At 63.7% G+C, this 83,477-nt stretch carries 73 protein-coding genes, 1 tRNA gene, 1 other RNA gene and 2 riboswitches; of the genes, 34 read left to right on the top strand and 41 right to left on the bottom strand.

The window, feature by feature from the left end; all coding sequences use genetic code 11:
• Positions 1-39 precede the first annotated feature (39 nt).
• Positions 40-831 carry a DUF2249 domain-containing protein gene (locus ACT3TS_RS11225; RefSeq protein WP_444531596.1) on the bottom strand — a complete coding sequence of 264 codons (792 nt, stop codon included), beginning with the start codon at positions 829-831 and terminating at the stop codon, positions 40-42.
• Positions 832-905: 74 nt separating this feature from the next.
• On the opposite strand from ACT3TS_RS11225, the gene ACT3TS_RS11220 reads away from it, so the two are divergent.
• From ACT3TS_RS11220 to ACT3TS_RS11210, 3 genes are all read left to right on the top strand, one after another.
• Complete coding sequence (locus tag ACT3TS_RS11220; protein WP_444531595.1) at positions 906-1,646, top strand: helix-turn-helix transcriptional regulator; 741 nt, start codon at positions 906-908, stop codon at positions 1,644-1,646.
• A 137-nt stretch (positions 1,647-1,783) separates the two neighbouring features.
• Positions 1,784-2,842, top strand: coding sequence for a hypothetical protein (locus tag ACT3TS_RS11215; protein ID WP_444531594.1), 1,059 nt, complete (start codon positions 1,784-1,786; stop codon positions 2,840-2,842).
• Positions 2,839-5,562 carry a multicopper oxidase domain-containing protein gene (locus ACT3TS_RS11210; protein WP_444531593.1) on the top strand — a complete coding sequence of 908 codons (2,724 nt, stop codon included), beginning with the start codon at positions 2,839-2,841 and terminating at the stop codon, positions 5,560-5,562. The genes ACT3TS_RS11215 and ACT3TS_RS11210 overlap by 4 nt, the downstream gene beginning before the upstream one ends.
• A 16-nt stretch (positions 5,563-5,578) precedes the next feature.
• On the opposite strand, the gene ACT3TS_RS11205 is transcribed toward ACT3TS_RS11210, so the two are convergent.
• From ACT3TS_RS11205 to ACT3TS_RS11195, 3 genes are all read right to left on the bottom strand, one after another.
• A complete protein-coding gene (locus ACT3TS_RS11205) occupies positions 5,579-7,231 on the bottom strand; it encodes an MFS transporter (protein WP_444531592.1) in 1,653 nt (550 codons plus the stop codon).
• Between the two features lie 65 nt (positions 7,232-7,296).
• Positions 7,297-8,097: an SDR family oxidoreductase gene (locus tag ACT3TS_RS11200; protein WP_444531591.1), complete on the bottom strand. Its 801-nt coding sequence runs from the start codon at positions 8,095-8,097 to the stop codon at positions 7,297-7,299.
• A complete protein-coding gene (locus ACT3TS_RS11195) occupies positions 8,094-8,654 on the bottom strand; it encodes a MarR family winged helix-turn-helix transcriptional regulator (protein WP_444531590.1) in 561 nt (186 codons plus the stop codon). The genes ACT3TS_RS11200 and ACT3TS_RS11195 overlap by 4 nt, the downstream gene beginning before the upstream one ends.
• Positions 8,655-9,049: 395 nt before the next feature.
• Between ACT3TS_RS11195 and ACT3TS_RS11190 the strand changes: the two genes are divergently transcribed.
• The 3 genes from ACT3TS_RS11190 (at position 9,050) to ACT3TS_RS11180 (ending at position 11,919) form a co-directional block, all read left to right on the top strand.
• Positions 9,050-10,342: an adenylosuccinate synthase gene (locus tag ACT3TS_RS11190; protein WP_444531589.1), complete on the top strand. Its 1,293-nt coding sequence runs from the start codon at positions 9,050-9,052 to the stop codon at positions 10,340-10,342.
• Positions 10,343-10,531: 189 nt separating this feature from the next.
• Positions 10,532-11,338 (top strand): carbon-nitrogen hydrolase family protein, encoded by an 807-nt coding sequence (locus ACT3TS_RS11185; RefSeq protein ID WP_444531588.1) that lies wholly within the window; start codon positions 10,532-10,534, stop codon positions 11,336-11,338.
• Between the two features lie 68 nt (positions 11,339-11,406).
• The gene (locus ACT3TS_RS11180; protein WP_444531587.1) at positions 11,407-11,919 is read left to right on the top strand and encodes an SUKH-4 family immunity protein; all 513 of its coding nucleotides are present in this window, start codon (positions 11,407-11,409) and stop codon (positions 11,917-11,919) included.
• 27 nt (positions 11,920-11,946) lie between these two features.
• On the opposite strand, the gene ACT3TS_RS11175 is transcribed toward ACT3TS_RS11180, so the two are convergent.
• The 7 genes from ACT3TS_RS11175 to ACT3TS_RS11145 all read right to left on the bottom strand — a co-directional run bounded on the left by ACT3TS_RS11175 (position 11,947) and on the right by ACT3TS_RS11145 (position 19,897).
• Positions 11,947-12,441, bottom strand: coding sequence for a CoA-binding protein (locus tag ACT3TS_RS11175; RefSeq protein ID WP_444531586.1), 495 nt, complete (start codon positions 12,439-12,441; stop codon positions 11,947-11,949).
• Positions 12,438-13,796 (bottom strand): O-acetylhomoserine aminocarboxypropyltransferase/cysteine synthase family protein, encoded by a 1,359-nt coding sequence (locus ACT3TS_RS11170; protein ID WP_444531585.1) that lies wholly within the window; start codon positions 13,794-13,796, stop codon positions 12,438-12,440. The genes ACT3TS_RS11175 and ACT3TS_RS11170 overlap by 4 nt, the downstream gene beginning before the upstream one ends.
• The gene (gene sfnG / locus ACT3TS_RS11165) at positions 13,796-14,974 is read right to left on the bottom strand and encodes a dimethylsulfone monooxygenase SfnG (RefSeq protein ID WP_444531584.1); all 1,179 of its coding nucleotides are present in this window, start codon (positions 14,972-14,974) and stop codon (positions 13,796-13,798) included. Before sfnG ends, ACT3TS_RS11170 begins: the two co-directional genes overlap by 1 nt.
• 137 nt (positions 14,975-15,111) lie before the next feature.
• The gene (locus ACT3TS_RS11160) at positions 15,112-17,136 is read right to left on the bottom strand and encodes an acetate--CoA ligase (RefSeq protein ID WP_444531583.1); all 2,025 of its coding nucleotides are present in this window, start codon (positions 17,134-17,136) and stop codon (positions 15,112-15,114) included.
• On the bottom strand, positions 17,133-17,936 hold the full coding sequence (locus ACT3TS_RS11155; protein WP_444531582.1) for an ABC transporter permease: 804 nt from the start codon (positions 17,934-17,936) through the stop codon (positions 17,133-17,135). Before ACT3TS_RS11155 ends, ACT3TS_RS11160 begins: the two co-directional genes overlap by 4 nt.
• Positions 17,936-18,973, bottom strand: coding sequence for an aliphatic sulfonate ABC transporter substrate-binding protein (locus tag ACT3TS_RS11150; RefSeq protein ID WP_444531581.1), 1,038 nt, complete (start codon positions 18,971-18,973; stop codon positions 17,936-17,938). Before ACT3TS_RS11150 ends, ACT3TS_RS11155 begins: the two co-directional genes overlap by 1 nt.
• A gap of 81 nt (positions 18,974-19,054) precedes the next feature.
• The gene (locus ACT3TS_RS11145) at positions 19,055-19,897 is read right to left on the bottom strand and encodes an ABC transporter ATP-binding protein (protein ID WP_444531580.1); all 843 of its coding nucleotides are present in this window, start codon (positions 19,895-19,897) and stop codon (positions 19,055-19,057) included.
• A 6-nt stretch (positions 19,898-19,903) separates the two neighbouring features.
• Positions 19,904-20,015, bottom strand: a riboswitch (SAM riboswitch).
• 113 nt (positions 20,016-20,128) lie between these two features.
• Between ACT3TS_RS11145 and ACT3TS_RS11140 the strand changes: the two genes are divergently transcribed.
• Complete coding sequence (locus tag ACT3TS_RS11140) at positions 20,129-20,545, top strand: CoA-binding protein (protein ID WP_444531579.1); 417 nt, start codon at positions 20,129-20,131, stop codon at positions 20,543-20,545.
• Positions 20,546-20,571: 26 nt separating this feature from the next.
• Here ACT3TS_RS11140 and ACT3TS_RS11135 read toward each other — a convergent pair whose 3' ends face one another.
• Positions 20,572-21,777, bottom strand: coding sequence for a cobalamin-independent methionine synthase II family protein (locus ACT3TS_RS11135; RefSeq protein ID WP_444531578.1), 1,206 nt, complete (start codon positions 21,775-21,777; stop codon positions 20,572-20,574).
• An 11-nt stretch (positions 21,778-21,788) separates the two neighbouring features.
• Positions 21,789-21,903, bottom strand: a riboswitch (SAM riboswitch).
• 149 nt (positions 21,904-22,052) lie between these two features.
• Between ACT3TS_RS11135 and ACT3TS_RS11130 the strand changes: the two genes are divergently transcribed.
• The 5 genes from ACT3TS_RS11130 to ACT3TS_RS11110 all read left to right on the top strand — a co-directional run bounded on the left by ACT3TS_RS11130 (position 22,053) and on the right by ACT3TS_RS11110 (position 25,263).
• Positions 22,053-23,027 (top strand): polysaccharide deacetylase family protein, encoded by a 975-nt coding sequence (locus tag ACT3TS_RS11130; RefSeq protein WP_444531577.1) that lies wholly within the window; start codon positions 22,053-22,055, stop codon positions 23,025-23,027.
• 59 nt (positions 23,028-23,086) lie between these two features.
• Positions 23,087-23,692, top strand: a complete 606-nt coding sequence (locus ACT3TS_RS11125; protein ID WP_444531576.1) for a dihydrofolate reductase family protein — start codon at positions 23,087-23,089, stop codon at positions 23,690-23,692.
• On the top strand, positions 23,689-24,093 hold the full coding sequence (locus tag ACT3TS_RS11120) for an MmcQ/YjbR family DNA-binding protein (protein WP_444531575.1): 405 nt from the start codon (positions 23,689-23,691) through the stop codon (positions 24,091-24,093). Before ACT3TS_RS11125 ends, ACT3TS_RS11120 begins: the two co-directional genes overlap by 4 nt.
• The gene (locus tag ACT3TS_RS11115; RefSeq protein ID WP_444531574.1) at positions 24,077-24,655 is read left to right on the top strand and encodes a DUF1990 family protein; all 579 of its coding nucleotides are present in this window, start codon (positions 24,077-24,079) and stop codon (positions 24,653-24,655) included. Before ACT3TS_RS11120 ends, ACT3TS_RS11115 begins: the two co-directional genes overlap by 17 nt.
• Positions 24,656-24,789: 134 nt before the next feature.
• The gene (locus ACT3TS_RS11110) at positions 24,790-25,263 is read left to right on the top strand and encodes a hypothetical protein (RefSeq protein ID WP_444531573.1); all 474 of its coding nucleotides are present in this window, start codon (positions 24,790-24,792) and stop codon (positions 25,261-25,263) included.
• A 64-nt stretch (positions 25,264-25,327) separates the two neighbouring features.
• On the opposite strand, the gene purL is transcribed toward ACT3TS_RS11110, so the two are convergent.
• From purL to purS, 3 genes are read right to left on the bottom strand one after another with little or no spacing between them, the layout of a single operon-like run.
• Positions 25,328-27,637, bottom strand: a complete 2,310-nt coding sequence (gene purL / locus ACT3TS_RS11105; protein WP_444531572.1) for a phosphoribosylformylglycinamidine synthase subunit PurL — start codon at positions 27,635-27,637, stop codon at positions 25,328-25,330.
• Positions 27,638-27,646: 9 nt separating this feature from the next.
• Positions 27,647-28,399 carry a phosphoribosylformylglycinamidine synthase subunit PurQ gene (gene purQ, locus ACT3TS_RS11100; RefSeq protein ID WP_444531571.1) on the bottom strand — a complete coding sequence of 251 codons (753 nt, stop codon included), beginning with the start codon at positions 28,397-28,399 and terminating at the stop codon, positions 27,647-27,649.
• A gap of 2 nt (positions 28,400-28,401) precedes the next feature.
• Positions 28,402-28,653 carry a phosphoribosylformylglycinamidine synthase subunit PurS gene (purS, locus tag ACT3TS_RS11095; RefSeq protein ID WP_444531570.1) on the bottom strand — a complete coding sequence of 84 codons (252 nt, stop codon included), beginning with the start codon at positions 28,651-28,653 and terminating at the stop codon, positions 28,402-28,404.
• Positions 28,654-29,092: 439 nt separating this feature from the next.
• Here purS and ACT3TS_RS11090 point away from each other — a divergent pair, with 439 nt between their 5' ends.
• The 3 genes from ACT3TS_RS11090 (at position 29,093) to ACT3TS_RS11080 (ending at position 32,874) form a co-directional block, all read left to right on the top strand.
• Positions 29,093-31,015, top strand: coding sequence for an exo-alpha-sialidase (locus ACT3TS_RS11090; protein WP_444531569.1), 1,923 nt, complete (start codon positions 29,093-29,095; stop codon positions 31,013-31,015).
• Positions 30,967-31,788, top strand: a complete 822-nt coding sequence (locus ACT3TS_RS11085) for a hypothetical protein (protein ID WP_444531568.1) — start codon at positions 30,967-30,969, stop codon at positions 31,786-31,788. Before ACT3TS_RS11090 ends, ACT3TS_RS11085 begins: the two co-directional genes overlap by 49 nt.
• A 105-nt stretch (positions 31,789-31,893) precedes the next feature.
• The gene (locus ACT3TS_RS11080; RefSeq protein ID WP_444531567.1) at positions 31,894-32,874 is read left to right on the top strand and encodes a GDSL-type esterase/lipase family protein; all 981 of its coding nucleotides are present in this window, start codon (positions 31,894-31,896) and stop codon (positions 32,872-32,874) included.
• Positions 32,875-32,967: 93 nt separating this feature from the next.
• Here the strand turns inward: ACT3TS_RS11080 and ACT3TS_RS11075 are convergent, their stop codons facing one another.
• Both ACT3TS_RS11075 and ACT3TS_RS11070 read right to left on the bottom strand, forming a co-directional pair.
• On the bottom strand, positions 32,968-33,885 hold the full coding sequence (locus ACT3TS_RS11075) for a 3-methyladenine DNA glycosylase (protein WP_444531566.1): 918 nt from the start codon (positions 33,883-33,885) through the stop codon (positions 32,968-32,970).
• A gap of 4 nt (positions 33,886-33,889) precedes the next feature.
• A complete protein-coding gene (locus ACT3TS_RS11070; RefSeq protein ID WP_444531565.1) occupies positions 33,890-34,378 on the bottom strand; it encodes a MarR family winged helix-turn-helix transcriptional regulator in 489 nt (162 codons plus the stop codon).
• Positions 34,379-34,494: 116 nt separating this feature from the next.
• Here ACT3TS_RS11070 and ACT3TS_RS11065 point away from each other — a divergent pair, with 116 nt between their 5' ends.
• Positions 34,495-34,719: a hypothetical protein gene (locus ACT3TS_RS11065; protein ID WP_444531564.1), complete on the top strand. Its 225-nt coding sequence runs from the start codon at positions 34,495-34,497 to the stop codon at positions 34,717-34,719.
• 136 nt (positions 34,720-34,855) lie between these two features.
• Positions 34,856-35,086: a hypothetical protein gene (locus ACT3TS_RS11060; protein ID WP_444531563.1), complete on the top strand. Its 231-nt coding sequence runs from the start codon at positions 34,856-34,858 to the stop codon at positions 35,084-35,086.
• A 119-nt stretch (positions 35,087-35,205) separates the two neighbouring features.
• Here ACT3TS_RS11060 and ACT3TS_RS11055 read toward each other — a convergent pair whose 3' ends face one another.
• On the bottom strand, positions 35,206-36,492 hold the full coding sequence (locus ACT3TS_RS11055; RefSeq protein ID WP_444531562.1) for an aspartate kinase: 1,287 nt from the start codon (positions 36,490-36,492) through the stop codon (positions 35,206-35,208).
• A 299-nt stretch (positions 36,493-36,791) separates the two neighbouring features.
• Between ACT3TS_RS11055 and ACT3TS_RS11050 the strand changes: the two genes are divergently transcribed.
• Complete coding sequence (locus ACT3TS_RS11050; protein ID WP_444531561.1) at positions 36,792-37,796, top strand: ABC transporter ATP-binding protein; 1,005 nt, start codon at positions 36,792-36,794, stop codon at positions 37,794-37,796.
• Positions 37,793-39,004 carry an ABC transporter permease gene (locus ACT3TS_RS11045; protein WP_444531560.1) on the top strand — a complete coding sequence of 404 codons (1,212 nt, stop codon included), beginning with the start codon at positions 37,793-37,795 and terminating at the stop codon, positions 39,002-39,004. Before ACT3TS_RS11050 ends, ACT3TS_RS11045 begins: the two co-directional genes overlap by 4 nt.
• A gap of 118 nt (positions 39,005-39,122) precedes the next feature.
• Here ACT3TS_RS11045 and ilvD read toward each other — a convergent pair whose 3' ends face one another.
• Complete coding sequence (gene ilvD, locus ACT3TS_RS11040; RefSeq protein ID WP_444531559.1) at positions 39,123-41,018, bottom strand: dihydroxy-acid dehydratase; 1,896 nt, start codon at positions 41,016-41,018, stop codon at positions 39,123-39,125.
• Between the two features lie 78 nt (positions 41,019-41,096).
• On the opposite strand from ilvD, the gene ACT3TS_RS11035 reads away from it, so the two are divergent.
• Positions 41,097-41,936, top strand: a complete 840-nt coding sequence (locus ACT3TS_RS11035; protein ID WP_444531558.1) for a helix-turn-helix transcriptional regulator — start codon at positions 41,097-41,099, stop codon at positions 41,934-41,936.
• 56 nt (positions 41,937-41,992) lie between these two features.
• Here the strand turns inward: ACT3TS_RS11035 and recR are convergent, their stop codons facing one another.
• From recR to ffs, 3 genes are all read right to left on the bottom strand, one after another.
• Positions 41,993-42,592: a recombination mediator RecR gene (gene recR / locus ACT3TS_RS11030; protein ID WP_444531557.1), complete on the bottom strand. Its 600-nt coding sequence runs from the start codon at positions 42,590-42,592 to the stop codon at positions 41,993-41,995.
• Positions 42,593-42,667: 75 nt separating this feature from the next.
• Positions 42,668-46,147: a DNA polymerase III subunit gamma and tau gene (locus tag ACT3TS_RS11025; protein ID WP_444531556.1), complete on the bottom strand. Its 3,480-nt coding sequence runs from the start codon at positions 46,145-46,147 to the stop codon at positions 42,668-42,670.
• Between the two features lie 82 nt (positions 46,148-46,229).
• An RNA gene (gene ffs, locus ACT3TS_RS11020) (signal recognition particle sRNA small type) lies at positions 46,230-46,325 on the bottom strand.
• A gap of 178 nt (positions 46,326-46,503) precedes the next feature.
• Between ffs and ACT3TS_RS11015 the strand changes: the two genes are divergently transcribed.
• The 3 genes from ACT3TS_RS11015 (at position 46,504) to ACT3TS_RS11005 (ending at position 47,754) form a co-directional block, all read left to right on the top strand.
• Positions 46,504-46,716 (top strand): hypothetical protein, encoded by a 213-nt coding sequence (locus tag ACT3TS_RS11015; RefSeq protein ID WP_444531555.1) that lies wholly within the window; start codon positions 46,504-46,506, stop codon positions 46,714-46,716.
• A 379-nt stretch (positions 46,717-47,095) separates the two neighbouring features.
• Positions 47,096-47,183 (top strand) — tRNA-Ser (locus tag ACT3TS_RS11010).
• A gap of 91 nt (positions 47,184-47,274) precedes the next feature.
• Positions 47,275-47,754, top strand: a complete 480-nt coding sequence (locus tag ACT3TS_RS11005; protein WP_444531554.1) for a glutathione peroxidase — start codon at positions 47,275-47,277, stop codon at positions 47,752-47,754.
• A 130-nt stretch (positions 47,755-47,884) separates the two neighbouring features.
• Here ACT3TS_RS11005 and ACT3TS_RS11000 read toward each other — a convergent pair whose 3' ends face one another.
• A complete protein-coding gene (locus ACT3TS_RS11000) occupies positions 47,885-48,772 on the bottom strand; it encodes a hypothetical protein (RefSeq protein ID WP_444531553.1) in 888 nt (295 codons plus the stop codon).
• A 131-nt stretch (positions 48,773-48,903) separates the two neighbouring features.
• On the opposite strand from ACT3TS_RS11000, the gene ACT3TS_RS10995 reads away from it, so the two are divergent.
• A complete protein-coding gene (locus ACT3TS_RS10995) occupies positions 48,904-49,203 on the top strand; it encodes a type II toxin-antitoxin system VapB family antitoxin (protein ID WP_233912616.1) in 300 nt (99 codons plus the stop codon).
• Entirely contained in the window at positions 49,196-50,116 is a 921-nt protein-coding gene (locus ACT3TS_RS10990; RefSeq protein ID WP_444531552.1) for a LytR C-terminal domain-containing protein, read from the top strand. Before ACT3TS_RS10995 ends, ACT3TS_RS10990 begins: the two co-directional genes overlap by 8 nt.
• A gap of 29 nt (positions 50,117-50,145) precedes the next feature.
• Here the strand turns inward: ACT3TS_RS10990 and ACT3TS_RS10985 are convergent, their stop codons facing one another.
• Entirely contained in the window at positions 50,146-50,532 is a 387-nt protein-coding gene (locus tag ACT3TS_RS10985) for a winged helix-turn-helix transcriptional regulator (RefSeq protein ID WP_444531551.1), read from the bottom strand.
• 87 nt (positions 50,533-50,619) lie between these two features.
• Here ACT3TS_RS10985 and ACT3TS_RS10980 point away from each other — a divergent pair, with 87 nt between their 5' ends.
• Positions 50,620-51,267 (top strand): NAD(P)-dependent oxidoreductase, encoded by a 648-nt coding sequence (locus ACT3TS_RS10980; protein ID WP_444531550.1) that lies wholly within the window; start codon positions 50,620-50,622, stop codon positions 51,265-51,267.
• Here the strand turns inward: ACT3TS_RS10980 and ACT3TS_RS10975 are convergent.
• The 4 genes from ACT3TS_RS10975 to kynU form a co-directional block, all read right to left on the bottom strand.
• Entirely contained in the window at positions 51,264-51,890 is a 627-nt protein-coding gene (locus tag ACT3TS_RS10975) for a TetR/AcrR family transcriptional regulator (RefSeq protein WP_444531549.1), read from the bottom strand. The genes ACT3TS_RS10980 and ACT3TS_RS10975 overlap by 4 nt on opposite strands.
• 58 nt (positions 51,891-51,948) lie before the next feature.
• Positions 51,949-53,211, bottom strand: a complete 1,263-nt coding sequence (locus ACT3TS_RS10970) for a type II toxin-antitoxin system HipA family toxin (protein ID WP_444531548.1) — start codon at positions 53,209-53,211, stop codon at positions 51,949-51,951.
• On the bottom strand, positions 53,208-53,414 hold the full coding sequence (locus tag ACT3TS_RS10965) for a helix-turn-helix domain-containing protein (protein WP_444531547.1): 207 nt from the start codon (positions 53,412-53,414) through the stop codon (positions 53,208-53,210). The genes ACT3TS_RS10970 and ACT3TS_RS10965 overlap by 4 nt, the downstream gene beginning before the upstream one ends.
• A 157-nt stretch (positions 53,415-53,571) precedes the next feature.
• Positions 53,572-54,837: a kynureninase gene (gene kynU / locus ACT3TS_RS10960; RefSeq protein WP_444531546.1), complete on the bottom strand. Its 1,266-nt coding sequence runs from the start codon at positions 54,835-54,837 to the stop codon at positions 53,572-53,574.
• A gap of 132 nt (positions 54,838-54,969) precedes the next feature.
• Here kynU and ACT3TS_RS10955 point away from each other — a divergent pair, with 132 nt between their 5' ends.
• Positions 54,970-56,271, top strand: coding sequence for an MFS transporter (locus ACT3TS_RS10955; RefSeq protein ID WP_444531545.1), 1,302 nt, complete (start codon positions 54,970-54,972; stop codon positions 56,269-56,271).
• A 6-nt stretch (positions 56,272-56,277) separates the two neighbouring features.
• The gene (locus tag ACT3TS_RS10950; protein WP_444531544.1) at positions 56,278-57,267 is read left to right on the top strand and encodes a 2-hydroxyacid dehydrogenase; all 990 of its coding nucleotides are present in this window, start codon (positions 56,278-56,280) and stop codon (positions 57,265-57,267) included.
• Positions 57,268-57,278: 11 nt separating this feature from the next.
• On the opposite strand, the gene ACT3TS_RS10945 is transcribed toward ACT3TS_RS10950, so the two are convergent.
• From ACT3TS_RS10945 to ACT3TS_RS10905, 9 genes are all read right to left on the bottom strand, one after another.
• The gene (locus ACT3TS_RS10945) at positions 57,279-58,724 is read right to left on the bottom strand and encodes a DUF5129 domain-containing protein (protein WP_444531543.1); all 1,446 of its coding nucleotides are present in this window, start codon (positions 58,722-58,724) and stop codon (positions 57,279-57,281) included.
• A gap of 85 nt (positions 58,725-58,809) precedes the next feature.
• On the bottom strand, positions 58,810-60,000 hold the full coding sequence (locus ACT3TS_RS10940; protein WP_444531542.1) for a Wadjet anti-phage system protein JetD domain-containing protein: 1,191 nt from the start codon (positions 59,998-60,000) through the stop codon (positions 58,810-58,812).
• Entirely contained in the window at positions 59,963-63,343 is a 3,381-nt protein-coding gene (locus ACT3TS_RS10935; protein WP_444531541.1) for an ATP-binding protein, read from the bottom strand. The genes ACT3TS_RS10940 and ACT3TS_RS10935 overlap by 38 nt, the downstream gene beginning before the upstream one ends.
• On the bottom strand, positions 63,340-63,993 hold the full coding sequence (locus tag ACT3TS_RS10930) for a DUF4194 domain-containing protein (protein WP_444531540.1): 654 nt from the start codon (positions 63,991-63,993) through the stop codon (positions 63,340-63,342). Before ACT3TS_RS10930 ends, ACT3TS_RS10935 begins: the two co-directional genes overlap by 4 nt.
• Positions 63,990-65,432 (bottom strand): DUF3375 domain-containing protein, encoded by a 1,443-nt coding sequence (locus ACT3TS_RS10925; protein ID WP_444531539.1) that lies wholly within the window; start codon positions 65,430-65,432, stop codon positions 63,990-63,992. The genes ACT3TS_RS10930 and ACT3TS_RS10925 overlap by 4 nt, the downstream gene beginning before the upstream one ends.
• 102 nt (positions 65,433-65,534) lie before the next feature.
• Complete coding sequence (locus tag ACT3TS_RS10920) at positions 65,535-65,798, bottom strand: type II toxin-antitoxin system Phd/YefM family antitoxin (protein WP_444531538.1); 264 nt, start codon at positions 65,796-65,798, stop codon at positions 65,535-65,537.
• 240 nt (positions 65,799-66,038) lie between these two features.
• Positions 66,039-67,124: a HigA family addiction module antitoxin gene (locus ACT3TS_RS10915; protein WP_444531537.1), complete on the bottom strand. Its 1,086-nt coding sequence runs from the start codon at positions 67,122-67,124 to the stop codon at positions 66,039-66,041.
• Positions 67,063-67,611, bottom strand: coding sequence for a type II toxin-antitoxin system RelE/ParE family toxin (locus ACT3TS_RS10910; RefSeq protein WP_444531536.1), 549 nt, complete (start codon positions 67,609-67,611; stop codon positions 67,063-67,065). The genes ACT3TS_RS10915 and ACT3TS_RS10910 overlap by 62 nt, the downstream gene beginning before the upstream one ends.
• The gene (locus tag ACT3TS_RS10905) at positions 67,505-70,750 is read right to left on the bottom strand and encodes a type I restriction endonuclease subunit R (protein WP_444531535.1); all 3,246 of its coding nucleotides are present in this window, start codon (positions 70,748-70,750) and stop codon (positions 67,505-67,507) included. The genes ACT3TS_RS10910 and ACT3TS_RS10905 overlap by 107 nt, the downstream gene beginning before the upstream one ends.
• Positions 70,751-70,892: 142 nt before the next feature.
• On the opposite strand from ACT3TS_RS10905, the gene ACT3TS_RS10900 reads away from it, so the two are divergent.
• Positions 70,893-71,345 carry an OsmC family protein gene (locus ACT3TS_RS10900; RefSeq protein WP_444531534.1) on the top strand — a complete coding sequence of 151 codons (453 nt, stop codon included), beginning with the start codon at positions 70,893-70,895 and terminating at the stop codon, positions 71,343-71,345.
• 33 nt (positions 71,346-71,378) lie between these two features.
• On the opposite strand, the gene ACT3TS_RS10895 is transcribed toward ACT3TS_RS10900, so the two are convergent.
• Complete coding sequence (locus ACT3TS_RS10895; protein ID WP_444531533.1) at positions 71,379-72,389, bottom strand: PDDEXK nuclease domain-containing protein; 1,011 nt, start codon at positions 72,387-72,389, stop codon at positions 71,379-71,381.
• Between the two features lie 139 nt (positions 72,390-72,528).
• On the opposite strand from ACT3TS_RS10895, the gene ACT3TS_RS10890 reads away from it, so the two are divergent.
• Positions 72,529-74,313, top strand: coding sequence for a plasmid pRiA4b ORF-3 family protein (locus ACT3TS_RS10890; RefSeq protein ID WP_444531532.1), 1,785 nt, complete (start codon positions 72,529-72,531; stop codon positions 74,311-74,313).
• Positions 74,314-74,883: 570 nt separating this feature from the next.
• Positions 74,884-75,624, top strand: a complete 741-nt coding sequence (locus ACT3TS_RS10885) for a Fic family protein (RefSeq protein WP_444531531.1) — start codon at positions 74,884-74,886, stop codon at positions 75,622-75,624.
• 102 nt (positions 75,625-75,726) lie between these two features.
• On the opposite strand, the gene ACT3TS_RS10880 is transcribed toward ACT3TS_RS10885, so the two are convergent.
• The 3 genes from ACT3TS_RS10880 to ACT3TS_RS10870 are packed head-to-tail and all read right to left on the bottom strand — an operon-like array spanning position 75,727 to position 80,623.
• Positions 75,727-76,908, bottom strand: coding sequence for a restriction endonuclease subunit S (locus ACT3TS_RS10880; RefSeq protein WP_444531530.1), 1,182 nt, complete (start codon positions 76,906-76,908; stop codon positions 75,727-75,729).
• Positions 76,905-78,482: a class I SAM-dependent DNA methyltransferase gene (locus ACT3TS_RS10875; RefSeq protein ID WP_444531597.1), complete on the bottom strand. Its 1,578-nt coding sequence runs from the start codon at positions 78,480-78,482 to the stop codon at positions 76,905-76,907. The genes ACT3TS_RS10880 and ACT3TS_RS10875 overlap by 4 nt, the downstream gene beginning before the upstream one ends.
• A 41-nt stretch (positions 78,483-78,523) precedes the next feature.
• Positions 78,524-80,623, bottom strand: coding sequence for a hypothetical protein (locus ACT3TS_RS10870; RefSeq protein ID WP_444531529.1), 2,100 nt, complete (start codon positions 80,621-80,623; stop codon positions 78,524-78,526).
• A 294-nt stretch (positions 80,624-80,917) separates the two neighbouring features.
• Between ACT3TS_RS10870 and ACT3TS_RS10865 the strand changes: the two genes are divergently transcribed.
• The 3 genes from ACT3TS_RS10865 to ACT3TS_RS10855 all read left to right on the top strand — a co-directional run bounded on the left by ACT3TS_RS10865 (position 80,918) and on the right by ACT3TS_RS10855 (position 83,425).
• On the top strand, positions 80,918-81,409 hold the full coding sequence (locus ACT3TS_RS10865; protein WP_444531528.1) for a hypothetical protein: 492 nt from the start codon (positions 80,918-80,920) through the stop codon (positions 81,407-81,409).
• A gap of 270 nt (positions 81,410-81,679) precedes the next feature.
• Positions 81,680-82,525 (top strand): hypothetical protein, encoded by an 846-nt coding sequence (locus tag ACT3TS_RS10860; protein WP_444531527.1) that lies wholly within the window; start codon positions 81,680-81,682, stop codon positions 82,523-82,525.
• Positions 82,526-82,642: 117 nt separating this feature from the next.
• Positions 82,643-83,425, top strand: a complete 783-nt coding sequence (locus ACT3TS_RS10855) for a TM2 domain-containing protein (RefSeq protein WP_444531526.1) — start codon at positions 82,643-82,645, stop codon at positions 83,423-83,425.
• The last annotated feature ends 52 nt before the right edge of the window (positions 83,426-83,477 follow it).

Here is an 83,477-nt window from a genome sequence, read left to right as displayed (position 1 = left end):
CCACGCGTTTGGGGCCCGCAGCGAGCGTGCGGGAGGGTGTTAGTTGCGGACCATGCTCAACTTCCACAGCTCCGGGCCGTCCTCAACGTAGGACACGGCGAACTTGCCGGGGGAGCGCTGGTCCAGTTGGGCCAGCAGCGGGAGCGGGTTGTGGTTGGCGATCAGCAGAATCCCCTTGCCGGCGTTCAACCCCTCGAGCGCACCAAAAATCGTTGCGTGGCGGATCGCGTGCGGGATGACCCGGGTGTCCAGCTCCGAGAGGCCGGGTTCGTCATGCCCGCCGCAGGCACAGCCGCCCGACGCCGGAACCTGGCCTTCCGCGGCGTCGCTGTCCGCTGCGGTGTTGCCTGAAGCGGCGGCGGCACGGGCAGGCAGGAGCTCCGCCAGGGAGACGGCTGCGTCCTGCGCCAGTGCGGGCAGGACCAGTTCGGTGGACTCTTCCACGAATGCTGCGGCAGCTTCCTGGAGCCGGCCGTCGGCGTGGATCATCGTGAGAGGGGATTCCTGGGTCTCAAGGAACCTCGTCGTGGAGACCAGGCGGGCGCTGTGTGCAGCGGCGACTCCGGCAATGACATTGTCCGCCGCGGAGGTGCCCGTGTCGGGGAACGCCGCGGCGAGTGCTGCGGCAAGCGGCAGCAGTTCCCGTTCGGCAAAATTCACCAGCGCTCCCTGGTCTGCTTCTGCGAGCTCACCGCCGGCGGGGTTGCCAGCCGCGGCAAGCAGGTTCTGGCTCAAGGTGCCCAGCGTCCCGGCGGCTTCCGCCAGCCGGGTGCGGGCATCCTCCAGGGCTGCGGCCTCAAGGGAGGAAGATGCGAGAACAAGATTATTCACGGTGGAAACCTTTCGTTGCTGCACGGGTTAACGCGGGATGGCGATTATGCGATTATATTACTACACTTAATTCCGTGGAAAATAAACAGCGTGCAGCACTGCCAAACGGTCCCAGGCCCGGCGATACAAAGCCTGTGGCGCCCATTTCCAGGGCGCGCGCTGCGGTGCTGGCCAGGCTGCGGCAAAACGAGGGCACGTTGAGCGTTGAACAGTTGAGCGCTGAGACAGGCCAGCACGCCAACACCGCGCGCGAGCATCTGGAAGCGCTTGTCGGCGACGGCTACGCGAGCAAGACCGCGGCGGCCAAGGAAGGAAGGGGCAGGCCGGCCTGGCTGTATGCGGCGACCGCCGTTCCTGCGGGACCCGTGGGATACGCTGCGCTGGCGGCAGCGCTGGCCCAACATCTGTCCCGCCACTGCGACAACCCCGCCGCAGAAGGTGAAGCAGCCGGCCGGGCCTGGGCCCGCGCCATGCCGGAAGCCGGCAACAACACCGCCACCGGTACAAGCAGCCGCACCGGCGGCAGGTCCGCCCGAAAACACGTGGTCACGGCGCTTGAACAGGCAGGATTTGGTGTCCGGGGAAATCGCGATGCCACCGAGCTTGCACTGACAACCTGCCCCATCGTCGAGGCGGCCAGGGACAACCCCGACGTGGTGTGCGCCGTGCATCTGGGCCTGGTGAAGGAGCTCCTGGCCGGCAGCGGACTGCCCGAGAGCCAAGTGGAATTGTTGCCGTTTGCCGGCCCCGGCGTGTGCACCCTGCACCTGCCGGCAGGCGCGTCCCCGACAGCCACAACTTCCGCAACCCCGTGACAGGGCCCAGCCCCGCGGGCCGGAATGCAGCCCCCGCCCGAACCGCAAACCCACGAACAGCAAACCCACGAACAGCGAACCCGCGAAACTCAAAGCCCGGGCGCAGAGGCGGACTCCTGCGCAAACCGGCCTTCCGGATGGTGTTCCTGCTCCCCGCCGGGGCGGCCCTGCTGATTGGCCTCAACGCGGGCCTGCAGCTGCTTGGTGCGGATGCGCCCCTGAAGGTCGACCGCTTCCCGCAGGTTCACGGCATGCTGCTCGTGCTCAGCTTTGTGGGGACCGTCATTGCGCTCGAACGTTCGGTGGCCCTGAACAGGGCGCTGGGCTACGCCTCCCCGGCACTCCTGGGCGTTGCCGGTCTCCTCATGATTTCGCCGCTGGACCTCTGGATCGGCAAGACCGTCCTGCTGGCCGGAACCATTGCCATGGCCCTCGTCTACATCCCGTTGTGGCGGCGCCAATACGACAACGTCGTGCTCATCCAGATCCTGGGTGCTGTGGCTGCAATCGCCGCCGCCGGACTGTGGCTGCGGGTGCCGTCCATCCCCGTTGTGCTGCCGTTCCTTGTCACCTTTGTGGTGCTGACCATCGCCGGGGAGCGGCTGGAACTGGCCAGAATCGGGATTGGCAGCCCAAAGGCTGAGCCGCTTCTGCTGGCTGCAGGTTTTGTCCTGCTCGGTGCCACCGTGGCCACCCTGCTGTGGCCCGCCGTCGGCTATCCGCTCTACGGGGTGGCCTTGCTGGCGTTGGTCGGCTGGCTCCTCGGGTACGACGCCGCCCGGAAGTTGATCCGTTCCACCGGCCTGCCGCGCTACATTGCCGCGTGCCTCCTGGCCGGCTATGGCTGGTTGGCGGTGGCCGGCGTCGTGCTCGCCCTGCATGACGGGCCGCTGACCGGCCCCTCCTACGACGTCGCCGTCCACGCGGTGTTCCTGGGCTTCACGATCTCCATGATCATGGCCCACGCTCCGGTGATCCTGCCCGCCGTTCTCCGCAAGCCGCTGCCCTACACCTCTGGGTTTTGGCTGCCGGCGGGGCTGCTGCACCTCTCGCTGGTGATTCGGCTGGCACTGGGCGACGGCGCGGGCCTGCACGGCGCCTGGGTCACCGGCGGCGTGCTGAACGTCATTTCGATCCTGTTGTTCGCCATCCTGGCGATATGGCAGGCCACCCATGCGCAGAAGGCAGCAGCGTGAACATCGGCTCCGCACCCACGAGTGGCATCCCCGTTCCGGCGAACGGCAAATCACCCATGAACCGGGCCGGCTGGCATCTGCGGGCCAACGCACCGGCGGTGTTTTGGCTCGTGGCGCTGGTCGTTGTGGTGTTGATCCACCGCAGCATTCCCGTTTCCGGCTGGCTCATGGTGCACCTGCTGCTGCTGGGCGCGGCCACAAACTCGATCCTCGTCTGGAGCTGGCACTTCGCCCAGGCGCTGCTGCGCGGGCCGACGCCAAACAACCGCGCCATGGTCGCCAGGCTGATTGCGCTCAACGTGGCGGTTGCGGCGGTGGTGGTCTCGATGGTGCTCGACGTTTGGGCGCTGACGCTCCTGGGCAGCATCGGCGTCGGGCTCGTTGTGGCCCTGCACGCCGTGGCGTTGGGGCTGCGCGCCCGGAAGGCGCTGCCGTCGCGCTTCGGGCCCACCGTTTGGTACTACGTGGCCGCCTGCCTGCTGCTGCCGGTGGGGGCCGGCGTCGGCGCCGCGCTCGCAGCCAACCCCGCCGGCGGAGTGCATGTGCGCCTGCTGCTGGTCCACATGGGCGTGAACGTGCTCGGCTTTGTCGGCCTGGCCGTGCTGGGCACGTTGATGACGCTGCTGCCAACCATGCTGCGCACCAGGGTGGCCGACGGCGCCGAGGCAGTCGCGCGCCACGGTGCGGTTCCGCTGGTGGCAGGTGTGCTGCTCACAGCCGCCGGGGCGGGGGCCGGGGTGATGTTCCTGTGCACCGTCGGGCTGCTCATTTACCTGGGCGGCGTGGTGTACATTTGCGTGCCGCTGGCCAAGGTTGTGCGGGCCAAGCCACCAACCACTTTCGCGCCATTGTCGGCCGTCGCCGCGCTGCTCTGGCTGGCCGTCGGGCTCGCCTGGCTGCTGCTGTTGACGCTCACAGCCGACAGCTGGGACGGCCTGCACCGGGGGATCGAGGCCGTGGTTCCGGTGCTGGCGGCAGGATTTGTGGCGCAGGTGCTGGGCGCGGCACTGACGTATTTGGTGCCGGTGGTGTTGGGTGGCGGCCCTACTGCCGTCAAGCGCAGGGCGGCGGTGCTCGACAAGGCCGGCTGGTTCCGGGTGGTGCTGACAAATGTTGGCCTTCTGGTTTCGCTCCTGCCGGTGCCGAGCCTGGTGCGGGTGGGGACCTCGTTCCTGGTGCTGGCCGGCCTGGCCTGGTTCCTGCCGCTGCTGGGCATGGCACTGTTGGGCAAGGCGCCGGTGAAGTCCGAGGGCGTCGGGACCGTTGCCAGCGCCGGGACCGCCCGCGGAAGTGCAGGGAACGCCGGCCCGGAAACGGCGGCGTTTGACCCTGCCCCGCGCAAACGGGCAGGCATGGCAGCCGCCGGACTGGCCGTCGTCGTGCTTGTCATTGTGGGCGGGATTGTTGCCGATCCGCAGTCCCTCAAAGGGCTGAACCAGGCCGCGCCGGCGGCTGTCACAGCGACGGGACAGACGACAACGGTGGACATGACCATGAAGAACATGCGCTTCCACCCGGACACGGTGGAGGTGCCTGCGGGCAACAAGCTCGTGATCAACCTGGTCAACGAGGACAACATGGTGCACGACCTCGTCACGGAACTGGGGACCGATTCCGGGCGGCTGTATCCGGGGGGCCAGGCGGTGGTTGATGTGGGCGTGGTCGGCGCCGCCATCGATGCCTGGTGCAGCGTGGCCGGGCACAGGCAGCAGGGCATGGTGCTCAGCATCGTGGCCACCGGCGTACCCGCTGCGGCGCCCTCGGAGACGCCCTCGGATCAAGCCGGGATGCCCGGCATGGACCACGGTTCCGGGGCCGGCGACGGACCGTCCGCCACCTTTGACTTCATGAAGGAACCAGCCGCTGGTTTCACCGCCCGCGACGCCGTCCTGCCGGCCCTGCCTCCTGCTGCTGAGAGCGGGACGGTGCATGAATTAACCATGAAGGTCACGGAGGAGGAGCGTGAGGTGGCGCCCGGTGTCCGGCAGAAGCTGTGGATGTTCAACGGGACCGCGCCCGGGCCCACCCTGCGCGGCAGAATTGGCGACAAGTTCAAGATCACGCTCGTCAACGACGGCTCGCTCGGGCACTCGATCGACTTTCATGCCGGTGCCCTGGCCCCGGATCAGCCCATGCGGACGATCAATCCGGGGGAGTCGCTGACGTATTCATTCACTGCCACGCGTGCCGGCATCTGGATGTACCACTGCAGCACCATGCCCATGAGCCAGCACATTGCGAACGGCATGTTTGGCACCGTCGTCATTGACCCGCCGAACCTCGCACCGGTGGACAAGGAGTACCTCCTGGTCCAGTCCGAGATTTATGCCGGCCCCCAGGGCGGCGTTGCCGACCTGGCCAAGATCCAGGCGGAAACGCCCGACGCCGTCGTGTTCAACGGCTACGCCAACCAGTACAAGTTCAGTCCGCTGCCGGCGAAGGTTGGCGGGCGGGTGCGGATCTGGGTGCTTGACGCCGGACCGAACCGGGCGTCGTCGTTCCATGTGATCGGCGGCCAGTTCGACACCACGTGGAGCGAGGGCCGGTTCCTTTTGGACGGCTCGGATCCCACGGCAGGCGCGCAGGTCCTGCCGCTGGCCCCGGCGCAGGGAGGCTTCGTGGAGCTTTCATTCCCGGAGGCCGGCAACTATCCGTTTGTCTCGCACAGCATGGTCGACGCCGAACGCGGCGCCGCCGGGGTGTTCCACGTGGTCAAGTAGCCCGGTCTGAACGGCGTCAGCCATCGGAGCCCGTATGGACCTTGCGTGACGCGGCGGCCACCACAAACGATCCCACCAAGCCTATGAACAAGAACCCGGCCGCGGCCAGGACCGAGGCGCTGACGGCTTGGGCAAAGCCGCTGGACAGCGCGTCAACGGCTGCCGGTCCGGCACCGCCCAGCGGCCCGTGGGTTCCCAGCTGGGACAGTTGCGGCACGACGCCGCCGGCGGAGTCACGCAGCTGTCCCGCCAAGGTGTCGACCTGGTTGGCCGGGACGCCGGGGACGCCCGCCAGCAGCCCGGTGGCCCGGGACACCGCAAAGTGCGCCAGCACGCTGCCCATGACCGCCGAACCCAACGCCGCGCCCAGCTGCCTCACGGTGCTCTGGGTGGCTGATCCCTGGCCCGAAACAGCTGTGGGAATGTCAGCCAAAACCGTCCCGGTCAACTGGGCCGACGCCAAGCCGAGCCCCAGGCCGTAAACCACGAGCAGGGCGGCAATGAGCCAGACGGAGGTGGTTGAGGTAATCAGCAAACCAAGGGCAAGGACCCCTGCTGTCTCCAGCCCCAGGCCGATGATGACAACAGTGGGCGGTCCCATCCGTGCGGCCAGGTGGCGGGCCGACGCCCCGGAAAAGAAGGCGCCAAGGGCCATGGCGGCCAGAACAAATCCCGCGTTGAGCGTGCCAAGTCCCAGGATGTTGATCAAGTACAGCGGCAGCACGAGGAGCAGCCCAAATTCACCAATCGCAACCATGGCGGCGACGGCGTTGCCCCAGGAAAACGTCCGCACCTTGAACAAGGTCAGGTCCAGGATGGCCGAGCGGCCAATCCGGGCCCGGTGTTTTTCCCACAACACGAACCCTGTCAGCAGAATGAGGCCGGCGGCGAGGGTGAGCGGAACGGCGGAGATGTCCGCATCGGCCGGCCAGCTGACGGGCCCGAGCTTCAAGGCGGACGTGGCGGACCACCAACCCAGAGTTGGACCTTCGATCAAGGCAAACACGAACAAGCCGAATCCGCCGGCGCTGAGCAGCAGGCCGAGGATGTCGAGTCCGGCCTTGTCATTGGGGGAGCGGGTTTCCGGAACAAAAAGCACCGCCCCGACCAGCACGGCCAGGCCCAGCGGTATGTTCACGATGAAGATCCACTGCCACGCAAACGATGAGGTCAGCCAACCGCCCAGCAGCGGACCGATGGCCGCCATCCCGGAGATGACAGCGCCCCAGATGGCAAACGCCGTCGTCCTGTCCTTGCCAAAGAAGGTGGAATTCACGCTGGACAGGGTCGCCGGAAGCACCGCCGCACCGCCCACGCCTTGCAGGACGCGGCTGAGAATCAACCCGCCGGCGTCGTGCGAGAGGGCGGCGAAGATGCTGCCCGCCATGAACAAGACCACGCCAACCATGAACAGCTTGCGCCGTCCGACCCTGTCGCCGAGACGCCCGCTGGTCAGCAGCAGGGCCGCAAGGACCACTGAATACAGGCTGTTGACCCACTGGGCCTCGTTCAGGTCAAGGTGCAAATCGTCGATGATCGTGGGCAGTGAGACCCCCACGATGGTGCCGTCGATGACAATCATCGACAGGCCGGCCGCGAGCACGCCCAGCCCCGCCCACTTGTTCCGGGACGTTCCTGCCGCGGGCTCGCCCTTGTTTAGCTGCTGCATAAATTCAAACTATGCCCGACGGCGGCCGGAACCATCAACCATCCGGTTGATTCATGCCTGCCGGGTTACGACCAGGTGTTGTCCCCGCGCAGGCTGGCGTCGGCGCCGCCATCGGTGTAGATGACCTGGCCCGTGGTGTGCGTGTTTTCTTCGCTGGTCAGCCAGGCGAGCAACCGGGCAATGACGATGGCATCCGAGTGGCCGTTCAAGGGCATCGGCACGTTGGCATCCACCATGGCGCGGCCTTCCGGGGTTGCCAGCAGCTTCTCCGTCATGGGTGAAACAACCGTCCCGGGGGCCACTGCATTCAGCGGAATGCCGGCGCCGGCGAAGCGCGGTGCAATGGCTTCACGGCGGACCCAGCGGCTCAGTGCGCGCTTGCTTGACGGGTAGTTGAGGTAGCCGGTTTGTGGGCCCTTGGCGGCCAGCGCGGCGCCGATCTGAACTGTCAGTGCTTCGTCGCCGGCCAGCATGGCGTCGACTTGTTCGGCCGAGTTGGCCTGCAGTGACGCCATGGAACTGACGACGGCGGCACGCGGGCTGGCGCTCCTGGCGAGAGCGGGGGCCAGGTGGTCCAGGAATTCCGTGACGCCAAAGAAGTTGACGCTTGCCGTCAGGGGGATGGGCGCGGAGATTCCTGCGCAGGCGATGACGGCGTCAATAGTGCCGTTGGCCGCGGCCAGGGCTGCGTCGGCCGCGGCGCTGCGCCCCTCCCGGGTGCTGAGGTCGGCTTCAACTTCGGCGCCCTTCAGGTCAACACCGATTACTGTGGCTCCGCGTTCGCGCAACAGTTCGGCGGTGGCCAGGCCGATGCCTGAACCGGCTCCGGTGATGACATAGCTGCGGTTGGTGGCGTTGGCGTTCATTGGTGATCTCCTTGTGTGGCTTGGGCTTGTGTGGATTGTGCCGGGGTCTGTGCCGGCTGTGGTGGGGCGTTTCTTAGGTGGGCGGAAAGGGCTGTGGTGGACTGCTCCAATTTGCCCAGCAGACGCACCAGGTCGTGCCGTTCCGTGTCGTCCCAGCCGGTCAGAAGTTCGTCGACCAGGGAGTCGCCGGCCTGAACAAAGAGGTTGGCCACGGCCGTCCCGGACGGCGTGAGCGTGATCAGGTTGGCACGGGCGTCGGCCGGGTCGGGGATGCGTTCCACAATGCCGTGCGTGGTGAGCCGGGCCAGGATTTTGCTGACGTTGGACGGGCCGGTGACCATTTGCCGCGCGAGCTCTGAGGGCCGCCAGGGGCCGCCGCCGGCAAGCAATGTGATGACCGTGATGGAGCCGGGATCCAGTTGGAGCCCTTGGCGGGCAACCACAGCCGTGAGGAAGTCGGGCGCGCTCCATTGGCCAACGATGCGGATGAGGGAGCTCATCAGCGCGTTGCTGTAGGGGTTGACCGGCGTGGGGTTCGGGTTCTGCGGCGTAGCCATTGCGGACCTCCTGAGGTGACGGAACTGAAAGGCGACTGAACGGGACTGAACTGAACTGAAGCACCCTATTTAGTGTCCTGAAGACAGGATATCATCGATTGCCAGCTGGAGAATGGAATCGACCGCCCAAGGTCCCTCCGGTGACCTTCCACAAGCCCGCCGCCAAGCCCTCCGGAATTCCGGGCCGCGCCCGAAGCGGTCCTTAATGTGCACCGGGGTGGGCGTTCCGGTAAACTCGGGACGTAAGACCCCCTTGATCGCTTGCCGGCCCGCAGCATTTGCTGGGGCAGGCCTGTGGTTCCCAAGGGGCATTTTCGTGCCCGGACGCTGTGCGGCGGATCCTCCGCTGTGCTTTGCAGCGCCCGGCTCAACTTATGAGCAAGGGGGAGGGTCCCATGCCAGCAATCGTAATCGTCGGCGCCCAGTGGGGTGACGAAGGTAAAGGCAAGGCCACAGATCTTCTAGGTGGTTTGGTCGACTATGTTGTGAAGCCCAACGGCGGCAACAACGCAGGGCACACAGTGGTTGTCGGCGGTGAGAAGTATGAGCTCAAGCTCCTTCCCGCCGGTATTCTGAGCCCCAACGCAACACCGATCATCGGCAACGGCTGCGTGGTGAACCTTGAAGCCTTGTTTGAAGAAATTGAGGGCCTTGAGGCCCGCGGTGCGGACACGTCCAAGCTGCGCATTTCAGCCAACGCCCACCTGGTCGCCCCGTACCACCAGGTGCTGGACAAGGTCACCGAGCGTTTCCTTGGCAAGCGCGCCATTGGCACCACCGGCCGCGGCATCGGCCCGGCCTACATGGACAAGGTTGCCCGTCTGGGCATCCGCGTCCAGGACCTCTTTGACGAGTCCATCCTGCGCCAAAAGGTCGAGGGCTCGCTCAAGCAAAAGAACCAGCTTCTGGTCAAGGTGTACAACCGGCGTGACGTGGAAGTTGACGAGGTGGTGGAATATTTCCTCGGCTTTGCCGAGCGTGTGCGCCCCATGGTCATTGACGCAACGTATGTGTTGAATGAAGCCCTGGACCGCGGCGAAGTGGTGCTCATGGAAGGTGGCCAGGCCACGTTCCTGGACGTTGACCACGGCACCTACCCGTTCGTCACCTCCTCGAACCCCACCGCGGGAGGCGCCTCGGTCGGTTCCGGCATCGGCCCCACCCGCATCACCCGCGCCGTGGGCATTATCAAGGCCTACACCACGCGTGTCGGCGCCGGCCCGTTCCCCACGGAGCTGTTCGACGAGATGGGCATCTACCTGCAGAAGACCGGCGGGGAATTCGGTGTCAACACCGGACGCCCGCGCCGCTGCGGCTGGTATGACGCGCTGTTGGCCCGCCACGCCTCCCGCGTGAACGGCTTCACCGACTACTTCGTCACCAAGCTGGACGTGCTCACCGGCATCGAACAGATCCCGGTCTGCGTCGCCTACGACGTTGACGGGGTGCGTCATGACGAAATGCCCATGACGCAGACGGAATTCCACCACGCCAAGCCCATTTTCGAGTACTTCCCGGGCTGGACCGAGGACATCACCACGGCCCGCACCATGGACGACCTGCCCGAAAATGCGCGCAACTACATCCTGGCCCTCGAGAGCATGTCCGGCACCCGGATCTCCGCCATCGGCGTGGGCCCGGACCGCGACCAGACCATCGTCCGGCACGACCTCATCAGCGAGAAATAGCCCCACCTTCCCGGGACATTGCGCCCGGGGAAGGACCGGCCAAGGCGGGACGACGACGGAACTTGGGTTCCGCCGTCGTCCCGCCTTTTTGCTGTGGAGAACTTATTTGCTGTGCGCAAGATGGGCTGCGGCGGATGAATCACGGGCTAGTCTGGATGCACAGGAAATCCACCGGAAGGACCCATGGCCATGAAAGTCAGTGTTGGACAATTCAACCCAGGCGCGGACGTTGCAGAGAACCTGGCCACCATGCGCAGGCTGTCCGCAACCGCGTTGCAGGCAGGCAGCAAGCTGATCCTGTTCCCCGAAGAGGCGATGTTCTCCGTGGGCCGGGTCGTGGGCGATTTTGCCGCGGCAGTTGATGCGCACTGGACCACGTTTGTGCAGGGCCTGTCCATGATTGCCGCCGACCTCGGGATCGCCGTCATTGCCAGCGGCTACGAATCCAGCGGCGAAAGCCGCCCCTACAACACGGTTGTCGCGGTGGGCGATGACGGCGAAATTTTGGGCACGTACCGGAAACTCCACCTCTACGATGCCTTCTCCTACCAGGAATCCACCCGGATCAAGCCCAGCGACAGGGGCATCACCACCGTGGAAATTGGTGGTTTGAAGGTGGGCATCATGACCTGCTACGACATTCGCTTCCCCGAACTGGCCCGTTCCCTGGCCGTCTCCGGAGCTGACTTGATTTGCGTCTCGGCGGCCTGGTTCAAGGGCGAGCACAAGGTCGACCACTGGGAAACCCTGCTCAAGGCCCGCGCCATTGAAAACACCTGCTGGGTCGCCGCCGCCGGAACCTCAAGCAAGCATTGCATCGGGCACTCGGCCATCCTTGACCCCATGGGCATCCCGGCCAGCTTCCTCAACGACGAAGCCGAAGGCGTGGCCACGGCCGATGTGACCCACCGGCGCATCGAAGAAGTCCGGGAATTCCTCCCCGTACTGCTGAACCGGCGTCTTGAAAACAGCTCAGTGGTGGTCCCGGCCGGCTGAAAGTCGGCGTTGACGTGGTTACCCGCTGTGATTAGTGTCGAGACTAGAGGCAGGGGCAGGAGGAAACCATGAACGACACCAGAATTTGGTCAGTGTTGGAGCCGATGCATCCCGTGGCGCTTGAGGACGTGCCACTCGACGGGCAATGGCTCAAGCCGCCGTTTGCCGACGATGCGGCCGGCCGTGCCATCGTGTGCAACGACGGGGATTTCCAGTTCGTGGTCGTCAACCGCAAAAGCGGGGCCGTGCTGTTCGTCTGCGAGGACGAGGAAACCCTGATCGCCTCGTCCCTGGAATCCCTGCCAGCCATAGTCGCCGCGTGGGGATCCATTGACCGGGACACCGTGGGCCCCGAAGACGACGAGGATTTTTCAGCCGTCAAGAAGTCGTTCCAGGAACAGCTGGCGGCACTGGATCCCGCCGCTGCCGCAGCCAATGAGTTCTGGGCCCTCTACACCGGCGAGCTGACAAGCGACGACTATGTGGACATCGAGGACGAGCCGGAAGACGAAGAGGAACCGGAATCTGACTCCGGGGACAATGACCGGCCGGGCATGGACGGCTCTTTCGTCCCCGCCTGACCCGCCGCTGGCCGGAAGGCAACCTGCCTAGGCGAGCAGTTGGCGCTTGGAGGAGATCACGCCGGTGTCGAAACCGGCAAGGTTCAGCCCGCCGTGGAAGCGGGCATGCTCGATCTTTACGCAACGGTCCATGACCACATCAAGTCCTGCGGCTTCAGCCTGCGCAGCAACTTCTTCGTGCCAGGCACCCAGCTGCAGCCACAGGGTTTTGGCGCCCACGGCCAACGTCTCCGCCAAAACGGTGGGGAGGTCGTCGTGCCGGCGGAAAACATCGACAAGGTCCGGGACCTCCGGCAGTTCCGCCAGCGACTTGTACACCGGCTGCCCCAGAATTTCCGTGGCCACGGGATTCACAAAATATACCCGGTAGCGGCTCGAGGAGAGCAGATAAGTGGCCACGAAATAGCTGGCCCGCGACGGCTTGTCCGAGGCGCCCACAATGGCGATTGATTGGGTCTTGCGCAGGATGGCCAAGCGTTCCGGCGCTGTCGGACCGGCCCAGCTGCGTTCAATGGTGCTCATGCCGTTGCTCCGATCGTGCAGGACGCCGCGGCCGGGGAAGGGCTGGCCGCCGCAGAAGTGGTGGTCAGAGAGGCTTCGGCTGCCGTGAGGGCCTGGTCCAGGTCCCACAGGATGTCGGCGATGTCTTCCAGACCCACCGAGATGCGGATCAAGTCCTCGGGAACGCCGGCGGCGTCCAGCTGCTCAGCCGAGAGCTGCTGGTGTGTGGTGGATCCCGGGTGCAGGACAAGGGTGCGGGAGTCGCCAATGTTGGCAAGGTGGCTGGCCAGCTGCAAGGCGTCGATGAACGCCTTGCCCGCCTCCCGGCCGCCGCGAACACCAAAGGCAAACACGGAGCCCACCCCCTTGGGCAGGTACGCCCGGCCGCGTTCGTAATGCGGGTGGCTCGGCAGCCCGGCGAACTGGACCCAGGAAATGCGCTCGTCATGCTCCAGCCATTCCGCCACGGCCGCGGCGTTGCGCAGGTGCTCGTCCATGCGCTGCGGCAGGGTTTCCACGCCCTGGAGCAGCTGGAAAGCGGACTGTGCGGACAACGCCGGGCCGATGTCACGCAGTTGCTCGGAGCGCAGCTTGGTCAGGAAACCGTATTCGCCAAAGTTCCCCCACCAGGACACATTGCCGTAGGAAGCGACGGGCTCGGTCATGGACGGGAAGTTGCCGTTGCCCCAATTGAACCGCCCGGATTCGACGACAACCCCGCCCAGGGTGGTGCCGTGCCCGCCGAGGAACTTCGTGGCGGAGTGGATGACGATGTCCGCGCCGAAGTCAATGGGTCGGATCAGGTAGGGGGTGCTCAGGGTGGCGTCGACCACCAGGGGGACTCCGGCGTCGTGCGCCACGGCGGCCAGCCCCGCAAGGTCGGCAATGTCGCCGGAAGGGTTGGCCACGATCTCCGTGTACACGGCCTTCGTGTTCTCCCGGATCGCGGCGGCAAAGTCCGCCGGGTCGCTCGAATCGATGAACGTCGTGTCCACCCCGAAGCGGCGCAGCGTCACGTCCAGCTGGGTGATGGTGCCGCCGTACAGCTTCGATGACGCCACGATGTGGTCGCCTGCCCCGGCCAGCGCGGCGAAGGTGATGAATTCCGCTGCCATGCCCGACGACGTCGCAACCGCCCCGAGGCCGCCCTCCAGTGAGGCGATGCGCTCCTCAAAGGCGGCCACCGTCGGGTTGCCGATGCGGGAGTAGATGTTGCCGTATTTTTGCAGCGCAAACAGGTTCGCGGCGTCGTCGGTGTCCTTGAACACGAACGAGGTGGTCTGGTAGATGGGCACGGCCCGGGCGCCATGCACGGCATCGGGGGTGCCGCCGGCGTGCAGGGCCCGGGTGCGGAAGCCAAACTGGTGCTCGGCCATCAGGCGGAAGCCGTCTCGAAGCTGCTTGCCGGCAGCGAGGTGGTGTCCAGTTCGGTGCCGTGCTTGCGGGCCAGATCGGCCTCCAGCTCGCGCACGATCGGCATGACGTCCTTGCCGAACGCGGCCACCTCTTCCTGGAAGTGCAGGTAGCAGGTCAGCAGCAGGTTCACGCCGGCCTTCTTGTATTCCACGACGCGCTCGGCGATCTGTTCGGGCGTGCCGATCAGCCCGGTCTTGAAGCCGTCGTTGTACTGGACCATGTCCTCGTAGGAGGCGTCGGCCCACATGCCTTTACCGTCCTTCGTGGACGCGCCGGCTTCCTTGACGGACGCGGCGAAGCCTTCGACGGCGGGGCGGTGCGCCTTTTCCACGATTTCGCGCAGCGTGTCCTTGGCCTCCTTCTCGGAATCGCGGGCGATGACAAAACCGTTGAGCCCGAATCGGGGTGTGCGGCCAACGGTGGCGGCCGCGGCCAGGACGCCGTTGACGTTGTCGGCGTAGCCCTCAAGCGTGCGGCCGTTGGAGAAGTACCAGTCGGCCACGCGGCCGGCCGTGGCCTGGGCTGCGGTGGAGTTCCCGCCGAAGAAGATCTCCGGATGGGGGCGGCCGGGCACGGCAATGGGTCCCGGCTGCAGCGTGAACTTGTTGATGTCGTAGTACTTGCCGGCCTGGGAGAAGTCCTTCTCCGTCCAGAGCCCGCGCAGGATCTTGATGAATTCCTCGGTGCGCACGTAGCGTTCGTCGTGCTCCAGCCAGTCAAGGCCAAAGTTCGTGAACTCATCCTTGAGCCAGCCGGAGACAATGTTCACGGCGGCGCGGCCGTTGGAGAGGTGGTCCGCGGTGATCATGAACTTGGCCAGCACGCCGGGATGCCACATGCCGGGGTGGACGGCGGCAATGACCTTCAACCGTTCGGTGGCGCCCAGCAGTGCCAGTGAGAAGCTGGTGGCCTCGTGCTGCTGGTCGGCGCCGTAGCTTGCCGCGTAGCGTGCCTGCGTCAGGGCGTATTCAAAGCCGGAGTTTTCCGCGATGCGGGCCAGTTTTTTGTTGTAGTCAAAGTCCCAGCCCGTGCGCTGCTCGATCGTGGAGACGACCAGGCCCCCCGAGACGTTCGGCACCCAGTAGGCAAACTTCAACGGTGTGGCGAGTGCTTCGGGTGATGCGGCAATGCTGGTCATGGCGTGCTCCTTCGTGGCGCGGCGTCAAGGGGCCAGGCCTCTTAACCGCACGGGATGTATCCGACTATTCTTGCAAGCAATGACCAATCCGCCAAAGAATGTTTAGCCACATTGCGGAATCGTGCCTGCTGGCCGAACTATGCGCGGATTTTGGTGCTGGCTTCCGCGGTCCGTGTGGTGCTCGCCGCGCAGATCTGTTCGATGGCGGGGATGCAGTGCTCGTTCTGCAGGCTCGTGGTGTCGCCCAGCACGGCACCCTCAAACAGCTGCGCCAACAGTCTGCGCATGATCTTCCCCGAGCGGGTTTTGGGCACGTCGGGGACAAACACAATGTCGCGCGGCTTGGCGATGGGGCCGATCTGGTCAGCCACATGGGCCCGCAGTTCCGCGGCGGCGGCCTCCTGTCCCGGTGTCAAATGTGTCTGTGTCGCCGATCCGTCCCCGGCCGCAGTGATCAGCGACGTGTCATGGGGCACCACAAACGCCGTGGCTGCGTGCCCGGTTTTGGCATCGAAGGTGGGGCACACACCGGCCTCCACAACGCCGGGGTGGGACACCAGCGCCGATTCGATTTCAATCGTGGAAAGCCGGTGTCCGGAAATGTTGATCACATCGTCGGTCCGGCCCAGGATCCAAATGTCCCCGTCTTCGTCGAAGCGGGCGCCGTCGCCGGCCAGGAACCAGCCCTGCACGGCATATTTTTCCCAGTAGGAGCTGTAGTAGCGTTCCGGGTTGCCCCAGACGGTGCGGGCCATGGCCGGGCCGGTGCTGGTGAGCACAATGTTTCCCTGCACCCCGGCTGGGACGGTGGTGCCGCCGTCGTCCACCACATCCACGTCAAGACCGGGCAGTGCGCGGGTGCCGCAGCCGGGCTTGAAGGCTGCATCGTCCTGCCGCGGGGAGAGGATGGTGGCGCCCGTCTCCGACTGCCACCACGTGTCCACCATGGGGATGCCGCGCGAAGGATCGCCGGGGACCAGCGAATCTCGACCCACCTGGCTGCGCAGCCAACGCCACGTCTCCGGGTTGACGGCCTCGCCCACGGTTCCGGCCAGCCGGATGGAGGACAGGTCATGGGCGGCCGGCACGCCGTCGGGGAACCAGCCCATGAGGGAACGGACCAGGGTGGGGGCCGTGTAGTAGCTGGTGACCTTGTAGCGTTCGATGATGTCAAAGTGCCGGCCGGGGTGCGGGGCGTTGGGCACGCCCTCGTAGATGACCTGGGTGACGCCGTTGGACAGCGGCCCGTAGATCTCGTAGGTGTGCGCCGTGACCCAGGCCAGGTCCGCCGTGCACCAGTGCACATCGCTGTCGCGCCGGGCCGGGTCGGGGTTGCTGAACAGGAACTCGTGGCTCCAGGAAGCCTGGGTCAGGTAGCCGCCGGTGGTGTGGACCAGGCCCTTGGGCTGGCCGGTGGTGCCGGAGGTGTACATGATGAACAGCGGGGTCTCGGCGTCGAACGCCTGAGCATGGTGCACGCGGGGTGCGGTGTCGACGGCGTCATGCCACCAAACATCCCGGCCCGGGGTCCACGGCACGGTGTCCAGTGCATCTGTGGGGGTGGTGCGGTTGATGACGAGCACGTGTTCGATGGCGTTGCGCCCGCCCACTGCCGTGTCGGCGTTGGCCTTGACGGGCACGGTGGCGCCGCGGCGGTTCTGGCCGTCGGTGGTGACGAGCAGTTTGGCGCCGGTGTCCTCGACCCGGAATTTCAGGGCTTCGGCGGAGAAGCCGCCAAACACGAGTGAGTGCACGGCCCCGATCCTGGCGCAGGCGAGCGTGATGACAACTGTTTCCACCAGCACCGGCAGGTAGATGACCACGCGGTCGCCGGGGCCGATGCCCAGGGCTTCCAGCGCGTTGGCGGCCTGGCTGACCAGTTCGGTCAGTTCGAGGTAGCTGACGCTCCGGCGGTCGCCGGGCTCGCCCTCGAAGTGCAGCGCGACCTTGCCGCCGTTGCCTGCGGCCACATGCCTGTCCGCGCAGTTCACGGCGGCATTGAGTTTGCCGCCCTCGAACCAGCGGATCGCCGGTCCGCGCCTGGCCGCCGGGTCCGCCGGGGTTGAGGTGTGGACCGTGCGCCAGGGTTCGGCCCAGTCGAGCCGGCCGGCCGCTGCCGCCCAAAAATCGAGGCGGTCCTTTTCGTTTGTTTCCGTTGTCATGACCATTTGCGCACTGCCCATTTCTCCGCCAGGCCCAGCAGGGCGTCGGTGGCCTTGCCGAGAACCGCCAGCAGCACGATGGCCAGCAGCAGCCTGTCGGTGCGGCCGTTGTTTTGTGAATCCGTCAACAGGAAGCCCAGTCCCATGGAGGAGGCGATCAGTTCGGCAGCAACGAGGAACAGCCAGGCCTGGGCCAGGGCGAGACGCAGTCCGGAGAAGATGGCCGGGACCACGGCCGGCAGTTGCACGGTGGTCAGCAGCTTGATGCCCTTCAGCCCAAAGGCACGGGCGGCCTCCACAAGGTTTTTGTCCACGTGGCGCAGGGCCAGGGACACCGTGGTGAATACGGGGAAAAACGCACCAATCACAATCAGGGTGACCTTTGAGTCCTCGCCGATCTTCATCCACAGGATCAGCAGCGGCACCCATGCCAGGGACGGGACGGCCCGCAGGGCGCCGATCGTGGGGCCCAGCAACACCTCGGCGGCCTTGGAAAGCCCAACCAGGGCACCGAGTGAAACACCCAGTGCCGCGCCGGCAACGAATCCGATGAGCACCCGCTGCGTGGAGATCGCCACATGGCCGAACAGTTCGTTGCGTGCGATGAGCTCGGTCCCTGCCTCCAGCACCGCACGGGGCGCCGGCAGCTGGACCGGTGAGAAGAGTCCGGCGGCCGTGCTCAGCTGCCAGGCCAGCAATATCAGGGCCGGCAGCAGCAGTCCCAGGCCCAGCCGGGCCCAGCCGTTGGCCAGGTTCCGGACGGACCCGCTGCGGCGCGCGGCCGTGGTGGTGGCTGTCATCAGGCTTCCTTGATCGAGTCGGGATTTGCCTTCACGGCCAGGGAATCATCCAGGAGGGTCTCCAACGCGGTATCGACTTCAGCCTGGGTCTTGACGTCGCCGAGTTCCACAAAGGTGGGCCCGATCTTGGCCAGCACGGCGCGCTGCTTGTCCCCGGGAATCCCTGACACGTCGAGGTTGCTGCGCTCGAGAATCACCGTGTTGGCCACGGCGGGCTTGAGCCCGGCGGCGTCGGCCAGGATTTGTGCCGTTTCTTCGGGGTTGGCCGCGGCCCAAATGCGAGCTTTTTCATAGGCGTCCACAACGGTCTGTGCCAGTTCGGGCTTGTCCTTCAGGAACGACTCGGTGGCGTTCAGGAAACCGTAGGTGTTGAAATCCAGATTGCGGTAGAAGAGCGTGGCGCCTTCCTGTTCGGCGGCCGCCATGATGGGGTCCAAGCCGGACCAGGCATCCACGGAACCGTTCGCCAGGGCTGCGCGGCCGTCGGCGTGCTGGAGGTTCTCCACTGTCACGTCCTTCGTGCTCAGCCCAGCTTCCTCCAGCGCCTGGACCAGGAAGAAGTACGGGTCGGTTCCCTTGGTGGCAGCCACGGACTTGCCCTTGAGGTCGGCGACCGAGGTGATGGCCGAGCCCTTGCCGGTGACCAGTGCCGCCCACTCCGGCTGGGAGTACAGGGAGATGGTCTTGATGGGGGATCCGTTGGCGCGGGCCAGCAGCGCGGCGGAGCCGGCCGTGGATCCAACATCGACGGCACCGGCGCGCAGCGCCTCGTTGGCCTTGTTTGAACCTGCGGACTGCAGCCATTTCACGGTGACACCCTTGTCCGCCAGGGTCGCCTCCAGCCAACCCTTTTCCTTGATGACCAGGCTCAACGGGTTGTAGGTGGCAAAGTCGATGGTCAGTGTGCCGGACCCGCCGCCATTGCCGGCTGCGTCGGTGGCTGCGTTTTCACCGGCGCAGCCGGCCAGGGCCAGAGCGGAGACAGCGGCGGCGACGCTTAGGAAGGAACGGCGGTTGACAGAGTGTGAAACAGGCATGAGGGTCCTAAAAATGGTTGCGGTGGTGAAAGTGTGTGAAGCGCAGCTGCGCAGGAGTGCAGGTGCGCTCGAATGGGGAGGCTAGTGGCCGTCGACGCCGAGACTGGCCAGCAGCGAACTGCGCAGGCCGGCCAGTTCTGTTGACGCCCGGGCGCGGGGGCGCGGGCCGGGCACTTCGACCGTGCGCACAATGGTGGACCCTGGGCGGTCTGTTCCGTCCGGTCCGAGCAGGATGATGCGGTCGGCCAGCTGCAGCGCCTCATCGACGTCGTGGGTGACCAGCAGGACGGTTGCGGGCTCGGCGGCGTGCACATCCAGCAGCAGGTCCTGCATGGTGATCCGGGTCAGGGCGTCCAGGGCGCCGAAGGGTTCGTCCAGCAGTAAAACGCCGGGATTGCGGGCGAGGGCGCGGGCCAGGGACGCCCGTTGTGCCATGCCGCCGGAAACCTCCCGAGGCCTGTGCCCGGCGAAATCCGACAAGCCCACCAGTTTCAGCAGTTGTTCCACCGCTCGGCGGCTGCGGGTGGCGTCCGCGTCGGAGGGCACACCAATCGCCACGTTTCCGGCGATCGTCCGCCAGGGCAGCAGGCGGGGCTCCTGGAATGCCACGGCACAGCGCGCATCAATGCCGGACACGGTGGTTCCGTCGATGGACACGGCGCCGGTGCTCGGGGCATCGAGCCCGGCCACGGCACGCAGAAGAGTGGATTTCCCGCAGCCCGAGGGTCCGAGCAGGGCAACAATCTCCCCGGCCCGCACGTCAAACGAAACATCACGGAGCACCGTGTGGGTGCCGGCCCCGGAGCCAAAGGAACGGCCCAGCTCATGAAAGGACACCGGCATGGCGGCCGTGCCCCGCGGATCAAAGACTGGCGGGGACGCTGAGGCTGAGACTGGTGTGGGCGGCGAAAGTAAAGCAGACATGGCAACACTCCATCGGTCCTGGCGGTAGCACCCTGCCGGTATCGACACCCACAAAGGGGGCCGACCAGGGTTGCTGCGGCGTCGTTGAGCCAGATCTCTCAGCCGCTCGGGATGGTCACCTTCAGACTAGGGCCCGGCACCGGACCGACAGAAATTGGCGGACGTGCAGCGGTTCGCGAAGCGTAACAATTCAATTGGCCGACCTCTGCAGGGACGGCATAAGCTCAGCTCATGGCACATGTAAACGACCCCGCAACCATTCGCCGCCTGCTGACAACGCCGGGCCGCTGGGCGGTGGTTGGACTCTCCAACAATCCCCGCCGCGCCGCCGTCGGCGTTTCCTTGTTTTTGCAGCAGCACCTGGGCCAGGAGATCATCCCGGTCAGCCTCAAGGGCGACGACGTCCACGGCGCAACGGGCTATAAAACACTGGCGGAGATCCCGGGCCGCATTGATGTTGTTGACTGTTTTGTGAATTCCACGAGGGTTGGCGACGTGGTTGACCAGGCAATTGCGGTGGGCGCCCGGGCCGTCTGGCTGCAGCTGGGTGTCATCGACGAGGCGGCGGCACAGCGGGCAGTGGACGCCGGCCTGGATGTCGTCATGGACACCTGCCCCAAAATCGAGGCTGCCGCACTGGGCCTGTAGCCGCACTGCGCTGGCGGCAGCGGGGATTATTTCCAGAGCCGGCTGCTGGCCAGTGCCGCACCTTCGCCAAGTGCCGCCAGCTTGGCTGCCGCAATCTGCGGGTGCACGCGGCCGCCGAGTCCGCAATCAGTGGAAGCGATGATGCTTTCTCGCCCCACCACCGAGGCAAAGCGTTCAATGCGGTCGGCCACAAGTTGCGGGTGTTCAACCACGTTTGTTGCGTGCGAGACGACGCCCGGCACAATCGACTTGCCCTCGGGCAGCTTGGTGTCCTGCCAGATCTTCCACTCATGTTCGTGGCGGACGTTGGCTGCCTCGAAGGAATATGAGCCCGCGTTGATATTCAGCATGGTGTCAACCAACTCGGGGAACGGCAGGTCTGTGGTGTGCGGGCCGTGCCAGGACCCCCAGCACAAGTGGAAGCGGATCTGGTCTTGCGGCAATCCACGCAGTGCGTAGTTCAACGCCTCAACCCTGATTTGGGTGAACTTCAGGTAGTCCTCAATCGAGGGGGCCGGGGTGATCTGATCCCAGTTCTCGGCGATCGAGGGGTCATCGATCTGCAGCGTCAACCCGGCGTTGATGACGGCAGTGTATTCCTCACGCAACACATCGGCGCAGGCGTAAATGAACTCTTCCTCCGTGGCATAGTGCTCGTTGGAGATGCGGGAGGCGCTGCCGGGAGACAGTGCGGCGACGAAACCTTCCTCGACGCCTGCCCGGGCCATGCCGGTGGTGAGGTTCTTGATGTCGGAGGCGACGGCGTCGTGCCCGGTGTAGGTCAGGGGACCGGTGCACTTGGGGAACAGTTTTGCGCCGGCGGAGAAGATGCCGGAGGCGGGGTCGTTGTAGGCCTCGGCAAAGATGGTGCGGTCGCGGCGGTGCACAAAGCCCGTCAGGGCAATGTTGCCGGGCGTCGACTCGACGGGGTCGAGAGCCCATTTTTGGTCCGCGTCCAGCTCCAGTCCGCCCATGCGGGCGAAGGAGTAGGACCACCAGGCGCCGTAATCGACGGCGGTGGACATGGCATGGCCGAACTCGCCATCGTTGACGATGTCAATGCCGGCGGCTTGTTGGCGTGCCACCACGTCAACGACGGACTCCTGCAGCAGCAACTCAAATTCCGCCGTGGCACCGTCGGCTTCCTTCACCTTATTGGCGGCGAGCAGGGCGGGCGTGCGGGGCAGCGAACCGGCATGGCTGGTGCGGATGTGGGTGGTATTTAAAGACACGAGTGGATTCCTTTCCATCGTTTCTGGCGGTAGCACCGTTCCTTGGCCTGCCGAAGTAATTCGGCGGGCGTTGGAGGGTTGCTGCGGCGTCAACAAGCCAGGTCTCTCGGCCGCTCTGGATGGGATGTGTGTCAGCCTAGCGTCCGGCAACGCCCCGCAAAAATTGTTTGCCGCATGTGACGCGCAGGACCCGTCAGCCAGATTATGATCAAACCATCGCGGCAATGCCCGCGCACCGTTCCTGACAGTCGATGCTGAACGCCCAGAAGGAAGACATGCCGCACCATCTTGACCATTCGCGCCGCCGGGCACGCTGGATGGGGTTCTTGATACTCGCCGTGGCCGTTGCCCTGATGGTCGCCGGTTTCTGGTGGGTCGCCGCAACGACCAGCTTGGGCGGGGACCCAGCCCTTCCGGCGGCAAGCGCAGGGGATGCCGGCAGCAGCGCGGCGACGGCCCCGTCTGCCACGCCAGTCGCGTCAGGCCCGTCTGCCACGCCAGCCCCGCCGAGCACGGCGAAAACTGCCTCGGCGGACCCGACGGGGGCCCCGGCGTCGGACATTCCGGCAAGCACGCCGGCGATCGATCCGGTGACTGATCCGGTGACAGGGAGGGTCAGCACCCTCGACGGGCTCGTGCCGGACTACGTCCTGCCGCCAATCGAAAATGGGCTGGCCCCTGTGCTGACCAAGGTGCCCACCGAGCAAAAGGTGGTGTTTCTGACCATTGACGACGGCGCCCTGAAGAGGGACTCGGATTTGGCGCTGCTGGAGAAGAACGGCATCAAGGCGTCGCTGTTTCTGGCGCACACATTCGTTGCGGGCGATCCCCAGTATTACCAAAAATATGTGTCGGCCGGGCACTTGATCGAGAACCACACCATGACCCACGACCTGGGTTTCATCAAGTTGAGCTACGAACAGCAAAAAGCAGAGATCTGCGGCATGGCCGATTACGAGGAGCAGCAGTACGGACGTCGGCCGATGTTCTTCCGGCCACCCGGTGGGCCCTACACGCAGGCCATCCGACAGGCCGTGGCGGAGTGCGGCATGAAGGCGATCATTGACTGGGAAGCCAAGGCGAACGCCGGTGGCATGGACTATCAGATCGGGGCCGGGCTGCGGCCGGGGGACATTGTCTTGATGCACTTCCGGCCGGAGTTCCCGGACGACCTTGGCGCATTTCTGCAGGCGCAAAAGGCTGCCGGACTCAAGGTTGTGCTGCTCGAGGACTACCTGGCCACTCCATAGCCTGACGGCTGGGGAACCGGCACGTGCCGCCGGGCTCTTCAACGGGTAGCGTTGATGCCATGACGCGCATTGTTTACTACACGGCGGCAACGCTGAACGGCTATCTGGCGGACCGGAACCACTCGCTGGACTGGCTCTTTGCCGTTGACGACACGGACGGGCCGGACATTGCGGGATTCATGGACACCATGGGCGTCTTTGTGGAGGGTTCCTCCACCTACGAATGGGTTCTCAAGGCGGAGAACCTGCTGGCCGAGCCCGCCAAATGGCAGCAGTACTACGGAAGCAAGCCCACTTACGTGTTCACCTCCCGGACGCTGCCCGTGCCTGAAGGGGCGGATGTGCGCTTCGTCAACGGTCCTGTCGCCGATGTGCTGGACGAGATCAAGGATGCCGCCGGCGACCTGGACGCGTGGGTGGTTGGCGGCGGCGACCTGGCCGGGCAGTTCCTGGATCTTGGGGCACTGGACGAACTCGTCGTCACGATCGCCCCGGCCGCACTGGTTGGCGGGGCGCCGCTGCTGCCGCGCAATGTGGGGGCCGACAGGCTCAAGCTGAGCGCCGCCAGCAAGCACGGGGAGTTCGCGATGCTGAGCTACGCAGTGCTCAGCGCCGCAGCGTCCGGCTCCGCAGCGGCCGGCGAAGAAGCACGGACGCAGCCATGAGCCTCAATGCGGAATCCTTGCGTGCGGCCGCGCTGGCCCTGGCCGGTGCCTACGAGGACTTCCCCTTTGGGCCCGAACTCAGCGTGTTCAAGGTCAGGGCCAGCAGCGGCGGCGAACAACGCACAGGCAAGGTGTTTGCCCTGGGCGACCTCAACGTGCCGGCGCTGTCCATCAGCTTGAAATGCGATCCGCTGCTGGCTGCGCAGTTGCGCACCGCGCACGCGGGCATCGTCCCGGGCTACCACCTGAACAAACGGCACTGGAACACCGTGGACTGCACGGCGGTGGACGCGGACATGGTGTTGGACATGCTGGAGGATTCCTACGACCTTGTGGTGGACGGCCTGCCCAAGAAACAACAAACCGCCTTGAAATGGAGTGCACGTGTTGCCAAAAGCTGACCGCGGCCGCCTGGATTATCCCTGCCTCGGCCTGACCCGGCTGGCGGCGCAAAAACCTGCCGGTGCGGTGGAGTGGCCCAAGGGATTTGACCACGTGGACAAGACCATCCTGGTGGGGCACGGTGCCGAGGCCTTTGCGGCCCTGGCCGAAGGCATCATGACCTGGCAGATCCAGCAGCGTGCCGGCCTGCAGGTCACGGCGCCTCCCCGGGCAATTGTTGGCGCCCGGGTCGTCAGCGGTTTTGGGGTGGGCCGCCTTCGACTGCCGGTGCCCTGCGAAGTGGTGTGGACGGTGGAACCTCAAACGATGTCAGGCCCCGACGGGGCTGAGGCAACGATGGCAGGCTTTGGGTACGGAACCCTGCCCGGACACCCGGCGCTGGGCGAGGAGGCCTTCACCGCCATGCAAACATCCGACGGCGGCGTCCACTTCAGGCTCCTGGCGTTCAGCAAGCCTGCCGGATTCATCTATTCACTTGGTTCCCCGGTCACCAAGCTCACCCAGGCCGGAGTCACCCGCTCCTACCAGCAGGCGGCACGCGCACTGGCGGGCGGCTTTTAACTTCTGCGGGAAAACGCCGTTATGATTTGTGCCCCAGCCACTCTTTAACACTGAGAGTCAATGGCTTTCCGCACGGAGTTGGCCCGATACGGGACTGACACGCTGCGACCGGCCAGTGGATGGAATGTGCCGCCGTGAAGAACCACCAGGACCATGGCATGGCAAGCTGTGTACAGGATGGGGCCAGCTTTAAACGGTCCCCTTTGGTTGCCCCTGCACTGGCTGGGTCGCGGCGTGATGTCCCCGAGGTTGCGTTGGTGTACTTGGCGGACCGGACTGAAGCCGCCGTGGGGGAAACCGTCAGGTTCACGGCATGGCTGCTGAATGCCACGGACGAGACGCTCACTGACATTTCCCTGCTCCCCAGGTCACTGACGAACGGCCGCCTCGACCACCTGGCGTACGCCACCACCCCAACGGCGGCGGAACTTTCAGGCCGCACGCTCGGGCCGCGCCAGTGCTTGAGTTTCACGTTGACGTACAAGCCCACATCAACCGATGCCCTTGACGACGGACTGATCATCAGTGCCCTGCAGGCAGAGCTGTCATCCCCCCGGTACGGCCGGATGCGGAGCGAATGCGATGCCATGGCAACCGTGCACAACTAACATCCGCACAAAGGAAAAACCCCGGCCAACTCGTGAGGAGTCGGCCGGGGTTTTTGCTTCGGAACTAGCCGAAGTACTTCGGCAGGGTTCCCTCGTGTGCTTCGCGCAGTTCGTCCAACGGGGCGCTGAACAAGCCCTGGATGTCCAGGGAACCGCCGGCGGCGTCAACAACGCCGATGCGGGAGACCGGGAAGCGCCTGGCCGTGCACATGTCGTTGAAACGGACTTCCTCGCTGCGTGGAACAGACACGATGGCGCGGCCCTGCGTCTCGGAGAACAGCAGGGTGAAAGCGTCAACGCCGTCGCGGGCGGCAACTTCATCCAGTGCCACACGGGCGCCGGTGTTGAAGCGCAGTGCCGACTCAACAAGTGCTGCCGCAAGGCCGCCCTCGGAGAGGTCGTGGGCGGAGTCGATCATGCCGTCGCGGGAAGCGTTGATCAGGATCGCACCCAATTCACGCTCCCGTTCCAGGTTCACGGCCGGCGGCAGCCCGCCCAGGTGCCCGCGCAGGTTGGCCCATTCGGAACCATCCAGGTCGGCGGCGGTGTTGCCCAACAGGTAGATGGCCTGGCCATCCTCCTGCCAGCCCGACGGCGTGCGGCGGGCGACGTCGTCGAACTTGCCCAAGACCGCAACAACGGGGGTGGGGTGGATGGGGGTGGTGCCCGTCTGGTTGTACAGCGAAACGTTGCCGCCGGTGACGGGGATGCCGAGCACCATGCAGGCGTCGGACAGGCCGCGAATGGCTTCGGCCAGCTGCCACATGACATCCGGGTCCTCGGGGGAGCCGAAGTTCAGGCAGTCGGAGACGGCCATCGGGATGGCGCCGGAGGTGGCGACGTTGCGGTAGGCCTCGGCCAGGGCCAGCTGGGCGCCGTGGTACGGGTCGAGGAAGGTGTAGCGGCCGTTGGCGTCGGTGGCCAGGGCAACGCCCAGGCCGGTTTCCTCGTCAACACGGATCACGCCGGCGTCGTCGGGGAAGGCCATGGCCGTGTTGCCGCCGACATAGCGGTCGTACTGGTTGGTGATCCAGTCCTTTGAGCACATGTTCGGGGAGGCGATGAGCTCCAGCACGGCAGCCTTGAGCTCGTCAGCGGTTGCCGGGCGTCCACCATCCTGGACGGATCCGGTGAAGGTGTCGGCCTGCAGCGCGTCCTGCCACTCCGGACGGGCGTAGGGGCGGTCATAAAGCGGGCCGTCGTGCGCCACGGTGCGGGGATCGACGTCGACAATGACCGCGCCGTCCCACTTGATGATCAGGCGGCCGGTGTCCGTGACCTCGCCGAGCCAGGAGTACTCCACGGCCCACTTGTCCATGACTGCCTCAAACGCGGCAACGTTGGCGGGGGAGACAACGGCCATCATGCGTTCCTGGGACTCCGACATGAGGATCTCGCCCGGTGTCAGGGAGGGATCGCGCAACAGCACGGAGGTCAGCTCGACTTCCATGCCGCCGTCGCCGTTGGACGCCAGTTCGCTGGTGGCGCAGGAGATGCCCGCGGCGCCAAGGTCCTGAATGCCTTCAACCAGGGAGCCCTTGAACAGTTCCAGGCAGCACTCGATGAGCACCTTTTCGGCGAAGGGGTCGCCCACCTGGACGGCGGGGCGCTTGGACGGCTTCGTGTCGTCGAAGGACTCCGAGGACAGGATGGAGGCGCCGCCGATGCCGTCGCCGCCGGTGCGGGCGCCGAACAGCACAACCTTGTTGCCCTTGCCGGAGGCGTTGGCCAGGCGGATGTCCTCGTGGCGCATGACGCCGACAGCGAGTGCGTTGACCAGCGGGTTGCCCTGGTACACGGAGTCGAAGACCATTTCGCCGCCAATGTTCGGCAGGCCCAGCGAGTTGCCGTAGCCGCCGATGCCGGCCACCGCACCGTGCATGACGCGGGCGGTGTCGGGGTGGTCGATGGCGCCAAAGCGCAGCGGATCCATGACGGCCACCGGGCGTGCGCCCATGGAGATGATGTCGCGGACAATGCCGCCGATGCCGGTGGCGGCACCCTGGTAGGGCTCCACCATGGAGGGGGAGTTGTGGGACTCGATCTTGAACGTCACGGCCCAGCCGTCGCCCAGGTTGGTGACGCCGGCGTTTTCGCCGATGCCCACCATCATGTCCTTCTTCATCTCCTCGGTGACCTTGTCGCCAAACTGGCGCAGGTGGTTCTTGGAGGACTTGTAGGAGCAGTGCTCGCTCCACATGACCGAGTACATGGCGAGTTCGGCGGCGGTGGGGCGTCGCCCCAAAACCTTCACGACGTCGTCGAACTCGTTTTGCTTCAGGCCCAGCTCGGCCCAGGGCAGCTCAACACCGGGGGTGGACGCGGCGTTTTCAACCGTGTCGATGTTGAATTTCTTGGCGGACTCTGTTGACATCCCGGACATTTATTTGCCTCCCAGAAGTGTGTTCAAGACGGAGGTGAAGAAGCCCAGCCCGTCGGTGCCCGTGTGGCCGGGGCCGTAGCCGGTCTCCACTGCGTGCTCGGGGTGCGGCATGAGGCCAACCACGTTGCCGGCGGCGTTGGAGATGCCGGCAATGTCGCGGCGCGAACCGTTCGGGTTTCCGCCGACATAGCGGAAGGCCACCCGGCCCTCGGCCTCCAGGGCATCGAGGGTCTTTTCGTCCGCGATGTACTGGCCATCCTGGTTCTTCAACGGAACCGTAATGTCCTGTCCGGTGGCGTACGCGTTGGTCCAGGCGGTGTTGGTGTTTTCAACACGCAGGACCTGGTCGCGGCACAGGAACTTCAAGTGGTCGTTCTTGATCATGGAACCGGGCAAAAGGTGCGCCTCGGTAAGGATCTGGAAGCCGTTGCAAATGCCCAGCACGGGCAGCTTGGCATCGGAGTTCGCCGCGTCCACGATCTGCGACATCAGCGGCGCAAAGCGTGAGATGGCACCGGCGCGCAGGTAATCGCCGTAGGAGAAGCCGCCGGGGATGATGACGGCGTCAACATCGGCCAGGACCGTGTCCGCATGCCAAAGGTCGACGGCGGTGGCACCGGAGAGGCGGACGGCGCGGCTTGCGTCGCGGTCATCGAGGGTGCCGGGGAAGGTGACGACGCCGATGCGTGCGCCGGCCAGGCGGGAATCAACGGGAACCAGCGTGGTTCCGCCAATCAAGGGGGTTTCACTCATGGCTAGTCCGCCACAACTTCAATGTTGACCACGTCTTCGATGACCGGGTTGGACAGCATCGTTTCAGCTGCTTCACGTGCCTGGGCCAGAATCTCCTCGGTCACCTCGCCGTCCACCGTCAGTTCAAAGCGCTTGCCCTGGCGGACAGCTGAGAATGCGGTGAAACCCAGGCGGGGGAGTGCGCCAACAATGGCCTTCCCCTGCGGGTCCAGAATTTCGGGCTTGAGCATGACGTCGACAACGATCCGAGGCATCGAAGGAACTCCTGGTGAGTAAGAGGGGTTGCCGCGGAGGTGCCGTCTTACGCCGTCCTAGGGGCCAAAGATGAATTCGGCTTGAATATCGATAAGAAAAGCGCTCCGCGAGCTTGCCATCCCATTCTACGCAGTGATTGCAAACTGGAGAATTTCAGTGGCGTACGTCGCATCTGCGGCTGCCCGCGATGAACAGCAGTGGCCGCCAGGAACGGCGACGCGGCCATTGACCCCGGCCGGCACAGTTTTCCTTGCCCAAGGCCAAATCCTTGGACGGCGTCAAGTAACACAACGCATCGATGACAAAAGTGATGCAGAACACGCTACTGTGTTGTAGGTCATCCCATGTCTGATCTTCAGAAGTTGCTGGATGTCACAAAGAACGTGGTTTTCCCTTGACTGCAGTTGGTGGCCAATGACGGCCCCTTGAAAGGAATCGATGAAATTCACCGAGAGAGTGCTCCGGCATAAGCGCGGACGCATCACAGTAGCCGCGGGGGTTGTGGCGGCAGGGCTGGCCGCCTCAATGATGGCACCTTCTTTTGCTCAGGAGGCAACCCCGTCGGCCGACGTCCAGGCGCCGGGTTACGCGGAGCAGCCCCTGGCGGAACAAGGCGACAACGCCCTCGACGCCACGTTGGCGCCCCGATACCGTATTCCTGCCTTGGCCGACTTGGGCGATGGAGTCGTCCTGGCTTCCTATGACGGACGCCCCAACGGTGGCGACTCACCGGCACCCAACTCCATCATCCAACGTCGCAGTTCGGACGGGGGCGTCACCTGGGGGAAGCCCACGTTCATTTCACGCGGCCAAATTGGCAGCGGCGGCACTCTTCAATACGGCTTCAGCGACCCCAGCTACGTTGTGGACAAAGAAACCGGAACCGTCTTCAATTTCCACGTTTACTCGAAGAATCAAGGATTCTTCGGAAGCGTCCTCGGAACCGACGATTCAAACCGCAACGTGACCGGCACCGAGGTGTCCATCTCCACCGACAAGGGGCTCACCTGGTCTACGGATCCAAGCAATATCCCTACGCTTCCCGTCCCGCAAAACCATCCTGCTGATTCCCCGTACGCAGAATTCGACGGCCCCTTGGTCACCGACGTCGTCAAGCCTTTGGGTGAGACTGTCAACGGTGTCGCCAACGTGGGCGGTGTCGTGGGCATGTTCGCGTCCTCCGGCGAGGGCATTCAGCTCAAGTATGGCGCCCACAAGGGCCGCTTGATCCAGCAATTTGCCGGCCGTGTCCTCAATGCAGCAGGTGCTGAAGTCATTCAGGCTTACAGCGTCTACTCCGATGACCACGGCAAGACCTGGGCCAAGGGTGGAAACGTCGGCGCAGCCATGGATGAGAACAAGGTGGTTGAGCTTTCCAACGGCGATGTCATGCTGAACTCCCGCGACAACGTCCGCAAGGGTGGCCGCCACGTCGTCATCTCCAAAGATGGTGGCGAGAGCTGGGGTGCAGTTCGTTACGACAAGAATCTGACTGATCCCGGGAACAACGCATCCATTGCACGCATGTATCCCGACGCTCCCGAGGACTCGGCAGAAGCCAAGATTCTCTTGTTTTCCAACGCCAACAGCACCTCCGGCCGCAGTAATGGCACCATCCGCTACTCCTGTGATGACGGAAATACGTGGAGCGCCGGAACGCAGTTCAAGAATGGCAACATGGCCTACTCCACCGTGACGGCACTCAGTGACGGCACCTTTGGATTGTTGTACGAAAGCGATCAGGAAAACATTTACTTTGCCAAGTTCAACGCTGAATGGCTCAATGTTTTCTGCGGTGCTGAAGTGAGCGTTGCAGCCCTCTCCGGTGCCAGCGGTGCAACGGTTGATGCCGCCGTAACCGTCCGCAATGTCGGAGCTGAAACGTTGGCAGGGGCCGTCGCATCGTTCCAAGGCCAGGCTGGCTGGACCTTTGGCTCGGTGGACGTTCCCGATGTGGCGCCAGGACAGAGCGCCGTTGTCACGGTGCCCGTCACCATCCCGGCCTACGCCAAGGCCGGTGCCTTTGCCCTGACTGCAACCGTTTCACATAATGGTCAAGCCGCCCTCGGTGCCGCGCCCATCTCCATCACCGGGGGTGCCACGACGAATATCGCCGGCCTTTCCATCAAGGGCTCGATCTCAGACACTGAGCGTGACCTTGCCACCAACCCTTATGCTGTGGACGAAGCCGTTCCGTACGCATTCCGGGTGGACAGTCTCAGCAACATCACCGTTGCAGCCACCCCGATTTCCGGAAACTTCAGTCCGTTCCTTCCCCCCCCCCCGGTGCCGGAAACTGCCGCTTTCGGGAATTGCTTGTCTGGGGCGGCTACAACTGCACCACGCCCAAGCACACAGTGACGGCGCCGGAACTGGCACAGGGCTTCTTTGCTCCGGTCACGGCATGGCAGGCCAGCGGCACTGGTGCAGCTTCCGTGGACTACACCATCGTTGGTGACGAAGTTGATTTGATCGTGCGCAACCCCGAGCTGTCGGCCACGGCGGCCTCGGTGTGGAATGACCTTGACGGAGACGGCCTGGCCGGTGCCGGGGACACGGTGACCACCACAGCCACCGCCGCCAACTCCGGGAACGTCACCCTGACCGGTGTTGCCGGGCTCGGCACCGAGCACGGCACCTTGGCCGTCGGTGACTCCACCAGCTTGACCGAAACCCGTGAACTGACCACGGCGGAAATCACCGCTGGTGCCGTTGCGGAACGTTCCGTGGCACTCACCGCCGCCAACGGCGCGAAGGATGCCTCCGCAGCCGTTGCGGTGCAGGCAGTCGAGCTGCCCGTTCTGCCCACAACCCCTGAGAAGCCGGCTTTCGAGCCGTCCGTTGAGCGGGCACAGCTGAAGGGCCAGGCCCCTGTGGACCTGGGTCTGAAGCCTGGCAAGTACAGCACCGGAGACACCGTCATCGTGAGCAACCTGCCGGCCAATGAATGGAGCTACGTGCACCTGAACCAGCACGGCGCACGCATCGGCTGGTTCCTGGCCGACGAGCATGGCACCGTCACGTTCACCGTTCCGGACGACACCAAGAACGGCAAGGACACCCTTGTGGTCTCGGATGGCAACGGCGTGCTGTTTTCCTTTGGCACTTTCCACGTAACGCCGGCCGCGAAGTAACACTCCACCTCCCCCATCCCCAGGCGAGGGGTGTGGTGACGCACTTTCGGGCCCCTGCCGGATTCCACTGGCAGGGGCCCGAACCATTTTCGATAGGATTGCCCCATGGTTTCAGTTGCTGCGCAGTGGTCCGGAATGTTCAAGGTTGAAACAGACGGCGACGGTTCCCAACGCTTCAGCAGGCTGGATGCCACCGGCTACCTGCCGCCCTGCACGGATGGTCTCGCCAATCGCGCAGCCATGGCCGCCGGCGTCCGCGCCGCCTGGCGGACCAGCGGCGGAACGCTGGTAGTTGCCGGCCACGGCGCCGCAGACTGCGCCCCTTATGACATCCTCGTCAACGGCGAACTCACCCACAGGCTGCCGGCCGTCGGCAGTCACCGCCACGACCTGGTGTTGGGCGGGCTGGCGCCGGACTCGCTCGTCCAGCTGTGGCTGCCGCACTTTGGCGACTTCACCCTGCATCAGGCAACGTTCGACGCCGCATCCGTCACCGCCGCGGTGGAAGCGGGCCCGCGCTGGATCACCTATGGAAGCTCCATTACCCACTGCCAACAGGCGGACGGGCCCAGCCAAACCTGGCCCGCACTGGTGGCCGGACGCAACGGCTGGCAGCTGACCAACCTTGGCCTGGCGGGGGAGTGCCAGCTGGATCCGGTTGCGGCGGACACCATTGCCCAAACCCCTGCGGACATCATTTCCCTGTGCGTGGGCATCAACAGCTACAACGCCGCGGCATTCTCCGAACGCAGCTACGGTCCGGCCCTGCAGGGCTTCATCAAGACCGTCCGGGCAGCGCATCCGGACGTCCCCATCGTCGTCATCACTCCGGTTCTGTCATTGCCGAGGGAGAACACGCTGAATGCGGTGGGCTGGACACTGGCGGATTACCGCCGCGCCACGGCGCAGGCTATCGCCGTGATGCAGGAGCAGGGGGACAAGCGGCTCCAGGTCGTTGACGGCGCCACTGTTCTGACCGGGCAGGAAGCGCTGGAGCGGCTGCCCGACACCCTGCATCCGGACACGGCAGGCTACGCGCTCATGGCGCAACGGCTTGCGCCCCAGTTGGTGGCCGCCCTCAACTGACAAACGCTCTCGCAGCAATGGTGCTGTTTCAGGGAACGCTCTCGCAGTAATGGCGCGCCTGCGATGTAAAAAAGCCGCCATTGCAGCGCCTGGTTAAGGTGCGGTCAGAGCTGAAACCGCGGTGCCCAGCCGCTCTCGCAACAGGGCCGCCTCCGCACTGAAGCCGCGCTGCGCCGCGACATAGTCGGCCTTGCCGGCAACTGTCTCGATCTGGATGGGCGGGTAGCCCCACTCGGCCAGATCGTACGGTGAAGCCTGCATGTCCATGGCCCGGATGCGCCACGACAGCTCAAAACAATCCATGACGAGCTCACTGGGCAGGGCCGGCGACAACTTGTAGGCCCACTTGTAAAGGTCCATGTTGGCGTGCAGGCACCCGGGCTGCTCCAGATCGCGCTGGTTCTCCCGCGTGGGCCTCAGCTCATTGAGCCCCGATGCCTGCGGGGTGTAAAAACGGTAAGCGTCAAAGTGCGTGCAGCGGATCCGGCTGTCCTCCACGACCTGATCGGTCCCCGCCGAACCCAGGCGCAGCTCGAGGTACTCATGGCGGACCTCGTTGGCCTCCTGTTTGTACACCATGGCCCACTCATGGAGCCCAAAACAGCCAAATTGGGCAGGGCGGGCAGCCGTGCGGCCCAGGATGATGGCGGAAAAATCCACCGCGTCCTTGCGTTGTTCCAAAAATTTTTCCACATCAAGCACGACGGCGGGGCCTTGCCGGGGTGCCCCGCTCACCTCGCGTTCGACGTCGTCCGCGGGGCGGTAAAACTTCCAGTCCAGGCGCTCGGTGGCGGCAGCGCCCGTGAGGACAACGCCTGCCCCGGGGTGCCAGCGGGACAACTGGCCCGGCTTTTGCGTGTAATAGGTGAAGAGGAAGTCTTCCACGGGATGCTTTTGATTGCTTGAGCGCCGGGCCAGGTAGGGTGCGGCGTAACGGTCCACCCGGGAGTGGTGCGTGGCAGCGCGCGCCAGCCAGGCATCCTCGGCCAGGGAGTGCAGGGCGGGGGTCATGCCATCAATTATCCGCCATGGCGGAAGTATGACCAGCCGCGGTGTCGGCGTCGTTCGCGTGCGCTGCTGCGTCAATGAGCGCCATCATGCTCCGATGCAGGGCCATTGCGCCCTCACGATCCAGGCCGAGCCGGGCCATCATGGTGCCGGGCACCGCAAGTGCCTGCTGGCGCAGGGCTGTGCCGGCAGGGGTGAGGTCGACGGCCAGGGCGCGCTCGTCGGCGTCGTCCCGGGTGCGGGTGAGATAGCCAAGGGCCTCCAGGCGCTTCAGGATCGGGGAGAGCGTGGCCGATTCCAACAGGAGGGCGCCGCCAATGTCCTTGACGCGGCGCGGTGCACGCTCCCACAGGGCCAGCATCACCAGGTACTGCGGGTGGGTCAGCTGCAGGGCCGCGAGTACCGGCTTGTAGGCGGAAATGACGCTGCGGGAGGCGACGCTGAGCCCAAAACACAGCTGGCGCTCAAGCAGCAGGTCGTTCTCGGTGGTGTTCATGGACACCCTCCCTCATTTAGTTAGTGCACTAACTAACAGGGTACTATGGATGGAACCGACACCATCAATCGGCTCGAACATCACGTTTGCGCCCTGCTCCGCTAAGGAAAGCCGCCATGCCGAAGACGCGCCTTGTCCACAAATTGATGCGCTTCACCGGTCACCTGCGCTACGTTTTGGGTCCGGCCAGCAGCAGCCCCCTCGATCACGAGATGACGCCGGAAAACAAGGCACTGCTTGCCTCCCAGCAGGCCGCCTCCAGCCAATTTGTCACCGCGACCCGGGCTGACGGCAGCACCTACCTTGTTCCCGCGGACCCCAACGACCAGTCCCTGCGCTAGGACTGCACTCCGCCGGTCGCTGCCCGGGCGGGGGCCAAGTCCCGCGGGGCGGTCCGGCCAGTGCCTTTGCGCGGCTTCAGGCGTAAACTAGAGGGATCCTGAACACAGCGGTTTTCGAGGTGGAGAGGGGGTTTTGATGATGACGAGCGGTGATAAATTCGTGCACAAAATGATGCACGCCACCGAGAAGTTCCAAAAGGTGTTTGGCCCTGCGGACCAAGGTGACATGGATTCCCCCGTGGTGCATCGCCACGATGAGTATGAAGACAACAGCGATGAACAGCTCTCCCACTTTGCCGAGGAGACGGATTCAGAGGGCCACCATTATGCAGTCCGCAAGGACGAACAGCCGGCTGAAGAACACTAGCCTCCAGCTGAAAACCGACTAACTAAACTGACCCGCAGAAGCGGCTGTGAAAGCGGCGAAATATTGCCGATTCACAACCACTTCTGCGGGCCAGTTTGCGTGCTGGGAGGGCGTGGGCGTTAGCGGCCCGTGCCGCCGTAAACGGTTGCTTCGTCGTCACTGTCCAGATCGAAGGCCTGGTGCACCGCGCGAACAGCCACGTCGAGCAGGTCGGCGCGGGTCACGACGGAGATGCGGATCTCGGAGGTGGAGATCAAGTCGATGTTCACACCGGCGTCGGACAGAGCCTTGAAGAAGCTGTAGGAGACGCCCGGGTTGGAGCGCATGCCTGCGCCGATCAGGGAGAGTTTGCCGATCTGGTCGTCGTAGATCAGGTCCTCGAAGCCGACATCCTCCTGGCGGGCGCGCAGTGCGGCCAGCGCGTCCTCACCCTCCACCATGGGCAGCGTGAAGGAGATGTCCGTCTTGCCGGAACCGCGCGTGGAAATGTTCTGCACGATCATGTCGATGTTGGTGTGCGCGCCGGCGATGATGCCGAAGATCATCGCGGCCTTGCCGGGGATGTCGGGCACGCCGACCACGGTGACTTTGCCTTCGGACCGGTCGTGGGCCACGCCGGAGATGATTGGCTGCTCCAAGGCAACTCCCTCTGAGATCTTGATTTTGTCGTTGGGGCTGGGCAGCACCCAGGTTCCTTCGTTGTCGCTGAATGATGAGCGCACATGGATCGGCAGACCAAAGCGCCTGGCGTATTCCACGCAGCGAAGGTGCAGAATCTTGGCGCCGGAGGCTGCCATTTCCAGCATCTCCTCGCTGGAGATCTTGCTGATTTTCTGCGCGCTGGACACCACGCGCGGGTCGGCGGTGTAGATGCCGTCAACGTCGGTGTAAATTTCGCAGACGTCGGCGTTCAAGGCCGCGGCGAGGGCGACGGCGGTGGTGTCGGAGCCGCCGCGCCCCATGGTGGTGATCTCATGGGTGGTGCGGCTCATGCCCTGGAAGCCGGCGACGATGGCCACCTTGCCCTTGTCCAGGGCGGTGCGGACGCGGTGCGGGTCAACATCGATGATGCGGGCCTTGCCGTGGATGCCGTCGGTGATCATGCCGGCCTGGCTGCCGGTGAACGACTGTGCCACCCCGCCCTGGGCGCTGATGGCCATGGCCAGCAGTGCCATCGAAATCCGCTCGCCGGCGGTCATGAGCATGTCCAGTTCGCGGGCCGGGGGATGTTCGGAAACCTGTGCCGAGAGATCCAGCAGTTCATCGGTGGTGTCGCCCATGGCTGAAACGACGACAACCACTTCGTGGCCCGCCTCCTGGGTGCTGACAACCCTGCGGGCCACGCGCAGAATGCCCGCGGCGTCGGACACGGAGGAACCGCCGTACTTTTGAACAATCAGGCTCATGGGTGCACACTCATTGACTTACCTAACGCAACACTTGAAAGTAGGAAAATTGCTGCCGCTCGCGCCGGGCCGCGCCGCGCGCAGGGCCAATGCGGCATCATCAACGCGGAAGGCAGGTGCCCCAAGTTTAGCGCGGTGCCGCGTGAACGTGGAATTGAAGTGTCCACATGCTGGTCCATGACACCGCGGTTTCCTGCGGAAAAACACTTTCAACGTCCGACGGCGGGATGATGACGCGGACGCCCGTGGCACCTTAGGCTGATGCCAAGGCCGCGATCGCGGCCCACAGGAAGGTTTCCATGACCGCATTGCAGCCACCGCCACCCGACGCGGCCGAGCCAAATCCAGGGACGCCGAACCCGCCCGAACCGCCCACCGCAGAAAGCGCCCTCGGCCTCAGCGCCACCGGACTGTCCCGCAGCTTTGGCGCGGTGCACGCCGTCGTGCAGATGGACGTACAGGCACCGGCCGGGCAGGTGACGGCCTTGATCGGGCCCAACGGTGCGGGCAAGACCACGCTGCTGCTCATGCTGGCGTCGCTGCTGGCCCCGGATGCCGGAAGCATCAGCGTCATGGGCATCGACCCGGTCAAGGATCCCGCCGCGGCGCGGGCCAAGATTGGCTGGATGCCGGACACGCTGGGCGTGTGGGAGGCGCTGACGGCGCGCGAGATTCTAACCACCATGGGCAAGTTCTACCGACTCCCCAAAGCACAGATCCCGGCCCGAGTGGAGAAACTGCTGGAGCTGGTGAATCTTTCCGCCCTGGCCGACCAGAAGGCGAGGGTCCTCTCGCGCGGGCAGCAGCAGCGGCTGAGCCTGGCCCGCGCGTTGATCCACGATCCCCAGGTCCTCCTGCTCGACGAGCCCGCCTCCGGGCTGGACCCGGGATCGCGCATTGCACTGCGCAGCATTCTGCGGGGGCTCGCAGCGGAGGGGAAGGTCGTTGTGGTTTCCTCCCATGTATTGGCGGAGCTTGACGAAATTGCCGACGGTGCGGTGTTCGTGAACCACGGACGGTCGGTACTGGCCCAAACCGTGGAACAAGCCACAGGGCTGGGGCGCAGGTACTCCATTGCGGCGCTTGACCCGGCTGCCCTGGCCGCGGCGCTGACAGCACTGGGTGTCGCCTTCGAACCGGGCACGGGCCGGCGCCCGTCAGCGAGCGTCAATGTGGAACGGGAAGAGCGGGCGGCGGCGCTGCTGCGCGACTTGGTGGCGGCCGGCGTAGCCGTGAGTTCCTTTGCCCCGGCCACCGGCGCCTTGGAAGAGACCTACATGAGCATGAAGGTGGAGCAGCCATGACAACGATGCAGAACGGGCCCGCCCCGCACTCAGCCCCCGGGACTCCTTCGCCGGGCCCCGGCCGGATAAGCGGCTATGCCACAGGCGTGGCGGCGGTGGTGGGGATGGAGTTGCGCCAGCGGCTGCGTTCGCGCGGCTGGTACATCATGCTGGGTATTTGGATTGCCCTGATATGGCTCGTGACGGCCCTGGTCTGGATGAGTTGGAAGACGCAGTCAGGTTACAACTTTGACCCCGGGTTTGGCAGGGTCGGCCCGGGCCCGTTGATCTTTGAAGCCGTTTTGGCGTTTGTGCTGCTCTTCGGCCTGCTCGTTGCACCCGCATTCTCGGCCAATGCCATCAGCGGCGACCGCTCCGCCGGAACCCTGGCCATCCTGCAGGTGACGCTGCTGCGGCCCGGGCAACTCCTGTGGGGGAAGTTTCTGGCATCGTGGATTGTCAGTCTTGCGTTTCTGGTGGTGAGCGTGCCGTTCCTGATATTCGGCATCGCTCAGGGCGGTCTGGGTGTGGCTTACATCTTTGTCGCCCTGCTCCTGCTCGCCATTGAACTCGGAGTCGTGTGTGCACTGGGCGTGGGTATTTCCGCGCTCGCCAACCGGCCGCTGTTTTCCATCGTGGTCACGTATTTGACGGTGGCAGCCTTGGCGTTTGGCACGCTCATTGCCTTCGGTTTGGGCATGATGGTCAGCAACGGCACAGTGGCGGCAAACCAGACGTTTTATCAGGGCCAGGAGGTGTACCAGGAGGAACCGGACTCCGGTGTGGAGCCTGAGGACATGTATCCGGTACCGCCAACACCCGAGGACATCACGGATGAAGGTGCGGATTACGCCTGTTACGGGCCACTTGTGGAACAACCCGCTCCGCGCACCGAAAGCGTGGCATGGATGCTGGCCATGAATCCGTTCGTGGTGGTCGCCGACGCCATTCCTTACGCCGAACGAAGCGTCACGCCCGCGCAGTACTATCCGACGGGTCTGTTTGAAACCATCAGCCAGGGCGCCCGCTATGCGCAAGCCGGTCCCGACGCAACGTATCCGTGCGCCAACGGGAAGGCGAACTCGTCGTCGTACCTGGACCAAAAGACGCCGCTCTGGCCGCTGGGTCTGGGACTGCAACTGCTGGTCGCGGCGGGCATCCTGGCCCTCGGCTGGCGGGCCCTGCGCACCCCGGCGGGCAAGCTGCCGAAGGGGACCCGTGTGGCCTGAGGGCCGAGGCGTGCTTCTCCCCGCCAATAAAAATCGAGTTTGCACTTATTGCACCAAAATCGCGGAGGTAAGCGGTTTCCAGTGCAATAAGTGCAAACTCGACGGAGGAGGGGGCTTGCTACGCGACAGGAACCCGGGTCCGCGGGGCCTTCATCAGGACCACATCCGCTGGAACCTGGCGGATGGCGCCCTTGTCGGCGCTGGTGGCCATGGCGGCGTAGGCACGCAGAGCGGCGGAGACTTCGCGCTCGCGTCCCACGGGCTGGTAGCCGGTGGTCGATTCGAGCCGGTCGCGGCGTTCATCCAGCTCAACCGGGTCCACTAGGAGCTCCAGCGAGCGGTTGGGAATGTCGATCCGAATACGGTCCCCATTCTGCACCAGCGCTATGGTGCCCCCGGCAGCCGCCTCGGGGGAGACGTGGCCAATCGACAGGCCCGAGGTTCCGCCGGAGAAGCGGCCGTCGGTGATGAGCGCGCAAACCTTGCCAAGCCCCAGGCCCTTAAGGAACGACGTCGGGTACAGCATTTCCTGCATGCCGGGACCGCCACGGGGACCTTCATAGCGGATGACCACGACGTCGCCGGCCTTGACCGTCTTGGACAGGATCTTCTCAACGGCTTCGTCCTGGGATTCGCACACGACGGCGGGACCCTCGAACGTCCAGATGGATTCGTCCACGCCGGCAGTCTTTACAACGGCGCCGTCCACCGCAATGTTGCCGCGCAGCACACCCAAACCGCCGTCCTTGGAGAAGGCGTGTGCCACGTCGCGCAGGCAGCCTTCGGCGCCGTCGGTGTCCAGGGAGGTCCACTCGGCCGACTGCGAGAAGGCGGTGGAGGAGCGCTGGCCGCCGGGTGCCGCGGTCCAGAGAGCCTGCGCCGCCTCGGTCGCCTTGCCGCCTCGGATGTCCCAGTCGTCAAGCCAACCCGTGAGGTCCTTTGAGTGGACCGAGTTGACGTTGGTGTGCAGCAGCCCGCCGCGGTTCAGCTCGCCCATCAGCGCGGGGATGCCGCCGGCGCGGTGCACATCTTCCATGTAAAACGTCTTGTCACCGGCCACGTTCGGGGCAACCTTGGCCAGGCACGGCACCTGGCGCGACTTCGCGTCGATGTCGTCGAGGTCGTATTTCAGGCCGGCCTCCTGCGCTGCCGCGAGCAGGTGCAGGATCGTGTTGGTGGAACCGCCCATGGCGATGTCCAGGGCCATGGCGTTGTCGAACGCCTCAAAGGACGCGATCGAGCGCGGCAGCACCGATTCGTCGTCGTCCTCGTAGTAGCGCTTGGCGATCTCGACGGCGGTGGCCCCGGCCCGCTCGTACAGCTCCTTGCGTGCGGTGTGAGTTGCGAGCAGTGACCCGTTGCCGGGCAGCGACAGGCCGATGGCCTCGGTCAGGCAGTTCATCGAGTTGGCCGTGAACATGCCGGAGCAGGAGCCGCAGGTGGGGCAGGCGTTGGCCTCGATGAGGTCGATGTCGGCGTCGGAAACCGAGTCGTCCACGGCGTCGGAAATGGCGTTGACCAAATCCAGTGTGCGGATGGAGCCGTCGGTCATGGTCACGCGGCCGGCTTCCATGGGCCCGCCGGAGACAAACACGGTGGGGATGTTCAGGCGCAGCGCGGCCATGAGCATGCCGGGGGTGATCTTGTCGCAGTTGGAGATGCACACCAGCACGTCGGCGCAGTGAGCGTTGACCATGTACTCCACGGAGTCGGCGATCAAGTCGCGGGACGGCAGCGAGTACAGCATGCCGCCGTGGCCCATGGCGATCCCGTCGTCCACCGCGATGGTGTTGAATTCGCGGGCGATGGCGCCTGCCTCATGGATGGCGTCCGAGACGATCCGGCCCACCGGTGCGAGGTGGGTGTGGCCCGGCACGAACTCCGTGAAGGAGTTGGCGACGGCGACGATCGGCTTGCCAATGTCGGACTTGGCAACGCCGGAGGCCATCATGAGGGCGCGGGCGCCGGCCATGTTGCGGCCGTGGGTGACTGTGCGTGAACGTAAAGGAGGCATAAGAGTAGTTAACCAGCATTCGGGCCGCCATCGGAAGACGGCGTCACTACTAGTAGTGGCAGTGCTAGATTTGGTGAAATGAATGAAGAACGACGGCGAGAGCTGGGCCAGTTTCTCCGGGACCGCCGCGGCGGCCTGATCCGCGCCGAACTGGGGCTTCCTCCCATAGGCCGCAGCCGCACGCTCGGGCTGCGCCGGGAGGAGGTTGCCGCCTTCGCCGCGGTCAGCGTCACCTGGTACACGTGGCTGGAACAGGGCCGGGACATCAACGCCTCCCGCCAGGTGCTCGAATCCGTGGGCCGGGTGCTGCGGCTCAGCCCGGCCGAACAGTCCTATGTACTGGCGTTGGGCGGGCACGGGGCTGCCCCAGCATCAGGCAGTGCCGCCATTGAAGCTGTTCCACCGCATTTACAGGCCCTGTTGGACGCGTTGGATTTCCCTGCCTTCGCCGTGGCCCCGGACTGGGGCATTGCGGGCTGGAACGGGGCCTATGAGTGCCTGTATTCACGCATTGCCGACGTCGATCCTGGCGAGCGGAATCTGCTGTGGCTGGTGTTCACCGATCCGCAATTGCGCCAAATGCTCCCGGACTGGGACATCACCTCACGGAATTTTGTGGCGGAATTCCGGGCCGAAGCCGGCCCCCGGCTGGGATCGGCCGCCCACACGGCACTAATCCACAAACTGCAGGAGAACAGTGCGGAGTTCGCCAGCATCTGGGCCGAGCACGTGGTGTTGAACTTTGCCTCGCGACGGCGGACGTTCAATCACCGGGAGGTGGGGGAACTGACATTTGAACAACACCGGCTCGTCCCCTCCGACGTCCCCGATCTGCACTTTGTCATGTACGTGCCCACCGCGGGGACACCCACACGCGAACGCCTCGCGCAACTGGGCGCCCGCCCGATGGAAGGATAAAGCGCGGCCGGGCATCCGGCGTCGTATGTTAACCGGCTTGTACTAAAACAGTTTGTTTAGGTGAGAGCGTTGCGGCGGCCCTCGAAGGCGCGGCCAAGAGTGACTTCGTCGGCGTACTCCAAGTCGCCGCCCACCGGCAGGCCGGAGGCCAGACGCGTTACTGTGATGCCGAGGGTTTTCAGCATGCGCGAGAGGTAGGTTGCGGTGGCTTCGCCCTCAAGGTTGGGGTCGGTGGCAATAATGATTTCCTGGATCTGGGCGTCATTGAGGCGGGTGAGCAGTTCGCGGATGCGCAACTGGTCGGGGCCGATGCCGGCGATCGGATTGATGGAGCCGCCCAGCACGTGATAGCGGCCGCGGAAGGCGCGGGTGCGCTCCACGGCGATCACGTCCTTGGACTCCTCCACGACGCAGATGACTGTGGGGTCGCGGCGCTGGTCGCGGCAAATGTTGCACAGTTCCGCTTCCGTGATGTTGAAGCAGACCGTGCAGAACTTCACCCGCTCCTTGACCGTGACGATGGCCTTGACCAGGCGCTGCATGTCCTCGGTGTCGGCCTCCAAGATGTGGAATGCAAGCCGTTGGGCCGATTTTGGCCCGATTCCGGGCAGGCGCCCCAGCTCATCGATGAGCTCCTGAACTGCTCCCTCGTACACAATGCCTCTTGTCTATTGGTTTAAATCGTCCAGTGGTGCAAATCCACTGTTGGGAAATGGCTGCGCCGCGTGGGCTCAGTGTGACGGGTTCAGCGGGCGCTCTTCAATCAATACCCCGCCCAGAATACGCTCCACAGCCGCCTGGCCCACAACACCGGATTCCTCGATGGTCACGTCGTCGGGGCTGGGGACGTCCTCGACATACGGCGTCTGCGCCGCGAGTGCCGGAGTCTGCGCGCGTGCGGCCTGGGCCTCGGAGCTGTTGGCGAGGCGCTGGTACATGCTCAGCTTGGCCGCGACGGGTTCCGCGCTGCTGCCTGCCATGTCCGGGGCCTCCTGCCGCTGCTCGGCATCCGGCGCCTGGGCCGCCGGCGCTGACTGGGCGCCCGGAACTGACTGGGACAACGGTGCAGTGACGGTGGCAACGGTCGGGTAGGTGCTGGACGCCCCCAACGGCGCGCCGGGCGCGGCCGCATTGAACGAACCATTTTCCGCTGTCGTGGTTTCTGTTGCGCTTGATGAGGTGGAGCCGGGTTCCGCCGACTCCGGATGGGCCGCCGACGGTGCGTGCGTTGCTGTTTCAGTTGTTGTGGCTGCTGCAGGGGCGGTGTCGCTGCCCTGGGTGTCCTGCGCCCAGTCCGGGGCGTTGGCCATGGAACCCCAGCCCGGGTCGGCAACGTCCTGTCGGCTGGTCTGGCCCAGGGACACGCCCCAGTCCTGGGGTGCAGGCTGGTCAGGCTGTTGGCCTGACCGCTGTCCTGATTGTTGAGCGATCTGCTCGGCCAACAGGGCGCTGCGGCGGGGTGCTTCCTGCTCCACAGGTGCCGCGCTGACGGGTTCCGCCGGAGGCAGGTCCCAGCCCGTGGTCCACGCCGAGATGGGTGAGACCTTTGTCGGTGAATAAGCCGGCGGGGGTGCCTGTTGGCTGTTGGTTTGTTGGTCAGCTGACGGTTCAGCGCTGGAGTCCCTGGCTGCCGGTCGGTCTTCTGCGGCTGGCTGCGGAGCAGGCGATTCGAAGGGAACGGCCGCGGCGTAATCCTCCGGTGGGTAGGAATCCGGGTGCGGCTCGTCCCAAGGCTCGCTTGGCTCGCTGGGGCCGTCCCAAGGCGATTGAATGGCGGCAGGATTCTGTCCGCGGGCAGGCTCCGACACCACTGCGGGGGCCTTCGTCTCAGCAGGAGCCGCAGCAACGGGCGCAGCTGGTGTGGAGTCTGCAGCTTTCGTGTCGGCAGGACTGGTGGCCGCAGCCGTGGGCGTCGCAGGAGCGGAGGAAGAAGCCGGAGCCTGCGCTGCCGGCTGATTCGGAGTGTGGACCGGGTTTGCTTGGCCCTGACGCGACGCTGGGTTCGCCTGCTGGGGCACAGTGCTGCGCCCCCCTTCACGTTGCTGTGAAGGGCTACCGGTTTGAACTTTTGGGTTTGGCTCAGCGCTCGCTCTCGGAGCAGGGGCTTCGCCGTCGGCAGGCAGGATCTGCACCGTCATGCCCAGCACCTGGTTGATGGCCTGCTGCAAATTTTGCAGGTGGCCGTTGTTGCTGAACGTTTCGATGAGACCTGAAGAGGGCAGCCCCACCCGAAGTTCCCGCCCATCAAATACCTGGGGCACAACGTTTTGATTCACCATGGCCCACGACGCCATGCGAATGTTTCGCAGTGCACCCAGGATTTCCGGCCATGCCCGGCGAATTACCTCAATGCCCGTTGAGCCGCTGGAAGGGCCGCCCGCGGGTTCGCTTGGTGCGGCTGGTGCAGCTTGTGCGGACGGAGCCGGCTGGCCCGTTTGCTGCGGAAGCTGTGTCGGAACCTGCTGCTGGTCCGCCTGCGGCACGTTGTTTTGCGGTGCGGTGGCAGGGAGAGCGTTGGGTTGCGGGGAGTTTTGCTGCGAGCCGCCCGTTTGCTGGTTGCCCGACTGGGGGGTTGCGGGCGAAGGCTGGTCAGCCCACTTCTGGACGGCAGGGGCGGCGTCGCCAGCCGGTGTGGGGAGGTCGTCCCAGGTGCGTGCGGCCGGCGCTGCAGCCGGCCCACCTTGCTGGGGTGACTCCTGGGCCTCCGGCTGCCGCTGCTGAGTCTGGGGCTGCCGGGGCTGTTCAGCGGCCGGTGCCTGGTGGGTTGCAGCTGACTCGTGGGCGGATTCCTGAGCTGAATCCTGTGTGGGAGCAGCAGTTGGGGCATGACGTGCCGCCACTTCTGCACCCGCTGCTTCTTTTGCACGCGCCAATTGCGCCCGTACGGCAGCCAGCCCGCCACCGGAGGACTCGGCAGCAGCCGTGGCGGGTGCCGACGTCGAACCTTGGGCGGCAACAGTATGTTCAGGGGCGCGTTCGGGGACGCCAGCCTGCACGGCTCCGGCAGGCGGCATGCCGGCCGGGGCAGCCGACTGCGATCCGGAGTAATTGAGGCGGCGTTCCAGCTGGTCGAGCCGGGTGGCCATGCCTCGGACAGAGGAATCGGCGCCTGGCAGGAGGAGGCGTGCACCCAGCAACTCGAGGTGCAGTCGCGGCGAGGTGGCGCCCGTCATTTCGTTAAACGCCGCATTGGTGACATCCGCTGCCCGGGAAAGTTCGGCGGCACCCAACTGGGCGGCCTGTGTCTGCATGCGGGCAATCAGCTCATCAGGAGTGCCGCGCAAAATCGCGTGGGCACTTTCCGGCATGGCCTGGACGATGATGAGGTCGCGGAAACGCTCAAGGAGATCTTCCACGAACCGGCGGGGGTCGTGGCCGGTCTGGACGACCTTGTCCACCGACTTGAACACGGTGGCCGAGTCGGTGGCGGCCAATGCCTCGACGACGTCGTCCAGCAGGGAAGCGTGGGTGTAACCGAGCAGGTCAATGGCCAGGTCGTAATCCAGGCCGGAGGCACCGGCTCCTGCCATGAGCTGGTCAAGCACGGAGAGCGAGTCACGGACGGAACCGCCGCCGGCACGGACCACAAGGGACAGGACACCGGGGGCAACCGCGACATTTTCTTGTTCGCACAGTTGTGCCAAATACCCCATGAGCGGCTCTGGCGGCACCAATCGGAACGGGTAATGGTGTGTGCGGGAGCGGATGGTGCCAATCACCTTGTCAGGTTCGGTGGTGGCAAAGATGAACTTGATGTGCTCCGGGGGCTCTTCAACGATCTTCAGCAAGGCATTGAAGCCGGCAGACGTGACCATGTGGGCCTCGTCAATGATGAAGATTTTGTAGCGGTCCCGGATGGGGGCGAAGGTGGCGCGTTCGCGCAGGTCGCGGGCATCGTCAACGCCACCGTGGCTGGCTGCGTCAATTTCAATGACATCCAGGGATCCAGCTCCGCCTCGGGCCAGCTCGATGCAGCTGTCGCATTCGCCGCACGGGTGTGAAGTGGGGCCTTTGGCGCAGTTCAGGCAACGGGCGAGGATGCGGGCCGAGGTGGTCTTTCCGCAGCCGCGGGGGCCCGAGAACAGGTAGGCGTGGTTTACGCGGTTCTTTTCCAGGGCAGCCATCAACGGCGCGGTGACGTGTTCCTGGCCGATCACGGTGGCGAAGGAATCGGGACGGTACCGGCGATACAGGGCTGTTGGTGCGCTCACAGTTGAAACCCTATCTAATCTGCCTGACAAAATGCCGGTCGGTGCCGCAGACTGGGCAGATCTGGGGATAAGTTTTGGGAAAAGTAAAGACCCCCCATGCACCCGCCAGAGCCCGCTTACCCTTGCTACCTTCCGGTCCTGGGGGAGTTCACAGGGTGACGCCACATGAGGGGCCGAAAAACAGCTTACCTGACTGTTGCGGTGCGGGCGAATCCGACGGTGGCACCGCGGACCATATCAATTCTTCACCAGCGGTGGTACGTTCACCTCTATAGGGGCACCGACGCCATTGCCAAGCCGGTCCCGCAGCGTTTCGGCCCCAGCGTTGCGCGGGGCCACCATGGGAGCGAACAGCCATGCTGAGTTTCGGATTCTTTGAATGGATATTTTGGGTGTTGGCCTTCGGTGCCGGGATTTTGGCCTTGGTCCGAATTGAAGTGTTTTCAACCCACACCACCCAGCGCACCCACAGGCATTCGGGACAGCAGTTCTTTCTGTGGATTATGGCAGCGACCTTTGCTGTTGCGGGTTTTGTCACAGCTGCGCTTGCCATGCGGGCCGGGCATTGAATTGCTTGTCCTATTGATGGTTGCAGGTCGGGACAAGCGGAGTTTGTTGTTACGCCGACACGTCGTCATCAATGCCGTACGAATGTGACAATCTTGTAAAGTTGTTCCGGTATTGCAGGAACAGCTGAGCACTGATGCCTGCAATGCATGGGCGCCTTGCGCGTTCGATCCTTTCGCGTGGTCTGCCTTCCGCTTGGCCGCCTGGGGAAAATGAGGGTGGTACGGCTTGAACGGGGCTGTATTGCCCTTATTTTCTGCACCGGGGCCGCGCGGCCGTGCGACGGTCATCGAATGCCTCATTGTGTGGGGCATTGTTCGATTCGTGACTTGGGCGCTTTGTCAGGTACTCTTGAACCTGCCGTGTTTTGCACGGCAAGCTGGAGGATTCGCCTAGCGGCCTATGGCGCACGCCTGGAACGCGTGTTGGGTTAACGCCCTCGGGGGTTCAAATCCCCCATCCTCCGCCAATAAAAGGTCCGGAATCATTGAGATTCCGGGCCTTTTGTCGATTAACCGCGAATATCGGCTACCCGAAAATTGGCACGTTAGACTCGACTTGTGACTACGCAAACCTTGAATACCATTGCCCTCAAACTCAACGACGGCACCGAGACAACACTGCCTGAGCTCGCAAACAAAGCCATCCTGCTCGTCAATGTGGCTTCCAAATGCGGCTTCACCAAGCAGTACGACGCCCTTGAAGCGCTTCATGAAAAATACCGGGGCCGGGGCCTGACGGTATTGGGCGTCCCGTGCAACCAATTTGGCGGGCAGGAGCCGGGCACCGAAGAGGAAATCGCAGAGTTTTGCCGCAAGAACTTCGGTGTCACCTTTCCGCTTGCCGCCAAGACCGAGGTCAATGGTGCAGCAGCCCACCCGCTCTATGCAGCCCTGACAAACGGCGGCGCGGAGCCGATTCAGTGGAACTTCGAGAAGTTTCTGATCACGTGCGACGGCGCTGTGCTGGGACGTTTTGAGTCCGCCGTTGCGCCGGACTCGCCCGAGCTCTCTGCGGCAGTGGAAGCAGCGCTTCTCTAGCGCCACCGCCACCGCGGGGAACCTCGCCTCACAAGAAACGCAGTTCACAATTGAGGGAGCGTTTCAGGATTAGCCACCATTGCTGCGAGATGGTTGGGATAAATCAAGCCATTGCTGCGAGAGGGTTGGGTTAGCGGGACAGGCCTTCCAGCCAGAACTGCAGGAACGCCGCGCCGGCAAAGTCGTTGACGACGTCGTCGCCCAGTTTGAGGTCCGCAGCCGTCTTGACGGGGTACGGCTTCTCCGGGACGCCTTCTGCGGGGCGCACGTCGACATGCTTGACCTCGTGGTCCTGGTGGTGCAGCCAGTCGGCCATGGCGTAGTCGGTGCGCGAATCGCCCACCGTGCGCCACGCCTGCGGAACAATGCCCTGTGCTGCCAGCAGTTCCACCGCCCGGCTGGCGCCCAGATCCTTGCCCAGGCGCACCGACTCGATGTCCGTGGAGATGATCGAAGGGTCAACACGGTAATCAACACGTCCTGTGGACGCCGGGGCCCGGTGCTCCAGGCGCACGGCACCCAGGTCGTGGGCGGCCAGCAAAGCCAGCGCATCGGCGTCGAACTTTTCCTGCTGGGCCAGGTAGCTGCTGCTCTCAACCTCGATGTGCTGCTCCACGGAGACCATGGCCCGCTTGGTTTCGTCGAAGAACATGTGCTCGGCGTAAGCATCGGCAACGAGGTCACGAATGGCGTCACCAAAGGCTGCCGGCATGGCCAGGCTTTCGTCCACGTGGACGGGCCCGGGGCCGTCGGGGGTGAACGTGAACCAGACGGCTCCCTTTTCGCAAATGGCGTGGACCACTGCGCCGGCAGGCAGCCCTGCCTCGAGCATCGGCACCATCAGCTGCTCGGCGATGAACGCATCGGAGCGGCCGGTGTTGAACACGACGGGAATGCCCCTGCGGACCAGCTCGATCAGGTTGGCGATGATCTCCGGCGAGACGCGGCGGGACACCGGACTGGCCAGCGGGCCGTCAACGTCAAGGAGCAGGGCAAGCGGAGGCTGCGTGAGAGTCATGCAACCATGATCCCAGCACTGCCCCCGGAGAGCCACTTTGAGCAGCGTTTTCGGTAACCATTTGGCAACACACCTTGCGGCTCGAAGCCGTGGCAGTTCCTTTAGGGCCATGGAGTCCCTAGTCTGAAGAGGTGATATTCAAAGCTGTTGGCGACAAACGCCCCTACCCGGACCACGGATACATCACGCCCAAGGACTGGGCCAGTGTCGCACCGCGCCAGGTCAGGCTGGCAGATCTTGTCACCACCAAGGCGCAACTGGACCTCGAGGCGCTTCTGGCTGAAGATTCCACCTTCTTCGGCGACTTGTTCCCCCACGTCGTGCAATGGCGCGACACGCTCTACTTGGAGGACGGATTGCACCGGGCCGTCCGCACTGCGCTGCACCAGCGCACCATCCTGCACGCCAGAGTTCTGGTGATAGATGACTAGGCCGCCTGCGGGGCCGCCTTCCGAGGATCCCGGGGAGCAGCCGGGGCGCAACGCCGTGCCGGAAACGCCAGTGTTTCAGCCCGGCCGTGCCAAATCAGCCGGCTCCAAGCCCGGTGGTTCCAAGCCGAGTGCTGCTGTCCCGGACAGGGACGTGCTGCTGACCACCCGGCAGCGGCGCAGGTCTGCGCGGGACGAGCGCAGGCAGGCGCGCGACGCCGCCTATGAATTGCGGCAGCAACGCAAAAAATCCAAGGACGGCACCTCGTGGCGCGGTCACCACATCGTCGACTCCGAGGGCCTGGCGGAAGCGTTTCCGGACCCCGAATCCCCGGAGCTGCCCTCCAGCACCGTGCGCCGCCGCATCACCCACGGTGTCACCTTGGTGCTGCTGCTCGCGCTGGTGGTGGCCGCCGTCGTGCTGGCCGGCATGGTGCAGCGGGGGGAGCTTGAGCTGAAGCTTGGCGCCGGCAGGCCCACCCCGACACCCGAGTCGTGTCCTGCGGAAAAACTTGACTACCCCGCCAACAAGACAGTCACAGTGAATGTCTACAACGGCGGCAGCCTCGAAGGCAAGGCCGGGCAGGTGGCTGAGGAGCTGAAGAAGCGCGGCTACCCGGTCAAGGACATCGACAACAAATCCACCGACTACGGGGCGCCGACAGTGGTTGTTTCCGGCCCGGCCGGACATGCTGCGGCGTTCAACATGCAGCGCAACTTCGCCAGCTCCGAATACGTGCAGGACGACCGCGCGGACGGCACGGTGGACATCATCCTGACCAGCCGGTTCAACGGCCTTGTCCCACCACCCAAGGTGGATCAAACCCCGGGCGTGCTGTCCTGCCCGCGGTTGAGCCCGCCGCCCAGCGAACCCGCGGCCACAAAGGCGGCGGGCACGCCTGCTGCCGCTCCCTGAGCCGGTTCGCGCACCGCAGGCTCATTTCATCAGTCGGTGCGGTCGTAAGATTCCCGTGACGCAGATACGTCGCCCAGGTGCTCAATGGACCATTCCTGGAGGGCGCGAAGAGGTTCGACGAGGGTGCAACCCGCGTCGGTGAGCGCATACTCCACGCGCACCGGCACCTGCGGGTACACCGTGCGGCGCACGAGCCCGTCGCGTTCGAGCCCGCGAAGGGTTTGGGTCAACATTTTTTGCGAGATGCCCTCGATGCGGCGGCGCAGCTCAGAGAAGCGCACATCGCCTTCCTGCCCGAGGACTCCCACGATGAGCACTGTCCAGCGGTCGCCGATGCGGTCCAGGATGCGGCGGGTTGGGCAGTCCGCACGGTAGGGGTTGCCGGGATGCACGAACCCGGATGAGGTGGTTACCACAAAGTGCCTTCTTCCCGTCAGTGACATGCTCTCTTATAGTAACAAGGGTGCACCGATCGGTGCCCCTCGTTCGAAGGAAGGCATTCAATGTCCCGCATCACCGTGATCGGCGGCACCGGCTACGCCGGATCCGCCATCGTTGCAGAGGCTGCCGCCCGCGGCCATGAAGTTACCTCGTACAGCCGTTCGCTGCCGGACCAGCAAGTTCCCAACGTGGCCTACGTCCAAGGGGACGCCTCAGACGAAGCCTCACTCGCAGCAGTCATTAAAGGTGCGGACGCCGTGGTGGGGGCGCTCTCTCCGCGCGGGGCGCTTGCCGACGGTTTCCGCGGTGTCTACCGCACCATCGCACAACTGGCAGACACTGCGCGGGCGCCGCTGTTCATCGTGGGTGGGTATTCCTCACTGCGGCCGGCGCCCGGGGCGCCACGCTTCGTGACGGACCTGAGTCACGCTCCGGCGGAGTTGCACGCCGAACTGACCTCGGTTGCGGCACTCGTCACCGACGACCTCCCGGCCGCACCCGCAACCCTCGAATGGACGCTCGTGAGCCCGGCGGGAGGGTTTGGTGCGCATGTTCCCGGTCAGCGGCTTGGCCACTATCGAGTCGGTGGCGATGTCGCGCTGCAGCCTGACGGTGGCGGGGAAATCTCCGGCGCGGACTACGCCCTCGGATTTGTCGACGTCATTGAACAAGGCAGCCGGCACCGGGGACACATCAACCTCGGCTACTAGCTGATGGTGACCGGGCGGCCCTGCGCATCAAAGGCTGCACCCACGCCGGCCTGAATGAACCGCACCGCGGCTGCAATGTTTTCCTCGTCCGGGGTGTCGGTTTTGCGCCGCGAGGCACTTGCCGTCAATGAGCCGTGGATCAGCTGCACCAGCCCCTCAACGTCGGCCTCGGGCAGGAAATGCTGGTCCATGCCGGTGCGCAGAATGTCCATCAGCAAATTGTTGAGCTCGCCCACATGGACACCCAGTTTGGCAAACGAATCACTTGAGAGCACCGAGCGCATGGCCGGACCCGGGGGGAGGTGCCGGCGGGTGAGGTCTTCAAGCTGCGCCCGCACATACAAGCTCAGGCGGTCAACAGGATTCTCCAGGCCCTCGAGACTGGCCTTGAGCTCGGTGACGAACTTGCCGGTTTCATCCAGTGCGTAGGCCACCAGGAGCTGCTCGAGGTCGGCAAAGTAGTTGTATACGGCGGTCCTGCCCACGCCGGCGGTCCTGGCGACGTCGGTCATGGTCAGTCCGGGCAGGCCGTGTGTGAACAGAAGTTCGCCAAAGGCGTTGAGGATCTTGCGCTGCGTCTGCTCTCGCTGCGCCGCGTTCGTGGGGGCGGCTATTCGTGGCATAGAGACATTTTAGCGTCATTTCGTCAGTAAAAGTATTTGGGCCGCTTTGCCTGTTGCGTCACCGTTGGATCGCGGCGCGCCGGATCCCCAGGACACGCACGACGGCGGCACTGACGTCGCGTTCGAACGGCAGTTCCGCCGTGGTCATTGTTGAGGCCGCAAGGGCCTTGTCGATGCACTTTGCCACCAGTCGTTCGGGGATGCGCAGGGTGCGGCCAAAGCGCAGCCAGTCGTTGCGGTTCAGCCCCGTGCGGCTGCCGGCGCTGCCGCCCACGGGCAGGGCCATGCCTGGGTCGCGCGACGGATCACCGTCGGTGAGCTCGGTGAGGATGCCACCCGGCACGCCTGCGGCGAAGCCTTGCTCAATCTCCGCTGCCAGCGTGCACTGGAGATCGTACGCAGGAGCCACCAGCCATTCCCCGTTGGCCTGCTGGACCACCGAAATATTCTTGGCATGGAGGTTTCCATTGCCTGTCAGCCAGGCAAAGAGGAACTGCAGAAAAATGTTCCGGGCCGCCAGGCCCTGGGCGGCGCACATGCCCACGGCCGCGGCAGCCACTGCTTCGCTGGGCACCGAGTACTTCCGTGCCGGCCCCAACCCCAACAGCTGGGCGCCATCCTCCACCGCCAGCGCACCGCTGGGGGACCTGTCAAAACGTGACACCAACAGCGCGGCCCGGCCGTCACCGTCGTACACCAGGCGTGCATCCGCGACAGGGATGGAAAGTGCCTTGGCCTTCTTCAGCAGCAGGAACTCCGTTTCCGCCTGGCGGGCGTGGCTGCCGTCGTTGAATTTTAGGATGTAGGCGCGGGTCGGGTCCTTGTCGTGGCGGTAGGAGGCAGTGACCTTGTCCTGCAGGCCGGCCAGGGCCGACCGATCCACTGGGCCGGGAACGGCGGCAAAGTCGGCAAAGTTGATGTCATCCATGGTCTTGGTGACTGTCAGCAGCGACGGGATGCTTTGTGGTTCCTCCCCGGCGGGCACGATTTGGACGTCGCCCACGGGATTTCCGCCAGCCGCCAGGAGCAGTGAGAACTCGTCCGTGATGGTGGTTTTCACTGCCCACCGCAGCTTGGCCAGCCGCTCGCCTTCGGGCAGCAAACCGGCAAAGAAGGCCGGCACATTGCCGTGGCCAAAGGTCACCGGAACATCAAGTGCGGGCAGGGTGGAGGCGATGGCGGGCCCGCCGTCCACCAGATAACCGGGAAGGTAGGAAAAGACGACGCCCATGCTGGGGTGGCGGGTCAGGGTTGCCGCCGCCCGGCCCTTTTTGTAGATCACTGCCTGGGTGACGGCTTTGGCGTCCTCAAGGTTCTTCATGAGCCGGAGACGTTCAAGCTCAGGCTCATGCCCAGCGCCGAGGCCACGGCCGTCAGGATGTCCAGGCGCACGGTCTCCCGGCCGTTCTCAAGATCGCTTAACACCCGCGTGGAAACGTCGGCCAGGTCGGCCGTCTCGCTTTGTGTCAGCTGCAGGGTCTTGCGCCGGGCCCGGAGCGCGGCACCCAAAGCGGCAACATCCATGGCTGTTCTGCCTTTCCCTGGCGGTTGGCGCGGGTGCCCGGACGTGGCGCCCTTTGGCACCATACTATGCCGTGCGGATTGTTTTTCTGCAGGATCATGCAGAAAAACAATTGTGTGCCCGCGGGAACCGGGAACCGGACGCGGCGGCCGTCCGGCCTTATGTCACCTTTTCCCGGGTGTGAAATTCGGGGGAGTCCCACAGCCGGTTGTCGAGGATGTCGAACAAGGCGTCCACCGCGTGCCACACATCGAGGTGTCCCAGATAGAGCGGTGTGATGCCGAAGCGAAGCACCCCGGGCTCGCGGTAGTCACCAATGATCCCGCGCGCAAAGAGCGCCTGCATGACTGCGTGCCCCTCCGGGTGCACATAGCTGACGTGGCTGCCGCGCCGGGCATGGTCCAGCGGTGTGATTAGTTCCAGTGGATGCTCACCGCGCCGGGCGTCCACCAAGGAAATGAACAAGTCCGTCAGCGCCAACGATTTTTCCCGCAGCTGCGCAGCAGCGGCGGCAATGCTGATGTCGAGCCCGCACTCCACCAGGGCCATGGACAGTATGGGCTGAGTTCCGCACAGGAAGCGTGCGATGCCTGGAGCCGGTGCGTAGGAATCCTCCATGGCAAACGGGCGGGCGTGTCCCCACCAGCCGGACAACGGCTGCCAAAGGCTGTCCTGATGGCGGGGGTGTGCCCAAACGAACGCCGGTGATCCCGGACCGCCATTGAGGTACTTGTAGGTGCAGCCAACTGCGAAGTCAGCCGCGGAGCCGACCACGTCGACCGGCACAGCGCCGGCGGAATGGGCCAAATCCCACACGGCCAGGGCTCCGGCCTTGTGAATGGAAGAGCTGGTGGCCCCCATATCCCACATGGAGCCGGTGCGGTAGTTCACATGCGACAACGCCACGACCGCAACGTCGGGACCCAGTGCGGCCTCAAGCGGCAGCTCCGCGTCGATCAGGCGCACCGAGAATCCCTGGCTGAGGAAGCTGGCGATCCCTTCGGCAATGTAGATGTCGGTGGGGAAGTTGTCACGCTCGGTGACAATGACCTTGCGCGCCGGATCGGCGGACTTCTGCAGGTGCAGGGCAGCGGCCAGCGCCTTGAACAGGTTCAGGGACGTGGTGTCGGTGACGACGACTTCACCGGGGCCGGCACCGATCAAGGTGGCCACCTTGTCGCCCAGCCGGCCCGGCAGGTCAAACCAGCCGGCCGTGTTCCAGCTGCGGATCAGTCCGGTACCCCACTCCTGCTCCAACACCCGTGAGGCCACACCGGCCGCCGCCGCGGGCCGGGCACCCAAGGAATTGCCGTCCAAATAAATGACGCCCGCAGGCAGGATGAACTCATCCCGAAAGCGGCGCAGCGGATCATTCGCATCGGCGGCCATGCAGGCCTCCGGAGTGAGGGGCACAGCTGGATCCATGGGGCTTCCTTGCCTCGGGGTGTGTTCAGGGTCTCGCCGCTGATGCGGGCCAATCCCCAATCTATGGCCGCTTTTCAGGCCGGTCAAGGTTTTTCGGGCTGATCCGGCCAGCCAAGTGGCTAGGGTTGAGCGGTGACAAACTTTCTTGTGAAGAGACCGTGGACCGGCCGTATCGGCGCCCTGCTGGGCATCATGGTGATGGCGCTGAGCCTGCGCACGGCCGTGTCGGTGGTGCCGCCGCTTCTGGGCGAGCTCTCCGGCGAGCTGGGCTTCGACGCCGGCACCACGGGCCTGCTGGCCATGCTGCCGCCGCTGATGTTTGCGATCTTCGGTCTGCTCACCCCCGCCTTGATCCGCCGGGTCGGTCTCGAAAAGGCGCTGGTCGCCGCCGTCGTGCTGGCCGTGGCCGGGCAGCTGGGCCGGGCCGCCATCGACCAGGTCTGGCCGTTCCTTGGCCTGACCGCCGTTGTCATGGCCGGCTATGGCATCGGCAATGTGGTGCTGCCGCCGCTGGTGAAAAAGTATTTCCCGGACCGCGTCGGCTTGGTGACGGCCGGCTACGTGACGCTGCTGTCGGTGGGCACTGCCATCAGCCCGCAGCTGGCCGTGCCCATCGCCGGGGCCACCAACTGGCGAGTGTCCATCGGGCTGTGGGCTTCCGTCAGTTTGCTGGTGCTGCTGCCGTGGCTCATGCAATTCCTGCGGGACCGCAGGGAGAAGCACGACGCCGGCAACCCCCAGGGGCAGGCCGCCCACCTCGGCGCGGGTCAGGCAGGCGGGCCCGGGGCCGTGCCGGTGCCCAAGCTGCGGCCGTGGCGCTCGCCGGTGGCCTGGGGGCTGGTCATCTTCCTGGCCGGCAACTCGGCCCAAACCTATGTGTACTTCACCTGGCTGCCGCCATACCTCTCCGGCCAGGGGCTCGACGCCGCCACGGCGGGAACCGCGCTGGCCTACTTTGCCATCCTGGCCGTGCCGATGAGCCTGCTGGTGCCATTGTGGGTGCCGCGGATGAAGAACCCCATCCTGGCCATCAGCCTCTTCGCACTGTTCTGGGCCGCCGGACACCTGGGCCTGTATCTGTCGCCGTTGGCGGGAACGTGGCTGTGGGTCACCTTCTCCGGCCTCGGCCAGGGCACCTTCGTCACGGCCCTGCTCATGGTGAACCTGCGCTCACGGACAACGCACGGCTCGTCCGTGCTGTCCGGATTCAGCCAGGGAATCGGGTACGCCGGGGCGGGCATCGCCCCGCTGTTCTTCGGCACCATCCACGATGCGACCGGGTCGTGGACGGCCTCTTTCATCATGCTTTTCGCCTGCCTCGTGGTGATGATGGTTGGCGCCACCATGATCAATGCGAAACGGTATATTGAGGATTCAGCCGACGAGCCGCTGGCACCCGCACCCGCGGACCATGCGGTCGATCTCAAGGAGTAAACAAGCATGGCACTTCGTTTTCTGGTGACTGCGGCCATCCCCGAACCGGGCCTGACGTTGTTGCACGACGCCGGTGAGGTCACCTTGCGGCCCGACACCCCGGCAGCCGGCTTGCAGGCACTGTGCGCCAGCGGCGACTACGACGTGCTGCTCTCGGGCCTGGGCGACACCATTGATGCGGGGCTGCTTGCAGCAGCCAAGCTGCGCGGTGTTTCAAACTATGCGGTGGGCTTCAACAACATTGACGTTGCCGCCGCCAGCAAACATGGAATTCTGGTGGGAAACACCCCCGGCGTCCTCACGGACGCCACCGCGGACATTGCCATGCTGCTCATTCTGGGCACGGCCCGCCGGGTCGTGGAGGCTGACACATTTGTCCGCTCCGGCCAGTTTGCCGGCTGGAACCCGGACCTGCTGGTGGGCAGCGACGTGTCCGGCCAGGTGCTGGGGCTGGCCGGATTCGGCAGGATCGCCAGGGCCACGGCGCGCCGGGCACTTGCCTTCGGGATGGAGGTTGTCTTCTCGCCGCGGCCCCCTGCGGAGCGGATTGTTTCCGATGCCGAGCTGGGGGAGTTTGCCGGCAAGGTGAAGCAGCTGCCATGGACAGAGGTGGTGGCACGGGCCGACTTCCTGTCGATCCATGTGCCCATGAATGCGGAGACCCGCCACCTCATCGACGCCACGGTGCTGGCTGCCATGAAGCCTTCGGCCTTTCTGGTCAACACCGCCCGCGGGCCCGTCGTGGACGAGGCCGCCCTTGTTGCGGCCTTGCGCAACGGGGTGATTGCCGGGGCGGGGCTCGATGTCTATGAGGACGAACCGAACCTGGCGCCGGGTCTGGCCGAGCTGCCCAACACCGTGCTGCTGCCCCACATTGGCAGCGCCACCGTGCCGGTGCGCGCCAAGATGGGTGTGCTGGCCGCCCGCAACGCGATTGCGATGGCCAAGGGTGAGATGCCCGAGTTCGCCGTGAACCCGGACGCCTTCAAGGCATAACGCGCCCGCAGCTAGAAACTGGAGGAGCTGCCGGAGCCGGAGAAGCTGCCGCCGCTGGAACCATAGCCGGTGCTGCTGCCGCCCGAACTGGCGCTGCTGCGCGCCGTGTCGACCTTGCTCGTGCCGCTGACGTAGCCAGCGCTGAAGGCATGCACCGGGTAGAAGGTGTTCCACGCATAAACCGAACCTAAAATGGTGCTTTGGCGGCCGTGAGATTCACTCCTTCGGCTGCTTTCCATGGCCTTCTCCATGGCGTTCCGTTCGGTTTTGTTTTTGGTGTACTTGCCGATCATGGCCTCCGAATGCTGCTGGAGCAGGGCGCTCAGTTCCTGGCCCATGTCCCGCAACTGGTCCATGGCCGCATCCGGGGTGATGGCCCCGGAGTGGAAATCGGCGGCCAGCTGCTGGAGCCCCTGGCTGCTTTGGGTGTGCAACGAGGACAGGGCGGCGGTGGTGGGCAGTCCCTTGGCTTCAGGCTGGGAGAGCAGCGTCGGGAGTTGTTCCAGATCCTCGCGCAGGGGGCGGGCCTGCCTGTCCCAGGCGCCTTCCCAACCGGCATACCTGTTCAGCAGGGTGTTCGTGTCCGCAATGACGTCGTCCAGGCCGTCGAGTTCCTCGGCCAGATCTGCGTAGCGGGCCACCACCTTGACGTTGGCAGCCTTGGAGAGTTCCTTCTTGGTGAAGGCATGGCACTGTTGGTTCAATGTGCCGGCTTCATGGTAACGGGTGCTGAAATTCCGGTACTTTTCCAGCACCAGGGTGCCGTATGACGATGAATCAGGAATGGTTTTTGCGTTGAGCTCCGTGACATCCAGGGCAAGGCTCACGCTGGAATATCCGGCATCCCCGCGCTTGAGATGCTCGGCAGCCTTCTTCCTGTTGCCGGCACGGACGGCCGCCGTTGTGCCAATGCCCAGGAGCGCGAGGACCCCCACAATGCTGGTGGTGATGATGAAACCGGCTGAGCGGTACCAGGGCTGGTTGATCAGGGCTGCGCCCTTTTTGATCCCGGCGATGGTGCCGTCGGTCCACTGGGCCTCACGGAAGAGATCCTTGGTGGCTTCCTGGATGCTCTCTTGCTTGCTCAGCGACACCTTGCGGTCTTCGCCCATGTAGGAGCCCACTTTTCTGGAGATGGGGTCCACGGCAAAGATGAACAGGCCGTCGGCCCATTTCTGCTTGTCGTTGCTGAGCCACTCGGGATGTTGGCTGCGGGCGAGTTCCAGCACGTCGGCGTTGAGCCGATCGCCGCCAACGTCGCCCTCGATGGTCACGATGGCAACCTTCGTTGGCTCGTAAAAATTGATGTCCGCCACGGCTTCGACCAGCTGCGGCTGGTACAACACCCCGGCCGTGTCTTCGACGATGACGTCCGTTACCGGTGCCGCCATGGCTGCCGGGGCCGTCCCCAGCATGGCCATAAGCGCCAGGAGCAAAATACCCAAGATCTTCTTCATGTTCCCCATTTTCTGTCCACGTTTGCCCCCTACTCTAACGAATGGAGATATTTGCGGGCAGCGGCGGAGTCCAGACAATGGGGAGTCAGGAAAGCCGGGCCAGCACCCAGTCCCAGCGCAGCAGTTCCTGCTCCAAGCGCAGCAATGGTGCGAACGTTCCTGCCTGGAGGGCGGCGTAGACGGCGTTTTCCCCGGCCCCCAAGTGCGTCAGCACGGCATGGGTGGGCGTGTCCTCGCGGCCCCAAAAGTCCCGGTGCGCAAGCAGCGTTTCCTCGTCCATCAAGATGCTGTGCACGTGCGGATGGTGCGAACGCAGCTGGTCCAGGATGTGGAAGCCGTGGGTGTCGATGTCGCCCCAGTACAGCACCTCCACGTTCTTTAGCCAGGCTGCCTCGCGGATGCCCTCGAAACCGTAGCCGCCGCCAAAAACGGCCAGCGTCCGGGGCGCCGGCGGCAGGGCCAGGAAATTGACAAGATTTTCCGTGGTGATAATTCTGTCCACGTCGATTTCCAGGCCGGCGAAGGCCGCAGCCGTCACCTCCACGTCCTCCATGCCGGGAGCCGGGGCCTTTGCCGGGTCCAGGAAACGCAGCCGCACCCTGTCCGGGGCGGCGAGGAAGCCGTGCCTGCGCGCATAGTTCCTGCCCAGAAGTGGCCTGTCCGGCGCCAGGACCGCCAGCATCCCGTCGATGAGTCTGCGATGGTTTTCCACGAATTTTGTGTGCACGCCGGGCAGGGACAACTGGCGCAGGTAGATTCCGGGGCTGGGGTTTGTTGCGAGCCAAACAGCCACCCGGGCGGCCGTCAACGCATCTTCACCGTATTTAAGCAGTTCCAGGGGGCGCAGCAGGGCCCAACCCAGAAGCCCGGGATCGACCGCTGCCACGCGGCCGGCCAGGGTCGTGAACCGTGCGGCTTCGCGCCCCAGACCCAGAAACGCAATCTCGTCGGCGGCCGAGCCAAACACCGCGGCGCATGGCAGCGTGTTGGCGCCGATCGTGGTTGTTCCCACCGACACGTGCTCCAGTGAACAACCGCGCGGGGCCGGGTCCCAGGACCGGGCCCACGCGGCGGCCAGCGCGTAGTCCGTCCGCAGTTGCGTGGCGCTCGGGTGTTTCAACGCCCGACGCCGGGGATGAAGCCCCGTGGGCAGGGCCGCCTCACGCAGGAGCTCGCCACTGTTCCATGCCCTGAGTGCGGCCGCGCGGACATCGGCAGGAACGGTCCAGACCGGCGGCTTAGCGGCCACGCTTGTCCCGTTCGGCCCGGTACTCATGGATTGTCATGTTGCGCAGCTGGGAGTCGGCGCCGCTTTCGTTGGCCACAAAACCCACATTGGCCACGAACGGTTCAATCACGTGGATTTTTTGCAGCGGGGTGACAATGAGCAGCTGGAGTTTCAGCCTCTTGAACAGTTCCAGGCCGTACTTGGCGGACTCGTCAGAGCCGCGTCCAAACGCTTCGTCAATGACCACAAAACGGAAGGAACGCTGGTTTCCCGGGCCCGCAGCGATCCCGAACTGGAAGGCCAGCGCGGCGGCAAGAATGGTGTAGGCCAGTTTTTCCTTTTGCCCGCCCGACTTGCCGCCGGAATCGGTGAAGTGCTCGTGCTCCTCACCGGTCTCCGTCCATTTCTCCGAAGCGGAGAACGTGAACCAGTTGCGCACGTCGGTAACCTTCGCCGTCCACCGCTCATCGAGGTTGGTCCGGCCCTCGCGGCCGCGGAAGCGTTCCACCAGCGCCTCAACCTGCAGGAATTTTTGTTCCGAGTACTGCTCCTGGGCGCCAATTGATCCCTCGGAGCAGGCCCGCAGATCGGTGCCAAACTCACGCACCTCCGGGTCGGAGGTTGCCTGCGGTTCAAGCTGGATGTGCCGTCCGGGGTTGTATTCAATCCGCGCCAGCGACTCGTTGATTTCGCCAATGCGGGAGACGATGTCCTGCTTGCGGGCGTCCAAGAAGGCGTTGAACGCAACAATTTCATGGATGGTGTTTTGCGTCAGCGATTCCTTGAAGCGTTCGGCAAAACGGGGGAGGTCATTGTCCACCAGCTGCGCCAGGATCTTGTTGAACTCGCCAGCCGCCTCAAGCGAGGCGTCAAGTTCGTTCGTTTCGGCGGGGTACTTGTTGCGGAAATCGGCCATGAACCTGATGGTGGTTTCGGCGGCGCGGATCACCTGCCGGTTCAGCGCGTCGATGCTCCGGGTCAAGGTGTCACGGGCCCTGCTTTCCACCTTCGCCGTGTTCTTGTAGGTCAGGGTGCCCGACTCAAGTGCCGCCTTGGTGAGCCTGCCCAACTGGGCCAGCAGTCCGGCGTCGGACGTCAACGGCACCTCGGTGAGCGACTCGCGGCAGTCCACAATCTGCTCGGTGATGGCGCGGATGTCGGTCTTGTTGGCGCCAATGCGCTCCATCAAGGTCCGCAGCCGGCCGTTCGCCTTCTCCACGCGGTCAGCGGTTTCGGCCTCCCGGCGGGTGAGCTCGCGCAGGATGTCGCTGGAGGTTTCCAGCGTGGCCTTTTCCTCCTTCAGCCCTTCCATGGCGCGGGTGGTTGCCTGCCAGTTCAGGCCGGCAAAATTGGTGACGGCGGAGATGGTGCCGATGAGCCGCTGCTGGCGGGCGAGGTTGCCCAACTGGCTGTCGACGCGGCCCAAACCGTCAACGGCGGTGTGGGTCTGGCCCTCGGCTTGTTCGAGGGCGGCGCGCAGGCGTGCGATCTTGTCGTGGTTGTCCCAACCCAGCACATAGGTGGAACGGTCGGTGAGGGGCTTGCGGTCGTTCTTTTCGTGGCGCCCGCCTCCGCTCTTGAGCTGGCCGTTGATGGTCAGCGCCCTGGGGTAGCGGCGGAACTCATCCATCGTTTCGCAGCACTGGTGGTCAAAGCGGCGGCCGAGTTCGTCCAGCAGGAATTCACGCAGCGGTGTGCCGGGCTTGATGCCGATCTTGCCGGCCAGGGTACCAGGGGCGCCTGTTCGCGGAGTCGGGTTCTCGCCAACCTTCAGATAGACGAGCCGGGCGCGCAGGTTGTTCGCGTCAACCCAGTTGCTGACTGCGGCGTAGTGTCCGCCGGTCACCAACAGGGACAGGGCAAAGCCGTGCAGGGTTCGTTCAGCGGCGCCTTCCCAAGCGGCCTCCGAGTCGCGGACCTTCAGGAGCTCGCCGGCAAAGGGGAGTTCCGATTCGGCGATGCCGGTTCCGTCGCACAGCCTTTTACGCAGCATGATGAGCTCGCGCGGCAGCAGGTTTTGCCGGCTCAGCAGGCTCTTGAGGTCTTCCTTTAATTCGCCAGCCTGCTCGGTGGCCTCGGACCGCTGCCGGTCCAGGGCGGTCCGCTGGTCCTGCAGGCCGGCATTGGCTTCGGTCAGGTGCTTCTCCACGCCGGGGAGGGCGGCGGCGTTGGCGTCAAAGACCACCTGGTCTTCGGGCTCAAACAAGCCAAGGACCTTGGCCGCCTCGGAGTACGTTGTATACCGCTCGCGCTGGGCACCGGACTCGATGGACATGCGCGCCAGCTCGGCCCCGATGGCGGCGATCCGGCCCCCGCCGCTGTTGCGGATGTCGTCGCGCAAGTCAGCGAGTTCCCGGGTGAGGCTGCCGAGCTCGGCCGTCAGCACCGTTTGCTGTTCCTCCACCTTCGCTGCCGCGCGCTCCAACTCGAGCAGATGGGCCTCGCTGAGCACCAGTTTCCGGGTGGTGAACCACGGGGAGAGTTGTTCGCGTTGCTGGTGGGAGCTGTCGTAGTCCGCCGTCAGGGTGTGGTGGCGGGCGGCGTTGTCCCGCACCGGCTCCAGCATGCGGATCTGGTCCTTGGCCCGCAACACTGCATCGTGGGCTTTCTTCAGGTCGTCAAAATGGTGCAGGAGGTTTTTGAGGCGGGTTTCAACATCGTCCTCCTCCAGCATGTTGGTGCGCACAAAGTGGGTGATGTTCTCCACCTGCTTCATTGACACGGTGCGGTGGAACAGGTCCATGGCCTGGGTTGAACCAATGCCAAAGTGGCGTTTAAACGCTGCGCCGTACTTTTCAAACACGTCAAAGACGGCCACGCCGTCATTGCGCAGGCGCCGTTTCAGTTTGGCCAGGTCGGTGCCGAAATCGGCGAAGTCACCCTTGATGGACTGCTCGCCCTCGGCGATGGAGTAAAAACGGGTGGGCTGTCCGGCTTCCTGGGTGGCCCACAACGTGATGGCCAGTGTGATGGTTTTATCCAGGTTGGCGTTGTGGAACACGCCCAGCACCACGGTGAAGGTGCCCGGTCCGCGCAGCGCCACGGGACGGGAGGTGTCGCCGATGCCGCTGCGGGCGCTCTTGTGGAAACCGCGCACATACGACATGAGGCTGCGTTCCTTCTTTTGCGCACCCGCGGCCTTGTTGTATTCAATCCTGTTGGCGGGCAGCAGCAGCGTGGTGATGGCGTCCACCACTGTCGACTTCCCCGAGCCGATGTCGCCCGTGAGCAGGCTGTTCTCGCCGTCGAGCCGGAAGGTGCGCACATCCTTGTTGAACGTGCCCCAGTTCAGCAGCTCCAGGCGGTGCAGCCGGAAGCCCGGGCGGGTGCCGACGTCGTCGGCGGTGAGGTCGTCCAGGTTGAAGAGGCCTGGCTGGGCTTGAGTGCTCATGCTGATGCTCCCATTGCCGGGGTGGTGGTTTTGTCCCCGCCGAGGGCGGCGCGGTAGTCGGCGAGGCGGGCATCGAATTCCTCGAGCCACTGGGCGTCAACGTAGGCCTTCAGAATGCGGGCCACCTCATAGGTTTGGTCCTGGCCGCGGAGCTTGCGCAGGAAGCCCAGTTCCGTGACCTTCTTGATATTGCTGGCGAGCTGGTCAAGGACACGGGCCTCGTTGCTGGATTCGGGCAGGAACACGGAGACCATGTCGCCGATCTGCTCCGCCGTCATGATGAGCCGGGTCTCGCTGTTTTGCTGGTCAAATTCGGCCAACCGGGCCCGGAGCAGGGCCAAGAGCAGGCTGACGTGGAAGGTGAGCTGGCGGCGGGGAATCAAGCGTGGGAGGTCCGCGTCGGCGTCGGGGCTCGAGCGCAGGAAGGCGTAGCCTTCGCTGTCATCCAACACCAGTTCAAGACCGAGCACCGCCACGTAGTCGCGGGCCTGGGCGGACAGTTCCATGAGCCGCTGCCACAAGCGCTCATCACCGTCGCGGTAGACGACGCCCTTGAACAGCTTGGTGACCACCAGCGGCAGGCCGTCAGGTGTCCGGGCCCCAGCGTTTTGGGCGTCTTCTTCTTGGACCTCGTCCGGGGCTGTGGTCATGTTTGCCTCACAAAGATGATTTTTTCAACGGTGGCCTCACGGAGGCTGCCGTCGGGGAGTGTCCAGGACAGGGTTTGGGCCGTGTCCTGGTCGATGACTGCCGACGTGGACTCGGTGGCGAGCTGGAAGTAGCTGACAATCTCGGCCAAGCCCTGGCTGAGCGGGTAGGCGTCGGTGACGTCCGCGAGTGTGGCTTGTTCGGCGTCGGCCAGAACGGCGTCGATGTTGGCTTCGAGCCGTTGCGGGTCAACATAAAACTGGTCAAAGAGCGCGTGGGCGTCCACGTCGAGGTCCTCGGCGACGTCGACGGCGTCGTTGATGGACACCTGCCGGCTGGGCTCGTAAAGAGGTCGTTCGAAGGGCAGGGCGACGGGCACGTCATGGCCGGCAAGCTCGGCAAACGTCCCAGGCGGCGGGGTGGCGCGGACGGCGACGGCGCCGGATTCAATGTTGCGGATCAACGCCATGATGCGTTTGTTTTCAAGGAACACCTTGTCATCGAGCAGCCGCCGGATTTGGGCCGAGAGCTGGCGCACCGTGGACTGGGTCTGCTCGACGGCGGGCAGCCAGTCCTTTTGCATGGACGTGATGGATTGCAGCCCCGACTGCGTGGCGAGCGCCTCGATTTGGGTGGCGCGTTCCAACAGCTCGTGCAGTTCCGAGCGCAGCTGCGGGGACATGAGGTAGTCCCAAAAACCCTGGAAGGTGCGCCCCTGCAGCGAACCGCTGATGTCCTGCTGGGAGGAAAAGATGGACTCCAACAGATCGCCCTGGCCGCCCTCCCACATGGAAATTTGTTCGCGCAGGTTGCGGTCGAGCCGGCGGAAGTTTGCCTCCACTTCGCGGAAATCGGAGAGCAGGTCCTTGGCCTGGGTGGTCAGCTGGTGGAAGTGGTCCACTGCTTCGGGCCCGGTCATGACGGGGATGGTGCCGGTGCGGATCTCTTCCATTTGGGCGTCGATGCCATCGCGCTGGCGCTGCAGCTCCGCCAGCCGCGCCTCGGGATCGGTTTCGGAGCCATGGACAAGCGTCTTGAGCAGGTTGAAGATGCTGGACAGTCGGGACTGCGTAGGCACGAAGTCCCGCCCGCGCAGGGATTCCACCCACCGAATGACGTCCTCCGTGGAGGCGGTGAGGTCGTAGACGGGCTCGTCCCGGTTGTCGGCATAAAACTTTCGCAGCCATGCCTTGTCAGGTTCGGCCCAGTCGTCGAGGTACTCGCCGGCGGACCGCGGGAACCTTTCCTCGCCCAGGGAATCCCGGAGGGTGAACAGGACGTCGTCGAGGACGTCGATGAGATCCTGGCGGCCGAGGTTGCGCTGGTTGGGGTCGGTGAAGGCCGTCATGAAAAATGTCAGGGCCAGCGGCGCGTTTTGGGCGCGAAGCAGCGACCAGCCCGCGTGATTCTCACGCAGGGAGTTGATCGAGAAGTAGTCCATGGGGCGCTCCAAGGGGCTGCTGTTGCCGTAGTTTCAATCGTAGACGCAGGGGCAGACATTGACTCAATGGTGTCAGACTTCGATGTGCTGCCTGGAACCAATTCAGTTGGGGCTCGGCGGTGAGATCGCCGCCGTCGATACTCCGGCCGAATGCCATGCGGAAAGCAGTTTTGCGTCCCCCGAAACGAGAACCGCAGGCGTCACCTTGCCTTCGGTGACAAATCGTTCACGTGTGGTGTCGGCGCCCATGGGCACCACCATGGCCACAGGGGTGCCCCTGTCTGTGATGGTGATGGTTTCACCTGAGCGCACACGCGAGAGGTGGAGGCTTAGGTGTGCCTTGAATTCCCGGATACTGGCACCCATGATTTTCTGCCTCTCGTGTGGTCACATTGTGACGTCAATTGTCGTCTCAGGGTTTGCGGAACGATAGTGGTCGTGGGCGCCAGGGGCAGTGGCGACTGCGCCTAGGATGCTCCGCCACTGAGAGGCTGAAAACCAACTCCCAATGAACTGCCAACTTTTTTGGGAGTTGGGACTTGGGGGTTGGGTGTTTGTGGAGTGCACTGGCGCCTTATTCGCGGATGGTGAGTTGCCGCAGTTGGGCTATGGGCCGCTTGGCCATGTCTCCACAAATACTCTTGCATCTGGCACAAGCTTGCGCAGATGTGTCCATGGCAATCGACCCGTGTGTTGCAGTTTTCCCACCACAATGGCCGGATGGACTCCGCCGGCTCGGGCGGCGGCTGATACGTTTGCGGCGGATAGCGGCTCGGGGATGCTGACGAGCCCGGGAAGCAGCCAGTCATTGGCGCGTTGATTGGCAGCTGTTTCATTTTCGGAATCGGCTTCAAAGTCACTGTCGACCGTGGGACCGTTTTCGGCATGCCCCAAGACGATGTGTGCAACCTCGTGCAACAGAGTAAAGAGGACACTGTCAAACCTGCTGATCCGAGCTGACAACGCGATGGTTGGCCCCGAAGGTAACTGCCAAGCTGCACCGTCAATCTTGCTTCCCTTGAATGGAGATACGTGCACCAACTTCACACCCACCTCACTGAATTTTGCGGGCAGGGAAGCTAAATCTTCGGGGGAGGCGACTTCCTCGCGAATTCTGGAGGCAAGTTCCTCCAGCCCATCTCGGGAGTACGGCTTGGTTTTGAGCCCAGCCGCCATGTTTCGTGCACAGGCAAGCCATGCGTTCTGTGCTGCCGAAAACACGTCGCCTGCGTTGGATCTGCGAGCCGCGATGGAAAATAGTGGGGGCTCGTCCAATGAAGCGACGCCCAGAAACTTCATGACAGCCGGTTCAATGACGTCCAGATCCCGACTGTCGGGAATGATTTTGCGTTTTTTCAGTTCGTTGATCGGCACAAGCGTCGCAAGGCGTGCCCGGCGGGAAACTTCGTCGAGGCGTGTTGGATCGTCAGTCTGTCGCAACAACCACAGGTCGTAAATTGACTGCAAATTCAGCCACGTTGCGGCATCGGTTCCAGTGGCGTGGGCGATTTCGCTCGCCGTGGCCGGCGTAATCTGCTTGTGACCGTTGAGGATCTCAGAAATGGCCTGCACCGGCCGGCCCATGATTTCTGCAAACTCGCTAATGGTCCATCCGCGAGCTTCAATTTCATCACGAAGGTATTCGCCTGCGGGGAACGCTGTTGCTGGCGGGAGGAGTTCTTGGGTGGTCATGAGATCCTCCTTTCCTGTTATTTGTAGTGATCGGATAGTTCAAGGACAAGGACCTGCTGCCCTTTTCATCTGACCGGAAGTGCAAGATGATCCTCCATTTTTTATTGAGCCGGATGGAGTGGTCTCCTGCCCTGTCCCCAACTAGTTTCTCGAGGTGAAGTGACTTGAAATTGCGCAGTTTGCCGGCGGCAACGAGCAACGTAACCTTCTTTTGGTAAGCACGCACGACCTCTGTAGCGATCCGAGGCAAGCGGAAGTTCGGGTCTGTGTACAGCCTCCGCAAGTCTTCAGTAGCGAAATCCACTTTCACAAGCAACCCTTCGTCACCCCTGGGGTGATATAAGCATAGTCCTTTGCTTTGAACTTCGGCAAGTCGGCCATCACCCGACGGGTGATGACCGTTCTTCCGCGTACCTCGGCGCCATGGATTCCATCTGCTCCATGACCAGCTTGATCGCGGCTGGCTGCTTGTCCGGCGGGTAGCCATTCAGGACCAGAAGCCGTTTGATGGAGGACCTCAGCTTGGCGCGGACGTCCTCACGCACCGTCCAGTCCGTGCGAACGTCGCGGCGCATGATCTGCACCAGTTGCCGCGCAATCTCGGCCAGAACACCCTTGCCCATGACATCAACGGCCGATTCGTTCTCCGAAACGGCGTCGTAGTAGGCCAGCTCGTCCGACCCCAGTGGCGGATCAAAGGTCTTTCCGCGGTCCGCTTCGGCGGCCACCTCACGGGCCAGCTCCACCAGTTCCGCAATGATCTCAGCCGAGGAAAGCTGTTGGTTGGTGTATTTGCGCATCAGCTCGGCAATTCGTTCCGAGAAAGCCCGGGCCCGAATGGCATTGTTTCGAGTTGTCTTCGCCGACTCATCGGAGATCAATTTCCGCAGCGCCTCAATGGCCAACTGCGGATTCCGGGCCTTCTGAGCCTTGGCAATGAATTCCGGTGTCAGATCACCCAGCGACGGCTTCGGCATCCCAGCAGCATCGTAAATATCCAGGACTTCACCGGTTGCCGTTGCCTCGGCGATCAACTGTCCCAACATGCGCTGGATTTCCTCCGGGATGGGCTCGCCACGAGACTGCCGGTCATCGGCGTCCAGTTTGGCCATCCACACGCGAATTTCCTCGTAGACAGCCACCTCGGGGCGCAACGGCTCCAGCGAATCGGACCCCGAACAGAGCGCCCATGCCCGCGCCAGCCGGGACGAATCCCTCCGGTAGCTACCCGCCAAAGTCTCGTGTCCGGCGTCGTCCGCGGAAGTGGAAGCGGAAGAAGAAGGTACGACGGCGTTGCCAGGCGTCAGGGGGTCCCGCAAGTAATTCACCGCTCCCCACGTGGCGTTGAGGAACGCTTTGGGCCCACCCTTCATGAGCGTGGCCCTCCAGTCATGTCCGGTGAGGATTTGGCGCAATTGTGCCACCAACTCGTGGACCATGCCGATGGCCTCTTCGATGTTCTTGCCGGCAGGCTTCTTGGCGCGGTCGGAATCCGAGTATTCGGCCAGGGCGCTCGTCAGGTTGTCTGCCAGCGGGGCGTAGGCCACCAGCAGGCCGTCTTCCTTGCCGCGAAAGGTTCGGTTCACGCGGGCCAAGGTTTGCATGAGCAGGGCGCCCTTGAGCGGACGGTCCAGGTAGAGGGTGTGCAGCGGCGGGGCGTCGAACCCGGTGAGCATCATGTCCTTGACGATCACCAGCTCAAGCTCGTCGTCGACGTCCTTGAGACGCTCCTTGACCGAGGCGTTCTGCGAATCGCGCCGCACGTGGTTGGATACCGGGGGAACATCAGAGGCGGTGCCGGAATAGACCACCTTGATCTTGCCCCGATCAAGCTCATCGGCGTGCCAGTCAGGACGAAGCTCCACGATGGCCGCATACAGCTTCGCGCAGATCTCCCGTGTCCCACCTACGATCATGGCCTTGCCCGGAGCCTCGATGAACTTGGACATTTGGCCGCGGCGGTTCTCCCAATGGGTCACCAAATCCTGGGCAAGTGCCGCGATGCGTTCGGGGGCTCCGTACACGGCATTGACCACGGCCACACTGGCCTCAATGCGGGCCCGCTCCGTCTCATCGAGTCCCAGCGTGGCCTCATCGGCGGAATCGTCGAGCGTCTCTTCCGACATGCCGTCGGCAAAACCGACCTTGATCAGCCGCGGCTCAAAGTACACAGGAACCGTGGCCCCGTCCTCCACGGCGCGGGAGAGATCGTAAATGTCGATGTACCCGCCAAATACCTCCCGGGTGTCCCTATCCGCAAAGGAAATGGGAGTACCGGTAAAGGCGATGAGCGTGGCATTGGGCAGGGCGTCGCGGAGATGCCTGGCATAACCGTTCAGATCGTCATAGTGGCTGCGGTGCGCCTCATCGACAATCACAATGATGTTCTTGCGGTCGGACAGCAACGGATGATCGGATCCGGCGTCCTTTTCGCCCTTGCTGCGGCCAAACTTTTGCAGCGTGGTGAAGTAAATGCCGCCGGTGACTCGGTTGCTCAGTTCCTCGCGGAGCTGGGAGCGGCGGCGGATCTGCTGCGGCGATTCGGGCAGCAACAGGCTTCGTGAGAAACCCTCAAAGAGCTGCCCATCGAGCTCATTTCGGTCCGTAATCACAACAACTGTGGGGTTGCGCAGTTCCGGGCGACGCATCACCTGGTTGGTGTAAAGCTCCATCTCCATGGACTTGCCCGAACCCTGGGTGTGCCAGACGACGCCGGCCTTGCCGCGGGATTCGCCGTTGGAACGAACCGCCTCGATGGTGCTGCCAACGGCCTTGGTAACGGCAAAGTACTGGTGCGGCTTGGTGATCCGCTTGGCCAGTCCTTCCGCCCCGGAGTCAAAGGCGGTGAAGGAGTTCAACAGCTGCAGGAATCGTTCCTGGTTATACAAGCCGTCCAGGGCGGTGTCCAAGGCGCTGATGACGTCGCCGTCCAGCATGGCACCCGGCGGGACGGGAACTCCGTCGTCGTCCACGTTCCACGGGGAGAAGTGATTGAGGGGCGTAAACGCGGTGCCGAATTTGGCGATGATCCCGTCGGAGATGAGGTTCAGGACGTTGAACCTGAACGCCATGGGAAATTCGCGCAGATACGTTTGCAGCTGGGCGTGGGCGGCGGCGACATCGGCCGATTCGCTGCCGGCCCTCTTCAGCTCGATGGCACTGACGGGCATCCCATTGAGGTACAGCACCATGTCGAAACGGCGGCTGTGGTCACGGTTGGTGAGCGTGACCTGGTTGACGGCCAGCCAATCGTTGTCATCAGCGACGTTGCTGACCAACCGGATGGTGGGGTTCTTCTCTCTGCCATCGGTGTCGATGTAGCTGAGTCTGTACCCGTCCACGAGGTACTTGTGGATCCGGTGGTTCTCGGTGAGGGCGTCGTTGGATTTGGGGGTGGCGATCTCAGCGACGGCCTGGCGAAGATACTGTTCCGGCACCGTGGGGTTGAACTTTTGCAAGGCAAGAAGCAGACGACGCCGGATCACCAGTTCAGCCCACGACTCACGTTCCCCCGTGCCCGGGGCTATTTCCTCGCCGCGGGTTGGCTTCCAGCCCAGCTCGCCCAATTGGTCAAGGGCCAGGCCTTCCCAAGCTGCTTCTGAAAAACTGGTGGTTGCCAGCGTCATGGTGCTCTCCCCAAATGATGATCTTCGATTAGTCATGACGCTATCAGCAGGGTCTTGCGTTGGTGCAGTTGTGAACTGTTATTCGGGGTTATCAGGGGACACAGTTCAAAAATCATGCCACCGCCGGTGGCATGATTGAGGCATGAGTGAGAAAGAAGAATCCACCCTGCGTTCCGTTGAGCTGACCCGCACCTCCACCGCTGTATATACAGTCCGGAATGCCTCGGGAGCGGAGATGCAGTTCGGACATGGCGAAGGCCTGTTCAGCCCTGTCGAATTGCTGCTGGCCGCCATTGCCGGCTGCTCGTCGATCGACGTAGATACCGTCACAGCCCGCAGCGCCGAGCCCACCAGCTACACGGTGACTGCCGCCGGCGACAAGCTGGTCGAGGACGGCGCCACCCGCATGGACAACCTGAACCTCGCGTTCAACATCAACTTCCCCGACACCGAGGGCGGCCACAAGGCTGCCGGAATGGTGGAGCGACTGGCCTGGCTCTCGCACGAGAAGTACTGCACCGTCTCACGGACCGTGGAACGCGGTACCCCCGTGGCACATACCCTCAACGTCACCGTCGGCGACACCACGGACTGACTGATACACGCGCTGTTGCGCAATTGCTTTCACTCACCGATCGCCCAGCTCCGCTTCCAGCAGCTCGACGCCCGGCAGGCTTGATGTGAACTCCTCGGGCGGCGAGTCCACGATCTGTGTCTTCCATTCGGCAACCCCAATCGGAGCGCTGTACCCGCGCAAGGCGTACTCTGCCACCACATTGTTCTTGGTCTTGCGCCGGAGCAGGCCGATGGTCGGTTTATCGTCCGGATGGCCCATCAGGTCATCCACCGCGGCCATGTACAAGCCCAGCTGGCCGAGGAATCCCGGGTCAAACTTTCCGGCCTTGAGCTCAACCACCACAAAACTGCGGAGTCGGAAGTTGTAAAACAGCAGATCGGCAATAAATTCGTCCCCGCCGACCACCAGTCGGACCTGTCTGCCCACGAAAGCAAAGCCCTGGCCGAGTTCCAGCAGGAACTTCTCAACGTGGTCGACGAGCTGCGATTCCAGCTCCGCTTCATTGTGCCGATCCGTAATGGCCACAAAGTCGAAGATGTACGGGTCCTTCATGGTCTGCTGCAAAAGGTCCGAATCAGTTGCAGGAAGAACGGCCTTGAAGTTGCTGATGGCCTGTCCCGAGCGTTCGTGCAGGCGCGTCTCAATTTGGTGGACAAGCACGTTGCGGGACCAACCATGTTCGACGGCGGCAGCCGCGTACCAGAGGCGAGTTTCGGGATCGCTGAGCTTCTCCAGCAGGGCGATGTGGTGGTACCACGGCAATTGTGCAAGAGGCGCTTGCACAATTGAGTCGCGTGGCCAGACCTCGCCAAACACACGCATGTATTTAAGGTTTCTTGGTGAGAATCCCTTAGCACTTGGAAACGTGTCTCGCAGGTCTGCTGAGAGTCGGTCGATGACTTTGGCTCCCCAGCCTTCCTGGCTTTGCCGCCCCAGGATTTCCTTCCCAACCTTCCAGTACGTGGCAACAAGTTCCCGGTTGACCGCCGCCACGGCCCGGACCCGCCCGGTGGAAACCCTGTCCGCCACCGATGCCAGCATGTCGGGGTACCAATCAGGCATTCCGCTGCGTACCGGCGTGGGTGGAAACGCCGGGGCTTCTTAATTTGTGTCGTTGTGCTTGGACATGAGCAAACCTCTTTCGAATCTTGCAATGTTCCTATGCTCAGAAGCTACACGCAGGGTCTGACATCATTGTGGGATGGCCAAGAATAACAAGGGCAGCAAAGCCCACGCATCGACCACATCAGTCAGCGAACGGCGGGCAGTTCTGGCCGTGGACGCGGTGGCCCCCGCGTTCGCCGCATGGTGCAACGACATGCCCGGCCTGCCGGAGGGTGCAGTTGAGGACTTGCTCGACGCCGTGGGGGCGCTGGCATCTGCCTACTTCAAGCTGGTGCCGGCGTCCGATGTCACCAGCTTTGAGCCTCTCGCCTTTGGTCAGGCCATGTCTGCCGTTGTCGCTGCTGAGGCTGAAGAGGATACCGAGTTCATCTTTGTCGCCATCCGCACCTACTTGCTGTTCCTTGAAGAAACCAAGGGGTGGACCGGCAGCCCGGAGGACCTGGGCCAGGTGTTCACGCTGTTTTACGACGACGACGACGACGACGAGCCCGGCGAGCTGGCACTGCCGCAGCGCCCGAGTGCGGAAGAGGAACTTGCCGCGCTCTCCGGAACTCAACTGGCCGCGCATCTGAGGTCCGTACTGCAATGGCTTGGCGACAGCAAGCAGGTCACATCTACCGGCGCGTTAAAGCTGGCGGAGATTGAAGGCGCCGCGGCGGCCGTGGGCCTGGTGGCCAAGGGGGCCGCACGCAACGCCAAACGCCAGCACTTACCCGGCTTCAACACGGAGAGCCTGGAACCTGGTGCGCCTCTAATCGTCAAGACCATGCATGAGCTGCCCCTGCTGTCCAAGATCTGGGCGGCGCTGGAGGGCGGTGGTTTTATCGACATTGGATCTACCAAGGTGTGGCCCACCCCGAACGCCGAGGCAATCCTGGTCCACGGGCACCCGGCGCACTTGGCGGCATTGCGCGGGTTGATGGCTAACTTCCTGTCCGTGAGTGTCGTGGGGGAACCGGATTGGGCGCCGTGGGTTGCACCAGCCGCGGAGGCCCAGGCCGGGTTGCTGTACGCCGCGGCGTTGGACAGGTCCACCATTCCGGTGACCCTGATGGAGAACCCGGACACGCTGGAAAATTTGGGCATGGACGAATTTGCTGGCCGGCTCCTGCGCCGGCGCATGGCGGAGCTGGAACAGTTGGGAGTGGTCACCATGGATGGCGCCGTGCGGGTGCAGCCAGCTCTGGTACCTATGGTTTTGCTGGCCCTGGGGCGGCACGTCGGAGACGGTGGTGGCGCGAGCCCACGGCTTCCGGGCTCCGTCAATGCTGGCCCGGCACCCACCCATCCGGTGCCGCTGTTGCAGCTGAAGGTGGCCGTTGAGGATACGAAGCCGCCGGTATGGCGCCGGCTGGTGCTGCGTTCGGACCTGACTCTGGCACAACTGCACAGCATTATCCAGGCAAGCTTTGAATGGGTGGACTACCACCTGCACGAGTTTAATGTGGGCGGCTACAACGGAATCACCTACGGTCCCATCGGCCCCGAGCACGACTTCGGCGATCCCATGCCTGAAGATGAGGCCGCTGTGACCGTGGGCCAGTTGTTGAACGCCGAGAAGGACCGCATCGGCTATACCTACGATTTCGGCGACAATTGGCGTCACATGATCATCCTGGAGAAGATCCTGCCTTTCGCCCCGGGGCCGGCTGTGCGCTGCACCGGGGGTCGGGGGATGGGCCCGGCTGAAGACTGCGGAGGCCCTTGGGGCTGGCAGAACGTTGTGACGGCTGTCAACGATCCCGCCCACGAGGAGCACACCGAATACCGGGAATGGCTGGGCATGGGGCTGGGGGAAACCCTGGATCCGAAGGAGTTCGACCGCGAGGCCCTCGATGAGGAGCTTGCCGAGCTGTTCTAAACCACAGTCCGCGGCCGGCCGGCGTTGTCGTTCATGGACGACGCCGGACCGGCAAGTCCCGGCCGAAAGTTGCCGCGGGCAGAGCTACTCGCCGCGCCGCAACTGAGGAATGAACCGCGCCGTGCGCTTTTCCAATGCTTTGGGATCCAGTTCGGCCGTCTCCGGTTCACCGGGCTCCAATCCGTTGTCGCTCATGTATTTGAGGGCCCGGCCCACGAGCGTGCGCTTCTTTGCAAGGGCCTCAGGACAGCTGGTGGATTGTGTCGTGGCTTGGTTGATATTTGCTCGTGGTGAAGACTCGACCACAGGGTGTTGCGGGCGAGCCCAAGTGTGGCGCTGACGCTAAAGCGCCGATGCCGTACGTGCCCCGCGCCGTATGCGAGGGCGCATCGACTTATCGTCGGGTGGCGAAGGATATGCTGCAAAGCGGCCGAAAGCCTGTCACAAACAGCGAGCGGATGATTCTCAACAATTTCTTGGCCATGAAGCATATTCGGCAGATTCGGGATCAGAAGTTGACTCCCGAGCTGGTTTTCGAGCTTCATCGCATCGTAACGGATGGCACGTTGGATGATCCTGACGACGCGGGACGGTTTGGAGCAACCCGGCGTTCAGAGGGTTGGAGTGTGGGGAGATGACGAACAATTGCTTCATGCACCCCCGCCAGCTGAGGAATTGCCCCGGCGGCTTCAGGCGCTTTGCGACTTTGCAAATGGAGACGCCGGAGACGGCAGTTACATGCCGCCCGTTGTCAGGGCCATCGTGCTGCACTTCATGATGGGCTACGACCACTATTTCGCGGATGGGAACGGGCGAACTGCTAGGGCGTTGTTCTACTGGAGCATGCTCCATCAGGGTTATTGGTTAGCTGAGTTCATCACGATTTCCAGGATTCTACGAAAGGCTCCGGGGCAGTACGCGCGTTCCTATCTTTTACCAGAGGACGACGACGGCGACCTCACCTATTTCTTGCTGTATCACGTGCAGGTCGTTGACAGGGCGCTGGATGATCTCACCGCCTACCTGAAAAGGAAGGCTCAGGAGCTGGTCAATGTGCGCGCCTTGCTGCACCTAGCTCGTGGAGAGTTTAATCATCGGCAGATTGCCTTCCTGGAGCTGGTGTCGAAAGATCCATCCACTGTGGCCAACATTCGATGGTATTCGGGTGCCTATGCAACCTCAGGAGCGACGGCACGCCACGACCTTGCGGCTCTGGAGAAACGCGGGCTCCTGCTCCGCTCCAAGAGTGGCAAGCAGTACATCTGGCGTGCAACACCGGACTTGGTCCAGAAATTGCAGGGTGGAGCGTAGGTCGGACTGGGTTTCGACCACAGCATCCCGGCGCAGCGTGGGAACGCAACTTCACGTTTTCTCCAAGTCCAAATTGAACTTGGAGAAAACTTGGAGTTGCCGTTAGATCATTGTCGAAACAGCCGATTCGGAATCCTTGACACGAAACTTGCCCGACATTAGCTGGGGGAGCAACGCGTCGCGGGTTGCGGCAAGAACCCTGTTTTCGAGGACAAGGCTTTCGATGGTCTCTCTAAGGGTGGCGACGCCGACGCTAAATTCTCGGGCTTTGTCAGCCCCTGGCCATGCGACCTCGACAGCTGCTAGATCCTTCCAGCTTGTCCGTGGCATACGAGTTCCTTCGCTGGCAGCTGTTACGCGTTCTACGACGAAGTCACTGGCTACGCTGGCCAGTACGAAGCCGGACAGTTCAGCTGACAGTGGTGTCAGTACGAGAATGTCAGTAGAACAGACCCCCGCGAACGGTGCCGAGATCACCTTGTGGAAATATGGTCGGAGCTTTCCAAAAAGAATGTCCCCTGCATGGAAGCTTGCTTTTGTGCTCGTAACAGCGTCCGCAGTACCCGCCGCGTGCAGCCACATTGATCGACGCGGAATATGTTCCAAACCGACGTAATTGTCGCTTGGGTCCAAGCTATTAGGATCCGTTAGCTCTTTCCGATTGGTTGCCAGGTTCTCGATTGTGATGAGGTCAGTAGCGTCTGCCATCAGTTCGGCAAGACTTGCCCTGATGTACTCGTCAGCTGTTGCAGCGAGTTTGGAGTTGGCGGCGATCTTGTCGTCGAGGGCGCCTAGGACTTCTGCGATGGCTTGCTGTTCTGGGAGAGGTGGCAGGGGAATTTGAATGGATGAAAGCTCAGACAAACTCAGGTTGGCCTGGACCGACTGAACAACAAGAGCCAAAGCATCTTGAATTCGGATTTTGTCGCGAAGGCAATAAAGCAAGAAGCCAACATCAATTTTGGCTTTATCCGGTCGTATTATGGCGAGTGCTTGATTTGTATTAGCGGGAAGAAACTGTGCTGAGACGCGAGCAACTCGCCCGATGGTCCCAGCAATCGAAAAGAGGAGATCGTCTTCTTGGAGAATGGAGCGCGCCAAGAGCAGGTTTGTCTCTTCGTTGATGTGAGCGAATTTCTCCGGAATGAACTGGCCTTCAGCTGTAATCGATTCGACTTTAACGAATGAAATGCCGCGAGTCGTGTAGCCACCCACTTTCGGTGTCGTCCCTTTGGTAACGCGAGTAGAAACGGCACCGACGGAAGTTAACTGCCAGTCGCTCATGAAATCCTCACTAACTGCTCACGCACAATAGCAGCCAGGTGTTCGGACTCGTCGAACTGGGCAAACAGGTCCGCGGAAAGGCGCGCGATCTTATCCTCGATCGGCTCGCCGTCGTCCTCCACTTCGGCAGCACCAACGTACCGACCGGGGGTCAGGGCGTAGTCGGCGGCCTTGATCTCCGCCAAGGTGGCTGACTTGCAGAAGCCGGATTCGTCGTTGTACTCCAAACCGGAATCAGCAGCGGACGCCGATCCGCGCCAGGCGTGGAAGGTTCCAGCAATCTTCGCGATGTCCTCATCGCTCAAAGCACGCTCCGCGCGATCGACCATGTGGCCCAAGTTCCGGGCATCGATGAACAAAACCTGACCTGTCCGGTCAACCGATCCTGCGGCACCAGCTGTTTTGTCCTTCGCGAAGAACCATGTACACACGGGGATCCCGGTGGAACGGAACAATTGGGTGGGCAGGGCTACCATGCAGGAGACCAGATCGGCCTCAACCAACTGGGCGCGGATCTCGCCCTCGCCTCCGGAATTGGAGGACATAGAGCCATTGGCCATGACTACTCCAGCAGTGCCGATGTCGGACAGCTTCGAAATGATGTGCTGGATCCACGCATAGTTCGCATTGCCTGCCGGAGGAACACCATACTTCCAGCGAGCGTCAGACTCTGAACGGACCCAATCCTTGATGTTGAACGGAGGGTTGGCCATGATGAAATCGGCCTGTATGTCAGGGTGCAAGTCGCGGGCAAAGGTGTCACCCCAAGTTGTACCAAGTTTTCCATTGAGACCGTGAATGGCTAGGTTCATCTTCGCCATGCGCCAGGTCCGCTCGTTCAATTCCTGTCCGAAGACAGATATGTCGGAGCCCTCCTTGCTGTGCGATTCAAGGAACTTCTCTGCCTGCACAAACATGCCGCCTGAACCACAAGCTGGGTCATATACGCGGCCGTGAGTGGGCTCCAAAACTTCCACGAGCACGCGAACCACGCCCGCTGGTGTGTAGAACTCGCCCCCGCGCTTGCCCTCCGCGCGGGCGAACTTCTCCAGGAAGTACTCGTACACTTCGCCCAACAGGTCGCGGGCCTTCGTGGCGCCCCCGCCCGCGAACTTGGCGGAGTTGAGCAGGTCTAGAAGTTCCCCGAGGCGGCGTTGGTCCATGTTGTCCTTATTGAACATCATGGGAAGTGTTGCATTTAGTGTCGGGTTCCGCTCCATAATCAAGGCCATGGCGTCGTCGATCAATTCACCGATGGATTTGGCGGGCTCTCCCATAGACGCGATCGTGCCTTTGGCATTTCTTGTGAGGTACGTCCACCGTGCCCGGGCCGGAACCCAGAACACGCCACGGCCCGTGTACTCATCAACGTCGTCAATGAGCTGCCCGATCTGGTCTTCGTTCAAGCCCTCAGCGGCCAGTTCGGTGCGAATCTGCTCGCGGCGCTCGTCGAAAGCGTCGGAAACGTACTTCAGGAACACTAGCCCCAAGATGACGTCCTTGTACTGCGAAGCATCCATGGACCCGCGCAGTTTGTCCGCGGCCTTCCACAGCGTGTCCTTCAGTTCCTTCATGGTTGAGGGCAGCGCCTCAACCTTTGCCTTCTTCGCAGCCACTAGCTGGTTCCCTCCGTAGTCATGCCAAAATTCAATACCGAAAAACTTCCCTGCACAGCGCCATCGAGCAGCAGCTCGGAAAGCTCATCCAACTGTTGTAACCGTACCGCCAGCCTCCGACGTTCTGCCGCCACCGCAGCCAACGCCCCGCTCAAGGCGGGTTTGGCGCCGTCGTGCATTCTGCGTGCAGGGCATTGCCGCCAATCACCAGGCGGGCCCGCTAGGTCCTGGGCCAGAACCGCAGGGAGCAATCCGTTTGCGTTCTTGGCGCTGATGCGCAGGATCCTTGCCGGATAAAGTACGACGGCGGCCCCCGCCTCATCCACCATGGCGCCGGCTTGCGCTCCGGTTGCGAAGATGACGTCGCCCGGTTCCGTCAGGCGGCCCTGGGGGTAAGCGTTGGCAAAGACCAGCTGGCTGACCTTGCGGGCTTCGTGAGCCAGCTCGCCGCTGAGCTCTTCGACCCCAATGACAGTGAACTGGGCGCGCCCCGGTAGCGGCGGTTCCAAGTGACCGTCCGCAAGCCGGCGGCCGGGCAGGTATTTCAGGGAGCCGGCGGTGATGGCTGCGCCAACCGTTGTAGGAGTGAGTGCCGGGCGCGTTTCGGCGAGCAAGTCCATGTGCAGCGGGGCTGCGTGGGTCTCGTTGAGGGCGTCCAAAATACTCTCGGCTTGAATCAGCTCTGAAGCGGCAGCGTTCGCGGCGACCGCCGGAAGATCGGGAATCTCGGGGGACTGGGCCGCCGCTGTCAGAGCTCCTTGCCTGGCCAGCAAGGAACGTGTCCGCACGAGCTTTGCGAAGCGGAATGAATGAGCCCGGACGTGGTCGCGGCTGCCCATCGATGCGGCCAGGTCACCCACCAGATCCGCCCTGACGTCCGCCGTCATTTCCTGCCTCGAAAGATCGGCGACCATGGTCCAACGATCGGCAATGGTGACGTTGGCATGAGCTGGACCGAGGACCCACAACGCTTGGGCCTGGCGCGGACGAGAAGGAAGGAGCCCTTGTGGCAGGCGGACGATTGCCCGGACGCGATCCGAACGCAGGATGTCCGAACGGATCGCCTCCGCCTCACGATTATGAGTCGTGCGCTGCAGCGAATCGGTCAAGATGGGGGCCGGAGCCAGCACAACGGCACAGGCCTGATCATCCATGTCCAGGGAGATGTTGTCGATGGCGGTCAGCACTTCCACGGCATCCGAGGTGGGAAACGAAGGAGAAGGGAACTGCGCCAAGCGAACCTTTGCCCGTTCTTGGTGGCCGGAACCCGCATGGTTGGTGACCTGCAGGTTTTCCTTGGACTGGCCATGCACCCGCATTCTCCTGCGGGCAAGCCTCGCTGAATCGGAAGCCAACGTTCCCACGCACAAGGTGGCCGGGGCTGCCTCACCCAGAATGTCGGCGACGGCCAGCAGAAAGTCGCTGCCGCCGTCGTCCGTGAATACGGGATCCTGCTCGCTGTTCGCAGCCAGTTCCACTGCCGTTGCGGCCAGTAGCTCGATGGCCTCCGACGTCAGCATGGTGTTCGCCTGGACCGGAGGACCCGCACGGAACCTGTCGCCGAGCAGTCGTTCGAATGCGGCTGACGCCGTGTAGGAAGCATCCGTCAGGAGATCGGCGTAGGCAGCCAGGTTCAGGAGGTTGGGACCAAGGGCTTCGATCTCGGCGAATAAGAACTCATCATCGGGATCATATTCATCGGCAGAATCCAGGAGAACATCGGCGTCCTGGCTCCCCAATGGCGCGTCCGTGAGTGTGCGCAGGGCAATGAGCGCTGTCAGGCCAGCGAAATGGATGTGCTTGGTTTCCGGGCCCAGCGGTGCGGCGAAAGCTGCTGCATCTTCCGCGGCGTGGGGATTATTGCCCCGACCGGTCGCGGCCAGCCATGTAGTTACTTCAACGGCATCGAAAAGTTCTTGCCGATCATGCGTGGCAACCGCCGGCGGGAACGGCGTATCTGAGTTCTTGCTACGCGAGCGCCACATCGAAACCACGGGGCGTTGGACCCGGGCGAGCTGGGCAATGTCGGACAGGGTGATCTGCAATTGCTGCCCGGGCAGCGCTTTTGTCGTCTGGGAATGTCCCGTCTTGGCGCTCATGCAGATCTCCTTGTCTCTCGTGTGGTTTCCATTCTAGAACGTCTGTGGACAAACCATGTGGATATGTTGATAACCCGGGTTATCAAAGCTACGTGACGATGGCGGCTTCGGGGCGGCTTACAGTCATTTCATGAGCACCGAGAAGATGTTTGGTGAGGTTGCTGCGAGGCCGGCTATTGGGGGCGGGCTCGACGGTTCCCGGAACGATCTGGAATGTCAGACCCTCCTGCCAAACTACGGACACACAGCTCGAACCATCACCCGCACCAGGGTTAACCGTCATCAGGAGAAGTCATGACAGCCCCACCAGTACCGCCGGCCGGGCAGGCGCCGGCACCCCACTGGATGCAGCAGGGTCCCCCTGCCCCGATGCGCAAGAGCAAGAAACCGTTGCTCTTTGGTTTGGGCGGCCTGGTGATTGGGGTGGCAATTGGGCTTCTGATGGGCGCACTCGGCAGCGCAGTGGGCGGTGCTGTCAGCAAATCCAACGCGATCTCGGAAGCGGTGGAAGCATGTTCGGCCGCGGACACCGCTGGTGTGGACGTCATGGATGAGGGCAAGAGCCTGAGCTTGCAAACAACCGGTGAGGAATCAACGGGAACCAGCATGGCGACGGTGGTGTGCGTGCTCACCGAATTGGCCTCTCCAGAGAGTATTTTCAACAAAATCGACTCGACCCGTGCGCTGGACGGAACCAAGTCCGCCGAGTGGTCGGGATTCAGCGCTTCGTGGACTTACCACCCGGACAACGGGTTGAACATCATTGTGGAAACCGCAGCCAAATAGCTGCCCCGAAAACAGGAGTTGCGATGAGCGAAGAAGTGCCGCCGAATGATGCTCCCGTCGGGGAAGCATTCGATTGGGCCACCATGCCGGCTGTTCGATGGCGGATGTTGTTTCCGCTTCCACTGCCACCGATTTCGAACAATTCCCGGTCCGCGGCACCAGTGGACGCTGTCGCCATCACATGCCTTGAACCTGGAAGCGTTGCCTGTCCAGCAGACCAAATTTTGACCCACTGGCCGAATGGTCGGCCAGCTACCTTTGGGGGAAGTAATGAGCAAGCCTGAACAATTTGAATCCACGGACACGCGCAAGCCCGTGTCCGGCCAAACTGCCCCGGCCGCCGGGGAACCCGGGCCGGGAGCCGGGGCGCCGCGGCCTCCGAGTGCCGGCGTCCCGCCGCTGCCGACTGGTCCGATGGCTGCGACGGGAAAGGTGGCCAAGACGAGGAAAGCCAAAAAGTCTGCACGAGTTGGCGCCGCCCGAGCTGGAGGTTCCGGTGGAACGGGCAAAACAGTGTCAGGTGGCCGCAAACCACACATTGGCATGGTGGTGGCAGCGGTGCTTTTCTGTGCGGCCCTGGTTGGAGGCGGCTTCTGGAGTGGCAAGGCAACTACCGATCCAACGGCCAGCGCAGAATACGTGGCATTGAACCAGTCAGCCCAAACAACAACGAAACAGCGGGACACCTACCTGACCCAACGAGACGGCCTGCAGGAAGAGCTGGACCAGCAGGAGACCGACATGCAAGATCGGGAAACCGCGGTGACGACTGCTGAAACGGCACTCAAGACAAAGGAAGGCGACTCCGACAAGAAGATCGCCGAACGGGAAGCCGCCGTCAAAAAGCGCGAGGATGCTGTCACCGGCGCAGAGAAAACCAAGGCCGCCAACACCGTTGCCGACGGAACCTGGACAGTGGGCGTGGACATAGAACCAGGCACCTACCGTGCCAACGCCGACGTGGGCTCCACGTGCTATTGGGGCATCTACACCACGGGCAGCAATGGTGACGACATCATCAATAACGACATACCCGGTGGTGGCCGGCCAAGCGTGACGCTGTCAGCGGGACAAGACTTCAACTCAACACGCTGTGGGTCGTGGACCAAGCAGTAACACAGAAGGCGGCGGGCCGTTCAGGACACGGCCTGCCAACCAGCACGAACCAGCCCCAATAAACATCAGCACCAAAGACCGGCACCGGCAGCCTTGCCGTGCCCGAAAGGAATCATCATGTCGCAATATATGAATGCCCCAGCGCCGCAGCAGGCGCCGTACGTCCCCGTCAAGCACGAGAGCTCTAAGTCGTTTCTGGTGACCTGGCTGTTGTCGTTGCTCCTCGGCTACTGGGGAGTCGACCGCTTCTATCTGGGCAAGGTGGGCACGGGCCTGCTGAAGCTGTTCACGCTGGGCGGACTCGGCATCTGGGTCTTGATCGATTTGATCATCACGCTGGCCGGCAAGCAGACCGACAAGGCCGGGAACCCGCTGGCCGGTTACTCCAAGCACAAGGTCGTGGCCATCGTCGTGACCCTGGCATTGATGCTGGTGGGTGGCATCAGCGGTGGCGTGGCCGGGGCGTCGGCGGGCAAGTCCGTTGTGGAATCAGGCATCGAAGCCCCCGCAGCTCCGGAGGCCAAGGCCCCGGCGGTCCAGGAAGCCGCGCCGGAACCGGCTGAGAAGCCCGCCGAGCAGCCTGCGGCCGAGGCAAGCTGGGTTGAGGTTGCCACCCTGAGCGGCACCGCAGATCAGGCCAGCCAGGTCTTTGCGCTCTCGGGCAAGGAAACCCGCATGGTGTATGAGTTCATTGGCTCCGACCCCGACATGGCGATTGCCACCATCTACCTGGAGAAGGAAGGCACCGACATCATGGTCGAAGGCGGCATCCCCGTCATCATGGCCACCAAGCCGGAAAGCAACACCACGGCCATCCACAAGAAGGCCGGCAACTATTTCCTCGACGTCAAGGCAGCAAACCTTGACTCCTGGTCCGTGCGGATCGAAGAAAAGCGCTAACGCCGCTCAAACGATTCCGTCACTTCGCAGTTGTGGGCCCCCCCCAACCCCG

The organism is Specibacter sp. AOP5-B1-6 (assembly GCF_052376555.1).
Lineage (GTDB): Bacteria > Actinomycetota > Actinomycetes > Actinomycetales > Micrococcaceae > Specibacter.
Note: the sequence above shows the minus strand (reverse complement) of the source record. Positions and strands in the feature narration are given on the sequence as shown.

Coding starts and splice junctions, on each gene's coding strand:
- ACT3TS_RS10890 (WP_444531532.1), top strand. CDS start 72,529: ATGGCCAAGAATAACAAGGGCAGCAAAGCCCACGCATCGACCACATCA.
- ACT3TS_RS10975 (WP_444531549.1), bottom strand. CDS start 51,890: ATGCCACGAATAGCCGCCCCCACGAACGCGGCGCAGCGAGAGCAGACG.
- ACT3TS_RS10950 (WP_444531544.1), top strand. CDS start 56,278: ATGGCACTTCGTTTTCTGGTGACTGCGGCCATCCCCGAACCGGGCCTG.
- ACT3TS_RS11155 (WP_444531582.1), bottom strand. CDS start 17,936: ATGACAGCCACCACCACGGCCGCGCGCCGCAGCGGGTCCGTCCGGAAC.
- ACT3TS_RS11170 (WP_444531585.1), bottom strand. CDS start 13,796: ATGGCCGAGCACCAGTTTGGCTTCCGCACCCGGGCCCTGCACGCCGGC.
- ACT3TS_RS11205 (WP_444531592.1), bottom strand. CDS start 7,231: ATGCAGCAGCTAAACAAGGGCGAGCCCGCGGCAGGAACGTCCCGGAAC.
- kynU (WP_444531546.1), bottom strand. CDS start 54,837: ATGGATCCAGCTGTGCCCCTCACTCCGGAGGCCTGCATGGCCGCCGAT.
- ACT3TS_RS10905 (WP_444531535.1), bottom strand. CDS start 70,750: ATGACGCTGGCAACCACCAGTTTTTCAGAAGCAGCTTGGGAAGGCCTG.
- ACT3TS_RS10930 (WP_444531540.1), bottom strand. CDS start 63,993: ATGACCACAGCCCCGGACGAGGTCCAAGAAGAAGACGCCCAAAACGCT.
- sfnG (WP_444531584.1), bottom strand. CDS start 14,974: ATGACCAGCATTGCCGCATCACCCGAAGCACTCGCCACACCGTTGAAG.
- purQ (WP_444531571.1), bottom strand. CDS start 28,399: ATGAGTGAAACCCCCTTGATTGGCGGAACCACGCTGGTTCCCGTTGAT.
- ACT3TS_RS11090 (WP_444531569.1), top strand. CDS start 29,093: ATGAAATTCACCGAGAGAGTGCTCCGGCATAAGCGCGGACGCATCACA.
- ACT3TS_RS10895 (WP_444531533.1), bottom strand. CDS start 72,389: ATGCCTGATTGGTACCCCGACATGCTGGCATCGGTGGCGGACAGGGTT.
- ACT3TS_RS11075 (WP_444531566.1), bottom strand. CDS start 33,885: ATGACCCCCGCCCTGCACTCCCTGGCCGAGGATGCCTGGCTGGCGCGC.
- ACT3TS_RS11000 (WP_444531553.1), bottom strand. CDS start 48,772: ATGACTCTCACGCAGCCTCCGCTTGCCCTGCTCCTTGACGTTGACGGC.
- ACT3TS_RS10940 (WP_444531542.1), bottom strand. CDS start 60,000: ATGAGTACCGGGCCGAACGGGACAAGCGTGGCCGCTAAGCCGCCGGTC.
- ACT3TS_RS11160 (WP_444531583.1), bottom strand. CDS start 17,136: ATGACAACGGAAACAAACGAAAAGGACCGCCTCGATTTTTGGGCGGCA.
- ACT3TS_RS10875 (WP_444531597.1), bottom strand. CDS start 78,482: ATGAAGGAACTGAAGGACACGCTGTGGAAGGCCGCGGACAAACTGCGC.
- ACT3TS_RS10910 (WP_444531536.1), bottom strand. CDS start 67,611: ATGGCTACCCGCCGGACAAGCAGCCAGCCGCGATCAAGCTGGTCATGG.
- ACT3TS_RS10860 (WP_444531527.1), top strand. CDS start 81,680: ATGAGCAAGCCTGAACAATTTGAATCCACGGACACGCGCAAGCCCGTG.
- ACT3TS_RS10920 (WP_444531538.1), bottom strand. CDS start 65,798: ATGGGTGCCAGTATCCGGGAATTCAAGGCACACCTAAGCCTCCACCTC.
- ACT3TS_RS10855 (WP_444531526.1), top strand. CDS start 82,643: ATGTCGCAATATATGAATGCCCCAGCGCCGCAGCAGGCGCCGTACGTC.
- ACT3TS_RS11125 (WP_444531576.1), top strand. CDS start 23,087: ATGACGCGCATTGTTTACTACACGGCGGCAACGCTGAACGGCTATCTG.
- ACT3TS_RS11055 (WP_444531562.1), bottom strand. CDS start 36,492: ATGAGCCTGATTGTTCAAAAGTACGGCGGTTCCTCCGTGTCCGACGCC.
- ACT3TS_RS11200 (WP_444531591.1), bottom strand. CDS start 8,097: ATGAACGCCAACGCCACCAACCGCAGCTATGTCATCACCGGAGCCGGT.
- ACT3TS_RS10885 (WP_444531531.1), top strand. CDS start 74,884: ATGATCCTGACGACGCGGGACGGTTTGGAGCAACCCGGCGTTCAGAGG.
- ACT3TS_RS10900 (WP_444531534.1), top strand. CDS start 70,893: ATGAGTGAGAAAGAAGAATCCACCCTGCGTTCCGTTGAGCTGACCCGC.
- ACT3TS_RS11060 (WP_444531563.1), top strand. CDS start 34,856: ATGATGACGAGCGGTGATAAATTCGTGCACAAAATGATGCACGCCACC.
- ACT3TS_RS10965 (WP_444531547.1), bottom strand. CDS start 53,414: ATGGATGTTGCCGCTTTGGGTGCCGCGCTCCGGGCCCGGCGCAAGACC.
- ACT3TS_RS11050 (WP_444531561.1), top strand. CDS start 36,792: ATGACCGCATTGCAGCCACCGCCACCCGACGCGGCCGAGCCAAATCCA.
- ACT3TS_RS11140 (WP_444531579.1), top strand. CDS start 20,129: ATGGCACATGTAAACGACCCCGCAACCATTCGCCGCCTGCTGACAACG.
- ACT3TS_RS11215 (WP_444531594.1), top strand. CDS start 1,784: ATGGTGTTCCTGCTCCCCGCCGGGGCGGCCCTGCTGATTGGCCTCAAC.
- purS (WP_444531570.1), bottom strand. CDS start 28,653: ATGCCTCGGATCGTTGTCGACGTCATGCTCAAGCCCGAAATTCTGGAC.
- ACT3TS_RS11065 (WP_444531564.1), top strand. CDS start 34,495: ATGCCGAAGACGCGCCTTGTCCACAAATTGATGCGCTTCACCGGTCAC.
- ACT3TS_RS11080 (WP_444531567.1), top strand. CDS start 31,894: ATGGTTTCAGTTGCTGCGCAGTGGTCCGGAATGTTCAAGGTTGAAACA.
- ACT3TS_RS10935 (WP_444531541.1), bottom strand. CDS start 63,343: ATGAGCACTCAAGCCCAGCCAGGCCTCTTCAACCTGGACGACCTCACC.
- ACT3TS_RS11195 (WP_444531590.1), bottom strand. CDS start 8,654: ATGGCTACGCCGCAGAACCCGAACCCCACGCCGGTCAACCCCTACAGC.
- purL (WP_444531572.1), bottom strand. CDS start 27,637: ATGTCAACAGAGTCCGCCAAGAAATTCAACATCGACACGGTTGAAAAC.
- ACT3TS_RS10865 (WP_444531528.1), top strand. CDS start 80,918: ATGACAGCCCCACCAGTACCGCCGGCCGGGCAGGCGCCGGCACCCCAC.
- ACT3TS_RS11015 (WP_444531555.1), top strand. CDS start 46,504: ATGCTGAGTTTCGGATTCTTTGAATGGATATTTTGGGTGTTGGCCTTC.
- ACT3TS_RS11045 (WP_444531560.1), top strand. CDS start 37,793: ATGACAACGATGCAGAACGGGCCCGCCCCGCACTCAGCCCCCGGGACT.
- ACT3TS_RS11120 (WP_444531575.1), top strand. CDS start 23,689: ATGAGCCTCAATGCGGAATCCTTGCGTGCGGCCGCGCTGGCCCTGGCC.
- ACT3TS_RS11175 (WP_444531586.1), bottom strand. CDS start 12,441: ATGAGCACCATTGAACGCAGCTGGGCCGGTCCGACAGCGCCGGAACGC.
- ACT3TS_RS11185 (WP_444531588.1), top strand. CDS start 10,532: ATGAAAGTCAGTGTTGGACAATTCAACCCAGGCGCGGACGTTGCAGAG.
- ACT3TS_RS10980 (WP_444531550.1), top strand. CDS start 50,620: ATGTCCCGCATCACCGTGATCGGCGGCACCGGCTACGCCGGATCCGCC.
- ACT3TS_RS11150 (WP_444531581.1), bottom strand. CDS start 18,973: ATGCCTGTTTCACACTCTGTCAACCGCCGTTCCTTCCTAAGCGTCGCC.
- ACT3TS_RS11180 (WP_444531587.1), top strand. CDS start 11,407: ATGAACGACACCAGAATTTGGTCAGTGTTGGAGCCGATGCATCCCGTG.
- ACT3TS_RS10970 (WP_444531548.1), bottom strand. CDS start 53,211: ATGAAGAACCTTGAGGACGCCAAAGCCGTCACCCAGGCAGTGATCTAC.
- ACT3TS_RS10880 (WP_444531530.1), bottom strand. CDS start 76,908: ATGAGCGACTGGCAGTTAACTTCCGTCGGTGCCGTTTCTACTCGCGTT.
- ilvD (WP_444531559.1), bottom strand. CDS start 41,018: ATGCCTCCTTTACGTTCACGCACAGTCACCCACGGCCGCAACATGGCC.
- ACT3TS_RS10915 (WP_444531537.1), bottom strand. CDS start 67,124: ATGACCACCCAAGAACTCCTCCCGCCAGCAACAGCGTTCCCCGCAGGC.
- ACT3TS_RS10870 (WP_444531529.1), bottom strand. CDS start 80,623: ATGAGCGCCAAGACGGGACATTCCCAGACGACAAAAGCGCTGCCCGGG.
- ACT3TS_RS11130 (WP_444531577.1), top strand. CDS start 22,053: ATGCCGCACCATCTTGACCATTCGCGCCGCCGGGCACGCTGGATGGGG.
- ACT3TS_RS10990 (WP_444531552.1), top strand. CDS start 49,196: ATGACTAGGCCGCCTGCGGGGCCGCCTTCCGAGGATCCCGGGGAGCAG.
- ACT3TS_RS11035 (WP_444531558.1), top strand. CDS start 41,097: ATGAATGAAGAACGACGGCGAGAGCTGGGCCAGTTTCTCCGGGACCGC.
- ACT3TS_RS10945 (WP_444531543.1), bottom strand. CDS start 58,724: ATGAAGAAGATCTTGGGTATTTTGCTCCTGGCGCTTATGGCCATGCTG.
- ACT3TS_RS11190 (WP_444531589.1), top strand. CDS start 9,050: ATGCCAGCAATCGTAATCGTCGGCGCCCAGTGGGGTGACGAAGGTAAA.
- ACT3TS_RS10925 (WP_444531539.1), bottom strand. CDS start 65,432: ATGGACTACTTCTCGATCAACTCCCTGCGTGAGAATCACGCGGGCTGG.
- ACT3TS_RS11070 (WP_444531565.1), bottom strand. CDS start 34,378: ATGAACACCACCGAGAACGACCTGCTGCTTGAGCGCCAGCTGTGTTTT.
- ACT3TS_RS11145 (WP_444531580.1), bottom strand. CDS start 19,897: ATGTCTGCTTTACTTTCGCCGCCCACACCAGTCTCAGCCTCAGCGTCC.